Raw genomic sequence first — 105,463 nt, 5'->3', positions numbered from 1 at the left:
CTCCTGCTCGTGTCCAGAACGCGGCTAAACGTCTGAAGACGAGTAGAATCAATGCCATGCACCCTGTCCAGTGATTTAAACCGGACAGCAGTGGCTTTAGGCGCAGGACCTCAGGCCGGAAAGGGCGCGAGGTTGATATCGGGCGCCCGTTCCCATCAACCTGTCCTCCTCTGCGAAGGCAGAGGATCTCGGGCAGGAAGGGGCGGTGGGGGTGTATCGGCGGGCTGGCGAGAGTGGGAGCTGATATCGGCGGCTCGCTCCACCGTCCTGAGGTCCTCTGCCTTCGCAGAGGAGGACAGGAAAGGGATAGGGAACGGGTGCCTGGCATGTGTCCGCTTGCCCTCGCCCTTCGGCCCTTCCACGCTTCAAGGTGAAACTCTCCTTTCCATCAACCTGTCCTCCTCTCTCGAAGGCAGAGGATCTCGGGCAGGAAGGGGCGGGGGGGGGGATGTATGGGGTGGAGGTGTTGCATCGGGCCTTTGCGTGGTAGAGCATGCGTCGGGTCGCTCCAGACACAGGCCGGTTGCCAATGTGTTTGAGCGGCCTTGGAAAAAGCGCCCGCCGGCCAACTCGAATGGTCGCCGAGCGCATGCTCCGGCGTCTTTGGCTGGAGCCCCCGCGCGCCCTGTCGCTTGACCATGGAGTTGCCCGAGGAGACATGAGCCGGATCTTTCGAGTTTCTTTTGTCGCGGTGTGCGTCGCGGCCTGCGTGGCGCTGGTCGTCGTGCTGCAGTCAGGGACCGCGTCGGCCGGTTTGCGCGGGCCTTCGGGTCTGCCGCTGCCACGGTTTGTCAGCGTGAAGGCGATCAAGGCCCACGTCAGGCATGGCCCCGGCACGGACTATGCCGTGAAGTGGACCTTTGTCCGGCGCGACCTGCCGGTGGAGATCTACCAGGAGTATGGCAACTGGCGGCGCATCCGCGACTGGACCGGCGAGGACGGCTGGGTTTTCGCGCCGCTGCTGTCCGGCCGGCGGACGGCGCTGGTGGAGCCGTGGTCGGGCGGGGTCTCGGTGCGGCTGAGGAAGCGCCCCGACGGACCGGTGTCGGCGGTGCTGGAGCCCCGCGTCGTCGTCCGGCTGCGCGGCTGCGACGGCCGCTGGTGCGAGGTGGCGACCTCGAAGGTGTCGGGCTTCGTCAAGCAGGAGCGGCTGTGGGGCGTCTACCCCGGCGAGCGGTTCAAGTGACATGACGGGCGCGGATGAGAGCCCCGGCGGTATCGCGCTCCCTGTCACTGGCGTCCGATATGGCCGTCGTGGATCGGGCTGGAACAGTTGTGCGGTTCGAGGGCTCCCGCGAGGGGGGTAACCCTGTCCTTATTTCCAAGGTGAGTTCGCAGGATTGCGATTGCCCGGCCCATGGGGGCTGCCTAGATTGCCACCTCAGGCTGCTGACTCGGTTTGGCTCGCCCTTGTCGTAAGTCAAGGCGCTGGGCGGGATGGTTCGTCGGCGGCGATTCGAGGGGGCGCCCGGTGCGCGGGGCTGGAGGACGTTCGGGACATGTACGATTACGAGATCTGGCGGTGGCTTTTCGCGGCCTGCCTGACGGGCTTCGTCGGCGGTTACATTGCGACCCTGACCAATCGCAATCCCTGGATATGGGGCGTGGTCTGCTTCTTCACAGCGGGGCTGGGGCTCATCTTGCTGATGATCCTTGGCAAGGCGGCGGCGCCGAAGCCGCTCCCCCGCGCGGCCTGGGAGATCAACCTCGACGCAACGCCGGCACCCATCCCCGTCCGCCCCGAGCGGACCTGGTGGAACCACCTCAAGGAGATCGACGGCGACGTCAGGCAGGCGGCCGACGAGGTGGCAGAGCTGTCGGAAGACTATGAGGACGTGCTGGCCGACCAGTTCCTCACGCCGACGGACAAGAAGGACTATCTCCGCTCGCTGGTCGACGCGCTCAAGGCGCAGCATGCCGCGCTTATCGAGCAACAGGCCGGCGAGAACGAGGCGGAGCTGCCGTCGATGCAGGCCAAGCGCAAGCAGGCGCTGGAAAAGCGGGTCGACCGCTCCAGGGCGATGATGGCGGAGATCACGGCCAACGGCATGGTTTGCCGGCAGACCGGCAAGAAGGTGGCATTCATGCAGCTCTACGCCGGGCGGCAGATCGACGATCACGGCTATGCCTATCTCCGCTACGAGGACGGCACCGCCGAACTGCGGTCCGGCGACTACTTCACGCTGGCGCCGAGCGACGGGCCGTAGCCTCACACCGCTTCCGTCGGGTTTTGACCTTTCGGGTCGGAAGCTGACGGAGGCGGAAGCGCCCGACCGGGCGCCGGCCGGTCAGGCCGAGACCCGCTTGAGCCGGATGAGTCCGGATCAAGCGGAACGCGTATCGGCCCCGACGGGCGGCTTTCCCGTTTCCCATCTTGTGAGTATACGTGCATAACCGACTGTCGCGCCGGGGATCGGTGGCGCATATTATGGGTGTATTCCCAAAACGGAGTCCGGATGGCGAGACCGCAGAAGCCCCGCACCGTCAGCGACGACTTGCCCGCCAGCTATTTCAAGCCACAGGGCATTCCGATGGTCTCGCTCAGCGAGATCGTGCTGACGCTGGACGGACACGAGGCGCTGCGCCTCGTCGATGTCGAGGGGCTGGACCAGCAGGAGGCGGCTCTCAGGATGAACGTGTCGCGGTCGACGCTGTCGCGCATCCTCGGTGAGGCGCGGCGGGTGACGGCCACCGCCATCACGCGTGGGCTGGCGTTGCGCATCGAGGGCGGCGCCGTGACGCGGTCCAAGGATGGCGGCTGCGGGCACAGGCCGAAGGGCAGCTTCGTTGCGGGAGATACGCCTTTGAACCTGAAGGACGAAGACCGATCATGACCCTGCTTGCCGTTCCCTCCGACGCTCCCGGCGGCTTCGACGCCGACATTTCCGGCCACTTCGGCCACTGCGACGCCTTCTCGCTGTTCCGCATCGACAACGGCTCGGTGGTGGAAACCGCCGTGCTGCCGGCCCTGCCGCACGACAACTGCCTGGCGCCGGTGCGCCAGCTCGCCGAGCGCGGCGTGACGGCCATCGTCGCCTATGGCATGGGCGCGCGGCCGCTGTCGGGTTTCCTCGCCTCGGGCATCCAGCCGTTCTACGCCGGCGAGCACCGCAAGGTGGGCGAGGTGGTCGACGCCTTCCTCAGCCAGCAACTCCCCGCCTTCAGCGACGACCACACCTGCGCGCATCATGCGGAGGGCGAAGACTGCCACCACTGAAAGCCGGCCTGAAAATTCTACTGGGGCGGGAAGCTGGCTTAGGGCTCTGCGCTTCCGGTGCTCACGAACCTTAAGTTCGCTCCGCTCCGGTTCTCGAACCCGTCGCCAAGGGCATCCGCCCGAAAAAGTTGCAGACTTTTCGGGCCAAGCGGATGCCCAGGGATGCCTCACCCCAGCGAATTTTGAGGCCGGCTTTGGGAGCGAGCTGGATGGGAGGGTGATATGGGCTTCGGAGCCCCTTTCGGCCTGAGGTCCACCTTGCATTCGCCCGCGAATGCAAGTGGCCTGCGCCAGGATGACGGGAGGGGGATAGGGGCGGGAGCCTCTGCCGGATGGCGGAGATGCGGCGGAAGCAGGGCGCATCCCATTGTTTTATATCAATGAATTGTCATCCTGCGCGTAGGCGCAGGACCTCAGGACGAGAAATCGCGGCGGTTCGTATCGGGCTCCATGAACAGGGAGCGCGATATCGGCGTTGCGCCCCTTCCTGCCTGAGGTCCTGCGCCTACGCGCAGGATGACGATTTATATTTATGTTTCAGTTGGATGGGCCGCTTGCAAGCTCGCCGAGCGAAGCGGGTGCCGCGATGGAGGTGTCCCCTACTGCCGCGCCCGGTACGCCGCCACCAGCTTGTCGAGGAAGGTGAACAGCATCTCGTTCATGGCGGTGTAGTCGTTGGCGCGCAGGGCGGCGGGTTGCTGGACGAAGCGGTTGGTCTTGCGGGCGGCGAGGTCGGCTTCGGAGGCGGCGATGAGGAGGTCGATCACCTCGGGGGTGAATTCCATGTGGCACTGGAAGCCGTAGGCGAGCGGGCCGTAGGCGACGATCTGGCGAGGGCAACCCTCGCTAGTGGCGATCACCACGGCGTCGGGCGTCAGGCCGGGCATGTCGGAGTGCCAGTGGCCGACCTCAAGCGTGGGGCCGAAGTGGGCGAAGAGGTCGTGGGCGCGGCCGGCCGGCGTCAGCGTGATGGGGAACTTGCCGATTTCCGTTTCCGGGCTGCGTTCGCAGGGCGCGCCAAGCGCCTCGCCCATCAGCTGCGAGCCGAGGCAGACGCCGACGACGACCTTGCCGGCGGCGATCGCCCGGGCGATCAGCGCCTGCTCGGCCGGGCTGTCGAAATGGGGGCATTCCTCGACCGTGGTGGCGGGCGACTGCGGGCCGCCCATCACCGCCAGCATGTCGAAGCCGTCGACGGAGGTTGGTAGCGGCTCGCCGAGATAGACGCGGGAGTAGGCCACGCTGTGGCCGCGGCCCGCCGCCCAGGTTTCATAGGCGCCGGGCGCCTCGAAGGCTTCGTGGACGACGATGTGAATGCGCATGGCTGGGGCTCCTGTCGGCTGGGCGGCGACTTTATCGGAGGAAACCGGGCGAACGGAAGCCCCGACGCGGAAGTGTCACACTTGTAACGAGGCGTATCGCCCGACCGTTTGGCGCGACGGCCCGTTACAAAACATCGGTATATTCGCGATTGCCAAAATAATGGTATGGGTAAACATGCCGTTGCCAGGGCAACTCCAGCGAGCGTGGAACGCGTTTTCGCCTCCGGACTTGCGCGGCGCTTGGCATGGGGTTGGAGGCGATGATGAGCGAGATGACGAACGGCCGGCAGTTCAGCTGGCGGGCCATGACTTCGATGATGACGACCGGCGGCTTCCTGATCATGGGCGTCACCGGCTTGATGCTGTTCGCAACGCCCGAGGGGCGGCTCGCCTACTGGGTCGACTGGTCTCTGGGCGGGCTGACCAAGGAAGAGTGGGGGGCGATCCACGTCACCTCCAGCCTGTTGTTCCTGATCGCCGGCTTCATCCACCTGTGGTTCAACTGGCGGCAGTTCGTGGCCTACCTGCGCCACCGCTTCCAGCAGAAGGTGTCGATCCGGCCCGAGGCGCCGGTGGCGACCGCCTTCCTGGCGCTGCTGGTGGCGGGAACGCTGTGGGGCGTGCCGCCCTTCACCTGGGTGCTCGACCTGAGCACTGCCATCAAGGCGTCTTGGTCGGTGGACGCCAGCATGGAGCCGCCGTTCGGCCACGCCGAGGAGGTCACGCTGGACACCATGGCGCTGCGCACGGCGACGCCGGTGGGCGCCATCGTCGGCGCTATCCGCGAGGCCGGCTACACGGTGGAGACGACGGCCGACACGCTGCGGCGCGTGGCCGACCGCAATGGCGTCAGCCCGGCCGAGATCTGGGTTGAGGTGATCAAGCGCGTGCCGTCGGTGGTGCCGGCGCCCATCGACGCCAGCGCCGCCTGGACGCCCGAGCTGGTCGACCAGCGCTTCGAGGGCGCGGGCTTCGGCGCCAAGACGATCGAGCAGGTGGCGACCGAGCTGGCGCTTCCCACCGACGAGGTGATGGCGCGCCTCAAGGCGGCCGGCATCGACGCAGCGCCCGGCGACCGGCTGAAGGCCGCCGCCGAGGACGCCAAGGCGACGCCGACGGAGCTTCTGAAGGTGATCCTGGTGCCGGGCTTCAAGCTGCCGGAGTGAAAAGTGACGGCGCGCCGCTCGGAACCGGGTGGCGCGCCGGCCGTTGTCCGGTCAGCGCCGGACGTCCTGCCCGGCGTGGCTTGCAGAAGGGCGGCGCTGCCGCCAGAGACGACATGCTGTGTTGCTCCCGCCGGAACGGGCCCCTCTGCCGGGCCATGAAGATCGCCATCCTCTGGACCGCCGTGGCGCTGGTCGCCGCGCCGGTCGTCGGCCGGATCATCGACGAACAGGGGAAGTAGGTTTGCGCGGGGGGCGCTCCTGTGCGCATATTGGCTACGGATGATCCTTTGAAGGTCTTCGATGTCCGCTCGACACCCCCATCGCAAGGCAACCGGTCTGTCGCTCGCCGCCGAGCAATGGCGGCGCGATAACGCCGATGCCATCGCCAGCTCAAACCGCTGGGTGGAAGAGAACGGCCTGCCGCTCGGGCGCTTTGGGCAGCACCTTCGCCGAGCGGGAGAGGTGGCGACCGATACTTGCCATTTGCCCCATTCTGCCTGACGTCGCAGAGGACTCTATCAGTCTCCTTGAACAAGGGAGCCTGATATCGGCTTCGATGCCTCTTTCTGCCTGAGGTCCTGGCCTTCGCCAGGATGACAGTTAATTGATATGAAACAGGGAGATAAGCGGCACCCTCACCGCTGCCCGAGCTCCAGCGAAGCTCCCGCCCCTATCCCTCTCCTGTCATCCTGGCGAAGGCCAGGACCTCAGGACGAGAAATCTCGGCGGGTTCTATCAGGCTCTATGAACAGGGACGCGTGATATCGGCGTCGCTCCCCCCTCACCGCCGCATCTCACGCGCCCAGCGGCCGGGCGAGGTGCCCATCAGTTTGCGGAAGGCGCGGGTGAGGTGGCTTTGGTCGGCGAAGCCGGCGGTGGCCGCTGCCTCGGCGATGGCGACGCCGGAGAGGATCAGCCGCCGGGCGAGGCGCAGGCGGGCTTCCAGCCGGTGTTCGGCCGGCGTCAGGCCGTAGGCGCGGCGATAGAGCCGGTGCAGGTGGAAGGGCGACAGGCCGGCAAGGCGGCCAAGCGCCCGGAGGTCGACATCCTCGTCGAGCCGTTCGCCGGCAAGACGCCGGGCGGCGCGCAGCGGCCGGGGCATCGGGCCGGGCTGGGCTGTGCGTGGAGCGAGGCGATCGGTTTCCATGAGGAGGGCGGGGACGAGATCCGTCGCGTTGGGGCGGCCTGATTCCGCCGCATCGAACAGGGCGTCGAAGGCGGTGCGCCAGCTGGAGTCCCGGATGATGGCGGCCCGCCAGGGCGGCAGGTTGCCCGGCGAAAGGGCGACGACGCGATGACTGCCCTCGGCGCTGGCGGCGAAGGCGTGCGCCGTGTCGGGCGGGATGACGAAGCCATCGCCGGGTTCGAGGCGATGTGGACCGTCGGGGAGGACGATGTGGCGCGTGCCGGCATCGACGAGGCCGAGGATCAGCGACAGGTGGGCGTGCATCGGCGTTTCGGCGACGGCGCCGTCCACCCGCACCGTCTCGACCGCGCCGGTGCCGTCGCGCCCGTGATGAACCTCGCCCGCCACGGCTGTCCTCAGTTGATGTCGTCAGTTGATCGCCGGCGCGAACAGCGCCATCAGCGTCATACCAGCCTCGCCGGCCCGGATCGAGTGTAGGGTGGCGGGCGGGATGATCATCAAGGCCCCCTCGGCGTAGTCGACGGCTCGCCCGGCGAGATCGGCGACGCCCCGGCCGGCGACGACGAAATGCTGCTCGACCTCGCTGTCGTGCTTGTGCGGCAGCATGGCGCCACCGGGGGCGATGCGCACCATCAGCGTCGAGAAGGCGCCGCCGGTGGCCGCGCCCCGGACAAGCGGCTTCAGCTCGACGCCGGGAAACGACGGATGCGCCGTCCACCCCTCGCCGGCAGCGCCGGGCGCGGCGCGGTTGCCCTCGGCCATTGTTTCCAGAAGCGTCTTCATGATCCGGCCTTTCGCGTTCGGAGGCGTGGGCGCCTCGCGGTTGATGCGGGGAGGATGGCAGGGGCGGGCGGCGGCGGATTGGACGATGTTGCTGTTTTGGGGGGACGCTTGTCGGTGCATTCCGCGCCCGGGAGTGCTACTGGAGGTTGACAATCCGAACCGCGATCCCGATGGCGGGCATCAAGAGGGCGGCAAATGAAGAGCTTCGGCCTGACGGTGCTGACCTACCTTTTCCTGTCGGTGTTGCTCTGCGGCGGGCCGTTGATGCCGATTGCGCTCCTGACGCTCTATCGCGACCATCTGGGAGCGCCGGGCTGGATTTTGTTGGTCGCCGCCGCTGCCGCTATCGCCGTCGTCGCCAGCCGTGCCGCCGGGCGCCGTCTCGCGACGCAACGCTTTGCGCTGCCGATGTTCGTCGCCTTCTGGATGCTGCTGTCGGCGGGGCTGGTCGGCGGTTATGCGACGGCCTTGCGGGCGGTGGAGGTGGCGCGGTTCAAGCCGGACAGCTACGTTGCCAGCTGGTTCGTCAGCTCCCTTCAAAACGCCCCGGCCGACTTCCAGTTCTTCGTCCACGCCGCCGCCATGAAGGACTGCAAGCCCTATGCGTGGAGCTACCGCGAGATGGCCTTCTACGAACTGTCGCCGACGACCGTGGTCAACCTCGGGGCGTTTCCGCGTGAATGGCTGGAGCCTTGCGGCATCCGCAGGTGGTGGTGAGTGGCTTGGGTGGATGGCGACGCGGCATGGTGTTTCGCGGGGTCGCTACCCAAGGCTTCTTTGCGCAGTGTCTCCTCGATCCGCGACAAGTCGGATGAGCGCATCGAGGCGATTGTCTTCGGGGTTGGGACAGTTCAGGTCTTCAGCGACGCTTTCGGCGCGAGCGATGATTTCCGCGCCGAGCTCGCCGACCCGGCGCCGCACCAGCGGCCAACCCACGCCGGCCTCTCTGGCAAAGGCCTTCCAGCCATCGGCATCCATGTTCTGAAGCGTCGCCCTCTTGCCGAACCGCATGGCCATGTTGGGGGCAAGCTCGGGATAGGCGATCGTCGACAGGAGATCGTAGAGCGGGGCCAGCCTCGGCCCCTCCTCGCCATAGAGGATCGAGACGTTCTTTCCGTGCGCGTCGGCATTGCCGGCGATCAGGTTGAAGATGGCGGCATCCAGCAGCTTGAGCACGTCGACGGCGGGCCTTGACGAGACGCGCCGGACGAGATCGAAACAGTCCTTGAACGTGGGGCCGCCTTCGCTGGCGTATTTGGTTTCCGGCGGCACGCCGAGCGCTTGACAGAAGTCCTCCTGATGAAGGCGGCGTACGATGCCGTTCGTGTCGCGACGGCGGTCATATCGCCCGACCAGGAGGAACGGGCGGCGCTCTGCGGATCTGAGTTCGACCGGCGCGACATCCAGCCCCACGGCGGCCGCCAGTCGCATCACGAAGGCTTCGTTCTCGGCCGTTCCCGGAAAGCGCGCGATCGGCGGCTTCAGAATGTGCGTGGTGGGCTGGCCGGGCAAAGGCAGAGCGACTTGCCCATTGACCAGAACGACGGGCACCTTGGACTGCGCACCGGCCAGAGACAGGCGAAGCCCCTCCTGACCGGCCAGGAGCGGGCGCACCGGCAGGGCGTCCAGAACGCGGAGAATGCCCGCCTCGTCGAGTGGCTCGGGCTGCCGACTGGCCGAAATGTCCGGCTCGGAGGGCGCCTCGCCGGGCGGCAGAAGCTGTAGTGCGCCGGCAACATCGCCGCCCAGGCGATCGAGCAACGCGAAGTCATTGGCGGGCGAAACTCCCAGCGCTTGCGCGGCGGCGGTGCGCTGCCCCTCTTCCGGCAGCAGACCGCCGAAGAAGGGGCGGCATTCCCGCCGACCGAACGGATCTGCGCGCAAGGGCAGCGACGCGGACAGCGGGCGCGGCTCGACGCCTTCCAGCCACGAAGGGGCATAGGCAAAGGCGATGTCGCCATGCCGATCCTGCGTGAGTTGGCCGACGACCTGCCCGTCCCACCAGACAATGAGGCGCTTGTCCGTCATCGTGCACACTCGCCAGGCGGCTGGATGTCCACCGCGCAGCCAAGCGCTTGCAACACCTGAAGCACCTTGCCGATCTGCGCCGTCGGCTTGCCGGCCTCAAGATCGACGATGAACCGCAGCCCGACGCCGGAGGCGCCCGCAAGCTCGTCCTGCCGCAAGTCTTGCGCCTTGCGGGTTGCGCGGACGATGTCGCCGATCTCGGCAGAGCTGAGGACGCGTTTGGACATGTTCTTTCCCGAGCGGGAAAATAGCCCAGAATCCTGGCGCCTGTCCAGTGAATATTCCCGAGCGGGAAATTTGCTTGAATGAGCACTGGGCGATCGTGAAAATTTCCCGATCGGGAAATCAGGCAGGTGCCGGACGTCGGCTCTTTGTGCCTGCGTCACCGCTCCGGGTGGTGTCCGACTCTTCGTTCCCGCTACCCCCGCAGCGCAACGAAGCGCACCCCACGGTCGGCTTGATGGAACCGGCAGGGCCTCTCCGGAATTTGCTTAGGGTGGATCGATATTTCTCGCGGGGGATTTCTCTCCGCGCCCCTCAAGCCTAGGAGCCACACATGACGCTCGGCACAATCCTGATCATCGTCCTCATTCTTGTCCTGCTCGGCGCGCTGCCGACCTGGCCCTATTCCTCGCGCTGGGGCTATGGCCCGTCGGGCGGCCTCGGCCTGATATTGCTGATCCTCGTCATCCTGATGCTGATGGGCAGAATCTAGACTCTGCTGGGCTGGACATCACTGGCATTCGTCTGATCCGAAAAGTCTGCAACTTTTCGGGCGAATGCCTTGGCTTAGTCTTCTGCGCTTCCGGTGCTCACGGGCCTCAAGCCCGCTCCGCTTCGGTTCTCGAAGCCGTCGCCAGCTGCCTCACCCCAGCGAGTCTAGCTTGAACCTGATACGCCGCCGCGATGGAGGACCGTCGCGGCGGCTTCTCGTTTCTGCCCGCCCGCCACCGCGCAAACCACCGCCTGCCTAGAGTGCGGCACGGTTTTCGAGGTGGTTCATGGCATCGACGGTTTCTATCTGCAATCTGGCTCTCGGCCACCTCGGGGCCGACAAGATCGACGCTCTCAGCGAGGCGAGCAGCGAGGCGCGGGCGTGCAATCGGTTTTATGGGCAGACGCTGGATGCGTTGCTCGCCGCCGGTCCGCCCTGGCGCTTTGCCCGTCACGCGGTGGTGCTGGCCGAGGTGACGCGCACGGCGGAACAGCCGGCCAGCCTCGGGCGCTGGGCGCATGCCTACGCGCTGCCGGGCGACCTGATCCGGGTGCGCGAGGTGCGGCCGGCCGATGGCGCGGTGGCCGACGGCCCTTGCCCTTACGAACTCTCCGGCGACCGGCTTCATGCCGACATCTCGCCGGCCGTGCTGCACTACATCCGCCGGATCGACGACCCCAGCAAGTTCACGCCGCTGTTCGTCGAGGCGCTGTCGTGGCACCTCGCGGCGCGGCTGGCCATGCCGCTCACGCGCGACCCCGGCCAGCGGCAGGCGGCCTTCCAGATGGCGCTGCAGACGCAGGCGGCCGCCAGCGCCGCCGACGCCAACGACGAGCCGCAGAGCGGCAGCTTCGTTTCCGACTACGAGCGGGTGCGCCAATGACGCTCCGGGCCTATCAGCCGGCCTTCGTGGGCGGCGAGCTGTCGCCGGCCCTGTGGGCGCGCGTCGACACCAAGACCTACGCGCTCGGCCTGAAGACGGCGCTGAACCTCACCATTCAGGCCCATGGCGGGGCGCAGAACCGCGCCGGGCTGGAGTTCGTGGGCGAGGTGAAGGCGAGCGACCGGCTGACGCGGCTGATCCCCTTCCAGTTCAACGAGAGCCAGTCCTACGTGATCGAGTTCGGCGACGGTTCGCTGCGCTTCTGGCGCAACGGCGGCCTGATCGTCGCCACTGGCGGTGGCGCCTACGAGCTGGCTTCGCCCTATGCCTCGGCCGATCTCGACGACCTCGTGTTCGCCCAGGAAGCGGACGTGATGTACATCGTCCACCCGCGCCACCCGGTGAAGAAGCTCTCCCGCTATGCCGACGACAACTGGACGCTGACCGAGCCGAGTTTCGCGCCGGCCATGACGGCGCCGACGACGATCGCCGCCGCAGCGCAATCGAGCACCTCCGGACAGACGGGCTACAAGGCGCATACCTATCGCTACAAGGTGGCGGCGGTGAGCGAAGCGTCGGGCGAGGAGAGCCTGCCGTCGGACGAGGCCTCCTGCGTCAACGACCTCACGGTCGACGGCGGCATCAACCGCGTGACGTGGAGCGCGGTGACCGGCGCCAGCAAATACGTGGTCTACAAGTTTTCCAACGGCTCGTTCGGCTACATCGGCTCGACCACCGAGTTGCAGCTCGACGACGAGAACATCACCGCCGACACGGCCGACGGGCCGCAGATCGGCCGCAACCCGTTCGATGGCCCCGGCAACTACCCGCGCGCCGTCACCTTCATCCAGCAGCGGTTGGCGCTGGCCTCCACCGACAACGAGCCGCAGGCGGTCTATCTCAGCCAGACCGCCAACTACGAGAATTTCGGCTATGCCTCGCCGGCGAAAGACAGCGACGCCATCACCTTCCGCATGCGGGCGCGGCAGGTGAACATCGTCCGGTCCATGCTGGCGGCGCGCTATGGCCTGTTGCTGCTGACATCGTCGGCCGAATGGGTGGTGACGGGCGGTTCGGCGTCGGACGCCATCACGCCCAGCGCCATCGTCATCGCCAACCAGGGCTATCGCGGCGCGGCGCCGGTGCAGCCGATCAACGTCGGCGAGACGGTGCTGTTCGCCCAGCGCTCGGGCGGGGTGATCCGCGACTTTTCCTACAGCTACGGCGACGACGCCTGGGTGGGCAAAGACCTGACCATCATGAGCCGCCACCTGTTCGAGAACCGCTCGATCAAGGCCTGGGCCTATGCGCAGGCGCCGAGCTCCATCGTCTGGGTGGTGCTGGACGACGGCTCTCTGGTGTCGCTCACCTACATGAAGGAACACGAGGTGTGGGCCTGGACGCGGCACGAGAGCGGCGCGGGCGCGGTGTTCGAGGACGTGACCACCATCGCCGAGAACGGCGAGGACGTGCCCTATTTCGTGGTGAGGCGCACCATCGACGGCGCGACCAGGCGCTACATCGAGCGCCTGCACAGCCGGGCCTTCGACCGGGTGGAGGACGCCTTCTTCGTCGACTGCGGCCTCACCTATTCGGGGGCGCCGGTGACGCGGCTCGTTGGCCTGACGCACCTCGAGGGTTGCGAGGTGGTGGCGCTCGCCGACGGCAACGTGGTGCGCGGCCTGACGGTGGAAAACGGCGCGGTGAGCCTGCCGGTGGCGGCCGCCAAGGTGCATGTCGGCCTGCCGTACGCGGCGGTGCTCAGGACGCTGGATCTCGACCTCGGCATGGTCAATGAGATCGGCTCCGTGCAGGGGCGCTTCAAGTCGGTGTCGCGCGTGGTGCTGCGCGTTGAAAAGACGCGCGGCATCTTCGTCGGCCCGCGCGACGAGGGACGCGAGGGCGAGCGCATCGTCGAGTTCAAGCAGCGCTCCACCGAGGCGTGGAACCAGGCGATCGGCCTTTACACCGGCGACATCGACATGGTGCCGCCGGCCGACTGGAACCGCGCCGGCGGCCTCTACGTCAAGCAGTTCGACCCGCTGCCGATGTCCATCCTCGCCATCATGCCGGAGGTGACGCTTGGGCGTTGACGTGAGAATTGTTCCGGCGCGCGGCAAGCACTGCCGGTCGATCGGCCGGCGGATGCGGGAAAGCGACCGGCTGGAAGTCCAGCGCTCGGGGCGGCTTGGGCCAGTGGAGGCGCTGCGCCAGTCGATGCGCAACTCCGACGCCTTCACGGTGCTGATCGATGGCCGGCCGGAGATCATGTACGGCGTCGGCGATCTCGACGTGCTGGCCGGCGTCGGCGGCGCCTGGCTGCTCGGCACCGACGCCATCACCGAAAACTGGCGCTGGTTCCTGAGGGCGACGGCCGAAGGCCTGCCCGGTCTGTTCACCCGCCACCGGGTGCTGCGCAACGTGGTGGACCGGGACAACACGGCCTCGCTGCGCTGGCTGAAATGGCTGGGCGCCGAGTTCCTGGGGGACATCGACATCCACGGTCACCCCTTCGTTCTGTTCGAAATGAGGAAGCGCGGCGATGTGTGAACTTGGAACCGCATTGATGATCGGCGGCGGGCTCTTGAGCGGCGCCGGCCAGATTTCCAGCGCCAACGCCCAGTCGAAGGCCGCCCGGTATAACGCAGAGGTGCAGCGCAACAACGCCATGCTGGCCGAGCGGCAGGCCAAGAACGTGCTGGATTCCGGTACGCGCGAAGAGCAGAAGCAGAAGGCCATGACGCAGCAGCTGATGGCCAAGCAGCAGGCGGCGATGGCCGCCAACGGCGTCGATACGACCTTCGGAACGCCGCTCGACCTGATGGTGGACACCGCCAAGCAGGGCGCCATCGACGCGCTGACCATCCGCACCAACGCCTACCGGAACTACGACGACGTGCGCAATCAGGCCGTCAGCGCCCGCAATCAGGCGGCGCTCTACGACATGGAAGCGAAGAACAGCCGCACGGCCGGCGTCTTGAGCGCATTTGGCACGACGCTGAGCGGCGTTGGCACCGGCATTGGCAAGATCAAGTAGGCGGTCAGCGTCTTGCGCGATACTTGCGGTATCGAAGAACGATATCTGTCGCAATCTTGTACGAAGCGGTGGAGTTGAGCCTGAACCACTTGCGCCTCTCCTCGCTCATGCCACGTGAAAACGTGTCTTTCGCGGCCTCGTCTTTCCGGTTGTCACTTAAAACTACTGCTGGCAGGGTGATCACCGCGTAACGGGGGGCTTGCCATGAAATCGGTAGCAGAATGGGACGACAGCGAACTCGCCAATCTGGTGGCCAACTACCAGAGGCAAGGGAAAGTCAACGATGCGTACTACCTCGAACTGCTGTCGGAGCAGGCTCGCCGCAAGGGTGCGGGGCTGAATTTCGACAAGACTTTTCGGGCTGTCTTGAAGGCAGCGAGGGATCGGCGTTTTTTGTCCTACAAGCAGTTGGCGGACGAAAGTGGTGTCGAGTGGGTCAAGGTTCGATATGCGATGAACAAGCATCTTGATGATCTCCTCGAGTTTGCTCATGGGAAGGGGTGGCCTCTAGCCAGTGCGATTGTTGTCAATCAGCAGAATCTGGCCGATGGCTCCTTGGAGGCGAGCTCGTTGAAAGGCTTCTGTGATGCTGCCCGACGACTCGGCTATGCCGTGACTGACGAAGCGGTTTTCCTCCGGGAGCAGCAGGAGCGCGTCTTCGACTGGGCCGCTGGTTCCGAGGAAACGTAATGCCCATCCCTGATTACCAAACCCTCATGCTGCCCGTACTCCGCCTCGCTGCCGAGGGCGAAACGCGGGTGGCCGATGTGGCCGAGCGGGTGGCGGAGGCGTTCGGGCTTTCTGCCGAGGAGCGCGAAGAGCTTTTACCCAGTGGGCGGCAGCGGGTGCTGCATAATCGCATCCATTGGGCGAAGTCCTACATGGGCAAGGCTGGGCTGGTCGTCACGCCTGCTCGAGGGCGCTTCGTGGCGACCGAAAAGGGGCGGGCTCTGCTGGCCACCGGGCCGGAAAAGATCGATGTGGCCTTACTGCTCCGGGAGCCCGAGTTCCGTGCGTTTTACACGGGTGAGGGAGCCGCTGGCGAAGAGGTGGTTGAGAACACGGCTGTGAGACAGGCCGCGCCGGTGACGACGACGCCGGAAGAGCAGATCGACGCGGCCCACGCCACGCTGACGGCGGCGCTGCGCGACGAGCTGTTGCAACGCATCCTCGCCAACAGCCCGGCCTTCTTCGAGCAGGTGATCGTCGATCTCCTGTTGGCTATGGGTTATGGCGGTAGCCACAAGGACGCCGCCGCCCAGCTCGGCCGCTCGGGCGATGGCGGCGTCGACGGCGTGGTCAACGAGGACCGGCTGGGGCTCGACCGCATCTACGTGCAGGCCAAGCGCTATGCGCCGGGAAGCCCGGTGGGGCGGCCCGACGTCAACGGCTTCGTCGGCAGCCTCGTCGGCCTCGGCGCCAGCAAGGGCGTGTTCGTCACCACCTCCACCTTCAGCCAACCGGCCCGCGATTTCGTCAAGCACCTGACGCAGCGGGTGATCCTGATCGACGGCCGGGAGTTGGCCGACCTGATGATCGAGCATGGGGTGGGTGTGCGCGAGTATCGCAAGGTGGCGTTCAAGCGGCTCGACGAGGATTTCTTCGGGGAAGAGTGAGGGGCTGTCGCCGTTGGCGCTTAAATCGGAGTTATGCGGTAGATCCGATAAGACGCGAGCCGATCCGGAGCGCTATATCGACGGCTTGCCCCATTCTGCCCGAGGTCCTCGCCTGCGCAAGGATGACAGGAGAATTATATATTGGGAACAGTCGGATAGCTCGCGCCCCTTCCTGTCAGGCTGATACAGTAAATAACTGTTTCGTATATATAGTTCTGTCATCCTTGCGCAGGCGAGGACCTCGGCCCGAAAGAGGCGGGCCGCCGATATCAGGCTCCTCTATTCCCCCAGCCCCCGGCACGTCGCCCGTACCATCCATTCGATCTGCGCCTCCAGCGCCGTCAGCGGCACGGCCACCAGACGCTCTTCCAACCCCAGCGTGACGATGCCGTGGACGGCGGCGAAGAGGGTGCGGGCGGCTAGGGCTTGCTGGGCTTCGTCCATGGTGGGGACGAGGAGGGCGAGGGGTTCGGCGACGTGGCGGAACAGGCGGAGCTGGTCGTCGGCGGCCCAGGTAGGGAGGGCGGTGCCCTCGGCGAGGTGGAGTTCGAACAGGGTGCGCCAGAGCTTCAGGTTGTCGCGCGCGAAATGCAGGTAGGCGTGGGCGATGGCGACGAGGCGGTTGACGGCGTCGTCGCGGCTCTCAAGCGGCAGCGCGTCGGAGGCGGCGGTCAGCGCTTCGCCGAGGCGGCCGAGGGTGCGCGAGGAGACGCGCAGCGCCAACTCGTCGAGGTCGGCGACGATGTTGTAGAGGCCGCCCAAGGCTATGCCGATGTCGGCGGCTAGGTCGCGAGCCTTGAGGCTGGCCATGCCACCCTCGGCAATGCGGCGCTCGGCGGCGTCGATCAGCGCGGCGAGTTGGGCCTGCCGGCGTTCGGAAAGAGGGGCGTTCATCGACCTTCACCTTCATCGGGTGGATCCCATCCTCGAGCCGAGGCTCGCGGACCTATCCACCTCCTTTGCTTGACGCAACTCCGGACGCAAAACCGGTTCCCACTCTTGCTGGAGTTGCTTAGCTTGAACGTTGTTCATTCATGTCTTGAACGGCGTTCAAATCTTGGCTATATACATCTCATGAACGTTGTTCATAGCACGGAGGCGGGGCGGGGTGAAGGGTTTGGCGGTGGAGCTTTTTCATCGCCATTTGCGTTTCACCTGCCGATCCGCTTCCTTGCTCCCATGGCCGTTTCGCCCCCAAGACCCTCTCGGGAGGTTTCATGACCAAGCCGCTCCTCATCCAGCGCCGTTTCGGGCCGCTGTTCGTGGTGCAGTTCTTTTCGGCCTTCAACGACAATTTCCTGAAGAACGCCCTGGTGTTCATGATCCTGTTCCAGATGGGCGTCGACGGTGGCGCTTCGCTGGTGACGATCGCCACCGGCATATTGATGCTGCCGTTCATCTTCCTGTCGGGCCTGGGCGGTCAGCTGGCCGACCGCTACGACAAGGCGCGCGTCGCCGGCTGGCTGAAGCTGACGGAGATCGCCATCGCCGGCCTGGCGGTGACCGGTTTCGCCATCCAGTCGATCGCGGTGCTGATGGTGGCGCTGGTGCTGTTCGGCGTCATCTCCGCCCTGTTCGGGCCGATCAAATACGGCATCCTGCCGGACCTTCTCGCCCCCTCCGAGCTGCCGCGCGGCAACGCGCTTGTCGAAGGGGCGACCTTCATCGCCATCCTCACCGGCACCTATGCCGGCGGCTTCGTCACCGGCGCCTATGGTGGTCCATGGGTGTTCGGCGTCGCCATGATGGTGCTGGCCGTCGGCAGCTGGATCGCCGCGCTCTACGTGCCCAAGGTGGGGGCGGCGGCGCCGGAGACGGTGATCGATGCCAACGTTGCCCGGTCCACCGTGCGTCTGATCGGCGAACTCTGGGGCGACGCGCGGCTGTGGCGCACCGGCGTGATGGTCAGCCTGTTCTGGATGTTCGGCGTGGTGGCGATGGCGCTGATGCCGACCTTCGTGAAGGACATTCTCGGCGGACGCGAGGTGGCGGTGTCGGCCTACCTCACGGTGTTCGCGGTGTCGATCGCTGTCGGTTCGGCGCTCGGCGCATGGCTGTCGGCCGGCCGCATCGTGCTGTTGCCGGTGCCGGTGGCCTCCGTCGCCATCGGCCTTGCGGCGCTGGATCTCGCCTTCACGCTGTCCGGCCTGACGCCGGCCCCGGCTACCGACAGCCTCGCCGAGTTCTTCGGCCGGCCCGGCGCCATCCATGCCGCCATCGATCTCTCGGCGCTGGCCATTGCCGGCGGCGTGTTCATCGTGCCGTCCTTCGCCGCCGCCCAGCACTGGGCGCCGGTCACGCGCCGCGCCCGCGTTGTCGGCGCCATCAATGCGTTGACGGCGCTGTTCATGGTGGCCGGCGCCGGCACCGTGGCCCTGGGGCAGGCGCTCGGCGCCAGCGTGCCCATGGTGCTGGTGGCGCTGGGCCTTTTCGCCTTCGGCGCGGCGGTGTGGATCTTCAAGGTGCTGCCGACCAACCCGCTCAGCGACTTCGTCTCCATCCTGCTGCGCGCCGTGTTCCGCATGGAGGTGACCGGCACCGCCAACCTGCCGCCGGCCGGCGAGGGGGCGATCGTGGCGCTCAACCATACGAGCTTCCTCGACGCGGTGGTGGCTGTGTCCCTGCTCGACCGCGACCCGGTGTTCGCCATCGACCACACCATCGCCGAGGCGTGGTGGGTGAAGCCCTTCCTGCGCTTTACCCGCGCCATGCCGCTGGACCCGACGAAGCCGCTGGCGACGCGGTCGCTGATCGCCGCCGTCAAGGCGGGCGAGACGCTGGTGATCTTCCCGGAGGGGCGGATCACCGTCACCGGCACCTTGATGAAGGTCTATGACGGCGTCGGCCTGATCGCCGACAAGGCCGAGGCGCCCATCGTGCCGGTGCGGCTTTCCGGGCTGGAATCGACCGTGTTCAGCCGCCTCAACTCGCTGCAGGTGAAGCGCCGCTGGTTCCCCAAGGTGACGGTGACCATCACCGAGCCGGTGCGGCTTTCCTTGCCGGAGCACTTGAAGGGCAAGGCGCGCCGGCAGGCGGCGGGCAACGCGCTCTATGGCATCATGTCGGACATGATGTTCCGCACCACCGACACCGACCTCACCATCTTCGAGGCGATGGTGGCGGCGGCGCGCCAGCACGGCGCCGGGCGCATGGCGCTGCGCGACCCGGTGGGCGGCAAGCTCAGCTATCGGCGCATGCTGATGGGCGCGCGCATTCTCGGCCGCAAGCTCATGCCGCTGGCGGCGCCCGGCGAGACGGTGGCGCTGATGGTGCCCAACGCCGTCGGCGTCGTCGCCGCCTTCCTCGGCCTGCAATCGGCGGGTCGCGTGCCGGCGATGATCAACTTCACGGCCGGCGCGGCGAACATTCTCTCGGCCTGTGCGGCGTCGAAGGCCAAGGTGTTCGTGACCTCGCGGCTGTTCGTGGAAAAGGGCCGGCTGGAGCCGCTGATCGCCGCCATCGAGGGCACGGTCAAGGTCGTCTGGCTGGAGGATATCCGCGCCACGGTGACGACGGCCGACAAGCTGGACGCCATGGTCAACTGGGGAAAGCGGCTGAGGAAGGCCGGGCCGGACGATGCGGCGGCCATCCTGTTCACCTCGGGGTCGGAAGGAACGCCGAAGGGCGTGGTGCTCAGCCACCGCAACATTCTCGCCAACGTGGCGCAGGTGGCGGCGCGCATCGATTTCTCGCGCACCGACACGGCCTTCAACGCGCTGCCGATCTTCCATTCCTTCGGGCTTTCGGCCGGGCTGATCCTGCCGCTGGTCTCGGGCGTGCCGGTGTTCCTCTACCCGACGCCGCTGCACTACCGGATCATCCCGGAGCTGGTCTACCAGACCAACGCCACCGTGCTGTTCGGCACCGACACGTTTCTCTCCGGCTATGGCCGCATGGCCCACCCCTACGACTTCCGCTCGCTGCGGCTTTTGGTGGCCGGCGCCGAGGCGGTGAAGGAGACGACGCGCAAGCTCTACGCCGAGAAGTTCGGCCTGCGCATCTTCGAGGGCTATGGCGTGACCGAGACGGCGCCGGTGCTGGCGCTCAACACGCCGATGCACAACCGGGCGGGCACGGTCGGGCGGCTGCTGCCGGGCGTCGAGCATCGGCTTGAGCCGGTGGAGGGCGTCGAGGCGGGCGGGCGCATGCACGTGCGCGGGCCGAACGTCATGCTCGGCTACCTCCGTGCGGAAAACCCCGGCGTGCTGGAAGCGCCCGAGGACGGCTGGCACGACACCGGCGACATCGTGGCGCTCGACGACGACGGCTTCGTCGCCATCAAGGGCCGCGCCAAGCGCTTCGCCAAGATCGGCGGAGAGATGGTGTCGCTGGCGGCCATCGACGCGCTCGCCACCCAGTGCTGGCCGGACGCGATGTCGGCCGCCGCCAGTGTGCCGGATGCCAAGAAGGGCGAGCGGATTGTTCTCGTGACCGACCGGAAGGACGCCACGCGGGACGGTTTCATGGCATTTGCCCGCGAGCGCGGGGCGACGGAGCTGATGATGCCGAGCGAGGTGCTGGTGGTGCCGGCGTTGCCGCTGCTCGGCTCCGGCAAGACGGATTTCGCGGGGCTGGGGAGATTGGTGAGGGAGAAGGTGGCCGGCGGGGTGTGACGTTGCCGGCTGGTTGATGGGTTGGGCTTCGGGGGAGCGTGATAGGGCCCTCGGAGCCCCACTCGTCCTGAGGTCCTGCGCATGAAGCGCAGGATGACAGGAGAGGGACATGAAACAAGGAGATGTGTGGTGTTCCCGCTGCGCTTTCGGTGAGCAAGAGAGGCTCCCGCACGTATCATGCTGTCATCCTGCGCGTGAGGCGCAGGACCTCGAGCAGAAAGGGGCAAGGGAGGCATATCGGGCGCCCTTGCGTCATGGAGCGTGATAGGGGCCGAGGAGCGATCTCGTCCTGAGGTCCTGCGCATGAAGCGCAGGATGACAGTTAATTGATATGAAACAGGTGCTTAGCCTGTTCTCGGCTCTCCCGTGATGCCCATTGCGCCTGCTGCGAGATGACGCTCCCTCACCATCGAGCTGTCCTCTCTGTGCAGGCGCAAGACCTCGGGACGGTGGGGATCGGCCGCCCCTCAAGGCCCGGACGCGCCAAGCACTTGTCGGTTGCATCCGACCATTTTCTTTCGTCATACGGGCTCACGCGGCTCTGCAAATGTGATAGCAGTTCCGATCAAATGAGCGGAGACACTTCCACATGCCAAAACGCCCTCTCCAGAAACTCCAGGCCTCCCTTGTGGCGCGCCGCTACTACCTCGAGAACCAGACCAAGTCGGAAATCGCCGACAAGCTGGGCATTTCCCGGTTCAAGGTGGCGCGACTGATCGAGACGGCGCTCAAGGAGGGCATCGTTCACATCGAGATTCGCGACCAGAGCGATCTCAACACCGAACTGGCCGAGCGGCTGCGCGAGGCCTATGGCCTCAATGTCGCGCTGGTGCTGGACGGCCCCGATCTGCCGTCGAACGCGCTGATCGAGCCGCTCGGGCTGCTGGTCGCCGATTTCCTCGAGGAAACGCTGACCGACGGGCAGCTTCTGGGCCTCTCCTGGGGGCGGACGCTGGCGGCGGCCGCCAAGGCCATCTCCAAGCTGGCCAAGGTGGATGTCGTCCAGGCGGCCGGCAGTCCGGCGCGGCTCGATTTGTCGCAGAATCCCACCGAACTGGTGCATCGCTTCGCCCGCGCCGCCGGCGGCCTCGCCTATCCGCTGTTCGGGCCGATGTGGGTGGAAGACCCCGAGCTGGTGGGCAAGCTGAGGGCCGAACCGTCGATCGCCGACGCCATGTCGCGCTACGACAAGATCGACGCGCTGGTGGTGGGCGTCGGCTCGTGGCGGCCGCAGGAATCCTGTCTTTGCTCGGGCTTTCCGGAGGATTGGCGGCGCGAGGCGCTGAAGCACAACGTGCAGGCCGACATCTGCGCCACGCTGATCGACCCCGACGGGCAGGCGGTGGGCAGCCCGCTCGACAGCGTCGGCCTCTGCCTCAGCACCGAGCAGCTTCGCCGCATTCCCGAGCGGATCGTGGCCGGCGGCGGCCTCGAAAAGGTCGATGCCATCCGGGCGGTGCTGAAGGGCGGCTGGGTCACCACGCTGATCACCGATGCCAGCGTCGCGCGCCGGCTGGTGGGGGAGGTTGTCCGCTACTAACCGCTCAAATGAGCATGCACATACTCACTTGACGATGCTGATTGGGCTGTCGTATGACTCCTTTCGCCAAGGGAGGCATACATGCAGTCAGATCAAGATTGGCTCGAACGGGCCAAGACCGTCGTGCGCGCGGACGCCGCTTCCATCGAAGCCATCCTCGACAGCGTCGACGACAATTTTCTCGCCGTCGCCCGGTATCTCGCCGCCTGCCGCGGCAAGATCCTGGTGACCGGCAGCGGCACGTCCGGCAACGTGGCGGCGCGTGGCGCCCACATCCTGTCGGTCTGCGGCGCCGCCGCCTTCTACCTGTCGCCCGGCGACGGCCTGCATGGTGGCCTCGGCGTGCTGCAGGCCGACGACGTGGTGCTGGCCCTCTCCAAGGGCGGCAGCTCGGCCGAACTCAACGATTTCTGCGCCCGCGCCAAGACGCTGTGCTCCGGCGTCATCGCCATCACCGCCGATCCGGCGTCGAAACTGGCGGCGCTGTCGGACCATGTCATCACGCTGAAGCTGCCGGCCGACGGCGACCTCGGCGGCGTCGTCGCCACCGGCAGTTCGCTGGCCGCCGCGGCGGTGACCGACGTGTTGGCCGAGATGCTGCGCATCGCCCGGGACTATTCCTGGGAGAGCCTGCTGTTCACCCATCCCTCCGGCGCCGTCGGACGCGATGCGGAGAAGAGCCTGAAGCGTCTCGGCAGCAACTGAGGGTGACGCCATGCCCCGCGATCTCGTGGCCGGTATCGACTCTTCCACCCAGTCCAGCACCGTCGTTCTGAGGCGGATCGAGGACGGCGCCGTGGTTGGCGAGGCCCGCAAGCCGCACCCGCCGACGACGCCGCCGGTGAGCGAGCAGCCGCCGGAAGCCTGGTGGCAGGCGCTTTGCGCCGCCTTCGCCGATCTCGCCGACCTCGTGCCGCGCATCGCGGCCGTGTCGGTGGGCGGGCAGGGGCATGGCCTCGTCATGCTGGACGAGAACGGCGTCGCCCTGCGCGACGCCAAGCTCTGGAACGACACCGAGGCGGCGCCCGACGCCGCCCGGCTGCGCGACAGGCTGCCGCCGAAGGCCTGGGCCGAGCGCACCGGCTCGATCCCGGCGCCGGCGCTGACCGTCAGCAAGCTGGCCTGGACCGAGCGCGTCCACCCCGGCCTCGTTGCCCGGGCGCGGCACATCATGCTGCCGTCCGACTATATTCTGTTCCGCCTTTCCGGCCGTGCCGCCACCGAGCGGGGCGTTTCCTCGGGCACCGGCTATTTCGATCCCTTCCGCAACGCCTGGGACTTTGAATTGGCCGAACAGGCCGTGCCGGGCATCGACTGGGAGCGCGTGCTGCCCGACATCGTCGGCTCCAGCGAGATCTCCGGCGAGGTGCGGGCCGCTTCGGGCATCGACGGCCTGCTCGGCGCCGCCGTCGCCGCCGGATCGGGCGACAACCAGACCGCCGCCCTGGGCATGGGCATAAAGGAGGGCGACCTCGTCATCTCCTTTGGCACCAGCGGCACCATCTACGGCCGCACGCCGGTGGCCATCAAGGACGAGAGCGGCGCCATCAACGGCTATGCCGACGCCACCGAGGCGTTCCTGCCGATGGTGACGACGCTCAACTCGGCCAAGGTGACCGATGCCTTCCGCCGCATTCTCGGCGTCGGCGTCGAAGCCTTCGACGACATGGCGCTGGAAACGCCGCCCGGCGCGCGCGGGCTGGTGCTGGTGCCCTATCTCGACGGCGAGCGGACACCGGACCTGCCCAACGCCACCGGTTTCCTGAGCGGATTGCGCAGCGACGTCACCCCCGGGCAGATGGCCCGCGCGGCGGTCGAGGGCGTCATCTCAGGTCTACTGGAAGGAGGGGACCTGCTGGTGTCGCACGGCCTCAGGACCGACGGCCGCCTGATCGTCACCGGCGGCGCCTCGCGATCGCGGGCCTACCGGCAGATCCTCGCCGACCTGACCGGACGGCCGGTCTGGACGTGCGACCTGCCCGAGGCGGCGGCGGCCGGCGCTGCCGTGCAGGCCGCGGCGGCGGTGACCGGTCGCACGGCCTCGGACGTCGCCGAGGCGTGGATGCCGCATTACCAGATCGTCGCCGAGCCGAGGGCCGACGTCGCCGCGGAGGCGGACGGCGTGAGGGAGGCCTATCGCCGGGCACGGCGGTTAGCCGAGACGGCTTGAGCCTTTAGGGAGGAATCATGACCAACGCCACTCAGCTGCCAGCCAAGGCGGCAAACACCATCCGGATTCCCGCCGAGGCCGGCATCGCCTTCGTGCTGCTGGTCGTGCTGGCCGGCGGAGCTCTCGCGTCGCCGAATTTCCTGACGCTGTCCAACATCTTCGTGCTGCTGCTCAACGGCGCGGTGATCGGCTTCCTCTGCCTGGGGCAGAGCTTCGTGCTGTTCACCGGCGGCATCGACCTGTCCTGCGGTTCGGTGGTGGCGATGACCTGCGTGTTGGCCGCCGTGTTCATGGAAACGCTGGGGCTGCCCTGGCCGGTGGCCTCGCTCCTGGTGCTGGCGGTGGGGGCGATGGCCGGCGCGGTCAACGGCCTGATCATCGACAAGACCGGCGTGCCGCCGTTCATTGTCACCTTCGCCATGATGGGCGTCGCAGCCTCGATCCCGCAGATCATCACCGGCGCCGAGTCGATCCGCGTGATGCAGTTCGGCTATCGCATGATCGGTCAGGCGCGGTTCTTCGGCATACCCTTCCCGGTGATCGCGCTCGCCATCGCCATCGCGGTCGCCGCCGTGTTCATCAAGCGGAGCGTGACGGGCACCCATATCCTGGCCGTTGGCGGCAATGCCGAGGCGGCGCGGCTCGCCGGCGTCAACACCTCGCGCATTACCATTCTCGTCTACGCCATTGCCGGCTTCTGCGGCGCTTGCGGCGGCCTGATCTACGGGTCGCGCCTGATGACCGGCTACCCGACGGCCGGGCGCGGTGACGAGCTGTTCTTCTCGATCGCCGGCGCGGTGGTCGGCGGCGTCAGCCTGTTCGGCGGCATCGGCACCATCTATGGCGCCATGATCGGCGCGACGCTGATCGCCACCATTTCCAACCTCATGAACGTGCTGAACGTCAACGCCTACTGGCAGCCCCTGGTGATCGGCGTGATCATCCTGGTGGGCGTGACCTTCGACACCATGCGGACTTCGAGCCGCCTGTCCCTCCCGTGGGTGAGGCTGCTCAAGGAGAAGATTTCCGGCGGGAAGTGAATTCCGCCCGAAAGCGGCGCCGCGGCATCGTCCATGCGGGCCGGACAACCAAAGCATCAAGCTTGGAGGAGTAAGATGAAGGACCTCTGGAGGAATACCGCCCTGACCGCCATCGGCGCATCGCTGCTGTTCGCAGCCTCTGCCCATGCGGCCGACAAGCCGGTGCTGGGCGTCGCCCTGCCCAACCTGACCAACCCCTACTATGTCGCGATGAAGAAGAGCTTCGAGCAGAACGGCGCCGACCAGGGCTTCGAGGTGCGCGTGCTCATCGCCGACAACGACGAAGCCAAGCAGCTGTCGCAGGTGCAGACCTTCGCCCAGCAGGGCGTCAGCGCCGTGGCCCTCAACTGCGTCTCGTCGGGGCCGTGCGTCGCCTCGGTGGCCGAGCTGAACCAGGCCAAGATCCCTGTGTTCACCATCAACCTGCTGCCCGACCCCGAAGGCCTCAAGGCGGAGAATCTCACCGTCGTCCAGGCCGTGCAGACCGACCAGAAGGCCGGCGGCGTCTACATCGGCCAGCAGCTTCTCAAGGACATCGGGCCGACCGGCTCGGCCGTCATCGGCATCGTCGGCGAGCCGACCTCGGTGTCGGCCAACACCCGCGACGACGGCTTCAAGGAGGCGCTGGCGTCCAACCCGAACGTCAAGTTCGTGGCGCTGGTCAACGGCAAGGTCGAGGAGACCACCTCGCTCAAGGTGACCACCGAGATGCTGCAGGGCAACCCCGACATCACCGTGGTCTATTCGGACACCGAGCCGGCCGCCCTCGGCGCCATCGCCGCCATCCAGCAGATCGGCCGCGAGGACGTGAAGCTCTACGCCTTCGTCGACAAGCTGGGCGTCAAGCACATCGAGGACAACTCGATCCTCAAGGCCGGCGCCATCCAGGAGCCCGCCAAGCTCGCCCAGATCCAGGTCGAGAACATCAAGAAGTATCTCGACGGCGAGACCCTGGCGCCGGTGATCGACAGCCCGCCGCTGCTCGTCAACAAGGACAATGCGGCCGAAACTGTCGACAAGGCCTACTGAGCCGCCTGTCCAGAAATCCTGCTGGGGCGGGCATCCGCCCGAAAAGTTGCAGACTTTTCGGGCCAAGCGGATGCCCAGGGATGGCGCACCCCAGCGGATTTCAGGCCAGACTTGTAGCGACAACAAACGACCAACTGAGCCAGCAACAGCGTCGCGCGGACCCGAGGGCCCGCGCGCCCATCATCGCGATAGAGGAGGGCGGGGATGACCACAGCGATCAGCTACCAGGCGAAGGGCATCGTGAAGGCCTTCGCCGGTGTCGTGGTGTTGCACGGCGTCGATTTCGAGGTTCGGCCCGGCACGATCCACGGTCTTCTCGGCCACAACGGCGCCGGCAAGTCGACGCTGTTGAAGATCCTGGCCGGCGCCCAGCCGCATGATCGCGGCACGCTGTCGCTCGGTGGCGAGGCATTGTCCTTCGGCTCTCCCCGCGAGGCGCTCGCCAAGGGGATCGGCTGCGTCTACCAGGAGCTTCGCCTCATCCCCAACCTGACGGTGGCGGAAAACCTGTTTCTCGGCCGCGAGATGATGCGGCGCGGGCTTCGGGACACCCCCGCCATGAACGACTACACGCGCGATCTCCTCGCATCCTACGGGTTGAAGATCGACGTGGCCCGGCCGGTCAAGGAACTCTCCCACCCCGAGAAGCAGCTGATCGAGGTGATCGCCAACCTCGACGGCAAGGCGCGCTTCCTGTTCCTCGACGAGCCGACCACGGCGCTCGACGGCCGCCAGTCGAAGGAGCTGCTCGACAGCGTCCGCCGCATCGCGGTCGAGCGCCACATCGGCATCGTCCTTGTCTCGCACAAGCTCGACGAGGTGCTGCCGGTTTCCGACGAGGTCACCGTGCTCTCCGGCGGTAAGGTGGTCTATCGCGATGAGGGGGGAGCGGCCAACAAGCAGGCGATCGTCGACGCCATCGTCGGCGACGCCCACGTCCGCTCCGGCCCCAAGGTGGAACGCCGCGCTGCCGAGGGTGAGGGCGAGGTGATGGTGTCCGTGCGCGGCCTCGCCGGCAAGCGGCTGAAGGGGGCCGACCTCGAAGCGCGTCGGGGCGAGGTGCTCGGCCTCTACGGTCTCGTCGGCGCCGGCCGCACCCGCTTCCTACGCACGCTCTACGGCATGGAGCCGGTTCTCGCCGGCAGCATCGAGCTGGGCGGCAAGCCCTACAAGCCGACCAATCCCGCAGGCGCCATCGCGCGCGGCATCGCCTTCCTGACCGAGGAACGCAAGATCGACGGTTTCGTGCCGATGATGTCGGCCTGGAAGAACGTCGTGCTGTCGACGCTCGATCGCTACCGCTCGGGCGGCCTCGTCAACGTCGCGGGCTCGCGCGCCTCGGCCGTGGCGACGCTGGACAGGATCGGCACGCTCGGCCGGTTCGACGCGCCGGCGCGGTCGCTGTCGGGCGGCAACCAGCAGAAGGTGCTGCTCGGCCGCATCATCGAGCAGAACGCCGACGTGGTGCTGCTCGATGAGCCGACCAAGGGCGTCGACATCGGCGCCAAGGGCGACATCTACGACATCATTCGCCGGCTCGCCGACGAGGGGCGCTGCATCATCGTGGTCTCCAGCGAGGAGGAAGAGCTGATGGAGGTGTGCGACCGCGTCGCCATCTTCCGTCACGGCCGGTGCGACGGAACGACCCGGCCGATCGGCGAGTGGTCGCTCGGCAAGCTGCGCGAAGCGGCCTGGGCGCCTGCATGACCGGCCTTTCCGCTTCCCTTTACGCCGCCGATCCCTTGCGCCTCGAAGAGGAGATCGGGGCGGTGGCGCCTTACGTCGAGTCCTTCCATCTCGACATCATGGATGGCGTGTTCGCGCCGGAATACGGCCTTAGCGGCCGGCTGGTCGGCGACGTCCGGCGGGTGACGGACAGGCCGCTCGACGTGCACCTGATGGTGGGCGAGCCGCGCGGCGCCATCTTGCGCTATGCCGAGGCGGGCGTCCGGTCGATCGCCGTTCATGTCGAAGGCGAGACCGACTTTTCCGAGGCGGCGGCCATCGTGCGGGCGAACGGCGTTCAGCTTCTGGCCGCCATTCGGCACACGACGCCCGTCGCCCGCCTTCAGGACGTGGCGGAGATCGTCGACGGCATCATGTTCATGACGGCGCCGCTCGGCGGCGGGGCGTTTGACGACAACGCGTTTCTCCGTCTTGCCGGCCGCCCCCGGCATCTGCCGACGACGGTCGACGGCCGCATCGAGGCCAGCCATTTCCGGCGTCTTTCAGACCTCGGCGTCGATCTCGCGGTGCTGGGCGCGGCGCTGTTCGCCGGTGGGCGGGCAGCCGAGACGGCGCGTCTTTACGCCACGGAGCTGGCCGGGCCGGGGCTCGCTTCCGACAGCACCTCCTGAGAACCCCGGCTCCACCACGGAAACCTCACATCCGTAGCGTCGCACCGACAGCGTCGGAAAGACGCGCGAGCGATGCGAGGACCAGATGCCCGTTGTTCCGACCTACGAAGACCGGGGCATCCGCCTCGACCCCGGCCTCAACTTCCGCGACAACACCAAAGCGACGCCGGAGATGTTCGGCTCCGGCATCGGCACGGCGCTCGGCAGCGTCGGCAAGGGGCTGACCGACATCGGGCAGGCGGTGTCGGAGGCTGCCATCGCCAGGGAAAAGGCCAGGGCGGAAGCGGCCAATGGTGCCAAGGCGCCGTCCGATCTTGCCAGCGTGGAAAACGAAGCGGCGGCGAACATGGGTTTGCAGCGCGTTGTGGCCGAGCTCGGTCAACGAGGAAATGGGAACAGCGAGACGCTGGGCGACAATGGTGCGCCGACGGGGCCGGTCGACACATTCCTGAAGTACCAAGCGGACATCGACGGGGTGGTGAAAGCGACGCGCCATGGCCTTTCTTCGCCTTCGCATGAGCTGTTCGACGGAAAGATCGCCCCGATCGTCTTGGATCTGAAGAAGCAAGGGGTGGAGGTCCAAGCCAAAGCGGTCAAAGACGCCATTCTTGGCGGATACATGGCGGGGATCGATAGCTACAAGGGGCTTGCAGTTGATGTGTCGACCGACGAGGCCGTGTACGAGGGCTACCTCGCATTGGGGGTCGAGCAGCTCAAGCAGTTCGGCAGTCTTCAGGGCTGGAGTTCGGACGATTTCGAGAAGGCGAAGAAGGGCTACATCTCCGACACTCGCAAGCGCAAGACACTGAAGATCGCCGAGGCCGACCCGCTCGAGGCGCTGAAATACAGCCTCGACTATGCCGCCGAACTGACGGATGCCGACAAGATGGCGCTTCACGACGCCATGGAGCCGGGCCTGAAGGCGGCGATGAAGCGCGAGAGCGCTCACTACAGCCAGGCGAATCCGGCCCCGGACCAGTTCGCGGCATCGAATCTTTCACCGGCAGCCTATGTTATCCTCGCCGCCATCGGAGGAGCGGGGGCACCCGCATATGACGCCCAGAACGGTGGGGGGCGTTTCGGCGACTTCTCAAAGCATCCGGGCATGGTCGGCTTTGGCGGCACATCGACGAAGGCCGGGCGATACGGACTGGATGGCTCGACATGGGAACGGATCGTCGGCCTAACAGGACTTGGCGATTTCAGCCCGGCCTCGCAAGACCGGGGCGCCTGGGCGCTGGCCCAGACGAACTACCGCACTGAGACCGGCCGCGGCCTTGAGGAAGACATCAAGGCTGGTCGTTGGGCCGCCATTCGCGAAACTCTTGCGCCGACGTGGCCGGGGCTGGCCAAGCTCACCGATGAGGATTTCATGAAGCTGGCCGGCTGGCCGGCGGCTGACGTCTCGCAAGGCGCCTCGGCGAGCGGCATCGGTTCCGATTCGGCGGCCTCTGCCCATGCCACTCCACTTCCTCCCTTGGCGCCTTCTCCAAAGGCTCCGACCGCGAGACTCTCGCCGGAGACGGAGGCGCTCCTCGCCAAACTGTCGCCCGCGCGGGCCGAAGAGTTGCGGGACGCGGGATTGGCCGGCGTGCTGGAAGACGCACGGGAGAGGGTCAGGGGCGACGCCGTGCTGGGGCTGAACAGAGCGGAGGCCTATCGACAGCGGATCGACAGTGGCGACAAGACCCTGACGCTGCGCGAGATCAATGAAGACGTGCTGCTGAAGTCTGACCAGAAGGCCGAACTGGGTGCTGTTTTCGAGGCTAAGATGCCAGAACTTCTAAATATTGATAAGAATATAGAGAAGTTTTATGCTGGAGATCTGAAACTAAATCCCGCCAATGATGAAGATAGAATCGAGAACGATGCGTTGTGGGCCGGAATATCAATTGGAAAAAAAGCGGAAGAACTAACGTTATTGCTGAAAAATCTGGTTAGCAAGACCGGTATGGTGCCCTCTCCGGTTCTTAGAGACATTCAGCGTGGGCTCGATTCTCGTGAACCCAAAATGGTTCAGGACGCGCTTCAACTCTCCCAAGCGCTCATAGCAGCGTCGAAGTCAGCGTTTAGGTATGGAGAGGGCAAGACAATAGAAAACGCTGCGATTGATTTCAGGCACATGGTCAATGACTTGGGGTATCTGCCCGAAGAGGCGACGAGTTACTATCTCCGTACGACAGACCCCGAAAGGCGTGTTTTTATAGATGATAAGGAAGTCAAAGAGGCTCTAGATGCGGTCGATATCGAAACAGTCGTCGATATTTTTGATTTCGACTTTTCTCTGTGGGATCAGTCGGCTGGTTTCACTATTGGACTCCAGAACCAAATGTTGAGTGACTACAGAGATTTGTTTGAGAGGGAGCTCAGGGATACTGGTGACCCGGAAATGGCAAGTAATCGTGCAAAAATAAAGTTCAAGAGGGTCTATGGAGTGACCAATGTGACTGGCAGTAAGACGATTATGCCTTATCCTCCAGAAATGTTTGCTGGCGGTTCGGCTGAGTCGATCGATTTATTGTCAAAATATCTATTTGAAGACATTGCAAAAAATACGGGTGATAAAAATATAGATCCCGATGATGTCGTGCTTATGCCTACAGCTGAGACTGCTCGCCTTGTTCATGAAGGGAAGCCTCCGATCTATAATGTTCTAATATTTAGAAGAGACGCCAACGGATATAAATATCCAGACGGCGCGATCTTCTCGTTTGGGTATTTCTTCGATTCGGAACGGGCGAGAAAAGAAATGGAAACGAAGAGGACTGAAGAATATAGGAAGAACACGGAAGAAGAACTTGCAAAGGCGCAGCAGCAAAAAAAGATACTCGAAATTCGTGCCCAGGAGAGTGGGGCTTATCTTCTCTCAGTTGGAGTGCCTTCGGAAGGTTATCCAAGGCACTACTCCGAAGAGGATGTCCCGGAAGCCTATGTCACAGGTGGCCCTGGCCCTGGTCTTGGCTCACCAAGGTTCAAACGGATTGTCCGTAGCCCGGAGGAGCGGAGCAAAATCGCGGAAGGATTGAATGCTGAGTATGAGAAGCATCATGGTTGGCGGGGTGCCATCGAAAATGTCGACAAGAGGATCGAAGGCGCCAAGGAGAAGCTGTCCAAGCTGCCCGCGCCCCCTCCTGCGAAGCTAGCCCCTCCAAAAGAACAGACATTTATGCAGTCTCGACATAAGCCGGAGGGACAGCGCTGATGCCTTGGGTCAAGCTCGACGAACAGTCCGAAGGGATCGGAACAGTGGTTCCCATCTTGGAGCCGCCGGCTGACCTCGCGGCCCCATTTCCAGGCGTTTTGAACACAATGGGTGCGGCTGTTCGGCAAGGGAACATGGTCGGTTCCTATATGTCGAACCAACTGCGAGGTGTTAATGACGGTTCGATTGATCCTGATCTCAATCCTGTGACCGAGTGGCAGGGCACTTGGTATGAGCCATTTACGGATCGCGCACTTCACGTTCAGAATCGGGCAAGCCTGAAAGCACTGGAAGCTCAGATCGACATGGAGCAGAGAGATGTCAGGACTCTAAGAGATGCCGGACTCATGGGGACTTTCGCAGAGATCGCTGTAGGAGCGGTTGATCTTCCAAGCATCATTCCCGCTGGACGACTGATGCAGGTTGGTCGTTTCGGCTACAGGGTCGGGGCGTCGGCGCTGTCCATGGGGGGGGCGGGCGCTGGGGCCGCTCTTGTCCAGGAAATCGGGCTGCACTCTACACAGGAGACGCGTTCGGTCCCGCAGAGCGCTATCGCTGTTGGTGGTGGCTTGATCCTTGGTGCCATGCTTGGCGCGGGCGGGGCCAAGTTTCTTAGTAATGCCGAATGGACTCGCGCAGCGCAAGGATTGGAGAGAGACGTTTACGCACCAGGGCCAGTTCTGTCCGATGCGGCGGAAGCAGAGATGAAAGGTTTAGTCGACGAATCCAAAAGAGCCGGAGCAGCATCCCCCTCGCCTTACTTGGCTGATGGTGCGGCAAAGGTGGACACAAATGCGCTTTCACTTGACGACCTGACTATCTATGGCCGCGTGCCTGAGGCAGCGGCAAATTCGACGGCCCAACTCTCTCCGACCCTCCGGGGCCTTACATCGCCGTCGGTGGCAGCGCGAAACATTTTGTTCAATCTTGTTGAGAACCCGGTCTATCTCAAGGGTTACTATGAAGGGCACGCTTCGGCTCGCGCGGTGGAAACGGTTCTCAAGGGCCATAAGGGCACCTACGCTGACGCGATGGAGGCAACCCGTGTCGACTGGATTGCTGCAAGGAAGGCCGGAGAGAAGCTGACATGGGACGAGTACCGGATCCGCGTCGGGCGAGCCATTTACAATGGCTATCAGGATGCTGGTGGCAGTGCATCCGTTGCAAAAACCGCCCAAACTTGGCGAAGCAAGGTGATCGAACCACCAATCCAGAAGGCGATTGATGCCCATTTGCTGGCCGAGGATGTGGAGCTGGACAAGGCCGGCAGCTTCTTTAGCCACGCTTACAATGCTCCCGAGATAGAAGCGAGGTCGGGCGAGTTCAAGCAGGTTGTGAGAGAATGGGCCGTCGGCGAGCTTCAGCGCCAGCCCAATGCTCTCTCAGCGCTCTCCACACACGAACTCAACGCCTACATCGAGGGGGTAGTCGACAACATCTACAACAAGATCACGGGACGCACGATTGACACTCAAGGCGAAGGGCCGTTTCGGATCGTCGCCAGCTCGCAGGGGCCGCTGAAGGGGCGCACCTTCGTTCTTGACGACGCAAAGGCCGCACCCTTCCTGGTGGACGACATAGAGCAGATTGGCCGACGCTATACCAATGTTCTGGGCGCTAACATCGAACTGTCGAACGTCTCTCTCCGTCTGGGCGGGGATGGAAATCCGAATCTCGGTTCGCTGACCGGCCTCATTCGAGCCGATTATGAGAAACTGCGGAAAGGTGTTGCGGATGAAGCCAAACTGGCCGCGCTAAATGCCCGCGAGCGTTCGGATATCCGCGACCTGGAAGCCGTGCGAGATATGTTGCGTGGCAAGTATCTTCCTGGCCAAAACGTTTCTGGTTGGGCCAAGGTAGTAAAAGCCGCTATGCTTTTCAATTACATGCGAACCATGGGCGGCGCAATGCTGACGAGCCTGAAGGGCGTGGTTCTGCCGGTCATGATGCATGGGATCGCGCGCTGGATGGGGGACGGCGTTCTTCCCCTCATGACCAACCTCAAAGGATTCCGCCTGGCGGCTCGTGAGGCTCGGCTGGCCGGCGTTGCCGTAAGTCGCGTCAAGCACTCCACACTCGCCGCTTATGCAGAGCTGACCAACCCCAATGCCAGCTACTCACCGCTTCGGCTGTTCGTGGAAAACTCGGCGCGGGCTTTCTCCCGAGCGACCCTGATGCCAATTTGGAGCGACTTTGAGAAGTCGTTTGCCAGCGTTATCACGCAGAACCGCATTCTAGAGAACGCAGCTGATTGGGCCGGGCTTTCCAAGAGGGAGCGTGCCTACATGCATTATCTCGGCATTGACCAGTCCACTGCACAACGCATTGATGGTCAGTTCAAGGCACATGGCGAACTAATCCGTGAGATTCGAGCGGCAAACACGGAGGATTGGGGCGACGATCTTGCTCGTGAAGCCTATCATGCTGCCATTGCAAAGGATGTGGACAGTCTCTTTTCCACCGAAGGAGTCGGTGATTTGCCGCTGTTTGCTCGAACGCCGCTTGGCAAGGCCCTTTTGCAGTTTCGAGCCGGTGCCCTCTCGGCGCATCAGCGTGTTTTTCTTCGGGCTATGCAAGAGGATCAGGCGGCGGTCGTATCCGGAATGATTTGTACGACGGCCATAGGGGCGCTCAGCTCTTACCTTGAGGCGTTGGAAAGTGGACAGGAGGAAGAGTTCTTTGCCCATCCGGAGCGTTTGCTCGTCCAAGGTGTTGAGCGCGGCAATCTGATACCGCTGTTGTTCCAAGTTAATGCTGTTGCCGAAAAGGTTGGAGTGCCTGGAATCTATGCCGGACTGCAGGCGCTGTCTTCCAATGGAAGACAGGGTCGGTCGGCACCTGCGGGAACAGTTCGATCTGTGGCAGATGGTCTCTTTGGTCCGTCGGGTGGGCTGGTGGTTGACCTTGCCGAACTGGCCGGCGCCGCTGCTCGGAGTGATCTCACCCCCGGAGACATTGATGCAATGCGGCGGCTCGCTCCATATGCCTCATTGCCTTGGATTCGCTGGATAATCGACAGGCATGTCGTTCCCGCTGCAAAGGAAGCCGTCAAATAGGAAAACTGCCGAGATGTGTTATCTCACTGGGTGAGCGTGGCCTGCAAACCTGATGACCGTTTGAGCGGGCTGCTCTATGGTTGCTCACACCAATGGAGCAGCCCGATGCGTGTTTGTCTGCTCTGATCGTCTTCCTCTCCCTTCTTCTGCCGTCATCGGCCATGGCTCAACCAGACGGGCGGCTGGGCCTTTCCGAGATCTGGCAGGCGGCGTGGCGGTTGGAGACGGTTGTCGGGTCGTGGCAAGCCAACGGGATGCGGCATGCCGATCTCGATACGCTCGATCCGGCCTTCGATGCCTGGCGGGCGTCGGAGGGCACCGACTATCGGGATTATCCGGCGGAGCTCGGGCGCCTGCGGAACAGGCCGGCCTATGATGCCTGGACATCCCAGCTCGACAGGGAGTTGCGTGACCGGCGGACGCTCGGTTCCGACGGATGAGAAGGTGCCGGCAGCCCCCACGCACTACCCATAGGGAAAACGCCCCGACCGCATAAACACGCGGTGACGAACCGTGTGGCGGTCGCTATGGTTGTGCCATGTTTGTGAATCTCTTCCCGCGTGTTTGGTGGGTGGCTGTCGCCGCCTGTGTCTTGCCATCGGCCGCATCGGCGCAATCGGCGGAGCTTGGAGCCTCTTCGGGGCTCTGGCAGGCGGCATGGCGGCACGAAACGGTGCTGGGGGCGCTTTCGTCCAACCAGATGTTCGGTGCCGACGACGGAACGGTCGACCCTGACCTCGATCCGGTTGGGGATATCTGGGGAACCGACTACTGGGCCTATGCCGATAGCGTGACGAACGTCTTCAACCGCAAGCAGCTTCTTGCCTGGAAGGCGCAGGTCGACATGGAAGTGGCGGATCGGCGGGCGCTCGAGTCCGCCGGGTAGAAGCCGTGCCCGGATGCGGCGCTCGGGCACGATCTTTTTGAGTTGAGGCATTTTCTTCGCGCGAACCGGTATCCACTTCGCTCGAGAATGCTCTGGTTTGGTTTTACGCGATATATGGCCGGGACCATCGAGGGGTTCTGCCGGAATGGACGAGGGAGGAGTTTGCGGTGCGTAAGTTCGTTCAGGGGGTGCTGATGGCGCTCGCCGTGTTGCTTGGCGGTTTTCAGGCCGAGGCCGGCAGCGTTGCCATGACAGCGGATGGGTTGGTCGATCTGAGCAAGTTCGACGAGTTGGAAAAGGCCGTTATCGTCAAGACCGCCGAAAACATGGTCGTCGAAAGCATAGAAGGTCTTCGCGATGAGGTTCTCGCGGGAAAAGATGGCTCGCTCAAATACAAGAAGTTGTTTGCATTTTCCTATGTGCTGCTCGGTGCCGAGGCCCACCGCGCAGGTCTTGCGCCGCTTGCCCAGGCGAATATGTTCAAGGCGCAGATCCTGACGGAGTATATCCGTGGGGAGACCGACCTCAAGAAGACGCAGCACTATGATCAAAAGACCGAGGAGAAAAAGCAGCAGTATTTCGACGAGGTGATCGCTCGGAACGCAAACAAGACGCATTCGAGCCTGACGCAGGACTGGATCGACGCGCATGCCCGGCCCATCGCCGAGGACATTCTGGCTATCGCCAAGGAGAAGGCGCTAGGCAAGTGACAGCGCGCAGGCCTATGGCGTGACATCTGGGGCCGTCGATCGGGTCGATTCAACCTGATCGGCGAAGGCTAGTTCTTTATATCCCTGCGGATAGCCTTGCCGATGAAGAAGGCGAGGCATGCGGCGATCACGCCGGCGGCGATGCTGATGAACTCCATCGCGTCCCACCTGAAGCCGAGGATCTGCATGCTGCGCATGACGACATGCGCGAGGATGGCGAGGCCGATCGCCACGGGGTAGCCGACGGCGTTCCGGACCTTGAACAGGCCGACGATCAGCGATGCGATCGCCGCGACGTCAAGGAGCTTCATCACAAGCATCATGAAAAACAAGGTCATCTTCTGAAGCTCCCGAGGCGTTGTCGCGTCTTTCGGTGGGTTGGCGAGTCGTGGCCGGCAGTTTGTGCTGCCTGAGGTGGCAATCCAAGAGGAATTGAACGGATGTCGGCTGGTTGGCAAACCAACGCGCGATGAAACAAACCCGGCGGCTCTAGGGTCTCACACGTCGATTCCCCGTGTCGCACCGTCACGGACGAAGGCGCAAGCCGTTGCCGTGTCGGTGCTCCTCAGAAGGTTCGCCCATGACCATTGCGAGCGAAGCCAACCGCTCGGGCCCCTATGCCTGCAACGGCGCAACCACCCGCTTTCCCTATGCCTTCAAGATCTATGACGAGGCGCATATCCGCGTCATCCTGACCGACGAGACCGGCGCGGACGCCACGCTGGCGCTTGGCACCGACTATGTCGTGTCCGGTGTCGGCGACGATGGCGGCGGGGCGGTGGAAACGGCGCTCGCCCATCCCGCCGGCCGCCAGGTGACGCTGGTGCTCAACGTGCCGTTCACCCAAGGCACCGACCTCGAAAACCAGGGCGCCTATTTCGCCGAGACCATCGAGCGGGCGCTGGACGAGGGCGTACAGCGCGACCTGCAACTGGCAGAGGAGGTGGCGCGCGCCTTCAAACTGCGCGCTTCCGCCGATCTGGTGGCGGCCGGGGCGGTGTTTGTCTCCGACGGTGTCGGCGGCGCCACCGGCGGGCCGTCGGCCGCCGACATAGAGGCCGCCCGGGATGTGGCGGTCGCCTCCGAGGGCACAGCAGTGCGGGCCGCCGCGACGGCCGGCGAGAAGGCCGAAGCCGCGGTGGCTGCGGCAAACCGGGCGGAGACGGCGGCTGCCTCGGTGGACGGCGTCGTGTCCTACGCCGTCGAGCAGCAGTTGACCGACGGCGAGAAGGCGCGGGCGCTGGAGAACCTGGGGCTCGACAAGGCAATGACGCCCTTCGGCTTCACGGCGGCCGAGGGACAGAGCGCGTTCGACCTCGGCATGTCGCCGACGCCCAACGCCTGCATCGTGTCGCAGAACGGCGCCTGGCTGACAGGCGGCGTCGACTACGTCATCGCCGGGGAGACGCTGATGCTGGCGACGGCGGCGGAAGCCGGCGACCGCATCTCGGGCGTGGCGATTTCCTCGTTTGAGGTGGCGAGCGCAATGCTTCCAGCCGCCAACCTCGCCGACCTAGGGGACAAGGCTGTTGCGCGGGCGAATCTAGGACTTGCGGCAGGCGCTACAGCGGCGAAAGCGACTGTAGCTCAAGCCGTGGCAGGGATTGATGATACTACGTTTATGACGCCGTCGGATGTGGCTTTGGTGACGCCGATCCTCCAGTCGCTGTCGGCAGTAAACACGACTCAAAAAATAGCCTTGGCGGTCATTCCTGCGGATGCATCGATGCCTCAAATTAACGAGGGCACGCAGATCCTAGCTCTCTCTATCACACCAAAGAGAGCTACCAGCAATATCCGCGTCAGATACGCGGTGCCAACAAACCATACCTCAACCAGTGCCCATTGCGCCGCCCTCTTTCTCAATGGTGCAGCATCCGCAGTGGTAGCGACGTCGATCTATATCGACGGCAACTTCGGCGGCATGCTCGTTGGAGAATACGAGTTCCCTGCTGGGTCAGTAAGCGCACAGACACTTATCGTACGAGCTGGGATGCAAGCGACCGGAGGATTTGCCAATGCGGCTGGTACTACATCGGCCGGCGGACCATTTCGTAGCACGATAGTCGCCGAGGAGATCGCGCAATGACACTCCCTGCCAACCTCGCCGCGCTCGCCCGCCGTGTCGTCGGGCTCTCCGCTGACAACCTTGTTGCGCTCGATGAGGCAGGCAAGCTCCCTGCTGTGCCGGGTGATCAGTTGACCGGGCTAGTGTTTACCAAGGACAGTGGTTGGCTTCCGGAGATTTCCATTGTCGCGGCAGGCGCATTTTCAGTCGCGCACGGGTTGGGGGTAGCCCCCAAGCTCGTGCAGGTCTGGCTGCGCTGCAAGACAGCGGAGCTCAATTACGCTGTCGGCGACATGGTTCAGTACAACCCGTCATACTTCTACGACGGAAGTTATCAAGGCCTTGGTCTTGCAGCGAGATCGTCGACTATCGTTGGCGTAATTGGGGCCTCTATTCCGCTGCTCAATCTGGCGGGTGGCTCCAAGTCGTCAATAACTCCTGCAAGTTGGCGTATCGTTCTGAGGGCTTTCGCATGATGGAGTTCTACGCCACCGCTGATGGAGTTTACGCCGGGCAACATGATGTCGCCCCCGGTGGCTGCACGGCGGTCCCCATCCCGCCCGAGCGCGCCGACAAGATTTGGGACGGGACTGCATGGACCGACCGGCCGGCGTCCCTTGAAGACCTTCGCGCCGTCAAGCTCGCCGCGATCTCCTCGGCGGCTGACGCTCTGCTCGCGTCCGGCGCACCAGTCTCCGGCGGCCTGCACATCGCCCTTGACGACGGGAGCCGGTCCGACCTTACCGCCATGGCTGCGACTGCGACGGCCGCCTCGGCCGGCGCTGTCTCCTGGCCGGACAGCTACTCACGCGGCTGGATCACCATCGAGAACATCCGCATCCCGCTCGCCACGCCGGCCGCCGGGTTGACGCTTGCCGCGTCGGTCGGTGAATACTATGCGGCCGTCGTCCAGCACAGGCGCGACCTGAAGGATGCGGCGCTGGCGGCCGTGGATGCCGCCGCGCTCGATGCCATCGATCCTTCGTCCGGTTGGCCGGCGGCATAGGCGGGGGGCAGGGTGAAGCCGCTCTTTTCCGAGGCCGATCCCGCCAACGAGGTGCTGGTTCGCCTGGGCGAGGTCAGCGCCAGCGTCCAGCATCTGTTGCGCGACTTCGGTGACGAGAAGATCGCCGCTCGCGACAATCGCGCCGCCATGCATCGCCGTCTCGACGAACAGGCGCGCGAGCTGTCGGAGCTGAAGGCCGAACTGACGCTGAGCCGGCGGGCGGTCGAGGACATGGCGCGGACGCAAAGCGACACCGTGCTGCCGGCCGTCGGCGAATGGCGCGACATGAAGACCACCGGCCTGCGCATTGTCGGCGTACTGGCCATCGGTGGCGTCAGTGTCGGCGCTACGCTGGCCTGGTTCTCCGATCAGGCCGTGTCGCTCTTGCGCCACTGGCTCAGGATCGGCTGAGCGCCAGCCCGCAAACCCTTGTCGCCTAATCTCTGGCCATTCTCGCTGGAGTTTGCGCCATGAAGCGACCGAGGCTCGTGCCCAATGCCGGGAAGGTGTTCCGGCGATCCTGGACTTCCCGCATTCTGATCGCCGGCGGCCTTCTCACTGCCGCCGAAGCTGTGCTGCCCTATCTGTCCGGAGGCGAGCTGATTCCGCCGGCCGTCTTTCCCTTCGTGGCCTTCGGCGTGGTGTTTGCCGCCTTCGTCGCCCGCCACGTCCTTCAGGAGGCCTTGCACGATGCCGACGATTAAGCTCGCGCCGACCAGGCGTGCCCGCGCGGCCATCGCCGCCGTGCTTCTGTCGGCCGGGGCTGGCGGTACACTGGCGCTGATGCCGGGCGCCGTGCCGGTGCCGGACGACGTGGCGTTGGCGGTCACCGTGCTCGTCAAACCGTGGGAGGGACGCTCGCTCACCGCCTACCTCGACACCATCGCCAAGCCGCCTGTTTGGACCATCTGCGATGGCGATACGACCGACGTGAAACGCGGCATGGTCGAAACGCCGGCCGGCTGTGACAGGCGGTTGTCGATCAAGCTGGTGCGCGACTACCGCTCAAGGCTCGTCGCCTGCGTTCCCAACTGGTCGAGCGCCCCGCTGTCATGGCGGGCGATGATGAACTCGCTCGCCTGGAACATCGGGGCCGGCGCGGCGTGCCGGTCTACGGCGGCGCGGCTCGGGCGGGCCGGCCGTTGGCTGGAGAGCTGCACCGCCGCCACGGCCTTCAACCGGGCCGGTGGGCGCATGGTGGTGGGCCTTGCCAACCGGCGCGGCATGGGCGACGCCTCGCGCGTCGGCGAAGGCGAGCTCTGCGTCTCGGGGGCGCTGTGATGTTCGGCCTTCTCGACAAGCTCGGGGCCACGGTCGCTGCCTTCGCCGGCCTCGTCGTCGGCGCGGCCATCACCTTCGCCGTTCTCAGCCTCTATGACACGTGGGTCGACGACCCGGCCGTCGCCCGGGCGGCGCGCGAGGGCTTCGTGGCGGCGTCGGAGAAACTGGCGCTCGAAGGCCAGATCCAGGAAATGCGGCGCCAGTTCAAGCTGGCGGAAACGGCGGCGGCCGGCGATCGGGCGCGGGCCGAGGCGGCAAGCAGGGATGCGGACGATGCGTGGAAGCGGTACGAGGCGGCGGTTGCCGCCGATGGCGGCGATGATGGCTGCCGCGTCACTGACGATGATCTTGGCTGGCTGCGGAACGCTCGACCAGCGCCTCACGGCGGCATCAAGTGAGATCGGCCGGCAGAGTGCCGGGGTTAGCCTGCCGGCGCTGCCGGCCCGCTGCCGCGAGGATATGCCGCGCGTTGTGCCCAGGGTGGGCGAGAAGTGGCGCGCCGTGCAGGGGCGCTGGCAGATCGTCGCCGATGGCGTCGACCGCCGCACCGCCGATTGCGCTGCCTTCTACGACGATGTGAGGATCGGCTTTTCCACGCCGTCGTCTTCGACAACGTCAAGCCGATGAAGCGCCTTGATTCCTGCCATGGGGGATGGCAGAAACAGGCGCCCTGGAACGGGCGCGTGTGGCATGCGCCGCCGCGCCCGGTTCCTGATGGGCCTGTAGCTCAATGGTTAGAGCCGGCCGCTCATAACGGTCTGGTTGCAGGTTCGAGTCCTGCCGGGCCCACCACCTTTTTCCCCTTCATCGCCGGAGGTCGGCGTCCGCCTGTGGTCGTCTCAGGGCTTCAGTGGAGGTGTTGCCGTCCTCGATTGCAGCGGTGCGTTGAGTGCGGCTAGTCTTGGTTGTCGCGTGATTCCCGGGAGGGGCGCGGCAGGACCATGGGGTGACTTGGCCGGGGACGAGGGGGGACGAGGATGGAGTCTGGAACCGCGACGCTGCTGCTGATCCTGATCTGGGTTGTCCTGCCCATTCCGTTCATCCTTATGCGCGCGCCCGCCGGGGCCAACAGGTTTGGCGAGGTTGGCCGACCGATGGACTTCAGGCAGGCGGTCACCGCCTTTTTCTCCAACTATTTCAACTTCTCCGGGCGCGCCAGCCGGTCGGAGTTCTGGTGGGCGATCCTGTTCGTTTTCATTTGCGGCACCATCGCCTCGTTCATTCCGGTTCTCAATCTGGCGTGGTCGCTCGGCACCTTCTTTCCGTCGATCTCGCTGGCGGCGCGGCGGCTGCACGACATCAATCGCAATGGCTGGTTCCAGCTCTTGTCGTTCCTGTTCCCGATCGGGGTGATCGCGTTGATCGTCTGGTATTGCAAGGCGCCGAGGGATGCGGCGGCCGGCTGATCGCAAGCCTCGCCTTTTTCGGGCGGATGGTTTGCCTTGCGCATCCGCTTATCCGAAAAGTCTGCAACTTTTCGGGCGGATGCTAGATCCCGCCAAACGGATACTCGCCGGCCATGACGATGGCGACGAAAATCAGGATCGCGGCGACGGTTGCGAGGATGGCGAAGGCGGGCCAGCTTATGCCGGTCCGGCGGTCGCGCCGGATGTCCTCCGCCAGAACGCTGAACTTTTCGGGGTCGCCGTGCTTGAGCCGGCGAAACTGAAGGAGCTTGCTCATGCCGCCTCAGAGGGTCCGGTGAAGGCGGGCCTGCCGGAGCCCTCTCTCCCTGTCTTCCGCGTGCCCCGGCGGCGCCGCGGAGGCGGATCGGCCGGGGTGGTTGCCTCACACTCGTCCCGACAGGGTAGGCGTCAAACGCTAACCAAAGATTGATCCAATATCCAAAATGCTCGCCCTGATGGCGAAGGTGCGCCTCGGGGGGCTCACGCCGCCCCGAGTTCCCTGACGAAGGCCTGGACCTGGTTGCCGAGGTCGCGCGACTGGGTGTCGAGGTGACTGGAGAGGGTCATCAGCTGGGTGGCGGCGGTGCCCGTCATCTCGGCCGCCGCGCCGACGCCGGTGATGGTCTGCGTCACGTCGGCGGTGCCGGCGGCGGCGCGCTGGGTGTTCTGGGCGATCTCGCCGGTGGCCGCGCCCTGTTCCTCGACGGCGCCGGCGATCGCCTCGGAGGTGCGCTGGATGCGGTCGATGGTCTCGACGATGTGCGAGATGGATTCCACGGCCAGCGTGGTGGCCGACTGCACCTCGGCGATCTTGCGGCCGATCTCGTCGGTGGCCTTGGCGGTCTGCTCGGCGAGCAGCTTCACCTCGGAGGCGACCACCGCGAAGCCCTTGCCGGCGTCGCCGGCCCGCGCCGCCTCGATGGTGGCGTTGAGCGCCAGGAGGTTGGTCTGGGCGGCGATGGTGTTGATCAGCGTCACCACCTCGCCGATCTCCTGGGCCGAGACGGAGAGCACCTCGACGTTCCTCGCCGAGGCCTGCGCCTCTTCGGCGGCGGCGCGGGCGATCTCGGACGAATGGGAGACCTGCTGGGAGATTTCGTCGATGGAGGCGGAGAGCTCCTCGGCGCCGGCCGCCACTGTCTGCACGTTGGTCGAGGCTTCCTCGGCGGCGCCGGCCACCTGCTGGGCCTGCAGCGCCGTCTCCTCGGCCGTGGCGGAGAGGTTGCGCGCGCTGTCGGCCACATCGCCCGACGACTTGGCGAAATCCTGCGACAGCGCCTGCATGCGTTCGGCGAAGTCGCGGGTCAGCGCGGCGGTCCGTTCCAGGCGTTCGCGTTCCACCGTCTGCCGGCTGGACATGTCGTTGCGCATGGCCTCGGCTTCCAGGAGGTTGCGCCGCACCTGGTCGAGTTCCTCGGCCATGTGGCCGAACTCGTCGCGCCGGGCGGTGGCGGTGGAGGCGGCAAGCTCGCCGCGTGCTATGGCCTGGAGCGAGCGGGAAATACCGACCACACCGGTGGACACGCCGCGGTCGATCTTCAGGCTGAGGGCGGCGATGGCGATCAGCGCCACCAGCAGGATGGCGATCGCCGTGGTCTGGAAGCTGGCGACGAGCCGATCGAAGGTGGCGTCCACGGCATGGGCCTGCGCTTCGGCCAACCCGCGCAGGGCGCCGAAGTTGTCGGCGATCTCGGTGACGACTTCGTCGATCTTGCCGTCGAGGTCGCGGATGTCCTGCGTCATCTCCGAGGACTTCTCAAGCCTCGGCACCATGTCGGTTTCGTAGAGCGCGACGAGGCGGTCGAGCGCCTCCTCGCCGGCCTTGAGGGCCGCCGCCTGATCGGGTTCGACGATCCAGGTTCTCAGGCCGTCGATGGCGCGGCGCTCGTCGGCGAGGGCCGCCGCCCAGTCGCGCCGGCTGGCGTCGAGGTCGCGGTTGATCTCCGTGTCGGCGATGATGCGGTAGAGGCGGGCGCCTAGCGCGCTGGCGTTGGCGGCGTCGTTGGCCTCGGCGGCAATGGTGGCGCCGTCGTCCTGCGTCACGCGGATCCAGTTGAGGCCGTACCAGGTGCCAAGCGAGAGAAAGACGAGGAGCGCCGTGAAGACCACGAGCAACGACCTCAGCTGAAACCTGATCGACAGCATGTTCCACTCCCGCAATCGCCCTAGACGCTCTTCGTCGCTCCGCCACGAGGCGGTTCTTCCGTGCATACTGTCGCCGAGCTACGGATAATTTTCTGTTACGTCCGGCTGAAGCGGGGCATGTCCGATCGCAATACCGGGCGGTTCTGGCCTTTTGGCGCTGCGCTGTCCTGCTGGCCGCATGTCGAAAAAGTTGCAGTCTGGTTATTAGTACTACCAAGAACACCCAATGGCAGAAATAACTATCGTTAATGTGTCATAAATTATTGTCTGTTAACCATAAGGCGTCGGCAGAAGCGAGTGGGCGCGAATTGTCCACCAGGGGTGACAAATCGCTCTGGCGGCGGGGCTTCGTCTCCAACTTTGGAAACGCAATGCAACAACGGGCCTGCGTCGCGCAGGTCACGGAGGGATTTTCATGGCATTTCGGCTTCAGCTTCGTGGCCAGTTGCTGCTCGCCTTCGGCGTCGTCATCGCCGGTGGTCTGGGCAGCGGCCTGTTCGTGCAGATGGCCAACCAGTCGGTCGCGCAGAACGTCGGCTGGACGATCCACACCTACGAGGTTCTTCAGGCGGCCGACCAGACGCTGGCCGCCATGGTCAACCAGGAGACCGGCCTGCGCGGCTACCTGGTGACGGGCAACACGGCCAACCTCGAGCCGCTGAAGGCCGGCGAGGCCGATTTCAAGGCGGCGTTCGACAAGGCGCGGAGCCTGACCAGCGACAACCCGACCCAGCAGGCGCGTCTCGCCGATCTCGCGAAAGAGGTTCAGGCGTGGCAGGACAACGTGTCGCACAAGGCCATCGACCTGATGGCCAAGCCGGAGACGCAGGAGGCGGCGCGCGACATCGAGCGCCAGGGCGTCGGCAAGGCGTATTTCGGCAAGCTGCGCGACATCCTCGCCGCGTTCAAGGACACCGAAGCCTCGCTGCTGTCCTCGCGCGCCGCGGCCATGGAGGCCGCGCAGAGCACCATCACCTTCGCCACCTTCACCTCGATCGCCCTCAGCATCCTGATCGGCCTCGGGTCGGCCTTCCTGATCAACCGCCGGGTCGCCGCGCCGATCCGCGACAGCATCGGCGTCATGGCCGACATGCAGGCGGGCAACTACGATGTGAAGATTGGTCACGCCGAGCGCACCGATGAAATCGGCGCCATGAGCGCGGCGCTCTCCGCCTTCCGCGACGAACTCGCCCGCGCCGCCCGGATGCGCCGCGAGCAGGAGGCCGAGCGGGAAACGGCCGAGGCCTCGACCCGCGCCAGGGCCAGCCTCGCCGAGCGGTTCGTCGGCCGCATGGAAGCGCTCGCCGACACCTTCGGCCGTTCGTCGAACACCATCGCCGACGCGGCGCGCAACCTGTCGGCCACCGCCGAGGAAACCTCGCGCCAGGCGCAGGCCGTGGCCGGCGCCGCCGAGGAAGCCGCCTCCAACGTGCAGACGGTGGCGGCCGGCACCGAGGAGCTGTCGGCCTCGATCCGGGAGATCTCCGGGCAGGTCGGCAACTCCAACCGCATCGCCCAGGAAGCCGCCCAGGCGGCCGACCAGAGCGCCCACAACATCCAGAGCCTTGCCACCGCCGCCAACCAGATCGGCGAGGTGGTGGACCTGATCTCCAACATCGCCGCCCAGACCAACCTTCTCGCGCTCAACGCGACGATCGAGGCGGCGCGGGCCGGCGAGGCGGGCAAGGGCTTCGCGGTGGTGGCCGCCGAGGTGAAGCAGCTCGCCGACCAGACGGCCAAGGCCACCGAGGAGATCAGCCGCAAGGTCGGCGAAATCCAGGTGGCGACCGACACCACCGTCGGTTCGATGTCGCAGATCACCAAGACCATCGTGCAGATCCAGGAAGCCTCGCAGGCCATCGCCTCGGCGGTGGACCAGCAGGGCGTCGCCACCTCGGAGATCGCCCAGAACACCCATCGCGCCGCCGCCGGCACGACCGACGTCACCGCCAACATCTCGGGCGTCAGCGGCGCCGCCGAGGTGACCGGCGCCTCGTCGGTGGACCTGATGCGCCTGTCCGACGACCTCTCGACCCAGGTGACCAGCCTGCAGGAAGAGGTCCGCCAGTTCGTGACGTCGCTGCGCGCCGCCTGACGGTTCCGCAACGACAAGGAAGGATCAGGCCCGGCCCGCGCCGGGCCTTTTCGCATGGGGGCTACAGCGTAGCTGTGAACGGCCGCAGGCTGGTTGCGGTTTCGAGAAGGCCGACGCATCGCCTTCAAGAACCCTTGCTATCGTCGGAATCGCCGAGGCCAGGGCGCGATGTCGTGAGCGGTTTGCGGCGGATGTGAAGGAAAATTCTTCGAAGCGTCATTTGAGTGAAGCAAAACTCCATTACGAGGCATCCATTGCGAAAACAGCGAGGGGTGCCATGTCGGCCGCAGTCGAGATCACGGCGATCGAAAAGCGCTATGGGGACACCGTCTCCCTCCGTTCGGCCTCGCTGTCGGTGCGGCCGGGCGAGTTCATGACGCTGGTGGGGCCGTCGGGCTGCGGCAAGTCGACGCTGCTCCGGATCATCGCCGGCCTGGCGCCGCAGACATCGGGCGAGATCGCCATCGGCGGCGAGCCGGTCGATCACCTGCCGCCCAAGGCGCGCGACGTCGCCATGGTGTTCCAGTCCTACGCCCTCTATCCGCACATGACAGTGGCCGAGAACATCGCGACGCCGCTCAGGATGCGCGAGCTGCCGCGCGGCGCCCGCTTGCCGCTCGTTGGCCGGCTGTGGCCGGGCGTCGGCGAACGGCGCGCCCGCATCCGCGAGGCTGTTGGCCGGGCGGCCGCGATGGTGGAGATCGACGGCCTTCTCGCCCGGCGGCCGGCGACGCTCTCCGGCGGCCAGCGCCAGCGCGTGGCGCTCGCCCGCGCCATCGTCCGCCATCCGCGCGTCTTCCTGATGGACGAGCCGCTCAGCAACCTCGACGCCCGCCTGCGTGTCGCCATGCGCGGCGAGATCACGGCGCTGCACAAGAAGCTCGGCGCCACCTTCATCTATGTCACCCACGATCAGGTCGAGGCGATGACCATGTCGAGCCGGGTGGCGGTGATGATGGACGGCGGCATCGTCCAGTGCGCCAGCCCGGCCGAACTCTACGCCGACCCGCGCGACCTCCGGGTCGCCCGCTTCATCGGCTCGCCCGAGATCAACGTGCTGCCCCTCGACGCCCTCGTCACCGCCAACGCCGGCTTTGCCCCGTTCGCCGCCGAATGGAAGGGCGCCGCCCACGCCGCCTTCCGGCCCGAAGCGCTGAGCCTTGTCGCCGACGCCCCCGGCCTTGCCGTCGCCTGCCGCGTCGAGCGCGTCGAGGGCCTCGGCCACGAGACGCTGGTGTTCCTCAGGACGGAGGCGGGCGGTCATCCGCTGACGGCGCGCCTGCCGGCGGGCGCCTTTGCCCTGTTCTCCGGCGACAGCGCTCTGGCGCATCTCACGCCCGACGATGTGCTGCTGTTCGACGGCGCCGGCCAGCGGCTCGACCGTCGCCACGTCACCCCGACGGGAGGCTACGCCCATGGCTGACATCGTGCTCACCGAAGCGCCGGCCGCCGCCCGGCCGCGCCGGCTCGGCGCCGTGCTGCCGGCCCGCGTCGCCTATGCCATGGCGATCCCGGCGGTGGCGCTGATGGTGCTCACCGTGCTCGCCCCGATCGTCGTCATGCTGGCGATGAGCTTCACCGACTATCGCTTCGGCGAGGACGCGATCCCCTTCGTCGGGCTCGACAACTACCTGCAGCTTCTGAACGACCGCACCTTTCGGCGGGCGCTGTTCAACACCTTCGCCTATGTCGCCATGGTGGTGCCGGGCTCGGTGATCCTGGGCCTGCTGCTCGCCGTGCTGATCGACGGGCTCGACCATGGCGGCCGGCTCTACCGGCTGGTGTTCTTCCTGCCGGTCACGGCCACCGTCGTCGCCCTGGCCATGGTGTGGAAATATCTGCTGCACGGCACCATCGGCCCGTTCAACCTGCTGCTCGTCGCGCTGGGGCTGCCGGGCATCGACGTGTTCGGCGACCGCAGCCTCGCGCTGGCCGGCCTTGCCGTCATCAACATCTGGAGCCTTGCCGGCTTCAACATGGTGCTGTTTTCCGCCGGACTGACGGCGGTGCCGCAGGACCTCTACGACGCCGCCGCCATCGACGGCATGGACGACAAGCTCGACCGCTTCTTCTCGGTGACGCTGCCGCTCCTCGGGCCGACCATGATGTTCGTGCTGGTGACCTCCACCATCACCGCCTTCAAGGTGTTCGACACCGTGGCCGTCATCACGCGCGGCGGGCCGCGCGGCGCCTCCGACGTGCTGCTCTACACCACCTATCTCGAAGGCTTCAGCTACTTCCGCATGGGTTCGGCGGCGGCGATGACCACGGTGTTCCTGGTGATCATGCTGGTGTTCGCCTGGGTGCAGGCCCGCGTTCTCGATCGCAGGGTGCACTACTGATGTCCGTCCGTTCGCCCTACCGCTTCCGCCCCGGCCAGCTGCTCGCCCATCTGGTGCTGCTGTTCCTGGCCTTCCTGTTCCTGTTTCCCTTCTACGTGCTGTTGGTCACCTCGGTGCGCACGCCGCAGGAACTGTTCACGCCGGACTTCCATTGGCTGCCGGTCGAGTTCACCGGCCTCCGCTACTACATCCAGTCGGTCACCCACTCGCCGGTGCTGACCTTCATGAAGAACGGCGTGGTGGTCTGCGCCGGCATCCTGATCGTTCAGCTGCTCACCGCCATTCCCTGCGCCTACGCGCTGGCGAAATACGAGTTTCGCGGCCGCGACCTGCTGTTCGCCACGGTGCTGTTCTGCCTTACCGTGCCGATCCAGGCGCCGGCATTGCCGCTCTATCTCGGGCTCAACGCCATGGGCGCGCTCGACAGCTATTTCGCCATGATGGCGCCGTTCTTCCTGTCGGTGTTCGCGATCTTCCTGTTCCGGCAGACCTTCAAGTCCTATCCGGACGAGATCATCCAGGCCGCCCGGCTCGACGGCATGTCGGAAGGCGCGATCCTCTGGACCATCGTGGTGCCCGCCTCGCTGCCGGCCATCGCCGCCTTCGCGGTGTTCTCGGTCACCGCCCACTGGAACGACCTCTACTGGCCGCTGATCGTCGTCCGCTCCAACGAGCTGATGACGCCGCCGCTCGGCCTTGCCTATTTCACCGACGTCGAGAGCGGGGAGAACTACGGTGCGCTGATGGCGACGGCCGCCATCCTCACCGCGCCGCTGATGCTGGGCTTCCTTCTGGCGCAGCGGCACTTCATCCGCGGCATCACCACCATGGGCCTGAAGTAGTCGGGCCCCAGCGCGTTCCGGGTTCCGGCCGGTGGCCGGGGCCCGGCGGGCAGGATGGGATTGCGCCCCATCCCGCCCCGGCCGCGGCGGTTCCGCGCGCCGTTCCTGTCGTCCACCGAAGCAACGGAGAACACCAATGAACAGGCTCCTCGGCGTCGCAGCCGTAACGGCAAGCCTAGCCTTCGCCGCCGCCTCCGCGCAAGCGGAAGTCACCATCGAGGTGATGCATCCCTGGCCGGGCCACAACCACTTCCACGAGGCCGAAGCCAAGGCCTTCATGGAAAAGCACCCGGACATCAAGGTCGTCTTCCGCGCCTCGCCGGAGAGCTACGACGCCGGCCATCAGGCGATCATCCGCGACTCCATGACCGGCAACCTGCCCGACGTCTACCACTCCGGCTATCACCTGTTGCCGGCGATGGTGCGCGTTCTGGAGCCCAAGGGCCAGATCGTCGACCTCAAGCCGTTCATCGACAAGGAAGGCGGCCAGGGCTGGCTCGACGACAACTTCAACCCGGCGATGATCAACCTGACCACCGTCGACGGCAAGATCTGGGGCATGCCCTTCAACGCCTCGACGCCGATCGTCTTCTACAACAAGGAGCTGATCGAGAAGGCCGGCGGCGACACCGCCCACCTGCCGACCGACTGGGACGGCTGGCTCGCCCTCGGCGCCAAGGTGGCGGCCCTCGGCGGCGGCGTTACCGGCGCGTCCTACACCATCGACGTCTGGCCGGACGACTGGCTGTGGCGCGCCCTGATCTCGCAGCAGGGCCAGCCCTTCATGAACGAAGACGGCAAGACCGTGGCCTGGAACGGCGACAGCGGCCGCGCGGCGCTGGAGCTTGCCCGTCGCTTCGTTGCCGAAGGCGGCATGAAGCAGATGGAGTTCGACCAGGCCCGCCAGCAGTTCGTCGCCGGCCTCACCGGCTTCACCGTGCAGTCGGTCAACTCGGCCCGCTCCTTCGAGGAGATGACGGCCGGCAAGTTCACCGTGGGCACCGCCGTGTTCCCGGTCACGAACAAGGAAGCCGGCAAGGTGCCGACCGGCGGCAATGGCGCGCTGATCCTCGCCAAGGACGCCGAGAAGCAGGCCGCCGCCTGGGAGTACGTCAAGTTCATCTCCTCGCCGGAAGGCCAGAAGATCGCCGTGCTCGGCTCGGGCTACATGCCCACCAACCAGAAGGCCATGGCGCCGGAGCTCTTGGGCGACTTCTACGCCAGCCATCCCAACTGGCGCACATCGCTCGACCAGATCGACCGCGCCGCCCCCTGGGCCGGCTACCCCGGCACCAACGCCGTGGAGATCTGGCGCACCCAGCGCGACCTGATCGCCGAGGTGATGAGCGGCGACCTCTCGGTCGACGACGGCCTTGCCGAAATGGTCAACGCCACCGACGACCTGATCGCCAAGTGACATGAAGCGCCGGAGCGGGGGACATGCCTCCGCTCCGGTCGCCCCCGCGCCCCTTCCTTTCCGGATGATCGACATGACCGACTTCGCCGCCTTCAACGCCTTTACCGCCCCCGGCCGCTTCCTCAAGGGCAACATCCACACCCACACCAACCGCTCCGATGGCCGCCTGCCGCCGGACGAGGTGGTGAGCCGCTATCGCGCCGCCGGCTACGATTTCCTGTCGATCACCGACCATTTCCTGCCGTCCTACGGCTTCCCGATCACCGATGCCGGCCCGGTCGATAGCCTGACGCTGATCCTCGGCGCCGAGCTGCACGCCCCGCGCACCGAGATGAGCGACCTCTGGCATCTGGTGGCCGTCGGCCTGCCGGCCGATTTCGCGCCCACCGCCGAGACCGAGGACGGCCCGGCGCTGGCCCGCCGCGCCCGGGCGGCCGGCGCCTTCGTCGGCATGGCCCATCCGGCCTGGTACCAGCTGTCGCTGGCCGACGCCGAGACCGTGGCCGACGCCTGCCACGCGGTGGAGATCTACAACCACGGCTGCCAGATCGTTCACGACAAGGGCGACGGCGCCTACATGCTCGACGGCCTCGCCGACAAGGGCCGGCGGCTCCTCGCCTATGCGTCCGACGACGCGCATTTCAAGGCGCCGGATTTCGGCGCCGCCTGGGTGATGGTGAAGGCGGCCGACAACAGCGCCGAGGCCATCCTCGCCGCGCTCAAGGCCGGCGCCTTCTATTCGAGCCAGGGTCCCGAGATCCACAACCTCGCCTTCGAGGGCGACCGGCTGATCGTCGAATGCTCGCCGGCCTCCGGCGTTCTCGCCATCGGCCGGGGCTACCAGTACGAGCACAGCTTCGGCACCGGCATGAGCCGCGTGTCGCTGCCGCTCGACGGGCTCGAGGGCAGCCCCTGGCTGCGCGTCATCGTCACCGACGCCGTCGGCCGCCGCGCCTGGAGCAACCCGGTCTGGCGTTGATCTGCTATAGATCGGCGGACTCGCATGCTCTCGGGAGACTGATACACGGTGGTCGATACGCTGTTCGGACGGGGACTTCTGGCCGAGATCCAGGGGGCGATGGACGAGATGCCCGAGGCGCTGTCGCGGGTCGGCGGCTACATTCTCGGGCAGCCCGAAGCCGCCATCCGCGCCTCGACGGCCGAACTGGCGCTGCAATGCGGGGCGGGCGAGGCGACCATCGTCCGCTTCTGCCGGCAGATGGGCTTTGCCGGCTTTCGCGAGCTGAAGATCGCGCTGGCCTCCGACATCGCCTACCGTCGCTCCGACGAGACGCGCGGCTCGTCCGAGCTTGCCGACCGCATGATCGCCGCCCTCAGGTCGACCTCGGACACCATTTCCGAGGCCGACCTCAAGACGGTGGCGGCGCGGCTCATGGCGGCCCGCCATGTCGACGTGTTCGGCTCGGGCGTGTCGGGCATCGTCGCCGAACTGTTCGCCTACCGCTTCTCGCGCCTCGGCCTCGTCGCCCGCGCCTTCCAGGACCCGATCCTCGCCGACGAGGTGGCCGGCGCGCGCGGTGAGGACAGCGTGGTGATCGCCATTTCCGAAACCGGTCTGACCGTGCCGGCCGAGCGCTTCCTGACGCAATCCCGCGCGGCGGGCGCCTTCACGGTGGCGATCTCCGGCCGCCAGTTCGGCGGCCTCGAAGACCTCTGCGACGTCGTCTTCGTGACGACGCCGGTCTCCCCGCTGCCCCAGCGCGGCGAAATGAGCCCGGTGGCCGCCAAGCTGTTCATCTGCGACCTGCTGGCGCAGGAGGTGACGCTGGCGCTGGCGGCGGGCGCTACCACGACGAATTGAGGCTTCGTTCCGGAATGGCTCAGGCGAGCATCGCGAGCCCGTGCTTCTGGACGATATCGAGCAGCTTCAGCGCCGGGCCGCTCGGCCGCTTGGCGCCGGTCTCCCACTTCTGCACGGTGGACTCGCTGGTGTTGAGATAGCGGGCGAACACCGGCTGGCTGACGCGGTTTCTTTCCCGCAGCGCCTTGATCTCCTCGGGCGAGAGGACCACCGGCACCGACAGACACGTCTCGTCGAAGGTCTTCATCGTTTCCTTGTCGACGGTCCCCGCCTCGTACATGCCAAGGACGGCGCTGTGGATGGCCTCGAAGGCGTCGCTCTTGAACTTACGCTTCGCTGTCATGGCAAATCTCCACCAATGCGCCGACCTTCAGCTCGGCTTCCAGATCGCTCGCCGTCTTCCGGCGGTATAGCTCCGCGAGCTTGCGGAACGCTTCCAGCTCATCGTCGTCAATGTTTGCTCGATCCTGCTTGGCGAACAGGTAGGTGAACACCCAGAACTCACCAGCCTTTGCGAGCACAATCGAGCGATGACGGTTCTCGTTGAGCCGCTTCTTGAACACGCCGCCGCCGAGATCGTCGGCTTGACCAAGCGCCACTTGCCGGATTGCCTCGGACGGCTCCTGATCGGAGATCCTCGCCTTGCGGGCAGCCTTGGCAAACCAAGCTGTCTTGAATGTACGCTCTCGCATGTCTATAGGTAGCACTCAGTGCTACTGGCTTCAAGGGGGCGAAAGTCCGCGCTCCCTGAAGAAATGCGCCTCGCAGCTTGATTTGGTCTTGCCGACTTGGGAAAAGAGTCGGGCAAGTTTAAAAACAGCGACATGGCCTGTCGCTAGAGCACGTCCGGCGAACCCTGGTTCGCCAACATGCTCTCTCTCTTTGTTTTCACGCAACTCCGGGCGCAAAACCGGTATCCACTTTTGCTGGAGTTGCTCTAGGGATGATGCACCCAAATGGGCGATATGGAGATTGGCGCGTCGCAGTCCTTCGGCGGTCTTGACTGGCGCGTGCTGGATGTCCGCGATGGCGCGGCGCTCGTCATCACCGAGCGGATCATCGATCAGCGCCCCTATCACGACGCCTACACCGACATCACCTGGGCCGACTGCGCCTTGCGACGCCATCTCAACGGCGCGTTTCTCGACGGTTTCGGTGCGGCCGACAGGGCGCGGATCGTTCCGATCGTCAACAAGAACCTCGACAATCAGTGGTATGGCACGCCGGGCGGAGACGACACCGAGGACCGCGTGTTCCTCCTCAGCATCGAGGAGGCGGTCTGCCGCTATTTCGGCGACAGCAGCGCCAAGCTCTACGACGAGGGGCGCAAGCGGCGCTACTGGTTCGAGCGCAAGGACGAGAACAACGCCAGGCGCTCGGCCAATCTCTGGCGCGGCGACGGCGGCACATGGTGGTGGTGGCTGCGCTCGCCCGGCCGCCTCGGCGTCAAGGCCGTCTACATCCACGGCGACGGCAACATCGGCATCCAGGGCAACAACGTCCTGAAGGGCAACATCGCCGACGGCTGGTGTACAGGCGGCGTCCGCCCCGCCCTCTGGATCAGAGCCTAGCCCAAACTCTACTGGAACGGGCATTTGGCTTAGCTTTCTGCGCTTCCGGTGCTCACGGACCTTAAGTCCGCTCCGCTCCGGTTCTCGAAACCGTCGCCATCTGCCGCGTCCCAGCGAGTTTGGAGCCAGGCTCCAAGAGCCTGACGGCTCACGCCGTCTCGCAGCGCCACTCGATGAGCCGGCCGTCTTCCTCGTCCCAGCGCTCGCCGGTGCGGGTGAAGCCGGCGCGTTCGAGGACGCGCATGGAGGCGGTGTTGGCGGGGCTGGTGTCGGCGGTGACGGCGCAGATGGCGGGGTTGGCATCGGCCCAGCGCAAGATGTCGCGGACGGCCGCGCCGGCATGGCCTTGTCCCTGCCGGCTTGGCGCGATGCCGTAGCCGATGTCGATCACGCCGCCCTCGGGCGGGTGCGTGACCGAGCAGAGGCCGACCAGTTCGCGGTCGCTGACGATCAGCCAGGCGACGGGCGAGAAGGTCTCGCGCACCAGGGCGGCCACCTCGGCCAGCATCCCGAGGATTTCGGGCGTGGCGATCGGCGTGTCGGCCAGTCGAAGGTCTCTGGGCGCGCGCCCCTCGATGAGCGCTGCGAAATCCTGTTCGGTGGCTTCGACGATCATCTTTGCCTCATGGCTGCTGGTCTTGGCGATCCCCGTCCCCGGTCTCATGGTCGGCGACGATGGCCTTGGCGGAGAACACGAACTGGCAGCGCACGCCGTCGGGGTCGGCGGTCCAGTCGGCGCGGCCCATGGAATCGTGGGCGAGGCTGTTGCGGATCAGCTTCGAGCCGAAGCCCTTGTCACCTCCGGCCACCACGGGCGGGCCGCCGGTCTCGCGCCAGTCGAGGTTGACCCGCGCGCCTTCGCCCTCGGGGCAGGGCGTCAGCGTCCAGCCGATGCGGACCTTGCCGTCGGGCGTCGACAACGCGCCGTATTTCATGGCGTTGGTGATCAGCTCGTGCAGGGCCAGCGCCAGGCCGAGGCCGGTGCGCGGCGCCAGCTCCGCGTCGCGGTCGGCCTCGATGACGATGCGGTCGTCGAGCTGGTAGGTGACGGCGAAGGCGTCGCGGACGATGCCGTCGAGGCGGCTGTCGCCGGGGCCGGCCAGGATGCGGATCTGCGCCTTGTTGAGGGCGGCGATGCGGTCGCCGAGGCTCTGGCGGGCGGCCTCGATGGACGGGGCGCGACGCAGCGTGTTCTCGGTGATGATCTGGATGATGGTCAGGATGTTCTTGACCCGGTGGGCGCTCTCGCGCGCCACCATGTCGAGCCGCTCCTCGATCTGCTTTCTCTGCGTCAGGTCCTGCACGGCGCCGAGCACGCGTTCGGGCCGGCCCTGGTCGTCGCGGACGACGGTGCCGCGCGCGCCGATCCAGGTGATCCGGTCGTCGATCAGCAGGCGCAGCTCGCCAGGCATCTCGACGTCGGCGCCAACCGCGCTGTCGGCGGCGAGGCCGATCAGGCGCGTGGCGTCGTCGGGGTGGATGCGGTTCAGCACCTCGACGATGGGCACGTCCTCCATCGTCTCCGGCAGGCGCAACAGGTCGTGGAACAGGCGCGAGCCACGCACCGTGCGGCGCTGGAAGTCCCAGTCGTAGGTGCCGAAGCCGCCGCCTTCCTGGGCGAGGCGCAACAGCTCGGTCTGCCGTTCGAGGTCGCGCTGGGCGCGCCAGCGCTCGGTCACGTCATGGCCCTGGACGAAGATGCCGGTCATCTCGCCCTGGGCGTCGCGGATCGGCTGGTAGACGAAGTCGACGTGGCGAAGCTCGGGATCCGGCATGCCGCCCCAGCGCAGGAACACCGGCATGTCCTGGCCAGAGAAGGGCTCTCCCGTGCGCCAGACCTCGTCGAGGATATCCGTGAAGCCCTGGCCGACCACCTCCGGCAACGCTTCGGCGAGGCTGAGGCCGACGAGGTTGCTGCGCCCGACCAGCCGGCGGTAGGCGTCGTTGGCCAGCTGGAAGACGTGGGTCGGCCCGGTCAGCACGGCGATGAAGCCGGGCGCCTGCTCGAACAGCTCGCGCAACAGGGCGATCTCGCCGGACAGCTTGTCGCTGACCGTCTGCACCGCCTGAGCCCGCGCCAGAACGCCTGACTCGGCCATGTTGGCGCGTGCGTCGCGCTCGCGCAGCAGCTGCAGTTCGGTAACGTCCTGCGTGTGCTGGAGAATGTAGGCGAGTTCGCCGTCCTTGTTCCTGAGCGGCGTGTGGGTGGCGCTCCAGAAGCGGAGGGCCGGCGGTTCGCCGGGGCGGGAGGTGTCGTAGGGCACCAGCGCCACGTGATCGGGCTGGTCGGTCTTCAGCACCCGGTCGAACGAAGCCGTCAGGATGCGGTATCCGTCCGAGGCGGGATCGGCGGGAAAGGCCTCGAACAGGTGTTGGCCGATGATTTCGTCACGACTATCCCGGCCGACTGCCTTGAGGTAGGCGTCGTTGCAACCGGCGATCATCAGCTCCCGAGTAAAAATGACATAGGCGTTCGCCGAGGCATTGAATAGGTCTCGAAGATCCAGGTCGTCGGCCGCCAGTTTGCTGAACATCGTCATCCCGCCGCGTCGGAGCGACCGGAGAATGACAAAAATAATCTTACCTTTCAATGACAAAAGCGGGGCGGCCCATCCTCGGGATTTCCCGGGAGGGGCGATGGCGACCGACGGCTTGTCCGCGCCGGGCGCTGTCTCGCGCCGGTTGCGCGGGCAGGCGATGTCGCCGCCGGCCCGTGCTGCCCGTCGTCTCGCTTCAGAAGCTGATCTTCAGTCCGGCGTCGGCCGACCATGAGCTTGAGTTGTCGGAGTAGCGTCCGACCTTGGCGTTGGTGAACAGGGAGAGGTTGTCGCTGATCATCAGTTCGCCGCCGATGCCGATGCGGGCGCCGAGGACGTTGCGGTCGTCCATGGTGCTGACGGTGAAGTCGGTGCCCGACAGGCTGGCGCTCATGTCGCCGGAGCCGAGGCGGGTGGAATTGACCAGTTCGCCGGTGAAGGAGACCTTGCCGAGCTTGCCGTCCTGAAGGCGGGCGGCCTTGGACAGCTTGATGCCGACGATGCCTTCCAGCGTGTGGGTGGTCTGGTCGTCGTAGGAGATGTTCTGCGACGAGCCGTGCTCGCTGTAGGCGCCGAAGCCGGCGGCGGTGTAGCGCAGGGCGGCCGAAGGCGTCAGCGACCAGTCGCCGGACAGGGCATAATCGCGCGACAGCCGCAGTTCGGGCGAGAAGAACCAGCCGTTGAGGTCGCCCTCGGCGGTTTCGGTGGTGTTGACGGTGCGTTCGGATGTGGCGGAGAGGCCGCCGCCGACCATCTGGGCGTCCAGGGTGAAGGCGCCGAGCGGATGGCGCCAGTAGGCGCCGCCGAAGCCGAAGGTGCCGGTCACCTTGCCCGAGCCGTCGTCGGCCTTGTTGACGAGACGGCTGGCGCCGGCAAGCAGGCCGATGCGCTCCTGGTCGAACTGATGGTCGATGCCGACGGCCAGGCCGTAGTGGGAGGAGGTGGTGTCGGTGGCGTTGTAGAACTGCTGGCCGCCGAAGCCGCGCGCCCACAACAGGTTGGAGCCGCTGACGGCGACGCCGTCGCCCATGATCTTCAGCGGGTCCTGGATCCTGGGGTTGATCTCGTCATATCCGAGCATCGGCGAGGCCGTCTCCGGGGCGGGCGGCGCCGAGCGGTCGATGTCGAGATTGAGAATGCCGTTCATGACGGTGAGCACGGACTGGCCGTAGGAGCGCTGGACGTCCGGCACCGAAGCGACGTTGCCCGCCTCGACGGCGTTCAGCGTGCCGTTATTAGCGTCATTGAGGGATTTGACGATGGTGACATTGCTGTTGGTTGCGGTGACGGTGTTGCTGCTTGAGACGTATTCCGAGACATCCAGCGTGTAGCTTCCGGTTGTTTCAAAATATACACTGTTGTCTGACGTTCCATAGAAATCCACGCCGCCGACAAAAGACGAACCGTCGTATATGTATAGTTTATTATTCCCCATTTCAAATCTTATCGCGGCGTCATCACCAGATATTGTGCCGTAATTCAAGATTGTCGAATATCCGCCCGAGATGGTTACGCCGTACAATGCTCCCGTTATCTCGCCTTGGTTGTAAATTAAAGATTCACTCCCATCTAGGTAAACGCCAATTGCGCTTTTGTAATAAACAAGTCCATCTGAATAATATCCTATGACTCCAGATAGATTATTCGCTATTCTGTATGCGTCGCCGTTGGCGTAAATGCTGTATGTTTTCCCAAAAATTGTTCCGTTGTTAGCGATTGATACATAATTTCCATCCCCAAGTATTGATTTTCCCGTTTTGGAAAATAGAGTTCCATCATTTATTATTCTGATGTACGATTGTACTGAAGGGATGTAGAAAACAGATTTTTGGTAATCCTCTCCGGAACTCGTGTTGTTTTGGGCTATACCTGAGTAGACATATTCGAGGTAGCTGGCCGAAGTGCCCGAGTTGTCGAACCTGAAGACTTCGCTTCCGCTGGTGGCGAGGTTTGTATCGCTGGAGCCTGCTGCCGTGATCACGGTGGTCTCGTCCGAAGGACTGCCCGCGGACGCCGGCGTTATCGTGGCGGGCGAAAACAGCGCGGCGGACAGGACGCAGACGGAAACGCCCGTCAGAAACGTGTTCCGGTCGAAAATAGTGCGCGACGTGAAGTCCATTCTCAGCCCCAGCCTTTTTGAAACATCTGTCGTTCGCGGGCGGCAAACGACACTTGTTCGATCGGTAAGGGGCGATCCAGGAAATGACAATCCGGCGGAATATCTTTTATTATCAAATACTTGTAAGGTATCTTGCAGTCGTGTAAGGTATCTTGCAGGCTGGGCTCGTCCTCGCTTTGCGTGGCCTTGTTTCCATGGGGTTAGCTGGCTGTGGCAAAAGAACCACGTCGCCAGCATTTGTGAGTTTTGACGAGGCGCGGGCCGCTGGAACAAGCCGGCGGCGACCTCTGGGCGACCGTTTGGGGCAGGGGTGATTCGTCGACCGGTGCTGGTTTGGGGGGGCTGCCGCAACGCCGGACGCAAGACCGGTTCCCACTTTTGCTGGCGTTGCTTTGCGGGCTGCCGCAACGCCGGACGCAAAACCGGTTCCCACTTTTGCTGGCGTTGCGGTGACCCGCTCAGCCCGGCGGGCGGTGGGCCGGGAAGGTCAGCGTGGCGACGACGCCTCGTGGGTCGGCATTGGCGATCTCCAGAGACGCGCCATGGGTCCGAGCCACTTCGCCGACGATATGCAGGCCCAGCCCCGTTCCGCTCACGTTGCCGGTGTTCGAGGCGCGATAGTAGCGGTCGGTGACGCTGGCCAGCTCGTCCTCGGGGATGCCGATCCCCTGATCCTTGACGGATATGGCGATACCTGTGCCGAGGCTGGCGGCCGAGATGAGGATCTCGCTGTCATCTGGGGAGAACTTGCTGGCGTTGCCGATCAGATTGTCCAGCGCGACGGCCACCATGCGCCGGTCCAGCTTCAGTTCAGCCTCGGCGAGCCGGTCGGGCAGGTCCAGGCGGATGGCATGGTGCTGGTGCAGGGCGCGGCATCGCTCCACCGTGGCGGCGAGCAACTCGCCCAGGGCGACGGGCTCGAAGCGGACGGCGGCGCCGGTTTCTTCCAGCCGGGCGCGGCTCAGGGACACCTGCAGCACCTCGCGCAGGTCGCGGGTCGCCACCTCGATGCGACCGAGGCGGTCGCGATTGGCGTGATCGTCGGGCGGCAGGGTGCTGAGAAGGGTGCTGGCGCTGTTGCGGATGACCGCCAGCGGCGTCTGGTACTGGTGGCGGATGATGTCGACGAAACGGGCCTGCTCGGCCCGTCCGAGCTTTTCCCTGACCAGGGCCTCCTCGGCGACGGTCTTGGCCTGGCGCAGGGCGGCGGTGCGCTCCTCGGCAAGGACGTTGGCCCGTCGCTCCGCCCGTTGGGCCAGACGCTGACTGCTGGTGATCTTCCGGCGTTGGTAGAGGTGGTTGCCGCGGATCACCATCGAAAGCCCCATGAGAATGGTGAAGGGCCCCATCGTCACCCAGTAGTCGCGCTCGCCAAGTCGTAGGATATCCGGCCCGCCCAAAAGGCTGACCACCGACGACACCGCGAACCCGGTCTGGGTGGTCTGGGCCAGAAGGGCGGTAAGGCTGCCGGGGCGCCGGGTCCGGAGGTAGATGCGAAGATAATAGGCTACCAGGACGAGGACCGACAGGATGGCCGCGAGCATCAGCGGCGTTATGACGGCCGTGTAGGGAACGAGATCGAGGTAGAGATTGGCGAAGCCGAACAGGTTGTAGACCATGGCGCCGACGATGAAATGTCGCATCCATCTGGGCGCGCGGCCGGGAAATATCTGGTCGTGGATGAAGACAAGATTGCCCAGGAAGATCAAAAGGCTGGCTATCGAGAAGAGGATGTCGCCGGTCGCCCCGACGAAGCCGGGAAGAAGGTTGGAGTGGCAGGCCACCAGAAAGGCGTTGCTGAACATCAGTCCGGCGAAGCTGAGAAAGAAGCGGCGTCTGGATTGCAGCCAGAAGAAAAGGCTGATCAGCAGGGCGATGACGGACAGTGCGATCAGGCTGGCCGAAAACGACATCCAGCGCAGGGAATAGTCGAGAAGCCCGGCGGTGGTGGCGATGCTGGCCTTCAGCGTCACGGTGCTGCCGGTCGAGATCCTGAAATAGAGCGTTGCCTCGTTGGTGTCCGGCAGCATCAGCGGGACCGTGTAGAACAGCTTCCAGTTGCCCGGTTGCTGGTCCTCGTAAAAGGTGCCGCGATGAAAGACCGTGAAGTCCTCGCCGCTTCCTGGGCTTGAGGTCTTGGGGACGTAGATGTCCAGGGTGTGCAGGAAGGGCGGCTGCGCGATCAGCGTCAGGTTCGGCTGCCAGGTGGAATCCGTGGTCAGCGTGACTTTCAGCCAGACGGTGTCCGAGGTGTAGCCCGCAGTGGGGATGTCCTTCGCGAGGAGAAAGTCGGATGGCGGGACGGTGCCGTTGACCATGTCGGATATGGTCAGACTTCCTGTTTTGTCCCGCAGCATGGCGAAATGGCCGGCCAGTGAAATCTGTTCCTTGTCTTTGGTTAGTAAAGATAAATTCAATGGCGGTGAGGCCATGGGGCTTGCGAATGACGCGTTCAACGCTAAAAACATGACGAACAGGCCAAGGAGCGGAACGCGACAGGCCTGAAGCCGTCCGAAGGAAAGCCACCGGCGCCGATTGCTTCGCAGTCCGGTTTTCTCGCCGACAGACCCAGAGCAGAAACGAGGTAGGGCCTGATGCGGGTCGCGTTGATCGAGGACAATCTCGCGCTGAGAAGCAGTCTGGCAGATTTTCTGAGCGTGAAGGGGCATCAGGTCCACGAGGTTGGAGAAGCGATCGAGTTCTACCAGCTTCTGCGCAGTCAGAAGTTCGACGTGGCCGTCGTGGATATCAACCTGCCCGACTACGACGGTTTCTCGATTACGCGCTATCTCACGTCGAAACAACATTGCGCCGTCATCATCACCTCGGTGCGCGAAGCGCTGGAGGACCGGGTCAAGGGTTACGAGGCGGGCGCCGACATCTACATGACCAAGCCCGTCGACCCCGAGGAACTGGTGGCGGCGATCGAGATGATCGGCCGCCGGTTCAACGCCGAGCGCAAGGGCGAGGAGACGCCGCCGCCGGAGACGGGCGAGGGCTGGCGCGTCGACAACGACAGGCGCTGCCTGTGCGCGCCCAACGGCGAGCTGGCGCCGCTGACGGGGCGCGAGGTGCGCCTGTTGCGGGCGCTGGCCGAAATGGACCGCGCCATTCTCAACCGGCGCGAGGTCGAGGACATCATCGGCGAGGAGGGGCAGGTCAGCCGCAGCAGCCTCGACACCTTCCTCAGCCGCCTGAGGGCCAAGGTACGCGACAGGACCGGCCTTGAGCTGCCGCTGGCGACCAACCACAACCTCGGCTTCTCGTTCCTGGCGCCGATCGAGGCCATTTAGAGCATCATCCGACCGGAGTGAAACGAGGATCGAAAAGATGATGCTTCGCAAACAAGAGCTTAGAGCGCCGCTCTGATTCAATCAGATCGAATAGCGCTCTAGGCGCGCGCCGGATGACCGGCGCCCGCATGCTTTCCGGTGCTGTCGCAGCTTACGCCGCGTCGAGGCTCTTCACGAAGTCGCCGACTTCCTGCTGAAGCGCGGCGGACTGCTCGTTCAGGCGGTCGGACAGGGTCATCAACTGGGTCGAGGCGGTGCCCGTCATCTCGGCGGCGGTGCTGACGCCGGTGATGTTGGAGGTGACGTCGGTGGTGCCGGCCGCCGCCCGCTGGGTGTTGCGGGCGATCTCGGCCGAGGCGGCGCCCTGTTCCTCGACGGCGCTGGCGATGGCGGCCGACGAGTCCTGGATGTTGCCCACCGTCTTGACGATGCGGGAGATGGCATCGACCGTGCCGCCGGTGGCCGACTGGATCTCGGTGATCTTGCGGCCGATCTCGTCGGTGGCCTTGGCGGTCTGGTCGGCGAGCTGCTTCACCTCCGAGGCGACGACGGCAAATCCCTTGCCGGCCTCGCCGGCCCGCGCCGCCTCGATGGTGGCGTTGAGCGCCAGGAGGTTGGTCTGGGCGGCGATGTTGGAGATCAGCGTCACCACCTCGCCGATCTGCTGGGCGGCCTGCGACAGCGTCTGGACGTTGTGGGAGCTGGTCTCCGCCTCCTTCGCCGCCTCGCGGGCGATGTTGGAGGAGTGGGTGATCTGCTCGGAGATCTCCTGGATCGAGGCCGACAGCTCCTCGGCGCCGGCGGCGACCGTCTGCACGTTGGTGGCCGCTTCCTCGGCGGCGCCGGTGACGGTCTGGGCCTGGCGGGCGGTCTCCTCGGCGGTGGCCGACAGGCTGCGGGCGGCGTCGGCCACTTCCATCGACGAGGAGCCGAAGCCGTTGGCGAGTTCCTGCATGCGGCTGACGAAGCGCTCGGCCCTCTCGGACCGCTTGCGCATGGCGGCGTCCTCGGCGGCCTTGGCCGCCTCCTGCGCCGCGCGGGCCTTCTCGGCATCGATCAGGCTGAGGCGGAAGGACTCGAGGCCGCCGGCCAGCTCGCCCACCTCGTCCTTGCGGCCGATGCCGAGGATGGAGATGTCGAAATGGCCCGACTGCATCGTCTTCATGGCCTCGACCAGCTTGCCGATCGGCCGCGTCACGCCGGAGGTGAGCAGGAGGACGGCAATGCCGATCACCACCACCACCGTGACGCCTATGAAGCCGAGCGTCATCCATACCGCGTTGGAGGCCGCGGCGCTGTTGGCGTCGTTCACCTCCTGCGTTTCGTTGAGCAGGACGGTGTTGATCACGACCGACTTCTTCTGAAGGGCGGCGATCTCGGGATGGCACTTCGTGGTCAGCAGCTCCAGTGCCTTGGCGTTGTCGGTGACATCCGTCGACTGCGACAGCCTGACGACCTCGCCGCAACTGCCGGCCATCAGTTGACGAACATCCGCCTGAATGCCTTCGAGTTCGGTCTTCTTGTCCGGGGCGGCCTCGATGGAGAGGGCCATGTTCTTGTCGATATCGGCCAAGGCGGCTTCGCGGGCGGCCGTCGCGGCCCGGTTGTCTTCCTCGCTCGTCGCGGCGGCGTTCCAGTAAAGGCTGGTGGCAAGGTCCGATACGGCTCGGTTGGAACGGGCGAAGCTGAGACTGGCCGCCGAGCGGCCGGTGAGCAAATGCCCATAACTGTTGTCGATGGCGATCATCTGGTAGACGGCGTAGCCGCCGCCAACCAAGGCGCCTATCCCCAGAAGTACGAGTAACGTAGACACTTTTGCCAAGATTGACAAATTTGCGTAAGACAAAATATCGCCCTCCACAGTTCAGCCCGCACTCTCTGGTAGCAGACCGTCGCAGGTAACAAATTCTGGGAAATTGTGGTTAATAAAGGTCTAAGAATGACGTCTATTTTATTATCATTTCTGCGAATGACAAGAATTTAGACTAGAATGTCATTGTAAATTCTCCGATTGGAGATGATCTCCGCAAAGTATTGCTCGTTCGGGGCGGCTCCGTTTGCGGCAAGGCGGACAAGGCGCTGTTCTTGCTCGGAATTCCGCGCTTTCCCGGCCTTTTCGGGGCACTGCCGCCAGGTGCGGAGGAAATGTCGGAGAGGGGGCGCGAGCGGCGAACGTCATGATGCTCGACGATCGACCGAGGCCTTCGCGTGATGCATGGTCGACAGGCGAGGCACTTGTAGAATCAGAGAAATTGCCTTTCTTTCAGGAGGCAAATCAAAGCCATACGCTGGCTTTGCCAGAATTCGTGCCGCTTTTTGACCAGAGTTCAGATACCGGGGGGCGATCTGAAGCATGAGGCAGACGGCAGATCGTGACCCGGATCGGCTGATGCGCGCGATCCTCAGCCGCGCGCCAGTCGGTATTGCCGTGATCGACCACGACGGAACCTATGTCTCGGTCAATCCGACCTATTCCGAGATCTACGGCTATTCCGTCGACGACATGCTCGGCGAGAACTTCCTGATGGTGTTCCCCGAGGAGGCGCGCGTCTCGGTTCTGGCGCGCCACCAGGACTTTCTGGACAACGGCGGCCATCTCGGCGGCGAGTGGGCGGTTCTTCGGCGCGACGGTGCCCAGCTTACCGTCTGGTCGAACTCGGTGTCCTTCCCCTCCGATCACGGCAAACCCGACCGGCTGGTCTATGTGCTCGACATCACCGAGCAGAAGAAGGCGCAGGAACAGGAGCGCATCGCCGCCACGGTCTACCAGACCACGTCCGAGGCCATCATGGTGATCGACGCGGATTTCCGCGTCATCGCCGTCAACCCTGCCTTCATCCGGTTGACCGGCTGGTCGCAGGACGAGGTCATGGGGCGCAGTGCCCGCATGTTCCGCTCCGACCGGCACGACGAAGCCTTCTACGCCGAGATGAGGCGGGCGGTGCTAGCGGACGGGGTCTGGAACGGCGAGGTTTGGGACCAGCGCAAGTCGGGCGAGCATTATCTCAGGGAAACGACGGTCACGGTTGTCAAGGACGCGTACGGCAAGGTCAAGAACTACGTCGTGGTGTTCTCCGACATCACGACACGCAAATCTGCCGAGGACATCATCCGCTGGCAGGCCAACTACGATTCCGTCACCGGCCTGCCCAACCGGCACATGTTCACCGAACGACTGGCCGAGGGCGCGCGGCAGGCGACCGAGACCGGCCAGACCATGGCCCTGCTGATGATCGATCTCGACCGGTTCAAGGAGATCAACGACACGCTGGGCCACTCGACGGGCGACCGTCTCCTGGCCAAGGTGTCGGCTCGCCTGAAGGAGTGCGAGCGGCCTGGCGACACCATCGCCCGCATCGGTGGCGACGAGTTCGCGCTCATCCTCAACGGTGTTTCCGACATAGAGGAAATCGAGGCGTCGGCTCGAGAGGTTCTGAAGCGCTTCGAGGCGCCGGTGGCCATCGACTACGAGCAGTTGTTCGTGACCGCCAGCGTCGGCATCTCGCTCTATCCCCGCGACGCCCAGTCGCTGGAGGAGCTGTTCCGCAATGCCGACCAGGCGCTCTATGCCGCCAAGGGATATGGGCGCAACTGCCTGCATTTCTTCACGCCGGCGCTGCAGCGCGCAGCCAACGTTCGCATGCGTCTGGCCAACGACCTCCGGCAGGCGCTCGCCGAGCGGCAGTTCATCGTCCACTACCAGCCGGTGGTGGACCTCGAGACCGGGCGGATCGTCAAGGCGGAGGCGCTGGTGCGCTGGCAGCACCCGACGCGCGGCCTCGTCAGCCCGGGCACCTTCATTCCGCTCGCCGAGGAGACCGGGCTGATCGTGCCGTTGGGCGACTGGGTGGCGCGGCAGGCCATCGCCGAGACGGCCCGCTGTCGCGCCGCCTACGATCCCGACTTCCAGATGGCCATCAACCAGTCGCCGACGCAGTTTCGCAACGCCGCCTTCTCGGGCCTCGGCTGGGTGGGGGAACTGGCCCGGCACGGGCTGACGGGCGGGGCCATCTGCCTGGAGATCACCGAGGGCCTGCTGCTCAACGCCGAGCCGCAGGTGATGTCCAACCTGATCGCCTGCCGCGACGCCGGCATCGAGATCGCCATCGACGACTTCGGCACGGGCTACTCGTCGCTGGCCTATCTCCGGCGCTTCGACATCGACACGCTGAAGGTCGACCGCTCCTTCGTGGCCGAGCTCGACGGCGCCGGCCTCGACATCTGCGAGGCGATCATCGTCATGGCCCATCGCCTGGGGCTTCAGGTGGTGGCCGAGGGTGTGGAAACCGAGCGGCAGCGCGATATCCTGAAGTCGATCGGCTGCGATTACGCTCAGGGCTTCCTGTATGCTCCGGCGCTGCCGGCCGCCGCCTTCGAGGCGATGATGGCCGAGCAGGCGGGGCCGGGCGAGCCCGACGCCGACCGCCGCTCAGCCTCGGCCGAGTAATACCGCTTCCGTCGGGTTTTGACCTTTCGGGTCGGAAGTTGACGGAGGCGGAACGCGTATGACGGGATGAGCCGGTTCTCCGGCTCCGTGGATGCCGATGACGGTTACCAGACCAGATCGACGGCCGTATCGACCGCTCGCCGCGTGCCCCTGACGACGACGCCGGAGGCGGTCTCCACCCCCTTGACCAGCGCCTTTCCGCCTTCGACGGCGACGCCGAGAGGCCCGCGTGGCGGCGGCGCCGGAATGGGCTCTCCGCCGGTGGCTTCGAGAAGCGGCAACGGTGGGAGCGGGCCGGAGGGGATGGAGGAGGCGACCGGCGGCGCCGGCTCGGGCGCCGGGGCGGGGGGCGCCACGCCGGCCACCAGCGGATCGCGCGTTTCGCAACTGGGCAGGCAGCTGTCGAAATGGGCGACGCCGGACGGCGTCGTCTCGCGCGCCCGGAATACCGTGCTGACGGCGCTCTTCGGTTTCAGGATGGGCTTGTCGAGCGGCAGCGGCACGACCGGCGGGTCGGCGGAGATCGGCACGTCGAGCGCGGCGGTGGCCAGCGGCGTTCCGCCCAGGCTGGCGACGCCGGACGCCTCGATCGGCTGGGGCTGGGTGGCGACGGGCGGGGTCGACGCGGCGAGCCGGGATGCTGCCTGCTGGCCGCCGACGACCAGAACCGCGCCGGCGCAGGCGGCGCCGACGCCGATGCCGAGCGCCCACTGCCAGAAAATCACCGTGGAGGCGGACCGCCCCAATCGACCGTTGCTGACCATCTCGGTGTCCTCGGAAAACGTCGGAGATCCGAGACGTCGCACGGATTCATGGCTTTTTCTTTGGGCGAGATGGGCGAAACCGGGGCAATGTATGTCGTTGTGTCGCAGCCCCGGTCAGGACGCTTCGTCCTTCAGGCTGTCTCGCCGCACCCAGACCATGCGGTCGAGCAGCCACAGCTTGGAGAGCATGGCGACCGCGAGGCCGGTTCCGGTCAGCGCCAGGTCGAGGAGGACGAGGCCGGCGAGGAGAAGCAGAGCGCCGATGGCGCCGAGCGCCGTCAGCGCGCGGACGACCGGCCGGTGATGGGCAAGGGCGGGGTCCTGGCTCCGCGCTAGCCAGACGCGCTCGCCGATGACGCCGTTCGACATCCAGTTGTCGGTCGAGGCCGGCGGCGGGAAGAGGCGCGGGTTGAGCCATGTCCAGGCGATGACGAGGGCAATGGGCGCCAGCGCCCACCAGTCGATCCACACCCGGCTCCAGGCGGCAAGCGCCAGAAGCGGCAGGACGGAGAGGCGCGACCAGCCGCTCCAGGGGTTGGTGTGTCGCGACCACGCGGCATCGCTCATGCCCATCATGGTCTCGGCGGCGCGGAAGCTCTTGTCCTGACTCATGGTCGCCATTCTAGGGCGGTTCCAGCAAAAGCGGCACCCGATTCCGCGTTAGAGGCTGGAAATAGGGTCTCGGGATGGTCCAGATAGCAAAAAGACCGGGCGAACCCGGTCTTCTCTCTAGTGCCTCGATGATCAGTGCCAGTACATCCGTGGTCAAAGACCAGAAGCACAAGTGGAGTTTCGAAACTCACAGTCAGTCATATGAGCGTTGTCGATCGTCATTCAAGGGGCCAGCGTTCTCGTCCCTGAAGTTGGCCGATCGAGCTTGCGCCGGGCTGGCCGTGGCAACTCCGACAATCAGGCGGCGCGGATGTTCTGCGCGGCGTTGCGGCCGGTCCGGCTATCCTGAACGATATCGAAGCTCACCTTCTGGCCGTCGCTGAGCGAGCTCATGCCGGACTGCTCGACGGCGGAGATGTGGACGAACACGTCCGGCTGGCCGTTGCCGATCTCGATGAAGCCGAAACCCTTGACGGAATTGAAAAACTTGACGGTACCATCGCTCATGGAGTTATTCCTTTCAATAGCATGGTTTTTCAGCGCCCGGCGAGGCCGCCGTGCGTGATTATTCGCGACATTGAAAAGGAAGATCGTAGGACGCTGGTGCGCTTTGACAACGTTCGTCAACAAGATCGACGCTGGATGCATATACCTAATCGGATATCTTCACGAGCGTCGCTTGGACTATTGTCCGGAATCTGAGCTTGGCCCTTCAATTCTCTGGGGTCGTCGAGGGAATTTCAGGGCCGCTCAGAATGCCGTCTCGGTCAGGCCGCGCTCACGCCGTCGTGGTCGGGCTGGCGGAAGCGGCGACCGGGGCCGCGGCCGGACGCGGACGGGCAGGGCGAACCTTGGGCTTGGGCATCGGCAGCAGGCCGTCGCGCTGGGCCTTCTTGCGGGCAAGCTTGCGCGAGCGACGGATGGCGTCGGCCTGTTCGCGCTTGCGCTTTTCCGAGGGCTTTTCATAGGCGCGGTGCGCCTTCATCTCGCGGAAGACGCCTTCCCGCTGCAGCTTTTTCTTGAGGACACGAAGAGCCTGGTCGACATTGTTGTCTCGAACGAGAACCTGCACTGAGTTTCCGATCCTTTGGGAGAGCAAGCCGCCACCCCGGAGGGCGGCGATCGACTGGCTCCGTCCGACTTTCCGCCTTGTGGCGACGGAGGTTCCCGGCGCGGGCGGAGCGGTTCCGGAGAGACGAAGGGGTCCCAATATGCACCCTTCGATCAGCGTCACGCGCTCCTTCTATGATATTTTGCGCCAAAAGGCCACCCTTTGAAAATAAATCCGTTTTCGGCCTTGTGTCGATTTGGTTGCGGGCGCATATTCATAGTCCGAAAATTCGGTTTTTCGGCGCCTGAATCTTGCCATTTTCTCGCGATGGCAAGCTTAAGATTTTCGTGGCGCGCGAGATGTCCAAGTATATCATCTTTCTTCGCGGTATAAAATCATGACGGCGCGTATAGGTCGGTGACCCGTTGGGTCGATCGACTTGCGGTGGCCGCATGCTCCGGGCAACGAAGGTCGGATTGATCCAGTCCGGCCGGTCATCGTTCGTCGCCGCGAAAGCTCAAGGGAAGGCTATCATCATGGCGACAATGGACGCACGACGCCGTTCGGGCCCCTCGGGGGCCTACACCGCCCCCAGCCATCTGTTCCACGTCGGCGATGCCGTGAATGTGCGGCGCAGCTATCTGCATGCCGCCGCCACCGGCGTCTACCACGTGGTCGCGACCTTGCCGCCCTCCGAAGGCCAGTTCCAGTATCGCGTGCGCAGCGAAGCGGAGCGCTACGAGCGCGTCGTGTCGCAGGACCGGCTGGAGGCGGTTGCTGGCGAAAGGCAGGGTGCCCTCGCCAGGAAGCCTCTCAGCTGACAGTTTCCTGCGCCTTCGCTGGTCGACCGACTGTTTCAGTTTGTTCGGCGAAGGCTCTATCTATTTGTCTTCACGCAACCCCGGACGCGAAACCGGTCCCCACTTTTGCTGGTGTTGCTCTGGATAGAAAAGGGGAAGAGATAGAAAAAGGGGCTTGGACAGCAAAAAGGCCGGGACGAACCCGACCTTCTCTCCAACGCCTCCATGATCAGTGCCAGTACATCCGTGGTCAAAGATCAGAAGCGTCACTGGTGTGTGTACACTCACAGCATGACAGATAGGTGACAAATCCGGATGTTCAAGGGGTGGTCGCGTTTTTTCTGAAATCGGCCCGCAAAAAGCCGGAGATTGCGTCGGCGCGTTCGTTGGCTTACCATTCTCGTCGTAGCCCAACGAGGAAGATGTGAAAGCCACGCGACGAACCCTCTGAATGCCCCCGAGCCGCGTTGCGGCATCGGGGTTGGTGCGCGAGGTCGTGAGATTCTCGCGCCGATGTCACTTGCCCTGACACATTCAGAGATCGTCAAATGGACAACTATTTCGAAAGCCCCTTCCGGGGCGTGACCCTCGACAAGCAGGTTACCAATCCCAACATCGTCGTCGGCCGCTACAGCTACTATTCCGGCTATTACCACGGCCACGGCTTCGACGATTGCGCCCGCTACCTGATGCCCGACGAGGGTGTCGACCGGCTGATCATCGGCAGCTTCTGCTCCATCGGTTCGGGCGCCGCCTTCATCATGGCCGGCAACCAGGGCCACCGGCATGACTGGATCAGCGCCTTTCCCTTCTACTGGATGTCCGAGGTGCCGGCCTTCGCCGGGGCCGAGAACGGCTATCTCCCGGCCGGCGACACGGTGATCGGCAACGACGTGTGGATCGGCTCGGAGGCGGTGATCATGCCCGGCATCACGGTGGGCGACGGCGCGGTGATCGGCACGCGCGCCCTCGTCACCCGCGATGTCGAGCCATACACCATCGTCGGCGGCAACCCGGCCAAGCCGATCCGCAAGCGCTTCGACGAGCGGCAGATCGGCCTGTTGCTCGAGATGAAGTGGTGGGAGTGGGAGGACGGCGCCCTTCACGGCGCCATGCCGCTTCTGACCAGTGGCGACGTCGACGGGCTGCACCGCTACTGGCTCGGCCTCGCGTCCTGATGCTGTCGCCTGTCCCGCCTAGAGCAATTCCAGCAAAAGTGGGAACCGGTTTCACTCCGGTCGGATGATGTTCTGGGCGGGGCAGGCTGCCTATCGCGCCGCTGCCGGCGGCACGTCGCCGGGGTGGTCGATGCCGTCGTCGCGGCTCGACTGGCGCAGACGGGCGCGAGCGAAGCGCTCCACCGCCGCCTGCTGGCGGGGAACGGTGGCGAGATCGGTGCTGATGACGCGCTGTCCCGCCGGCCACAGCGAGATGCCGGCCAGCTTGAAGCACTGGCGGCCGAGGGAGAGCCCGCGCACCGTCAGACAGCAGAGCGCGCCGAGGATCAGATAGGCGGCGCAAAGGATGAGGCCGAAGGTCAGCATCCACATGACATTGAGGATGGGGCCGAGGACGCGGGCGGCGGTCGTCGTCGGCGCCGGATCCTGGCCGCCGAGCTCGCGAATGTGCACGGCGTCCCTGCCGAAGGGTGAAATGCCGAGGCCGGCCATTTCGACGGCGGCGCGCGACAGCGGCTCCCCGCCGGGGATTCGGCCGAAAATCGCCGCGCCCACGAGCCAGACGCCCGCCGTCCAGACCCCGCCAAGCGCGAACCACATGAACCTGCCCGCGAATCGCACGCCCTGTTCCTTCCGACATCGTTGTCGATCGTCGCGCGCAGGATACATTTCCGTAGTTGTCTGGCAATAGCGCGGAAACGCCAGGGTAGTGGCTTTAGCTCCGCACGATTAAGATTGGACCGCCTCCAATGCGCAACTGATGGGTGCGCTCAGCCGGCGCGGTGGTAGGCGACGTCGGCCAGTTCGATGCGCTACGGGTCCGATAGGCATCCGGTCGGAGTCAGTTGAGGCTCGAACAGAATGAATCCGGCTCGACAAGGCCATGGAACGCGGGCGCAATCGTCTCCGTGTCTGCCTCAGCCGCCATGGAAGCCTCGGGTGGAGCACGGAGCGATTTCGATTACGGTGTCACGACGTTGATTCCGGTCCTGGCGAATAGATCCGAGAAGTCGTGCGAGACTTTCTTGTCGGTGACGATGGAGTTGATGCTGTCCCAGCCGCATAGAAGCACGGGGGCCGTCAGGTCGAACTTTCTATGATCGATCAGCAGTACGATCCTGTCTGAAATGCTCATCAGGGTGTTCTTCACCTGCTTCTCGACGTCTGCCGACGCATAGACGCCACGTTCATCGACGGCGGCGGCGCCGAGGTAGAAACTTCTCACCTTGAGGCGGCGGACGTTCTCGACCGTGGTGGACCCGACCAGCGCGCGAGAGGGGGCGTGGATGTCGCCGCCGAGAGCGATCGACTTGATGTGCGGGCGATCGAGCAGCAGGTTGATGGCCGGGATGGAGTGAGTGACGACCGTTCCGACGAACTCGGGGGGGAGCGCGCGAACGACCTGACAGGCGGTGGTACCGGCATCGACAGCGATGATGTCGTCGTTGCGAACATCCGCCGCGGCCAGCTTGCCAATGACCATCTTGCCGCTGGTCGCGGTTCTGGCGCGGTTGGCGTAATCGTCGCCGAGATCGCCCCCTCCGGGAACGTCGGCCCAGTTCGGCAGCCGGAGAGCGCCGCGCGACGAGATCACTTCTCCACGCTTGTGGAGCAGATGCGCGTCGCGGCGGATGGTCATTTCCGACACGCCGAGTCTCGATGCCAGCTCCGCGGTCGTCATGAAGCCGACATGCTGCAAACAGTCCAGAATTTCCGCCCGCCTCTGCGGTGCCGAACGGTATCGGAGGCTTTCGTCGGTCATTACGTCTCTGGTTCCCTGACGCGAGCACATTTCGCCCTTTCGGCGAGAATGTAACGAATCCCACAATCTTGCCTATACCCGATCCATTCGCGTTGGGCTAGCGCTCCACACGGCGGCGGCGACATGCCACCGCTTTCAATGGCTTGCGCTCAATCTTGCATTATCTCGTCGATGCGGCGCCGCCAAATTTGTTAGATATCGAACAAATATTTGAACTGTAAACTTACATATTGCGCTAATTACGATCGATATCGTACAAACATCCCCACTGAAGCTCATGGAGGTGTGGATGTCGGGTTCGCCTCGCGTCGTTTGTGTCGGCGTGGTCACGTTGGATGCCTTGGCCCTGGTCCCTCGCTACCCCGGAGAGGACGAGAGAGTTGTTGGCGAGGAGGTCAGCATTTCCGGTGGCGGGCCGGCGGCGAATGCCGCGGTCGTTCTGGCCCGTCAGGGGCAGTCGGTCGCCTTTGTCGGTCGCGTCGGTGCGGACAGGGCCGGTGAGACGGCAAAGGCAATGCTTTCGGCGGAGGGGGTCGACGTCACCGGTGTCCTGACGGACGCCAACCATCCGACGCAGGCCTCGTGCATCGTGGTGTCCCAGCAGCGGCAGACGCGCGCCATCTCCACCTTGTCGGTGCCGCCGTTGCCGCCGCTCGCGACGTTCGGAGCGCGGGCGCTCGAGCTGATCGACAGTGCCGAGTGGCTTCACACCGACCATCTCGGGCTTGGTCCCGTTACGGCCTATCTGAAGTCCTTGCCGGCGAGCGAAAGACCGCGTCTGGCCGTCGATGCGGGCAATCCCATACCGGGGCTCGATCTGTCCGCGGTGGATCTCTACGCCCCGACGACCGAGGCGCTGGTCGCCACCTGGAGCCTTCCCCACGACGAGGCCGGCATTGCCGAAGCGGCCCGCCGCGCGCTGGACGAAGGGGCCAAGGCGGTGGTCGCCACGCGCGGCTCGGCTGGCTCATGGGCCTGGTGGTCCGAACGCTATGACGGTCGTCCGGCCGGGACGGTGCATGTGCCGGCCGTCAAGGGCATCGACATTCGCTCGACGCTCGGCGCGGGCGATGTCTTCCACGGCGGCCTGTTGTCCGCGCTCGTCCGGGGCGGCGATTGGCCGCAAGCCCTGCGCGAAGCCAACGCCACGGCGGCCCTGTCCTGCCGGGCGCTCGATGGTCGCGAAGCCGTTCCGACCCTCGCCGAACTCAACACCTTTCTCGGGTCGTAAGCGGCCCGAGCCGTTTCCCCTCAATACCAGGAGTCACCTGTGAACGATCTCCCTGCACCCTGCTCGCTTTCAGATATCGCCAGGCCGTCCGGTGGGTTTGCCATGCTGGCCGTCGATCAGCGCGAAGCGATGCGCCTGATGTTTGCCGCCGCCGGCCACCCCACGCCGATCGCCGACGAAGTTCTGACCGAGTTCAAGACAACGGCAGCCCGCATTCTCTCTCCCTGGGCATCGGCCGCTCTGGTCGATCGCCAGTTCTGCCTCGACAGGGTGATCGAGACAAAAGCGCTGGACGAAGGCTGCGGCATGATCGTCGCGGCGGACGAGTTTCTTCCCGGCAATGGCATTCCCGTCGACGATGTCCGCATCGACCGGGCCATCGTTCCGGCCGATGTGCGCCGGCGCGGTGCCAAGGCCCTGAAGCTGTTGGTTCTGTGGCGCTCGGACGAAGATCCGCAGGCGCGTCTGTCCATGGTGGCGGAGTTCGTGGCGAGCTGCCGCTCCGCCGGGCTGCTTTCCATCATCGAGCCGGTCGTTCGTCCGCCCCGTCGCGGGGCCGAGTTCGATCGCGAGGCAGCCATCGTCGCTGCGGCGGCCGAACTGGGGCACTGCGGCGCCGACATCTACAAGGTGGAAATGCCCTACGGCGGCAAGGGGGCGGAAGCCAAGCTGTCGGATGCCTGCAAGCGTCTGAACGGACACATGGAAATGCCGTGGGTCATCCTGTCGTCCGGCGTCCCCGCCGACATTTTCGGCCGGTCCGTTCGCATCGCCATGGCCGCCGGCGCCTCGGGCTTCCTCGCCGGACGGGCGGTTTGGGCCTCGGTGGTCGGCGCCGACGACGTGCCGACGATGCTGCGCGACGTTTCGGTGCCCAGGCTTCGCCGCCTTGGCGAGATCGTCGACGAGGCAATGGCGGCCAGATGAGGGACGCCCGACTCTCTTGAGATTGAATTGTCAGTGGAGGAGAAGATGACTGTTGTTTCGGAAGTGTTTTTTCCCGAAATAGGCAAGGTGAGCTGCCGCAAGGAGGAGATCGAGCTTCCGCCCCTCGGCGAAGGCGAGGTTCGGTTGCGGCTGTCCCATCTCGGTATTTGCGGTTCGGAGCTTCACGTTCTTGCCGGTGGGCATCCGTTCGCCAAGCCGCCGATGGTGACCGGGCACGAGATTTCGGCCGTGGTCGACGAAGTCGGTGCAGGGGTCACCTGCGTCCAGGTCGGCGATCATGTCGTTGCCGACCCCATCCAGCCTTGCATGAAATGCCGGGCCTGTCTTTCCGGCCGCTACAACCTCTGCGAACCGCCGATGGTCGCCGGCTTTCGCGCCCCCGGCTACGGGCGTTCGTCGCTGGTGGTCAAGGCGCGCAACCTGCATCGGGCGTCGGCCGATCTGCCGCTCGACAAGCTGGCCTTCGCCGAGCCGGCCGCCTGTGCCCACCATTGCGTCAGCCGCGTTCCGAGCGAAGCGCGCGAAGACGTTCTGGTGATCGGTTGCGGCACGATCGGCCTGTCGGTGGTGCAGGCCCTGCGCCTGATGGGAGCGTCCCGGATCACGGCGATCGAGCCCGACGAGAGCAAGAGGAAGCTCGCCTTGACCTTCGGGGCGGCCCGGGTCTTCGCTCCCGGCGAGTTGCCGGCCGACGAGATGTTCACCGCGGTGATCGATGTCGTCGCCTCGGCGGCAACGCTGATGGATGCCTGCAAGCGGGTGATGGCCGGTGGTCCGGTGGTCTGCATGGGCGTTCCCACCGGGCCGCGCGAGATTCCGCTGCCGATGATGCAGCGGTTCGAGCGCGATCTTCTCAGCTCGGGCATGTATGTGCCGGCGGATTTCGACGCGGCGATCGGTTGGCTGGAAGCCGGCTCGTTCATGACGGACGGCCTCATCACCGATGTGTTCCCGGTCGAAAAAGCGGCAGAGGCCTATGTGCGCGCCAAAGAGCCGTCGTCGATCAAGGTCATGATTTCATTTGATAAATAACTGGAGGTGGCCGTTCGGCCCGGCGGCCTCGCAGGGCGCCCCGGTCTTCGGCTTCGGTCCAGTCGTCATCAACACCCAGTTTGGGGCTACGTATATGACAGCGATCTCCCAAAACGCGCCGCACGTGATCCGGCGGCCGCAGGACGTGGTTGACCTCGTCAACAGCCATCCCGCCAAATACTCGGGCTTGTTCATCACGCTCGTGGCCTTGGGCGGCATCCTCATCGACGCCTATCAGGCGGCAATGATCGGCTTCGGCAACAAGTACATCGCCGCCCAGTTCGGCATCTCGCCCGGTCTGGCGGCCACCGTGAATGCGTCGGTGCTGGTCTCCGCGCTGATCGGCGGTCTTCTGTCGAACCGGATCATCAACAGCCTCGGCCAGCGCAAGGCCTTCGTGGTCGGCATGGGGCTTTGCGTCATCGGCGCCGCCGCCGTCGCCTTTGCCTCGTCGATCTGGCAGGTGCTGATCTGCCGCATCATCATGGGCGTCGGCCTCGGCATCGACTTCCCGCTGGCGACATCGGCTGTTGCCGAACTGCGCGGCGCTTCCTCGAAGAAGTCGGGCACCTCGGTCAACCTTTGGCAGATGGGCTGGTACATCTCGACCACGGTCGTTTATCTGGTGCTGATTCCGCTCGTCGCCTGGTCGGTGTCCGAACCAGAGCTGTGGCGCTGGGGCATCCTGCTCGGCGCCGGCTTCGGCGTGCTGGTGATGGTGCTGCGCTGGGTGTTCATCGGCGAGTCGGCCATGTGGGCGGCCCGTGCCAACCGCTTCGACCTGTCGCGCGAAATTCTGCAGACGCGTTATGGCGTTTCGGCCGACGTGGCGGCCGATGCCTCAGCCGGCGAGGCGGCGATCAAGAAGTCGGACGGCGCCTATGGCGTCCTGTTCAAGGGGCCATATGGCCGTAGGACGGTGCTCGGCTGCGTGGTCGCCACCATGCAGGCCTGGCAGTACAACGCCGTCGGCGTCTATCTGCCGATGACCCTGGCCGGCATCCTCGCCGGTGGCCTCTCCAACGCCCTTTGGGGTTCGGCTGCCGTCAACTTCCTGTGCGGCGTCACCGGTGGCGCCATCGGGTCGGTGGTCGTGCACAAGTTCGGCGCCCGCCGGCAGTCCATGTTCGGCTTCGCCATGGTGTTCATCGCCCTGATCATTCTCGGCACCTGGGGCAAGGCCAATCCCTGGTTCTCGCTCTCCCTGCTCGGATCGATCATCTTCTTCCACTCCTCCGGTCCCGGCGGCCTCGGCATGACCATCGCGACGCTGTCCTACCCGCCCAGCCTGCGGCCGGCGGGCGTCGGCTTCGCCCGGGCGATCATGCGCACCGGAGCCATCGCCGGCCTGATCTTCTGGCCGATCCTGTGGTCGTCCCTGAACACCGACGCCTTCTACTGGCTGGCCGCCGTGCCGCTGGTGGGCTTCCTGACCTGCCTGTTCATTCGCTGGGAGCCGATCGGCGTCAACGTCGATGCCGAGGACGCGGCGGCGCTCGCCCTCATGTCCAAGAAGGAGGCGTCCCTGTGAAGGCGCTCGGCAAGATTGGGTTCATCGGCCTTGGGGCCATGGGAGGGGCGGTTGCCCGGTGTCTGGCCAGCGGTCCATGGCGCCTTGCCGTCTACGATCTGTCGGCGCAGGCGGTGGCCGCCACCGTGGCCGCCGGCGCGGAGGCCGCGTCAACGGCCGGCGAGGCGGTCGGGGGGCAGGACGTAGTGTTCTCCTGCCTGCCGACGCCCGAGCTGGTCGAGGCCTTCTGGCAGGAGCAGGCCGGCCAGCTCTCGCCCGAGACCGTCGCCGTCGACCTTTCGACGATCGATCCGGGAACGTCCCGGCGCATCGCCGATCGCCTGAAAAGGGACTGCGGGGTGGAGTTCGTCGCCTGTACCCTCGGCAAGACGCCGGCCCTCGCCGAGAAAGGCGAGATACCGGTGTTCGTCGGTGGATCGGCGCCGGCCGTCCAGCGGATCGAACCCTTGCTCTCCCACATGTCGAGCACGGTGTTCGACATGGGGTCGATCGAGGGGGCGACCATGTTCAAGCTGATCTCCAACCTGATCGGCATGAGCAATCTGGCCATCCTGGCCGAGGGTTGGCTGCTGGCCAGGGCCACGGGCATCGACGCTTCGACCTTCGCCGCGGCGCTGGCGACCACTGGAGGGTGGTCGACGCAGGCCGAACTCAGGCTCGACAACGTCATGTCTGGAGATTTCGGCGCCCGCTTCTCGGTGGATCTGGCCGCCAAGGACCTGCGTCTTTCGGTCGATACCGCCGCCCGCCGTGGCGTGCCCACGCCGGTTTCCGCAGCGGCCTCGGCGGCATTCGCGCTGGCGAGGGCGGCCGGCCACGGCCGCGAGGATGCTGCGGCGGTCGTCGCGCCGCTGACGCCGAAGCCCTGACCTCATCATGGTCCGTCGCGGTCCGTCATCGTCCGACGGGCCGCGACTGGATCGGCCGAAAGGCCCGGTCGCGCACCGCGCGCTCGGGCGATCCCTGGGAGAAGAGGAGGAGAGGTCGTGGGCAAAGTTACCCCCGAGCCAGAGCCGCATCTCGGAAAGAGAGAGCTCAACCGCGTCGTTGCTGCCAGTTTCGCCGGTGCGCTTCTGGAGTGGTATGATTTTTTCGTCTTCGGAACCGCGTCCGGGCTGGTGCTCGGCAAGCTGTTCTTTCCCGGCGCCGATCCGGGGCTGGCCCTCATCGCCGCCTTCGCCACCTTTGGCGTCGGTTTCTTCGCAAGGCCGCTGGGCGGCCTGGTGTTCGGGCACTACGGGGACCGCGTCGGGCGCAAGGCGACGCTGATCGCCACGTTGCTCATCACGGGCACTTCGACATTCCTTGTCGGACTGCTGCCGACATACGAGCAGATCGGCGTGGCCGCGCCCGTCTTGCTTGTCGTTCTGCGCCTCATCCAGGGCTTCGGGCTTGGCGGCGAGTATGGTGGGGCAGCCCTCATGACCATCGAGTCGGCGCCGAAGCATCGGCGGGGATTCTATGGCTCGCTGCCGCAGACCGCCGCTTCCGTCGGCATCATGCTCGCCACTGGCGTCTTTGCGCTCTGTACCGGACTGCTCGGCGATGAAGCCTTCCTCAGCTGGGGATGGCGCATTCCCTTCCTTCTGGCCTCCGTCATGCTGGTCGTCGGCCTGATGATCCGCCTGCACACCGAGGAAACGCCCGAGTTCAAGGCGGCGCGCCTGCGGCGGGAGCGCGAGGCCAAGGGCAAACGCCAGCCGCTGCCGATCGTCACCTTGCTGCGTCAGCACCCCCGCGAAATCATGCTCGCACTCGGCGCGCGACTGGCCGAGACCGTTTCGTCCAATGCGATCAACGCCTTTGGTATCGCCTACGTGGCGACGCAGGTCGGCCTCGGCCGTGAAATGCCGTTGACCGGCATGTTGATCGCCTCGGCGATCGGCATCGTCGTGTGCCCGTTGATCGGCGCGATTTCGGATCGGGTGGGGCTGCGCCGGATCTACATCGCCGGGGCGACCTTCTGCCTTGTGCTGGCCTTCCCCTTCTTCATGCTGCTGGACAGCGGACGGCAACCGCTGATCTGGATTGCCTTCATCCTCGCCTACAATCTCGGCCCGACAACGATGTTCGCGGTTCAGCCGACGATGTTCGCCCGCATGTTCGGAACCGACGTGCGCTACACCGGCCTGTCCTTCGCCTACCAGTTTTCGGCCATTCTCGGCGGCCTGACGCCGCTCATCGCCGCCGGTCTGCTGCATTGGGGGCATGGGGCGCCGTGGTTGGTGGCCGGATATATCGCGATCATCTCGGGCATTTCGCTCGTTTCGGTCTTCGCCATCCAGGAGCCGTCCGAGCAGCTCTCACTTCAGAGGAAATCATGATGGTGACGTCACCCAACGCCCTGGCGCCCGACGAAGGTCATCTCGCCGTCCGTCGCGCCTTCGATGCGCCCTGGCCCGGCCCGCGCGGCGAGACCGTTCGCCTTGGCAAAGGCGATATCTCCCTGGTCATCCGGCCATCCGATGGTTGCCGGATGACGTCGCTGACCTTCTTCGGCCATGAAGTGCTGCGTCAGTGGACGCCCGAGCGCCGGGCGTTCCAGTATGGCTCCTTCCCGATGATCCCCTGGGTCGGCCGCATGCGCGATGGTCGCCTGTCCCATCTCGGCAAGGTTCATGAGCTGCCGGTGAACAAGCCGCCGCATGCCCTGCATGGCATGGCCTGCTTCGCGCCTTGGGAGGTGGTGGAGGCAACCGCCGACCGGGCGTCCTTCCGCTTTGCTCTCGCCGATCCCTGGCCCTGGCGGGGCGAGGTGCTGCAAACCTTCGCCATTGTCGATGGCGGGCTCGACATTGCTCTCAAGGTCGCCGGCGCCGACACGCCCTTCCCGGCGGCGGCCGGCTGGCATCCTTGGTTCCGCAAGGATGTCGAGGGGGCGAGCGATCGCCTGAAGATCGAGTTCGCCGCCGACTGGCAGGAAGAGCCGGGCGCGGATGACGTTCCCACCGGCCGCCGCGTCGCCGTGAGCCCGGGCCCGTGGGACGATTGCTTCGGCTTCGATGGCACGATGCGCGCGCGTCTGATCTGGCCTGACCTTCTGGCGATGGAGATGACCTCGACCCATGCGTCGATGGTGGTCTTCGACAAGCCGGACGACGCCACCTGCGTCGAACCTCTGAGCGGCCCGCCCAACAGCGTCAACAGCGCACCACATCTGGTGTCGCCGGACCACCCGCTGGAGATCAGGACTCGCTGGCTCCCCTCGAAGCCCGTGTGAGGTCGTCAGCCGGCGTGTCGTCGGGCGAAGGTCGTCTCGGCGGCATGGCGGCGGGCGACGTCGGCCAGTTCGATGCTGACGACGCGGCGGCCGATCGGCCATAGCGAGATGCCGGCCAGCTTGAAGCATTGCAGGCCGAAGGGGATGCCGATGATCGTCACGCAGTAGACGATGCCGAGCATGAGGTAGGACAGGCAGAGCGCCAGACCGAAGGTCAGAAGCCAGAGAAGGTTGAACACGAAGCCGACGGTGCCGGTGACGGCGGTGACCGGCGTCACGCCCTTGCCGTCGAGCTCGCGCACGTGGACCACGTCCTTGCCGAAGGGGAAGGCGCTGAGCTTGGCCATCTCGATGGCCGCCCGCGTCAGCGGCAGCCCGACGATGGACAGCGCGAACACCGCCGCGCCGAGCAGCCAGAGAAGCGCCGTGAAGGCGCCTCCGAACAGGAACCAGATGACATTGCCGGCAAAGCGCATGATGGATCCCTCAGGGAAGGCGGGATGGTCCGCCGGCATGGTAAATGGGGATGGTGGCCGGGGAGGGCAATCGGTGCGCCGCTCGTCTTTCGACGCGGGTCAGATCCGCCGGGCCGCGACCAGCAGCATCAGCGGCTTCTCGGTGTCGGCCTCGGTGAGGTCGGGGGCGGCGCGCACCTCGTCGGCCGTCGGGGCGAACTCCTCGATGCGGCGGAGGGCAAAACCTTCCTCGATCAGGGTGTTGAGCGTGGTGGCCATGGTGCGGTGGTGTTTCAGCACATCTTTCACGAACCACTCGACGCGGCGCTCGCCCTCGGCCTTATAGCCGTTGACCGGCCATGTCGGGCGTCCGTCTTCGTCGGCCATCCAGCGCGGATGGGCCGGCGCCATGTGGATCGGGTGCTCGATGGAGAAGACGAGGTCGCCGCCCGCCGTCAGCGCGGCGGCGATGGTGCGCACCAGACGGCGGAAGTCCCTGACATAGTGGAAGGCCAGCGAGCTGTAGACGAGGTCGAAGGCCGCTTCGGGCAGTTCCAGCGTCTCGAGATCGGCGATGCGGTAGGCGATGGCGGGATCGCGCGTGTCCTCATGGGCGCGGGCGATCATCTTCTCGGAGATGTCGAAGCCATGGACCGACGCCGCGCCTTGCGCGCGCATCCAGCGCGCCGCCCAGCCGAAGCCGCAGCCGAGATCGGCCACCCGCTTGCCGGCAAGGGACGGCAGCATGGCCCTGACAAGCGGCCACTCGGTGGCGCCGTCGAGGCCGATCACCTGCCGGGGATATTGCGTGTAGCCGGAGAAGAACGCGGGGTCGTCGTAGATGTTCTGCGCCATGGTCCTGTCCCTGGAGAGGGGCAGGCCGGCCCTCCGGCTGCCTCATCCTGCCCGAGCTTCTCTGCTTTCGCAGAGAATGGCGGACCCATAAATGAGACAGTCGGATAGGGCGCTGAGGTGTCCGTGCTCAGTCGGAAACCCTGACCCAGCTGTTTCGGCTCACCAGACGGCAGGTGTTGCTTCCGCCCAGCACGGCGGCGGCTTCCTTGGGCAGAACGATGCTGACCGTCGAGAGGTGCTCGATTTCCGTCTCGCTCTTCAGCGTCAGCCGCCAGGTCATCTTGCTGCCTGCGCCCTGTCCCGCCGGGATCTGGCCGAAGAGTTCGGGAAAGACCTCGGTCGTCCAGGCGTTCTCTCCGGCATTGCGCCAGGTGATCCGGCTCAGGCCTTCCGCCGAAAGCCGGCGCGACATTTCAAGCTGGTCGGGATGGAACGGCCTTTGGAAGGTCAGTTTTCGCGGCGTCAGCCACTCCGCCGGCAAATCGGCGGGCGATTTCGGAAAGGCCTGCTGCATCAGCGCCGGGCAGCCTTCGAGCCGCGTCTTGCCAAGACGGGCCTGCCACAGGCCGGATCGGGGCGCGATGCCGGGGAACAGGTCGATCGGCGGCTTTCCGGGCGGAAGCTCGTCCGGCTGTCGCCTGGTCTCCGGCAGATCGACCGGCAATCCGGGCGGCAGGCAATGATCGGGGCCGGAGTAGAGGTAGCCGTCGCTCTGGGCGCCGAAGCCGGCCAGAACCCCCGGCAATTCGGTTCGCCCGATCCATGTGCCCCGATGGGTCCGGGCATCGACGACGAGAATCGCGTCCGGGTTCGGGGACGCACCGTAGATGCGTTCCATGTCCGGCTTCACGTCCCGGCCGGGGGAAATGAACTCGGCCTGTCCGCTTGCGTCGATGGAGATGACGGGGCTGTTGCAGGCCAGCGCGGCGGACGAGGAAGAAGCGGTCGCCAGAAGGGCAAGGCAGGTCGCTGCGAGGTGTCGGCGCATGGGTCAGTTCCCTCGGATGATGGCAAGGGCGCGGTCGAACTCGGCCGGCGTTACGGTTCTGGAGCCGGTTGACGCGGCAGCGCCGACCTTCAGGCTTTTGCGAATGAGGTCGAACTCGTCCGTCGAGATGTAGGGCGAGAATTCGCACAGCATCTGCCCCTGTCCGGCCTCGAGGCAGTTGTCGCCGCCGGGCTGGTTGAGGCCGATGAGCTTGAAGTTGCCGGCGGGGTCGCGATCCCAGAACCAGGTGGCGATCCGGCCGTCGGGAAGCGGACGGCCGACCTCGACCGACCAGAGGGCCGGCAGCCGGCCCGAAAGCCGGGGGTTGGGGTGGGCGAAGTCGCAGTCCTCGTCGCCGCAGCGGCGCAGCACCTGCCCCGTGGTCAGCGTGAACTGCAGGGTTTGCAGAACGCGGGCAAGCCTCTCGTCTCCCCGATCGGGGTCCGCGCACAGTTGGCCGACACGCGTCGGAACGCAGCCGCGTTCGCCGAGAGGCCAGTCTTTCGGGTTGAGAAAGATCGAATGGGCCGAACTTGCCTGCTCGGCGAACGCGGCGCGCGGAAAGGGCTTGGCGGGCTCGACTTCCGCCACCCAGGTCTCGGGCAGGTGGAAGAACAGGTTGGTGGCCGCATCGCGCATGTCGCAGTTGGCAACCGTGCGGTCGCCCGGCAGGCATCGGTGCGGGTAGTCCGAAAAGGCCTTGGCGCCGGCTTCCTTGCCGTTGTCGCAGGCGTCGGGGCCATGGCCGTCGCCATCGGCGCAGTCGCCGCTCCGGGACGACTGGCGCCGCGGCGGGTCCCATTTCAACGTCGCCTTGACGAGCTGGTAGGCGGCCAGCACCTGCGGCTCGGCGCTCTGGAACATGCAGAACTGGCCGAGCGCGCCCACCTCCTCACAGGGGCCGTTCATGGCGACCCACTGGCGCGGACCGAGGACCAGCGTGTCGTCGCCGCCGGTTCGGAAGAGGTTGACGCGCGGCGGAAACGCCTCGCCGGCGGACTGAGACCCCGCCGTGTAACCCTCCGTCGTCGGATGGTCGGTCCACCAGCCGGCCGGCAGCAGGAAGGAGAGGCCGGTAGCGCTGTCGGACACCGGGCAGGGCGCCGGGCCCTCGCACGAATAGGCGACGTCCTCGCCTAGATCGGGCGCAGCCCCGGAATGGGCGTCGGCCTTCTTTTGCGGCGTCCCGACCTCCAGGGAAAGGCGCGCCTTCTCCTTGCGCTCGCCGGAGGCATCTTCGCCCTTGTAGACAAGATCATAGGTGCCCGGCTCCGATGGCGCGTTCAGCGCCTGGCCGGCCACGAGTTCGCCCAGCGTCCGCCCCCAGTCGATCTGGGTTTCGCCCTGCCAGATCTCGATGCCGTCATTGCGCAGCTGGCGGCCGGTGGTCTCGACGGGAATGGGCGCGCCCGGCGCCACCTGAGGCGGCGCCTTGAGGGTGACGGCAGGGTCGGCCTCGACGACGATGTCCATTTCGTCGAGCGTATCGCCGCCCCAGGTTTCCAGCCGCAGGAGATAGGTGCCAGGCGCCGCAAGCTCGATGGCGGCATCCTTGGCGCCTTCGGTCCCCTCCACGGTGCTGTAGGTGATGGCGGCGTCCGGGGTGGCGTTTCCGGCCGGGTAAAGCCTCAGCGCCAGTGCCGCGCCGCCGGTCTCGCTGCCCTCGGCCAAGACGCCGAGTTCGATCCGCGCAACGCCCGGGGCATAGGGACCCCGGTTGACCATGCCCGCCTTGCCGGGCTCGAAGGCGGCTTGCTCAAGCGGGCGGACGAAGAGGATGGCGTCCGGCTTGAACCCGGAAACCCAGCCGTCCTCGGGCGGCATCTCGGCCCAGTCCATTTCCGTTGCGTAGCTGAAAAGGCGGCAGCGCGGCTCCTCGATGAAGTAACTGCCGGGCGGCTCGAACATCCAGGCTCCAGTCGTCGCATCGGCGTCCGCCAGGGCGCGGCACTGCTCGGCCGTGCCATCGCGAGGGAAAGGCGGCTGCGCTGGCGTTGCGGCCTCGGCTCCGATCGACTGCCCGGTTGGCTGGAGCTGAATGGCGCGCATCAGCGGGCGGCCGGGGAAATGCGTTGTCTCGCGCGGCGGCGCCATGGCGATGGCCTCGCTCAGCGCGTCGGACAGCTCGCCGGCATTGGCCGCCTCGATGTAGCGGCCGCCGGTGTTTTCGGCGAGGCAGGCGACCTCCGCGCCTTCTTCCTTCGACAGCCCGAAGCCGACGACATGGGCCGTGAAGTTGACGCCGGACGCCTCCAGTTCCGAGGCCAGTGCGCAGGGGTCCGCCTCGCATGTCTCAAGCCCGTCGGTGACCAGCACGACGGTGGCGCTTTCCTCGCCATAGCGCAGCGCCTCGGCAGCCTGCCGAACGGCGGCGGAAAGAGGGGTTTTGCCGAGAAAGCGCATGGCGTTGACCGCGTCGACGATGGTGGCGCCGGTGTCCCTGCCCGGCGGCACCAGCAGCTCGATGTCGCCGCAGTTGCCTTTGGAGCGGTGGCCGTAGGCGATCAGCCCGAGTTCCTGACCGGCCGGCAGGCGCGTCACCACGTCGGCGACCGCCTCGCGGGCGATTTCCAGTTTCGGCCGACCGTCGATCTGCCCCCACATGGAGCCGGAGCCATCCATGACGATGATCGTGCGGGGGGCTTCCTGGGCCTGACCCGCCGGCATATGAACCAGCAGCAGCCCGGCCAGAAGGCCGCCGAGTGTCCGCAAAGCGCGCTTCATGACCGCCTCCCTTCAAGCCGGTTCCGCGACGGGCTGGGCAGGGGCGCGCCGGCCCGATGCCCAGGCCGCCGCCTTGCCGCCGATGTCCCTGAACTTTCCCGACAGCTCCCGCAGGCGGGCGCGCCAGTCGGGGTCGGGCACCTGCGCTTCGGTGGTCTTGAAGAAGACCTGCAGCATGCAGGTGATGGCGAGGGGTTCGAGCACGGCCGCCTTGACCGCCCAAGCGAAAAGAAGTGCGAACACGAAACCGCCCGCGCTGAGCGCGCCGGGCAGGAGGTAGACAAGCGCGGCGGCGGGCGCGAGCGCCAGCAGGAAGACGACGAAGGACAGCCCGTAGATCATCACCGCCAGCCAGGCCGCATTGCGGAACATGGTCTTGTAGTTCTGGCCATAGAGCACCAGGGCCTCTTCCGCCGAGGCCCAGGGGTTGGCCGCGCGGGTGCGCAAGGCGTGGGCAAGGATCACCTCGTCGGTGAAGCCCACGGCGACCTTCAGGAAGCCACGGAAGGCGCGGGCCGCCGCATCGAGGCCCGGAATGGGCAGGATCGACGCGATCCCCTCGACCAGCCCGGCGATGGCGGCGATGACGCCCTTGACGAGCTGGTCGATGCCGAACAGCACGCTGGCCTCGGTGAAGCGCTCGCGCACCATGCGGCTGCCATAGGCCACCTGTCCTTCGCCGTCCGGCAGCGCCCGGCCGTCCATCAGCTCCACGAGCACGGCGATGTGCCCGGCCTTGACGAGGTAGAGCAGGTATTCCCTGAGAAGATAGAGGGCGACCGCCACGATGCCGAAGCCGGCCAGTCCGCCAAAAAGCGTGCTGGAGGCCAGGAAGTCCGCGTCTCCGAACTGGCCGACGCCATAGCCGACGGCCGCGCCCGTTCCGGTCGCGATCACATAGGCGCAAGCCATGGCGAAGTAGACGGCCATGCGGAAAAGAAGAAAGGGCGCCGTGCGCGCCATGAGCGCCAGAGCACCCGATAAACTGAAGTCCCACATATGGCTTGATCCTCAAAAGGGCATGAAGAAGCATGTCCGGGCAAGGAAATGCCTGCCCGGAGAGAAGGTAGATTTCGAGGATGCCTGGGTCTTGGGTCTGGCGGCACCGAGTTGCGGGTGCGGCGGCACAGGTTGGGGTGCTATACCGCTTCCGTCGGGTTTTGACCTTTCGGGTCGGAAGCTGACGGAGGCGGAAGCGCCCGACCGGGCGCCGGCCGGTCAGGCCGAAACCCGCTTGAGCCGGATGAGTCCGGATCAAGCGGAACGCGTATTATGTGGAGCCGGCCCGCACGTCCCTGGGCGTCACGCCATAGGTTTGCTTGAAGCGGCTGTTGAACCAGGACAGGTCGCCGAAGCCGGCGTCCATGGCGATTTGCGCGATGTTGAGGTGCTGCGACGCCGGATCGGTCAGCATGCGATGGGCCTGCGCCAGACGGCGGTTGGCCACATAGTCCCGGAAGGAGGTTCCCTCCCGTTCGAAGAGGGCGCGAACATAGCGGGGGGAGAGGCCCAGCCGGCTGGCGACGCTTTCGGCGGTCAGTCCGGGCGTGACGAGGCTCCGCTCGATCTCCTTCTTGACCTCCCGCAGTCGCGCCGCCCGCACGCCGCGCCCGGCGGCGATCTCGGTCGCCTCGCGCGTGGCGCCGAGGGCCATCAAGGCGAGATCCTGCACATGCGCCACGGCTTGCAGCGCCTCTTCCGGGGCAAGCGCCGGCAGTTCGGCGTGAAGGCTGCGGGCATAGCTCAGCAGCAGCCGCCACTGCGGCGTCAGCGCGGCGGCGCGGCGCAGCATGGCATCAAGCCCTGACGCGGCGGCATTGAGATGGGCGCGCGGGATGGAGACGTAGATGCCCTCCATATGCTCGCCGCCAAACCGCACGGTTCCCGGCACGTCCCCCGGATCGGCATAGATCGACCCCGGCGCCAGCATCTCCTCCCTGCCGCCGACCTGCGCGATCGTGCCGCCGCCGGAAAGCGGGATGTGAAACATGACGTCGTCGCTGCAATCGGCCGCGTGGCTCTGTGTCCGGATGGCCGTCGAAGCCGAGTGCCGCCCGTGGCCGATGATCGCGCCCGGCATGACCGCGATCGAAGTCTCGGACCTGAAGGCCTCGCGGTCATCGGGAATGAAGTCGACCTTGGTGATGCTGGCGACAACGCTGCGAAACGCATCGACCCGCTGCGCCCGGTCGAAATCCTGCGATCGAATGGACAGAACCGTCATGACGAGCCCCCCGCAACCCTCATCTTCGCCAGCACGCGCGATCCCCACCAGCGGCAGCATACACCATTTTACGTATGTTTCGGCAGCAAGTGCGCGTAGCGGGAGGAGTGATGGGGTGGAGGGGGAAGGGGGAGACGGTGCCTTGGCCCATCCTTGATCGTCGTCCCCCTTCATCCTATAATGACTACTGTAGTCATAAGAGGCTTGAGAACGGGGAGCTTGAGATGCGCGAGATCCAGTTGCGAGACGCCAAGGCCAGCCTGTCGTCCGTCGTCGATCAGGCGGTGGCGGGCGAGCCGTCGGTCATCACCCGGCACGGCCGGAAAGAGGCGGTCGTCCTGTCATTCGAGGATTATCAGCGGCTTGCGACCGTGCCGTCCTTCGGCCGCCTGCTGGCTGCCTCCGGCCTTGAGCCGGGCGATCTCGACCGCGACGAAACGCCGCTCAGGGACTTCGGCGGCTGATGTATCTCGTCGACACCAATGTCCTGTCGGACTTGGCGGCGCCCGTCCCCCGGCCCGACCTTGTCGACTGGCTCGACCGCCATTCCGCCGATCTCTACCTCTCGGCCATCACGGCGGCCGAGGTGGTGGCGGGCATCGCCAAGCTGCGGCGGCAGGGCTCGACCGCCAAGGCCGACCGTCTCACAGACTGGTGGGGCGCGGTGGAACACCTCTACGGCGCCCGCATCCTCCCCTTCGGCCTCTCCGAGGCCCGAAAGGCCGGCGCGTTCACCGATCTCGCCCGCGCCGCCGGCCAAGCTCCAGGCTTCGCCGACACGGCCATCGCCGCCACGGCAGCGGCGAACGGACTCACCGTGCTCACGCGGAACACCAAGCACTTCGCGGTGTTTCCGGTGAGGGTGGTGGATCCGTTTGAGGAGTTACCGGGGTAGGGGAGGGCGTCAGGCGCGCGTTGGCTGATGGAGGCTGCGGCCATTGCCTCTGCAAGCTCCGGGAAGACCTCCGCGAAGGGCTTGGCCTCAGCCAGTTGTTCGTTCGTCGCCTCGGGGCAGTCGGAGACTGCGTCCCAGTCCGCCTTGCTGTAGCCGCGTCCGAGCTGGAAAACCGCCTTCTTGCTCTTGTCGATTATGGCAGCGATCTCCGTTCTTCCCCTTTTCGTCGAGGGGTAACTATTCGATCTCGAGGCTAAAGTAATCCCGTCTGCTCGCGATTTCTCTAAATGCCAACATGTTCATCAAGGATTCTTCGCTTCCGAACAATGTGTAGGCGTTAATGTTTGCTTCATCTAGCTTTTTGAGTACGCTATTCTTTTCTTTTCCATCGATGATGTATTTCACCATGGGGTGGTCCGCGGGGTTTTCCTTTACTGCATCCTCGTGATTTCTGAAGGAAATTGTCTTCTCACTATTTCGTCCTTTCTCGGACATGCATACTGTATACTCACTTTGCTGTAAATAATGTCGGCGATGTGTTTCAACATAAGGCCCTAATGTATTGATTTGTGCCTCTCCAACCCAACCGCCACGAGACTTAATCAGGGTTTCGTTATAGGCGTAAATCGCCACGTCGCAGTCGTCTCGCGCGCTCTGGAAGGCAAAGAACGCTGCAACTAGATATGATCTCGACCAGTCGAGTAAAGGGGTTGGAAAGCCGTGATGCCGTAGATAGTATAGTAATTCTAGCGTTGAAAGAGACCAGCCTGTGTTTCGGCTATCTGGTGCTAGAATTGTCCGTTCGTATTTTCTTCCAGTAAGCGAGTTTAGAGCCGGAATTATGGACCTAACCTGCTGGAAATATACGCCGACATCTATTTCGATGTTTTCTGGTTGCTTTTGGGGGAATAGGTATCTCTCAAGTGAGGTTTTTAGTCCCCATTGCGAGTCGCTTTGGCCTCTAAAGAGCCATTCCTGTACGTATTGGTCAGGTTCTTCTTTGACTGTCTTCGTGACGATTTTCTTAAGTAAATCAACTTCACTCTCGAACTCGCCCCACGAGATTGCTTTTTCCTTACCCTTGATTTCGAGGCCCATCTCTCAACTCGAATGACGGTTTATGGATAATCCTACAACACCCATCGTACCGCTGGATTCTACACGATGTATAAGGGAAATCTCGTTTTCCACTGGAAGTGATTGCTACTTGCCGTGGTTGAATCTCGTTGCGATCACCGTCTGGACGAGACCGTCGAACTCGATTGGACCGATCTTGTTACAAAGAAGATCGGACATGTGTGACTGTGTCGCGCCTAGCTGCTTGGCAATTTCGACATGCGTCCAGCCCTTTGCCTTTGAACTGCTCTCTCCGTTGGTGTGCTCTCACACCTTCACCGTCGAGAAGAAGATGAAGCGGGGTTCGGTTGTCAGGGACTTGTAGGCGTCCGGCGACAGGTCGCGGGCGCGTGGGTCGGGTTGCGGTTCGCGAACCGTTTCGACGCGGAAGCCGGCCGTCTTCAGGGCGTCGAACATGGCGTGCAGCGGGCGGTGCCAGAAGCGCATGGTCATGGTCTTGCCGCCGCGCTGCCACGTGTCGCTGAAGCTGTAGGTCTCGAAGTAGTTCTCGTGGCCTGCCAACTGATGGTCCATGAACGGATGGTGGGTGGAGAAGACGAAGCGGCCGTTCGGGGACAGCAGGCGGTGGAACTCCGACAGGGGGCACGACCAGTCGGGCAGGTAGTGCATGACCAGCGAGGCGACGACCAGATCGAAGGATCCATCGGCGAAGGGCAGCGGTTCGTTCAGGTCGCCCACCAGCAGGTGCGCGCGGCCGTCGAGGCGGCGTTCGGCGATCTCCAGCAGGCCGGCGCTGGCGTCGATGCCGGTCAGGTGCGCGCCGCGCTCGACCAATATCGCGGCGTGGGCTCCGCCGCCGCATCCCGCGTCGAGCACCCTGAGCCCGTGGACGTCTCCGGCCAGCGACAGGATGGCCGGCCGCTCGTAATGGGCGTTCCAGGCGTTGGTCTCGTTGTCGGCATCATAGGCCGCCGCGAAGGCGTCATAGTCGTTGTCGGACATCGTCTGGCTCCGGCGTAGGCCGCTCGGTGCGCGCGATTGGGCGACGGTCAGCCGGAGCGATCCGGCTCATCGTCGTCCGCGCGCGTCAGCTGGTCAATGTCCAAGGGCGACATGCGCTTGAGTCTGTTTTCAAGCCGCGTCTCGTACCTTTACATCCACGGTATGGCCCACGGCGGCCACCATGTTGACGAGGCTGTCGAGCCCGAACAGGCTGATCTTGCCGCGCAGGAGGTCGGAAACGCGAGGCTGGGTGACGCCCAGATGCTTGGCCGCCTCGGCCTGCGTCCAGCCCTTCGCCTTGATGATCTTCTTCAAGGCAACCATCAGCTCGGAACGCATCTGCATGTTGAGAGCTTCGGCAGGCGTATCGCTGATGGCGTCCCAAACGGAGGCGTAGCGCTGGCTGATCACTTCATCATCATTCATGATTTCAAGCTCCTAACCAGCGCGTTGTACCGCTTCTTGGCCAGATCAACGTCGGAACCCGACGTCTTCTGCGTCTTCTTTTGGAAGCAATGCAGAACGTAGACGGCATCTGCAAACTTCGCGACATACATGACTCTATAGATCCCGCTCGGGTCTCTGACGCGGATCTCGTTCACGCCGCTGCCAACCTCCGGGAATGGCTTCCAATCGTCCGGCTCTTCTTCAGTTTGAACGAGGTATAGCTGATGGCCGGCTTCTTCACGTGCCGCGTTTGGGAATGCTCGTAGGTCGTCATGCGCTGACCCAATGAACGCCAAAGGCTTCATGTCCGCTCTCATACATAATTTTGTATATCAGAATGCGGGCTCTGTCACAATGCCCCTGGGCGCCGCCTACCTCGCGAGGTTCGCCGCTCCCGCGCTCGCCCGCTCCACCTTCACCGCCTCTTCCTTCTTTCGCTTCACCTTCAGCGGCGTGGTCGACTCGCGGACGATCAGCTGGGTGGGCAGCACGATCTGTTCCGAGGGGGCGTCGAGGCCGGCGATGAGGGCGAGGAGGAGGTTGACGGAGGCGCGGGCCATCTGTTGCAGCGGCTGGCGCACGGTGGTGAGCTGCGGGTGGAGCTGCGAGGCGATGGGGATGTCGTCGAAGCCGACGACGGAGATGTCGCCGGGCACGGAGAGGCCGGCCTCGCGGATGGCGGCGATGGCGCCGTAGGCGGAGGTGTCGTTGGCGGCGAAGATGGCGGTGGGCCGGTCGTCGAGGGCCAGGAGCTTCTGGGCCGCCTCGAAGCCGCTCTTGCGCAGGAAGTCGCCGTCCACCTCGAGGGCCGGGTCGTGGGGCAGGCGGGCCTGGGCCAGCACGTCGCGATAGGCGCGGCGGCGATCGCGCGCCGAGGTCAGGCGGTCGTTGCCGGAGATGAAGGCGATGCGGCGGTGGCCGAGCTCGATGAGGTGGCGCAGCGCCGCGCAGCCGCCCTGGTAGTTGTCGGCGGTGACCGAGGGGAAGGCCGATTCGATGCCCTGCTCGATGGTGACCACGGGAATGTGGGCGGTGGCCATCGATTCGAGATAGTCCGACTCGTAGGGCAGGATGACGATGACGCCGTCGGCGATCTGCCGGAGCATCTCGATGATCGAGTGCGGCGGCCGGCGGTCGCAGACCGGCAGCGAATAGACCAGCATCTCGTAGTCGGCGGCGCGCGCCACGGCCCCCATGCCGAGCAGGAGATCGGAGGTGAAGGGCGTGTGCAGCTCGGCCACCACGCCAATGATGCGCGTGCGGGCGCCGGTCAGCTTCTGGGCGGCGCGGTTGGCGACGTAGCCCATCTCATCGGCGATGCGCAGGATGTCTTCGCGCTTTTCGGGCGAGACGCCGGGGCGGTTGTTGATCGCCCGCGAAGCCGTCATCAGGGAGACCCCGGCGACCTTGGCGACCTCGGCTAACGTTGGATAGTGTCGCTTCATCATTTGGTCGAATGGTTTCCGGGCCTCGAAACTCTTTGTCCGAAGCCCTGCGGGCTGTCAACTGCGCCGATGGCCCTCCGGCCTTGAAAAGGCGCGGAAATCCGCCGACCGTGGGTGGTGGGCAACGAGATACACCCCTCCAGCAAGAGCCTTCGAGGGCGCGGCGTCAACGCGCAACTGGTAGAGTTGACGCGACAGAACGTTAGCGCTAACGTTCGGCTGTCACCCGTTGCCAGAGCATCGGCCGAAAAGTGGATTTCGGTTTTCGGGGGACCTGATGCGGGTATCTGGCTCAACGTGATCCTGGGAGGAGAAGGTGTCTTCTAAACTCGTTTCCAAACTATCGGCGCTCGCTTGCGGCGCCGCCATGATGGCCGTCGTTCCGTTCGCGGCGCATTCGGCCGACAAGGTCATCTCGGTGTGGGATCTTCAGACCACCGAAGGCGCGGTCAAGGTCATCCGTGACGCCGCCGACCGCTTCGAGAAGGCCAATCCGGGCTACAAGGTCGAGGATACCCATATCCTCAACGATGCCTACAAGACCAAGATCAAGATCGCCTTCGGCGCCAATGAGCCGCCGTGCGTGTTCAGCTCCTGGGGCGGCGGTCCGTTCCGTGAGTATGTCGCCGCCGACCAGGTGGTCGACCTGACGCCGTATCTCGACAAGGATCCGGCCTTCAAGGACCGCTTCGCGCCGGCCAGCTTCGGCGCCGTCACCGTCGACGGCAAGATCTATGGCCTGCCGGCCGAGAACACCGCCATCGCCGTCGTCTTCTACAACAAGGAGATGTTCGAGAAGCTCAACCTGACGCCGCCGAAGACCTGGGACGAACTGCTCCAGGTGATCGACGTCCTCAAGAAGAACGACATCGCCCCCTTCGCGCTCGCCAACAAGAACAAGTGGACGGGCTCGATGTACTACGGCTACCTCGTCGACCGCATCGGCGGCCCCGAGGCCTTCGCCAACGCCGCGCAGCGCAAGGATGGCGGCTCGTTCGCCGATCCGGTGTTCGTGGAAGCCGGCAAGCGCCTGCAGGAGCTGGTCAATCTCGGCGCCTTCCAGAAGGGCTACAACGGCCTCGACTATGACGTCGGCGGTTCGCGTCGCCTGCTCTACACCGGCAAGGCCGCCATGGAGCTGATGGGCACCTGGGAAGCCTCGACCATCGGCAACGAGAACCCCGAGTTCGCCAAGAAGCTCGGCTTCTTCCCGTTCCCGTCGGTTCCCGGTGGCAAGGGCGATCCGTCCGACCTCCTGGGCACGCTCGGTGACAACTTCATCTCCGTCACCAAGGCCTGCCCCGAGAAGGACAAGGCCGTGGAGCTGATCAAGTTCCTGACCGACGACACCGCCGCTGCCGGCCGCGTGGCCGACTCGCGCATGCCGCCGATCAAGAACCTCAAGATCGACAACCCCTTCCTGCAGGAAGTCTCCAAGCTGGTCACCAATGCCAAGAGCGTGCAGCTCTGGTGGGACCAGGAGCTGCCGCCGAAGCTCGGCGAGCTGCACAAGGACACCTCGCAGGCGCTGTTCGGCCTGTCCAAGACGCCCGAGCAGGTGGCCGAGGAATTCGAGGCCGCTGCCAAGGCGGAACTGAAGTAAACTCCTCCTGAGAACAGCCCCGTCGACGGTTCGCCGCCGGCGGGGCGCAAACGTGAGGGCCCAACTCGAAACTCTACTGGAGCGGACATCTAGCTTCGATTTCTGTGCTTCCGGTGCTCACGGACCTTAAGTCCGCTCCGCTCCGGTTCTCGAAATCATCGCCATCTGCCTCGCCCCAGCGAATTTCGAGCCGGCCCCTAAGAGCCCGACCCGACAGCCGATGGGAACCGGGCCCCAAGGACCGTGGACGGAGGATCTCCACCGTGACCGACATTTCGACGCGCCCCGCCGATGGCGGTGCGGGAGGGACGGCTTTGTCTCTCAAGACCTTCGCGCCGGCCATCTTTCTGGCACCGGCCGTCCTGCTGCTCGCCGTCTACCTTCTCTATCCGCTCGTCGACAGCTTCCGCCTGTCGCTGTTCGACTGGAACGGCCTCGGCTCCGATGCCCGCTTCGTCGGGCTCGACAACTGGAAGAAGCTTGCGACCGACGCGCTGTTCTGGGAAGCGGCCTGGAACAACATCCTGCTCGCCTTCTTCTCGGTTCTGGTGCAGATGCCGATCGCCCTCGTGCTGGCGGTGGTTCTCGACAACGCGGGCAAGGGCTCGCGCATCCTCAAGATCCTCTACTTCCTGCCGCTCCTGATGTCGTCGGTCGCCCTCGGCGTCCTGTTCAAATACTTCTACGACGTCACCTTCGGCCCCCTCAACGCGCTGCTCGACTTCGTCGGCCTCGGCTATCTCGCCCAGGACTGGCTCGGCGACACGCGCTTCGCGCTCGGCGCGGTGATCGCCGTCGTCTGCTGGCAGTACATCCCCTTCTACATGGTGCTGTTCATGGCCGGCCTCGCGTCCTTCCCGGCCGACATCTCGGAGGCCGCCAAGCTCGACGGCGCCTCTGAGGCCACCATCTTCTGGAAGATGAAGCTGCCGCACCTCAAGGGTACGCTTCGCACCGCCATCGTCCTCTCCGTCATCGGCGCCTTGCGCTACTTCGACCTCATCTACGTGATGACCGGCGGCGGACCGGAGGGCGCTTCCGAGCTGATGGCCACCTACATGTATCGCAACGTCTTTTCCTCGTTCCAGCTGGGCTATGGCAGCACGGTGGCCTCGGGCATGTTCATCGTCGTCATCCTGATCGCCTCGGTGCTGATGCGCCTGTCCAAGCGCTACGAGACGGAGGTCTGACCATGGCCAGCTCCCCCGCCGCCCGCGTCACCGGCCGCATCGCCGTTCCCGTCCTCGGACTGTTCTGGCTCGCCGTCACCACCGTGCCCTTCCTGTTCATGGTGATGACCAGCTTCAAGTCGCAGCAGGAGTCCTTCTCCAGCTCCGTCTGGGCGCTGCCCAAGGCGCTCGACCTCGTCAACTACGAAAGCGTGCTCGAAGGCCCCTTCCTCACCTACTTCAAGAACTCGGTGATGGTGGTGGTGATCTCGGTCATCCTGATCATGCTGATCTCGGCCATGGCCGCCTTCGCCTTCGCCCGCATGCGCTTCCGCCTCAACGACGCGCTGTTCGGCCTGATCGTCGCCGGCATGATCGTGCCCATCCACATCACGCTGGTGCCGATCTACCTGTTGACGCGCCAGCTCGGCCTCTACGACAGCCAGTTCGCGCTGATCGGCCCCTATGTGGCGACCTCGCTGCCGATCTCGGTGTTCATCCTCACCGAGTTCATGCGGCAGATCCCCAAGGAGCTTGAGGAGGCGGCGCGGCTCGACGGGTGCGGTCCCTTCGCCATCTTCTTCAAGGTGTTCCTGCCGCTGTCGGGGCCGGGGCTCTCCACCATCGCCATCTACAACGGCATCATGCTGTGGAACGAGTTCATCTTCGCCTACGTGCTGACCTCCTCGACCAGCACCCGCACGCTGCCGCTCGCCATCTGGGACTACCAGGGGCAGTACACCTCCAACATCCCGGCAATCCTCGCCGTCGTCACCCTCACGTCGCTACCCCTCGTCGTCGCCTATGCCTTCGGGCAGGAGAAGATCGTCAAGGGCATGATGGCCGGCTCGCTCAAGGGCTGAGGCTTCGGAGACGCATACCATGACCAAGATCACCCTCTCCGGCGTCAACAAGTCCTTCGGCGCCAACTTCCCCGTCATCCGCAATGTCGACCTCACGATCGAGGAAGGCGAGTTCTGCGTGTTCCTCGGCCCGTCGGGCTGCGGCAAGTCGACGCTCCTGCGCATGGTCGCCGGCCTTGAAAGCGGCTACTCGGGCCAGATCAGCATCGGCGACCGCGTGGTCGACAAGGTGGAGCCGGCCGACCGCCAGGTCGCCATGGTGTTCCAGAACTACGCGCTCTATCCGCACATGACCGTCTACGACAACATGGCCTTCGGCCTGCGTCAGGCGAAGACGCCCAAGGACGAGATCGACCGCCGCGTTCAGGAGGCCGCCCGCATCCTGCAGATCGAGGCTCTGCTCGAGCGCATGCCCAAGGCGCTCTCCGGCGGCCAGCGCCAGCGCGTCGCCATCGGCCGCGCCATCGTGCGCCAGCCCAAGGTGTTCCTGTTCGACGAGCCGCTGTCCAACCTCGACGCCGCCCTGCGCGTCCACATGCGTTCGGAGATCGCCACGCTGCACAGGAACTTCCCGGCGGCGTCGATGATCTACGTGACGCACGACCAGACGGAAGCCATGGCGCTCGCCGACAAGATCGTGCTGCTGCACGCCGGCAAGGACATGCTCAAGCACGGCTCGATCGCTCAGGTCGGCAAGCCGCTCGACCTCTACCACCGGCCGCGCAACCTGTTCGTCGCCGGCTTCCTGGGGTCGCCGACCATGAACTTCCTGGAGGCGACCTTCGTCGCCCAGGAGCCTGCCGGCGCCCGCGTCGTTCTGAAGAGCGGCGAGGAGCTCGTGGTGCCGGTCGACGGTTCGGCGCTCGCCGCCGGTGCGCCTGTCACCCTCGGCGTCCGGCCGGAGCATCTGGCGCCGGTCGTCGGCCCCGCCCCGCAGACGCTGACGCGCAAGGTGGCGGCGGTGGAGCATTTCGGCGAGTACAGCTTCGTCTACCTGGAGGGCGGCACGCCTGCGCCGTTGATCGCCAAGGTGCCGGGCGATGGCGGGGTGAAGGCCAGCGACAGCGCCACCTATTCGGCCCCCGCCGACTGCTGCCATCTGTTCGATGCCGACGGCATCGCGCTCACCCACCTGACCAATACCTGATCCCGTAGAGCATTCCCCCGCAATTTCGGACGCAAAACCGGTTCCCACTTTTGCTGAAATTGCTTTTCCGGATTTCCAGCAGGACGGCCTTTGGGCCGCGAAGTGTTCATCATGACCCTCGTTTACAAAGACCCCAGCAAGCCGATCGCCGATCGTGTCGCCGACCTCCTTGGCCGCATGACCATCGACGAGAAGATCGCCCAGATGCACGCCATGTGGCTGGTGCTGGACGAGCACGGCAAGCATCGCCCCCGCACCGAGGACGCCTTCATCGGCCAGTCCGACGAGACGACGCTGACCGACATGCTGAAGAAGGGCCTGGGGCAGATCACCCGTCCGCTCGGTACCCGTTCGGTCGACCCGGCCGAGGGCGTCCGCGCCCTCAACAGCCTGCAGAAGTTCCTGGTCGAGGAAACCCGCCTCGGCATTCCCGCCATCAGCCACGAGGAATGCCTCTCCGGCATGATGGCGCGCGGCGCCACGCTGTTCCCGTCGTCGCTCGCTTATGGCGCCACCTTCAATCCCGAGCTGATCGAAGAGGTCGGCAAGATCATCGGTGGGGAAGTGCGTGCTCTCGGCGGCCACCAGGGCCTCGCGCCGGTGCTCGACGTCGCCCGCGACGCCCGCTGGGGCCGCACCGAGGAGACCTTCGGCGAGGATCCCTATCTCGTCGGCGTCATGGCCACCCGCTACGTGCGCGGCATGCAGGGCCCCAAGCGCGACTTCCTCGCCACGCTGAAGCACTACGTCGGCCACTCCTTCTCCGAGGGCGGCCGCAACCACGCGCCGATCCATCTCGGCTGGCGCGAGCTGAACGACATCTTCCTGCTGCCGTTCGAAATGGCCGTCAAGCAGGCCAACGCCGGCTCGGTGATGCCGGCCTACCATGACATCGACAACGAGCCGAGCCATGCCTCCAAGCACCTTCTGACCAAGGTGCTGCGCGAGGATTGGGGCTTCGACGGCCTCGTCGTCGCCGACTACATCGGCGTCAGCCTGCTCTACCAGCACCACGGCATTGCCTCCAACCAGGCCGAGGCGGCGGCTCTCAGCTTCAACGCCGGCCTCGACCAGGAGCTGCCGGGCGAGGACTGCGCCACGCATCTCAGCGAGGCCCTTGAGCGCGGCCTGATCACCGTCGAGAAGATCGACGAGATCGTTTCCCGCGTGCTGACCGAGAAGTTCCGCTTGGGCATCTTCGAGAAGCCCTATGCCGACGATACGGCCATCCGGCTCCAGAGCCCCGAGGCGATCTCCGTCGCCCGCAAGGTGGCCGAGCAGTCGGTGACCATCCTGTCCAACAACGGCATCCTGCCGCTCGCCCCCGAGAAGAAGGTGGCGATGATCGGTCCGGCGGCCGACGATCCGCTGGCCCTTCTCGGCGACTATTCCTTCCCGGTCCACCTGATCCTGTCGGACGCCAACGAGAGCGCCGCCACGGTGGTGACGCCGCGCGCCGCCTTCCAGGCCGCCGCCGGCAACGCCAACGTGATCTACGCTCGCGGCTGCAACATCCTCGACGAGCGCAAGTCCGGCGCGCCGGTGTTCCCCGGCGATGTCGACGACTCGTCGGTGGTCACGCAGGTCTCGTCGGTGTCGACGCGCACCGACATGATCGCGGACGCCGTCGAGGCGGCCAAGGCGGCCGACGTCGCCATCGTCTGCGTCGGCGACCTCTCGGGCATCTTCCAGACCGGCACGGTGGGCGAGGGCTCGGATGCCGACACGCTGGAACTGCCGGGCGTGCAGCAGAAGCTGCTCGAAGCCGTCGTCGCCACCGGCACGCCTGTCGTGGTCGTGGTGTCGGCCGGTCGCCAGTACAATCTCGGCGGTCTCGAAGACAAGGTGGCCGCCCAGGTGTGGACCTTCTTCGCCGGCCAGGAAGGCGGCAACGCACTCCATGACGTGCTCACCGGCAAGGTGGAGCCGTCGGGTCGCCTGACGCTGTCGGTGCCGAAGAGCGTCGGCGCCGCGCCCTACTTCTACAACCACAAGCTCAAGAGCTCGGGCACGCCGATCGCCCGCCACTTCGGTAGCCAGTATCCCTTCGGCCACGGTCTTTCCTACACCAGCTTCGAGTTCGAGGACCTGAAGCTGAAGTCGGATACGGTTGACGTTGAGACGGGCGAGATCGTCGTCAGCTTCAAGGTGAAGAACACCGGCAGCCGCAAGGGCGTCGCCGTGCCGCAGCTCTACATCCGCGACTGCCTCGCCTCGGTGGTGCGGCCGGTCAAGGAGCTGAAGGCCTTCGGCCGCGTCGAGCTTGAGGCGGGTGAGACCAAGACGGTGACCTTCACCGTGCCGGTCGACATGCTCTGCTTCACCGGCCCCGAGGGCTACCGCGTCGTTGAGCCGGGCGAGCACGAGCTGCAGCTCGGCGCCTCCAGCGCCGACATCCGCCAGCGCGCCAAGGTCGTGGTGACCGGGGCGACGCGCAAGCTGCCGAAGAACTGGAAGATGGAGAGCTCCGTCTCCGTCGCCTGATTAGTCTGACAAAAAAGCCACTCGCCGGGGGGAACCATCTCCCCGGCTTGAGTTCCGCCTTGAAAATGAATCGTTTCGAGAGGATAGTTGGCGAGACATTATCAGGGTTTCAGAGGCTGGATGCGCTCCGCCTCTTGTCTTTTCCGGCGATGATAACTCCCGCGTTGCCGGAGAACGCGCGGTCGCTTCCCAACCGCGCATCACGCCCCCCGGCGTCGGATGCGAGGCGGATCTCCCCCCGGAGTCCGCCTCGCTGGCGTCTTGGGGGAAGTCAGTTGCCCTCGAGGGTGGACGGCTGGCGGGGTTGTTCGGCCTTTGCCTCGGCGACGAACGCCCTGAGCAGCGCCACCCGGTGCGGGCGAAAGCTGCGGCCGGTGGGGCGAAGCTCGCCGATGCGGTCCACCCGGAAGCGGCGGAAGGCGTTGCGGCTGCAACATTTCGCTATCAGTATCAGCGCCTTGTCCAGATAGGTGATCGACAGCGGCCAGATCTCGCGCTCGCTCGTCCGCCCTTTTTCGTCGGTATAGCGAATGGTCACGGCCTCTTCCTGCCAGCAGGCCGAACGAAGGGCGGCCATGTCGATGGAAGGCGCGGCGGGGGCGGTGGGCCGGTAGATGCCATTGACGGCGTGGGCGGCCTGCAGTTGCAGCCGCTCGGGCAGCATCGCCGTGATCTTGGAGAACACCGCCTCGGCGGCCCGCGCCAGCTCGGGGTCGCCGACGTGCTTGACCTCTTCGAGCCCGAGCACCAGCGCCTCGATCTCGATCCGGCTGAACATCTGGGGCGGCAGGGCCATGTCTTCCACCAGATGGTAACCGAAGCCGGTGGCGCCATCGATGGTGGCGCCGGCCGCCCTCAGGCTGTCGATGTCGCGATAGATGGTCCTGACCGATACCTCCGTCTCTTCCGCGAGGCGAGTGGCGGTCACCGGACTGGGCAGGGTGCGCAGTGCCTGCAACAGGCGCAGGAGTCGGTCGCTTCGTGCCATCTTGGAATTCCTACAGGCCACTTACTGCCGGCTTTTGTCAGTAAGGCTAGAGGATATTGCGCCTCGGTTCCACAGGCATTCCGCCTGTCTTTTCAAGACGAGGACAACCGATGTTTCGCGCCAACAGCCTTATACTCTATGTCGACGATGTCGATCGCAGCACCGCCTTCTACCGCGACATACTGAAGGCCGATCCGGTCGCGACGTACCAGGACTTTTCGGTGTTCGCCCTTTCCGACAACTTCGTCGTCGGCCTGCAGTCCAGGCACGCGATCGACCCCAAGCCGCAGCCATCCGTCGGCGGCTTCGAGCTGTCGTTCAGCAACGCCACCAAGGAAGACGTCGACCGGCTCCATGCCGACTGGACGGCCAAGGGTGTCGAGATGGTGCTGAAACCGACGACGCTCGATTTCGGCTACACCTTCGTGGCCGCCGATCCCGATGGGCACCGCCTGCGCGTCTGCGCCACCGACACTACGAACGTCAGTTGATCCTCGGGGGGAGGCAAGAGCCTACCGCTTTATGCCTCCCCGGAGGAGTCAAATGCGAGGCGGCACTCCCCGGAGCAGCGTCCTCACTGTCGTCAGAATCGATATCTTTTGGCTGCGCTGGACAGTTCACGTAGCTCCGCGTCGGCGTTTGCGCCTGCCGCCCGCAAGGCCCGCTTCATGTGGGCGTATTCCATGCGCAGGTTGGTCGCAAAGATGCCCGGATCATCCGACCCGATGAGCACCGAGGGCGGGCAAGGGGTCTTGTCATGCGCTAACCAGCGGATGGCGTGATGATCTTCATAGCACTGATGAATGCTGATCCGGACATTGCTGCTGGGCAGCGTTTCAATACCAATATTCCGCTTTTGAAGCAGTTCCAGGACATATGATTGGACAGCCTCAAGTATGTTGGGCGTCAATACGTCCGATTTCTGCTCTATCAGTATTGGTTGGTCCGCACGTCTTAAAGTGTCGCCGTCGACGCCGACACCATGGCGCCGAAGAAACTGGGCATGCGCATCCGGATTCCTCTTTTCACTGGCGCGGAACAACTTGATTTCTTCGTTTCTGTCGGGGTCAACGTCATACTTCCCGTATGTTCGTGTGATCGGGTCGAGATGCCGGAGCTGCCATGCGCGGTGCAGGATTTCGGGCGTGATGGCCGGATCTTTCCAGATTTGCATCGCCAACCGTCGGATCTCGGCCTCCAGAAGGGGGATACGATCGGTGAGAATGGACCTCTGCACCAACACACCCCAAACGAAGACAAGATCATCAAGACGATCTTCGAGTGGCTGGACGACAGCACCGCCTTGCGCGGCCCACCAACGTTCCGGCAAAAGCCCTGCGGCCGTTCCGTGGCCTATGCGGCAGCCAGCGGATAAGCCCAGGAAATGAACGGCTTCCGAGATGGCCCGTAGACCTGATGCAAGGTGAATGAAATCTTCCCCGGCGTGATACGTGAAGCATTGCACGCCTGCACGCCGCATTCTCCGGAATATTTGCGCGAAGACTTCGGGGCCGGCGTGTCGCTCGTTGCTGGCGGCATCGACGCCTCGTATCAGTTCGGAAAGTCCGACCGTGCGTCTCATCAGCGCTACCAGAGCGCGGGCCGCCTTGTCGACCTCTCGTCTTACTGTTGCATCCCTGCAAACCAGCGGCGGCTTGTTGCCACTGTAGAACCACTCTCGCTCTTTCAGGTTGGTTTGCTTGATGAAATGGGCAACAAGGCCCAGCCGCAGTCGGCGTTTGCTGGCAGGGATCTCGTCCGAGCCCTGCTCCAGCAGCCGAACTTGCCTGATCGTATCGGCCAAGGAGCACTTGGTACTCTCGGGATTCGTCTGCAGCTTGTGCAAATGCGGGCGTCGAGAGCTTTCGGCGTCTTCGTCCAAGAATACAAGATAGCCGCGAAGCACCTGCAGAAGACGATTGGCGGTTCCTGCGGGCGTATTCTTTGGCGCAAACCGTCCTTCTAGAAAGTCGACAGGAGCCTGAACGCCGCGTTCGATCTGACGGAAGCGATCTGCGTAGTCCTTCTCGGTCTCTTCGCGCAACTCGTTCAGCGTTATATATTGGAACTGATCGAAGCCGACCTGGTTGGTTTGCTGAACGAGTAGACGATAGAACTGCGCTCTTATCAGCGCATACCAGAAGAAAGCCAACCCATTGATCTCTTGGCCATCCTCCCGACTGACTAGATCTATGATGTCTATGAGCTGGAGTGATTCAGATGTCGTTCTCGTCATCCCGCTCCGCCTGTAGCGTTGAGTGATGACGCGGCTGTAGCGCATATCGGTCGACAAGCTGGTCGTGTCTTTCTCCGCCTTCTCCTCTCTCTCTTGCCATATCCGTTCAAGCAGAAAACTCTTGAGAGTGATGGCCTGGTCGACCCTGATACGGAGGAGCCTGGAAGTAAGGTGTTGATCTTCCTGCCGCAGCAGCCTGTCTACCCCGTTGCCTATGGCTGTATGCAGTCCCCCTTCTTTTCTGCTCGACTTTCTCACGAGTTCCCCGACAACCTTGTCAGGGCGCTGAAGGGCGTCGATCCATATTTTGTCGGCCTCCGTTGTGCCGTTGAGATGCATGTGGGTTTCATCAAGCCCCTCTGACTTGCAGAGTTGGTCCAGGAAGGGGTCGTCATCAACCGGGAGGGTACTGTCGCACAGCCAGCTCTGAACCTTCTCCTGGAGTTTCTTGATTGACGATCGAGACTGGCGATCTTTGTCAGATTCGGTCCGGCGCGCCGCCATCCATGCGGCGGTAACCAGCATCGGCGGCACAACGAGGATCAGATCCTGCCATTCGGCCAGCAATGCCGAGCGGACCCGAAGAGAACCGTCGCGACCTTCGCAGAGGAACGTCTCGCCAATCCTGGTCAGGAGCGGCAGCAAACAGCGGCTCGGATCGTCAAGAAGCCATTTCCGGTCCCTGGGCGGGTCATCGTGCAGCCGTCGAACAGTCCAGGTGATACGGGTTTCCAGGGCCTCGTCGGTCAGTGTCGGGTTGAGGTTGCGGTAACGGAGAAATCTCCCACTGGCGTGGACCGACCTGATGGCGTCGCGTCTTTCGTAGTTCCGCCAAAGAGTTTTCAGGTGTTGATCGGCTGGTTGTTTCGACGACCTCTCGGACTCCAAGCAACGGACGAGATCGAGGTTCGAGAGCACGGCCTTGGCCATGCTCACGAGTTCGCGGCTGTCGAACAGCGCTTCCGCACAGTCGCCTATCATTTTGTACCACTGGCTTGCGGATAGTAGCGAGGCACGACATTCAGGACATCGAAGAAGCCGTCCACGGTAACCGTGTTCTGCTTGCTTTTCGTGGTGATACGCCCCACGGCGATCCGGATCTCCGGTGGCTCAAGCCATTCCTTTTTGAACTGCTCCTTGGGAGAGGCTGCGTCCGACTGCACTTCGGGCCTCGCCTTCTGCCATTCCGTCAGGGCTTTTTCGACCTCTTCTCGCAGGCTGTCAGTGGCCGTTGCGCTATTCTGGATGGTCTCGTTCGGATTGAGGAAGGCCCAGACAAGCGGACAGGAAATAACGATGGCGGCCAAGGGGTGGATATCTTTGCCTACGCGTTGGAGTGCCTGGACAAGCGGGCGATCGGATCCCTTGGGTGAATCGAGGCGACCGAAGCTGTTCGAGGTCACGACGAGAAGAGCATGCAGGATATTCGTGATCTGGCGGTGAAGGATATGCCCGGTCTTCCACTCCAGGGTCACTTCCTCATCCAGGGCATACAGTTGATCATGAATCCGCTCGGCAATCCGCGTCAGCATGCTGGGGGAAACCGCTGCATTTGGGGCGTTCTTCTTCGCAAACGAGTGCCAAGCCTGAAGCCGCTCCTGAAAGACAGAGAAGGCCTTATTCGTAGAGTCGTCATTGCCCCCTGTCTTGTCATCGCTGTCGCCACTCTCCTCTTGGTCTGTATAGGTTTCGGCGCTCTTGTCGGGCTGGGCCAGCTTTGCGTTGGGAATGAAGATTGGGATGATGGACGACAGCGCCATCCTGTCGAGGTCGCCAATCTCCTGCTGCGCTAGAATTTGTCCAACGGCGGCAAAAAGCGAGAGC

General features: G+C 65.0%; 101 protein-coding genes and 1 tRNA gene (1 of these 102 running past the window's edge). 66 read left to right on the top strand and 36 right to left on the bottom strand.

The features are described 5' to 3' along the window. Positions 1-589 precede the first annotated feature (589 nt). The 4 genes from M4J40_RS06895 to M4J40_RS06880 all read left to right on the top strand — a co-directional run bounded on the left by M4J40_RS06895 (position 590) and on the right by M4J40_RS06880 (position 3,217). Positions 590-1,186, top strand: a complete 597-nt coding sequence (locus M4J40_RS06895; RefSeq protein ID WP_251753140.1) for an SH3 domain-containing protein — start codon at positions 590-592, stop codon at positions 1,184-1,186. 313 nt (positions 1,187-1,499) lie between these two features. Continuing rightward, positions 1,500-2,207: a hypothetical protein gene (locus M4J40_RS06890; RefSeq protein ID WP_251753138.1), complete on the top strand. Its 708-nt coding sequence runs from the start codon at positions 1,500-1,502 to the stop codon at positions 2,205-2,207. 249 nt (positions 2,208-2,456) lie between these two features. Continuing rightward, entirely contained in the window at positions 2,457-2,834 is a 378-nt protein-coding gene (locus M4J40_RS06885; RefSeq protein WP_251753136.1) for a DUF134 domain-containing protein, read from the top strand. After that, on the top strand, positions 2,831-3,217 hold the full coding sequence (locus tag M4J40_RS06880) for a NifB/NifX family molybdenum-iron cluster-binding protein (RefSeq protein WP_251753135.1): 387 nt from the start codon (positions 2,831-2,833) through the stop codon (positions 3,215-3,217). Before M4J40_RS06885 ends, M4J40_RS06880 begins: the two co-directional genes overlap by 4 nt. A 599-nt stretch (positions 3,218-3,816) precedes the next feature. Here M4J40_RS06880 and M4J40_RS06875 read toward each other — a convergent pair. Continuing rightward, positions 3,817-4,539 carry a type 1 glutamine amidotransferase gene (locus tag M4J40_RS06875; protein WP_251753134.1) on the bottom strand — a complete coding sequence of 241 codons (723 nt, stop codon included), beginning with the start codon at positions 4,537-4,539 and terminating at the stop codon, positions 3,817-3,819. 263 nt (positions 4,540-4,802) lie between these two features. Here M4J40_RS06875 and M4J40_RS06870 point away from each other — a divergent pair, with 263 nt between their 5' ends. The 3 genes from M4J40_RS06870 to M4J40_RS06865 all read left to right on the top strand — a co-directional run bounded on the left by M4J40_RS06870 (position 4,803) and on the right by M4J40_RS06865 (position 6,206). Then, positions 4,803-5,705 (top strand): DUF4405 domain-containing protein, encoded by a 903-nt coding sequence (locus M4J40_RS06870; protein ID WP_251753132.1) that lies wholly within the window; start codon positions 4,803-4,805, stop codon positions 5,703-5,705. A 113-nt stretch (positions 5,706-5,818) separates the two neighbouring features. After that, positions 5,819-5,944, top strand: coding sequence for a hypothetical protein (locus tag M4J40_RS22385; protein ID WP_257235122.1), 126 nt, complete (start codon positions 5,819-5,821; stop codon positions 5,942-5,944). 61 nt (positions 5,945-6,005) lie between these two features. Beyond that, the gene (locus tag M4J40_RS06865) at positions 6,006-6,206 is read left to right on the top strand and encodes a type II toxin-antitoxin system CcdA family antitoxin (RefSeq protein ID WP_251753131.1); all 201 of its coding nucleotides are present in this window, start codon (positions 6,006-6,008) and stop codon (positions 6,204-6,206) included. A 280-nt stretch (positions 6,207-6,486) separates the two neighbouring features. Here M4J40_RS06865 and M4J40_RS06860 read toward each other — a convergent pair whose 3' ends face one another. Then, positions 6,487-7,239 (bottom strand): helix-turn-helix domain-containing protein, encoded by a 753-nt coding sequence (locus M4J40_RS06860; RefSeq protein WP_251753130.1) that lies wholly within the window; start codon positions 7,237-7,239, stop codon positions 6,487-6,489. A 21-nt stretch (positions 7,240-7,260) separates the two neighbouring features. Next, on the bottom strand, positions 7,261-7,635 hold the full coding sequence (locus tag M4J40_RS06855) for a cupin domain-containing protein (protein WP_251753129.1): 375 nt from the start codon (positions 7,633-7,635) through the stop codon (positions 7,261-7,263). A gap of 195 nt (positions 7,636-7,830) precedes the next feature. Between M4J40_RS06855 and M4J40_RS06850 the strand changes: the two genes are divergently transcribed. After that, positions 7,831-8,352, top strand: a complete 522-nt coding sequence (locus M4J40_RS06850; RefSeq protein ID WP_251753128.1) for a hypothetical protein — start codon at positions 7,831-7,833, stop codon at positions 8,350-8,352. 45 nt (positions 8,353-8,397) lie between these two features. On the opposite strand, the gene M4J40_RS06845 is transcribed toward M4J40_RS06850, so the two are convergent. Both M4J40_RS06845 and M4J40_RS06840 read right to left on the bottom strand, forming a co-directional pair. Next, the gene (locus M4J40_RS06845) at positions 8,398-9,663 is read right to left on the bottom strand and encodes a type II toxin-antitoxin system HipA family toxin (protein WP_251753127.1); all 1,266 of its coding nucleotides are present in this window, start codon (positions 9,661-9,663) and stop codon (positions 8,398-8,400) included. Beyond that, a complete protein-coding gene (locus M4J40_RS06840; protein ID WP_251753126.1) occupies positions 9,660-9,890 on the bottom strand; it encodes a helix-turn-helix transcriptional regulator in 231 nt (76 codons plus the stop codon). The genes M4J40_RS06845 and M4J40_RS06840 overlap by 4 nt, the downstream gene beginning before the upstream one ends. Before the next feature lie 329 nt (positions 9,891-10,219). Here M4J40_RS06840 and M4J40_RS06835 point away from each other — a divergent pair, with 329 nt between their 5' ends. From M4J40_RS06835 to M4J40_RS06805, 7 genes are all read left to right on the top strand, one after another. After that, complete coding sequence (locus tag M4J40_RS06835) at positions 10,220-10,378, top strand: DUF3309 family protein (protein ID WP_251753125.1); 159 nt, start codon at positions 10,220-10,222, stop codon at positions 10,376-10,378. 286 nt (positions 10,379-10,664) lie between these two features. After that, positions 10,665-11,261 carry a hypothetical protein gene (locus M4J40_RS06830; protein WP_251753123.1) on the top strand — a complete coding sequence of 199 codons (597 nt, stop codon included), beginning with the start codon at positions 10,665-10,667 and terminating at the stop codon, positions 11,259-11,261. After that, positions 11,258-13,354 (top strand): hypothetical protein, encoded by a 2,097-nt coding sequence (locus M4J40_RS06825; protein ID WP_251753121.1) that lies wholly within the window; start codon positions 11,258-11,260, stop codon positions 13,352-13,354. Before M4J40_RS06830 ends, M4J40_RS06825 begins: the two co-directional genes overlap by 4 nt. Position 13,355: 1 nt before the next feature. Next, the gene (locus tag M4J40_RS06820) at positions 13,356-13,811 is read left to right on the top strand and encodes a hypothetical protein (RefSeq protein ID WP_251753119.1); all 456 of its coding nucleotides are present in this window, start codon (positions 13,356-13,358) and stop codon (positions 13,809-13,811) included. After that, on the top strand, positions 13,804-14,298 hold the full coding sequence (locus tag M4J40_RS06815) for a hypothetical protein (protein WP_251753117.1): 495 nt from the start codon (positions 13,804-13,806) through the stop codon (positions 14,296-14,298). Before M4J40_RS06820 ends, M4J40_RS06815 begins: the two co-directional genes overlap by 8 nt. 204 nt (positions 14,299-14,502) lie before the next feature. Continuing rightward, positions 14,503-14,988 carry a hypothetical protein gene (locus M4J40_RS06810; protein WP_251753115.1) on the top strand — a complete coding sequence of 162 codons (486 nt, stop codon included), beginning with the start codon at positions 14,503-14,505 and terminating at the stop codon, positions 14,986-14,988. Next, positions 14,988-15,914: a restriction endonuclease gene (locus M4J40_RS06805; RefSeq protein ID WP_251753114.1), complete on the top strand. Its 927-nt coding sequence runs from the start codon at positions 14,988-14,990 to the stop codon at positions 15,912-15,914. Before M4J40_RS06810 ends, M4J40_RS06805 begins: the two co-directional genes overlap by 1 nt. A 279-nt stretch (positions 15,915-16,193) precedes the next feature. On the opposite strand, the gene M4J40_RS06800 is transcribed toward M4J40_RS06805, so the two are convergent. Further along, the gene (locus tag M4J40_RS06800) at positions 16,194-16,808 is read right to left on the bottom strand and encodes a TetR/AcrR family transcriptional regulator (RefSeq protein ID WP_251753113.1); all 615 of its coding nucleotides are present in this window, start codon (positions 16,806-16,808) and stop codon (positions 16,194-16,196) included. 323 nt (positions 16,809-17,131) lie between these two features. On the opposite strand from M4J40_RS06800, the gene M4J40_RS06795 reads away from it, so the two are divergent. The 13 genes from M4J40_RS06795 to M4J40_RS06735 all read left to right on the top strand — a co-directional run bounded on the left by M4J40_RS06795 (position 17,132) and on the right by M4J40_RS06735 (position 36,517). Next, the gene (locus tag M4J40_RS06795) at positions 17,132-20,527 is read left to right on the top strand and encodes an acyl-[ACP]--phospholipid O-acyltransferase (RefSeq protein ID WP_251753112.1); all 3,396 of its coding nucleotides are present in this window, start codon (positions 17,132-17,134) and stop codon (positions 20,525-20,527) included. Positions 20,528-21,116: 589 nt separating this feature from the next. Continuing rightward, positions 21,117-22,067: a sugar-binding transcriptional regulator gene (locus tag M4J40_RS06790; protein WP_251753111.1), complete on the top strand. Its 951-nt coding sequence runs from the start codon at positions 21,117-21,119 to the stop codon at positions 22,065-22,067. Positions 22,068-22,148: 81 nt separating this feature from the next. Beyond that, positions 22,149-22,772: an SIS domain-containing protein gene (locus M4J40_RS06785; protein ID WP_251753110.1), complete on the top strand. Its 624-nt coding sequence runs from the start codon at positions 22,149-22,151 to the stop codon at positions 22,770-22,772. Positions 22,773-22,782: 10 nt separating this feature from the next. Next, on the top strand, positions 22,783-24,237 hold the full coding sequence (gene xylB, locus M4J40_RS06780) for a xylulokinase (RefSeq protein WP_251753109.1): 1,455 nt from the start codon (positions 22,783-22,785) through the stop codon (positions 24,235-24,237). 17 nt (positions 24,238-24,254) lie between these two features. Beyond that, entirely contained in the window at positions 24,255-25,277 is a 1,023-nt protein-coding gene (locus M4J40_RS06775) for an ABC transporter permease (protein ID WP_251753108.1), read from the top strand. 75 nt (positions 25,278-25,352) lie between these two features. Further along, positions 25,353-26,306 carry a substrate-binding domain-containing protein gene (locus M4J40_RS06770; protein WP_251753106.1) on the top strand — a complete coding sequence of 318 codons (954 nt, stop codon included), beginning with the start codon at positions 25,353-25,355 and terminating at the stop codon, positions 26,304-26,306. A gap of 204 nt (positions 26,307-26,510) precedes the next feature. Beyond that, positions 26,511-28,013, top strand: a complete 1,503-nt coding sequence (locus M4J40_RS06765) for a sugar ABC transporter ATP-binding protein (RefSeq protein WP_251753105.1) — start codon at positions 26,511-26,513, stop codon at positions 28,011-28,013. After that, positions 28,010-28,663, top strand: a complete 654-nt coding sequence (locus M4J40_RS06760; RefSeq protein WP_251753103.1) for a hypothetical protein — start codon at positions 28,010-28,012, stop codon at positions 28,661-28,663. Before M4J40_RS06765 ends, M4J40_RS06760 begins: the two co-directional genes overlap by 4 nt. Before the next feature lie 85 nt (positions 28,664-28,748). Continuing rightward, positions 28,749-31,865 (top strand): hypothetical protein, encoded by a 3,117-nt coding sequence (locus M4J40_RS06755; RefSeq protein ID WP_251753101.1) that lies wholly within the window; start codon positions 28,749-28,751, stop codon positions 31,863-31,865. 134 nt (positions 31,866-31,999) lie between these two features. Further along, positions 32,000-34,921, top strand: a complete 2,922-nt coding sequence (locus tag M4J40_RS06750; protein ID WP_251753099.1) for a hypothetical protein — start codon at positions 32,000-32,002, stop codon at positions 34,919-34,921. A 113-nt stretch (positions 34,922-35,034) separates the two neighbouring features. Next, complete coding sequence (locus M4J40_RS06745) at positions 35,035-35,361, top strand: hypothetical protein (RefSeq protein WP_251753098.1); 327 nt, start codon at positions 35,035-35,037, stop codon at positions 35,359-35,361. Positions 35,362-35,459: 98 nt separating this feature from the next. Continuing rightward, entirely contained in the window at positions 35,460-35,807 is a 348-nt protein-coding gene (locus tag M4J40_RS06740; protein WP_251753096.1) for a hypothetical protein, read from the top strand. Between the two features lie 194 nt (positions 35,808-36,001). Beyond that, on the top strand, positions 36,002-36,517 hold the full coding sequence (locus M4J40_RS06735) for a hypothetical protein (RefSeq protein WP_251753095.1): 516 nt from the start codon (positions 36,002-36,004) through the stop codon (positions 36,515-36,517). Between the two features lie 68 nt (positions 36,518-36,585). Here the strand turns inward: M4J40_RS06735 and M4J40_RS06730 are convergent, their stop codons facing one another. Next, complete coding sequence (locus M4J40_RS06730) at positions 36,586-36,855, bottom strand: hypothetical protein (protein ID WP_251753093.1); 270 nt, start codon at positions 36,853-36,855, stop codon at positions 36,586-36,588. Positions 36,856-37,097: 242 nt separating this feature from the next. Between M4J40_RS06730 and M4J40_RS06725 the strand changes: the two genes are divergently transcribed. The 10 genes from M4J40_RS06725 (at position 37,098) to M4J40_RS06680 (ending at position 42,278) form a co-directional block, all read left to right on the top strand. Next, complete coding sequence (locus M4J40_RS06725; RefSeq protein WP_251753090.1) at positions 37,098-38,606, top strand: hypothetical protein; 1,509 nt, start codon at positions 37,098-37,100, stop codon at positions 38,604-38,606. Continuing rightward, positions 38,603-39,061: a hypothetical protein gene (locus tag M4J40_RS06720; RefSeq protein ID WP_251753089.1), complete on the top strand. Its 459-nt coding sequence runs from the start codon at positions 38,603-38,605 to the stop codon at positions 39,059-39,061. The genes M4J40_RS06725 and M4J40_RS06720 overlap by 4 nt, the downstream gene beginning before the upstream one ends. Further along, on the top strand, positions 39,058-39,591 hold the full coding sequence (locus M4J40_RS06715; protein ID WP_251753088.1) for a hypothetical protein: 534 nt from the start codon (positions 39,058-39,060) through the stop codon (positions 39,589-39,591). Before M4J40_RS06720 ends, M4J40_RS06715 begins: the two co-directional genes overlap by 4 nt. 12 nt (positions 39,592-39,603) lie before the next feature. Then, positions 39,604-40,002, top strand: a complete 399-nt coding sequence (locus M4J40_RS06710; RefSeq protein WP_251753087.1) for a DUF1515 family protein — start codon at positions 39,604-39,606, stop codon at positions 40,000-40,002. Between the two features lie 59 nt (positions 40,003-40,061). Continuing rightward, positions 40,062-40,295, top strand: coding sequence for a hypothetical protein (locus M4J40_RS06705; RefSeq protein WP_251753086.1), 234 nt, complete (start codon positions 40,062-40,064; stop codon positions 40,293-40,295). Next, positions 40,282-40,872, top strand: a complete 591-nt coding sequence (locus M4J40_RS06700) for a lysozyme (RefSeq protein ID WP_251753085.1) — start codon at positions 40,282-40,284, stop codon at positions 40,870-40,872. Before M4J40_RS06705 ends, M4J40_RS06700 begins: the two co-directional genes overlap by 14 nt. Next, complete coding sequence (locus M4J40_RS06695; RefSeq protein ID WP_251753084.1) at positions 40,872-41,270, top strand: hypothetical protein; 399 nt, start codon at positions 40,872-40,874, stop codon at positions 41,268-41,270. The genes M4J40_RS06700 and M4J40_RS06695 overlap by 1 nt, the downstream gene beginning before the upstream one ends. Next, entirely contained in the window at positions 41,221-41,499 is a 279-nt protein-coding gene (locus tag M4J40_RS06690) for a hypothetical protein (protein WP_405030720.1), read from the top strand. The genes M4J40_RS06695 and M4J40_RS06690 overlap by 50 nt, the downstream gene beginning before the upstream one ends. An 89-nt stretch (positions 41,500-41,588) precedes the next feature. Further along, positions 41,589-41,664 (top strand) — tRNA-Ile (locus M4J40_RS06685). 185 nt (positions 41,665-41,849) lie between these two features. Further along, the gene (locus tag M4J40_RS06680; RefSeq protein ID WP_251753082.1) at positions 41,850-42,278 is read left to right on the top strand and encodes a DUF805 domain-containing protein; all 429 of its coding nucleotides are present in this window, start codon (positions 41,850-41,852) and stop codon (positions 42,276-42,278) included. 82 nt (positions 42,279-42,360) lie between these two features. Here M4J40_RS06680 and M4J40_RS06675 read toward each other — a convergent pair whose 3' ends face one another. Next, entirely contained in the window at positions 42,361-42,555 is a 195-nt protein-coding gene (locus M4J40_RS06675) for a hypothetical protein (RefSeq protein WP_251753080.1), read from the bottom strand. Between the two features lie 203 nt (positions 42,556-42,758). After that, positions 42,759-44,423, bottom strand: a complete 1,665-nt coding sequence (locus M4J40_RS06670; protein ID WP_251753078.1) for a methyl-accepting chemotaxis protein — start codon at positions 44,421-44,423, stop codon at positions 42,759-42,761. 415 nt (positions 44,424-44,838) lie between these two features. Here M4J40_RS06670 and M4J40_RS06665 point away from each other — a divergent pair, with 415 nt between their 5' ends. The 7 genes from M4J40_RS06665 (at position 44,839) to M4J40_RS06635 (ending at position 52,941) form a co-directional block, all read left to right on the top strand. Continuing rightward, a complete protein-coding gene (locus tag M4J40_RS06665) occupies positions 44,839-46,518 on the top strand; it encodes a methyl-accepting chemotaxis protein (RefSeq protein WP_251753077.1) in 1,680 nt (559 codons plus the stop codon). Between the two features lie 277 nt (positions 46,519-46,795). Continuing rightward, complete coding sequence (locus M4J40_RS06660; protein ID WP_251753075.1) at positions 46,796-47,941, top strand: ABC transporter ATP-binding protein; 1,146 nt, start codon at positions 46,796-46,798, stop codon at positions 47,939-47,941. Further along, positions 47,934-48,860, top strand: coding sequence for a carbohydrate ABC transporter permease (locus tag M4J40_RS06655; RefSeq protein WP_251753074.1), 927 nt, complete (start codon positions 47,934-47,936; stop codon positions 48,858-48,860). The genes M4J40_RS06660 and M4J40_RS06655 overlap by 8 nt, the downstream gene beginning before the upstream one ends. Then, positions 48,860-49,702 carry a carbohydrate ABC transporter permease gene (locus tag M4J40_RS06650; protein WP_251753072.1) on the top strand — a complete coding sequence of 281 codons (843 nt, stop codon included), beginning with the start codon at positions 48,860-48,862 and terminating at the stop codon, positions 49,700-49,702. The genes M4J40_RS06655 and M4J40_RS06650 overlap by 1 nt, the downstream gene beginning before the upstream one ends. A gap of 136 nt (positions 49,703-49,838) precedes the next feature. Beyond that, positions 49,839-51,119, top strand: a complete 1,281-nt coding sequence (locus M4J40_RS06645) for an ABC transporter substrate-binding protein (protein WP_251753070.1) — start codon at positions 49,839-49,841, stop codon at positions 51,117-51,119. 73 nt (positions 51,120-51,192) lie between these two features. Further along, positions 51,193-52,098: a PHP domain-containing protein gene (locus M4J40_RS06640; RefSeq protein ID WP_251753069.1), complete on the top strand. Its 906-nt coding sequence runs from the start codon at positions 51,193-51,195 to the stop codon at positions 52,096-52,098. A gap of 48 nt (positions 52,099-52,146) precedes the next feature. Next, positions 52,147-52,941, top strand: coding sequence for an SIS domain-containing protein (locus M4J40_RS06635; protein WP_251753068.1), 795 nt, complete (start codon positions 52,147-52,149; stop codon positions 52,939-52,941). Between the two features lie 19 nt (positions 52,942-52,960). Here the strand turns inward: M4J40_RS06635 and M4J40_RS06630 are convergent, their stop codons facing one another. Together M4J40_RS06630 and M4J40_RS06625 are read right to left on the bottom strand one after the other, a co-directional pair. Then, entirely contained in the window at positions 52,961-53,284 is a 324-nt protein-coding gene (locus M4J40_RS06630; protein WP_251753067.1) for a DNA-binding transcriptional regulator, read from the bottom strand. Next, complete coding sequence (locus M4J40_RS06625; protein ID WP_251753066.1) at positions 53,268-53,633, bottom strand: type II toxin-antitoxin system RelE/ParE family toxin; 366 nt, start codon at positions 53,631-53,633, stop codon at positions 53,268-53,270. The genes M4J40_RS06630 and M4J40_RS06625 overlap by 17 nt, the downstream gene beginning before the upstream one ends. Positions 53,634-53,897: 264 nt before the next feature. Between M4J40_RS06625 and M4J40_RS06620 the strand changes: the two genes are divergently transcribed. Then, positions 53,898-54,512 (top strand): DUF6273 domain-containing protein, encoded by a 615-nt coding sequence (locus M4J40_RS06620; RefSeq protein ID WP_251753065.1) that lies wholly within the window; start codon positions 53,898-53,900, stop codon positions 54,510-54,512. 148 nt (positions 54,513-54,660) lie between these two features. Here the strand turns inward: M4J40_RS06620 and M4J40_RS06615 are convergent, their stop codons facing one another. The 4 genes from M4J40_RS06615 to M4J40_RS06600 form a co-directional block, all read right to left on the bottom strand. Then, complete coding sequence (locus tag M4J40_RS06615) at positions 54,661-55,128, bottom strand: GNAT family N-acetyltransferase (RefSeq protein ID WP_251753064.1); 468 nt, start codon at positions 55,126-55,128, stop codon at positions 54,661-54,663. A 7-nt stretch (positions 55,129-55,135) separates the two neighbouring features. Beyond that, positions 55,136-57,046: a PAS domain-containing protein gene (locus M4J40_RS06610; protein WP_251753063.1), complete on the bottom strand. Its 1,911-nt coding sequence runs from the start codon at positions 57,044-57,046 to the stop codon at positions 55,136-55,138. Positions 57,047-57,245: 199 nt separating this feature from the next. Then, entirely contained in the window at positions 57,246-58,433 is a 1,188-nt protein-coding gene (locus tag M4J40_RS06605) for an autotransporter domain-containing protein (protein WP_251753061.1), read from the bottom strand. A gap of 1,193 nt (positions 58,434-59,626) precedes the next feature. Next, positions 59,627-61,525: an ATP-binding protein gene (locus M4J40_RS06600; RefSeq protein ID WP_251753059.1), complete on the bottom strand. Its 1,899-nt coding sequence runs from the start codon at positions 61,523-61,525 to the stop codon at positions 59,627-59,629. Between the two features lie 237 nt (positions 61,526-61,762). Between M4J40_RS06600 and M4J40_RS06595 the strand changes: the two genes are divergently transcribed. Continuing rightward, complete coding sequence (locus M4J40_RS06595) at positions 61,763-62,461, top strand: response regulator transcription factor (RefSeq protein ID WP_251753058.1); 699 nt, start codon at positions 61,763-61,765, stop codon at positions 62,459-62,461. Between the two features lie 151 nt (positions 62,462-62,612). On the opposite strand, the gene M4J40_RS06590 is transcribed toward M4J40_RS06595, so the two are convergent. Then, on the bottom strand, positions 62,613-64,238 hold the full coding sequence (locus M4J40_RS06590; protein WP_251753057.1) for a methyl-accepting chemotaxis protein: 1,626 nt from the start codon (positions 64,236-64,238) through the stop codon (positions 62,613-62,615). Positions 64,239-64,638: 400 nt separating this feature from the next. Between M4J40_RS06590 and M4J40_RS06585 the strand changes: the two genes are divergently transcribed. Both M4J40_RS06585 and M4J40_RS06580 read left to right on the top strand, forming a co-directional pair. Further along, positions 64,639-64,818: a hypothetical protein gene (locus M4J40_RS06585; protein ID WP_251753056.1), complete on the top strand. Its 180-nt coding sequence runs from the start codon at positions 64,639-64,641 to the stop codon at positions 64,816-64,818. Positions 64,819-64,850: 32 nt separating this feature from the next. Next, positions 64,851-66,908: a bifunctional diguanylate cyclase/phosphodiesterase gene (locus M4J40_RS06580; protein WP_251753055.1), complete on the top strand. Its 2,058-nt coding sequence runs from the start codon at positions 64,851-64,853 to the stop codon at positions 66,906-66,908. 104 nt (positions 66,909-67,012) lie between these two features. Here M4J40_RS06580 and M4J40_RS06575 read toward each other — a convergent pair whose 3' ends face one another. The 4 genes from M4J40_RS06575 to rpsU all read right to left on the bottom strand — a co-directional run bounded on the left by M4J40_RS06575 (position 67,013) and on the right by rpsU (position 69,356). Then, complete coding sequence (locus M4J40_RS06575) at positions 67,013-67,672, bottom strand: hypothetical protein (protein WP_251753054.1); 660 nt, start codon at positions 67,670-67,672, stop codon at positions 67,013-67,015. A gap of 114 nt (positions 67,673-67,786) precedes the next feature. After that, complete coding sequence (locus M4J40_RS06570; RefSeq protein ID WP_251753053.1) at positions 67,787-68,284, bottom strand: DUF6653 family protein; 498 nt, start codon at positions 68,282-68,284, stop codon at positions 67,787-67,789. A 297-nt stretch (positions 68,285-68,581) separates the two neighbouring features. Then, positions 68,582-68,791, bottom strand: a complete 210-nt coding sequence (locus M4J40_RS06565) for a cold-shock protein (RefSeq protein ID WP_251753052.1) — start codon at positions 68,789-68,791, stop codon at positions 68,582-68,584. A 271-nt stretch (positions 68,792-69,062) separates the two neighbouring features. Beyond that, a complete protein-coding gene (gene rpsU, locus M4J40_RS06560) occupies positions 69,063-69,356 on the bottom strand; it encodes a 30S ribosomal protein S21 (RefSeq protein WP_251753050.1) in 294 nt (97 codons plus the stop codon). A gap of 515 nt (positions 69,357-69,871) precedes the next feature. Here rpsU and M4J40_RS06555 point away from each other — a divergent pair. Both M4J40_RS06555 and catB read left to right on the top strand, forming a co-directional pair. Beyond that, positions 69,872-70,156, top strand: coding sequence for a hypothetical protein (locus M4J40_RS06555; protein ID WP_251753048.1), 285 nt, complete (start codon positions 69,872-69,874; stop codon positions 70,154-70,156). 527 nt (positions 70,157-70,683) lie between these two features. After that, on the top strand, positions 70,684-71,313 hold the full coding sequence (gene catB / locus M4J40_RS06550) for a type B chloramphenicol O-acetyltransferase (protein ID WP_251753046.1): 630 nt from the start codon (positions 70,684-70,686) through the stop codon (positions 71,311-71,313). Between the two features lie 90 nt (positions 71,314-71,403). Here the strand turns inward: catB and M4J40_RS06545 are convergent, their stop codons facing one another. Both M4J40_RS06545 and M4J40_RS06540 read right to left on the bottom strand, forming a co-directional pair. Continuing rightward, positions 71,404-71,934 carry a YccF domain-containing protein gene (locus tag M4J40_RS06545; RefSeq protein WP_251753045.1) on the bottom strand — a complete coding sequence of 177 codons (531 nt, stop codon included), beginning with the start codon at positions 71,932-71,934 and terminating at the stop codon, positions 71,404-71,406. Between the two features lie 340 nt (positions 71,935-72,274). Beyond that, positions 72,275-73,075, bottom strand: a complete 801-nt coding sequence (locus tag M4J40_RS06540; protein WP_257235120.1) for a DeoR/GlpR family DNA-binding transcription regulator — start codon at positions 73,073-73,075, stop codon at positions 72,275-72,277. A gap of 289 nt (positions 73,076-73,364) precedes the next feature. On the opposite strand from M4J40_RS06540, the gene M4J40_RS06535 reads away from it, so the two are divergent. The 7 genes from M4J40_RS06535 (at position 73,365) to M4J40_RS06505 (ending at position 81,037) form a co-directional block, all read left to right on the top strand. Then, entirely contained in the window at positions 73,365-74,306 is a 942-nt protein-coding gene (locus tag M4J40_RS06535) for a carbohydrate kinase family protein (RefSeq protein WP_251753041.1), read from the top strand. A gap of 39 nt (positions 74,307-74,345) precedes the next feature. Continuing rightward, positions 74,346-75,233, top strand: a complete 888-nt coding sequence (locus M4J40_RS06530) for an aldolase (RefSeq protein WP_311134077.1) — start codon at positions 74,346-74,348, stop codon at positions 75,231-75,233. Between the two features lie 45 nt (positions 75,234-75,278). Further along, positions 75,279-76,286: a zinc-binding dehydrogenase gene (locus M4J40_RS06525; protein ID WP_251753038.1), complete on the top strand. Its 1,008-nt coding sequence runs from the start codon at positions 75,279-75,281 to the stop codon at positions 76,284-76,286. 94 nt (positions 76,287-76,380) lie between these two features. Next, a complete protein-coding gene (locus tag M4J40_RS06520; protein WP_251753037.1) occupies positions 76,381-77,817 on the top strand; it encodes an MFS transporter in 1,437 nt (478 codons plus the stop codon). Next, a complete protein-coding gene (locus M4J40_RS06515) occupies positions 77,814-78,686 on the top strand; it encodes an NAD(P)-binding domain-containing protein (protein ID WP_251753035.1) in 873 nt (290 codons plus the stop codon). The genes M4J40_RS06520 and M4J40_RS06515 overlap by 4 nt, the downstream gene beginning before the upstream one ends. A gap of 117 nt (positions 78,687-78,803) precedes the next feature. Continuing rightward, positions 78,804-80,141, top strand: coding sequence for an MFS transporter (locus M4J40_RS06510; protein WP_251753034.1), 1,338 nt, complete (start codon positions 78,804-78,806; stop codon positions 80,139-80,141). Next, entirely contained in the window at positions 80,138-81,037 is a 900-nt protein-coding gene (locus tag M4J40_RS06505) for an aldose 1-epimerase (protein ID WP_251753032.1), read from the top strand. The genes M4J40_RS06510 and M4J40_RS06505 overlap by 4 nt, the downstream gene beginning before the upstream one ends. A gap of 5 nt (positions 81,038-81,042) precedes the next feature. Here M4J40_RS06505 and M4J40_RS06500 read toward each other — a convergent pair whose 3' ends face one another. The 6 genes from M4J40_RS06500 to M4J40_RS06475 all read right to left on the bottom strand — a co-directional run bounded on the left by M4J40_RS06500 (position 81,043) and on the right by M4J40_RS06475 (position 88,283). Next, the gene (locus tag M4J40_RS06500; RefSeq protein WP_251753031.1) at positions 81,043-81,513 is read right to left on the bottom strand and encodes a YccF family protein; all 471 of its coding nucleotides are present in this window, start codon (positions 81,511-81,513) and stop codon (positions 81,043-81,045) included. Between the two features lie 99 nt (positions 81,514-81,612). Then, the gene (locus tag M4J40_RS06495; RefSeq protein ID WP_251753029.1) at positions 81,613-82,347 is read right to left on the bottom strand and encodes a bifunctional 2-polyprenyl-6-hydroxyphenol methylase/3-demethylubiquinol 3-O-methyltransferase UbiG; all 735 of its coding nucleotides are present in this window, start codon (positions 82,345-82,347) and stop codon (positions 81,613-81,615) included. Between the two features lie 127 nt (positions 82,348-82,474). Further along, on the bottom strand, positions 82,475-83,335 hold the full coding sequence (locus M4J40_RS06490) for a hypothetical protein (RefSeq protein WP_251753027.1): 861 nt from the start codon (positions 83,333-83,335) through the stop codon (positions 82,475-82,477). A gap of 3 nt (positions 83,336-83,338) precedes the next feature. Further along, positions 83,339-86,059, bottom strand: coding sequence for a VWA domain-containing protein (locus tag M4J40_RS22495; protein ID WP_311134076.1), 2,721 nt, complete (start codon positions 86,057-86,059; stop codon positions 83,339-83,341). Positions 86,060-86,071: 12 nt separating this feature from the next. Then, positions 86,072-87,058: a hypothetical protein gene (locus M4J40_RS06480; protein ID WP_251753025.1), complete on the bottom strand. Its 987-nt coding sequence runs from the start codon at positions 87,056-87,058 to the stop codon at positions 86,072-86,074. 271 nt (positions 87,059-87,329) lie between these two features. Beyond that, on the bottom strand, positions 87,330-88,283 hold the full coding sequence (locus M4J40_RS06475; protein WP_251753024.1) for an AraC family transcriptional regulator: 954 nt from the start codon (positions 88,281-88,283) through the stop codon (positions 87,330-87,332). 224 nt (positions 88,284-88,507) lie between these two features. On the opposite strand from M4J40_RS06475, the gene M4J40_RS06470 reads away from it, so the two are divergent. After that, complete coding sequence (locus M4J40_RS06470; RefSeq protein WP_251753022.1) at positions 88,508-88,747, top strand: type II toxin-antitoxin system Phd/YefM family antitoxin; 240 nt, start codon at positions 88,508-88,510, stop codon at positions 88,745-88,747. After that, positions 88,747-89,178: a PIN domain-containing protein gene (locus tag M4J40_RS06465; RefSeq protein WP_251753020.1), complete on the top strand. Its 432-nt coding sequence runs from the start codon at positions 88,747-88,749 to the stop codon at positions 89,176-89,178. Before M4J40_RS06470 ends, M4J40_RS06465 begins: the two co-directional genes overlap by 1 nt. 237 nt (positions 89,179-89,415) lie before the next feature. Here the strand turns inward: M4J40_RS06465 and M4J40_RS06460 are convergent, their stop codons facing one another. From M4J40_RS06460 to M4J40_RS06440, 5 genes are all read right to left on the bottom strand, one after another. Beyond that, the gene (locus tag M4J40_RS06460) at positions 89,416-90,276 is read right to left on the bottom strand and encodes an FRG domain-containing protein (protein WP_251753019.1); all 861 of its coding nucleotides are present in this window, start codon (positions 90,274-90,276) and stop codon (positions 89,416-89,418) included. Between the two features lie 285 nt (positions 90,277-90,561). After that, a complete protein-coding gene (locus M4J40_RS06455; protein WP_251753016.1) occupies positions 90,562-91,257 on the bottom strand; it encodes a class I SAM-dependent methyltransferase in 696 nt (231 codons plus the stop codon). Positions 91,258-91,386: 129 nt separating this feature from the next. Continuing rightward, the gene (locus M4J40_RS06450) at positions 91,387-91,683 is read right to left on the bottom strand and encodes a helix-turn-helix domain-containing protein (protein ID WP_251753014.1); all 297 of its coding nucleotides are present in this window, start codon (positions 91,681-91,683) and stop codon (positions 91,387-91,389) included. Continuing rightward, positions 91,680-92,009 (bottom strand): type II toxin-antitoxin system RelE/ParE family toxin, encoded by a 330-nt coding sequence (locus tag M4J40_RS06445; RefSeq protein WP_251753012.1) that lies wholly within the window; start codon positions 92,007-92,009, stop codon positions 91,680-91,682. The genes M4J40_RS06450 and M4J40_RS06445 overlap by 4 nt, the downstream gene beginning before the upstream one ends. A 66-nt stretch (positions 92,010-92,075) precedes the next feature. Continuing rightward, positions 92,076-93,149 carry a LacI family DNA-binding transcriptional regulator gene (locus M4J40_RS06440; RefSeq protein WP_257235139.1) on the bottom strand — a complete coding sequence of 358 codons (1,074 nt, stop codon included), beginning with the start codon at positions 93,147-93,149 and terminating at the stop codon, positions 92,076-92,078. A gap of 316 nt (positions 93,150-93,465) precedes the next feature. Between M4J40_RS06440 and M4J40_RS06435 the strand changes: the two genes are divergently transcribed. The 5 genes from M4J40_RS06435 (at position 93,466) to M4J40_RS06415 (ending at position 100,415) form a co-directional block, all read left to right on the top strand. Continuing rightward, on the top strand, positions 93,466-94,752 hold the full coding sequence (locus M4J40_RS06435; RefSeq protein WP_251753008.1) for an extracellular solute-binding protein: 1,287 nt from the start codon (positions 93,466-93,468) through the stop codon (positions 94,750-94,752). A 263-nt stretch (positions 94,753-95,015) separates the two neighbouring features. Continuing rightward, positions 95,016-95,942, top strand: coding sequence for an ABC transporter permease subunit (locus M4J40_RS06430; protein ID WP_251753006.1), 927 nt, complete (start codon positions 95,016-95,018; stop codon positions 95,940-95,942). A 2-nt stretch (positions 95,943-95,944) separates the two neighbouring features. Further along, positions 95,945-96,784 carry a carbohydrate ABC transporter permease gene (locus M4J40_RS06425; protein ID WP_251753004.1) on the top strand — a complete coding sequence of 280 codons (840 nt, stop codon included), beginning with the start codon at positions 95,945-95,947 and terminating at the stop codon, positions 96,782-96,784. Positions 96,785-96,803: 19 nt separating this feature from the next. Next, positions 96,804-97,931: an ABC transporter ATP-binding protein gene (locus M4J40_RS06420; RefSeq protein ID WP_251753002.1), complete on the top strand. Its 1,128-nt coding sequence runs from the start codon at positions 96,804-96,806 to the stop codon at positions 97,929-97,931. Between the two features lie 111 nt (positions 97,932-98,042). Further along, complete coding sequence (locus tag M4J40_RS06415; RefSeq protein WP_251753000.1) at positions 98,043-100,415, top strand: glycoside hydrolase family 3 N-terminal domain-containing protein; 2,373 nt, start codon at positions 98,043-98,045, stop codon at positions 100,413-100,415. Positions 100,416-100,686: 271 nt separating this feature from the next. Here the strand turns inward: M4J40_RS06415 and M4J40_RS06410 are convergent, their stop codons facing one another. Continuing rightward, positions 100,687-101,403 carry a YafY family protein gene (locus M4J40_RS06410; protein WP_251752998.1) on the bottom strand — a complete coding sequence of 239 codons (717 nt, stop codon included), beginning with the start codon at positions 101,401-101,403 and terminating at the stop codon, positions 100,687-100,689. 110 nt (positions 101,404-101,513) lie between these two features. Here M4J40_RS06410 and M4J40_RS06405 point away from each other — a divergent pair, with 110 nt between their 5' ends. Beyond that, a complete protein-coding gene (locus tag M4J40_RS06405; protein WP_251752996.1) occupies positions 101,514-101,894 on the top strand; it encodes a VOC family protein in 381 nt (126 codons plus the stop codon). A gap of 92 nt (positions 101,895-101,986) precedes the next feature. On the opposite strand, the gene M4J40_RS06400 is transcribed toward M4J40_RS06405, so the two are convergent. Both M4J40_RS06400 and M4J40_RS06395 read right to left on the bottom strand, forming a co-directional pair. After that, the gene (locus M4J40_RS06400; protein WP_251752994.1) at positions 101,987-104,569 is read right to left on the bottom strand and encodes a hypothetical protein; all 2,583 of its coding nucleotides are present in this window, start codon (positions 104,567-104,569) and stop codon (positions 101,987-101,989) included. Between the two features lie 47 nt (positions 104,570-104,616). Beyond that, positions 104,617-105,463, bottom strand: the end of a protein-coding gene (locus M4J40_RS06395; protein ID WP_251752992.1) for a hypothetical protein. Its footprint extends 1,958 nt past the window's final position; only the last 847 of its 2,805 coding nucleotides appear in the window; its start codon lies beyond the right edge, outside the window; the stop codon is at positions 104,617-104,619.

The sequence above is a fragment of the Pleomorphomonas sp. JP5 genome (genome assembly GCF_023721815.1).
Taxonomy (GTDB): Bacteria; Pseudomonadota; Alphaproteobacteria; order Rhizobiales; family Pleomorphomonadaceae; genus Pleomorphomonas.
Note: the sequence above shows the minus strand (reverse complement) of the source record. Positions and strands in the feature narration are given on the sequence as shown.

What these genes read in the sequence shown, in the direction of transcription:
- M4J40_RS06895 (WP_251753140.1), top strand. Translation starts at nt 590, where the DNA reads ATGCTCCGGCGTCTTTGGCTGGAGCCCCCGCGCGCCCTGTCGCTTGAC.
- M4J40_RS06890 (WP_251753138.1), top strand. Translation starts at nt 1,500, where the DNA reads ATGTACGATTACGAGATCTGGCGGTGGCTTTTCGCGGCCTGCCTGACG.
- M4J40_RS06885 (WP_251753136.1), top strand. Translation starts at nt 2,457, where the DNA reads ATGGCGAGACCGCAGAAGCCCCGCACCGTCAGCGACGACTTGCCCGCC.
- M4J40_RS06880 (WP_251753135.1), top strand. Translation starts at nt 2,831, where the DNA reads ATGACCCTGCTTGCCGTTCCCTCCGACGCTCCCGGCGGCTTCGACGCC.
- M4J40_RS06875 (WP_251753134.1), bottom strand. Translation starts at nt 4,539, where the DNA reads ATGCGCATTCACATCGTCGTCCACGAAGCCTTCGAGGCGCCCGGCGCC.
- M4J40_RS06870 (WP_251753132.1), top strand. Translation starts at nt 4,803, where the DNA reads ATGAGCGAGATGACGAACGGCCGGCAGTTCAGCTGGCGGGCCATGACT.
- M4J40_RS22385 (WP_257235122.1), top strand. Translation starts at nt 5,819, where the DNA reads ATGCTGTGTTGCTCCCGCCGGAACGGGCCCCTCTGCCGGGCCATGAAG.
- M4J40_RS06865 (WP_251753131.1), top strand. Translation starts at nt 6,006, where the DNA reads ATGTCCGCTCGACACCCCCATCGCAAGGCAACCGGTCTGTCGCTCGCC.
- M4J40_RS06855 (WP_251753129.1), bottom strand. Translation starts at nt 7,635, where the DNA reads ATGAAGACGCTTCTGGAAACAATGGCCGAGGGCAACCGCGCCGCGCCC.
- M4J40_RS06850 (WP_251753128.1), top strand. Translation starts at nt 7,831, where the DNA reads ATGAAGAGCTTCGGCCTGACGGTGCTGACCTACCTTTTCCTGTCGGTG.
- M4J40_RS06845 (WP_251753127.1), bottom strand. Translation starts at nt 9,663, where the DNA reads ATGACGGACAAGCGCCTCATTGTCTGGTGGGACGGGCAGGTCGTCGGC.
- M4J40_RS06840 (WP_251753126.1), bottom strand. Translation starts at nt 9,890, where the DNA reads ATGTCCAAACGCGTCCTCAGCTCTGCCGAGATCGGCGACATCGTCCGC.
- M4J40_RS06835 (WP_251753125.1), top strand. Translation starts at nt 10,220, where the DNA reads ATGACGCTCGGCACAATCCTGATCATCGTCCTCATTCTTGTCCTGCTC.
- M4J40_RS06830 (WP_251753123.1), top strand. Translation starts at nt 10,665, where the DNA reads ATGGCATCGACGGTTTCTATCTGCAATCTGGCTCTCGGCCACCTCGGG.
- M4J40_RS06825 (WP_251753121.1), top strand. Translation starts at nt 11,258, where the DNA reads ATGACGCTCCGGGCCTATCAGCCGGCCTTCGTGGGCGGCGAGCTGTCG.
- M4J40_RS06815 (WP_251753117.1), top strand. Translation starts at nt 13,804, where the DNA reads ATGTGTGAACTTGGAACCGCATTGATGATCGGCGGCGGGCTCTTGAGC.
- M4J40_RS06810 (WP_251753115.1), top strand. Translation starts at nt 14,503, where the DNA reads ATGAAATCGGTAGCAGAATGGGACGACAGCGAACTCGCCAATCTGGTG.
- M4J40_RS06805 (WP_251753114.1), top strand. Translation starts at nt 14,988, where the DNA reads ATGCCCATCCCTGATTACCAAACCCTCATGCTGCCCGTACTCCGCCTC.
- M4J40_RS06800 (WP_251753113.1), bottom strand. Translation starts at nt 16,808, where the DNA reads ATGAACGCCCCTCTTTCCGAACGCCGGCAGGCCCAACTCGCCGCGCTG.
- M4J40_RS06795 (WP_251753112.1), top strand. Translation starts at nt 17,132, where the DNA reads ATGACCAAGCCGCTCCTCATCCAGCGCCGTTTCGGGCCGCTGTTCGTG.
- M4J40_RS06790 (WP_251753111.1), top strand. Translation starts at nt 21,117, where the DNA reads ATGCCAAAACGCCCTCTCCAGAAACTCCAGGCCTCCCTTGTGGCGCGC.
- M4J40_RS06785 (WP_251753110.1), top strand. Translation starts at nt 22,149, where the DNA reads ATGCAGTCAGATCAAGATTGGCTCGAACGGGCCAAGACCGTCGTGCGC.
- xylB (WP_251753109.1), top strand. Translation starts at nt 22,783, where the DNA reads ATGCCCCGCGATCTCGTGGCCGGTATCGACTCTTCCACCCAGTCCAGC.
- M4J40_RS06775 (WP_251753108.1), top strand. Translation starts at nt 24,255, where the DNA reads ATGACCAACGCCACTCAGCTGCCAGCCAAGGCGGCAAACACCATCCGG.
- M4J40_RS06770 (WP_251753106.1), top strand. Translation starts at nt 25,353, where the DNA reads ATGAAGGACCTCTGGAGGAATACCGCCCTGACCGCCATCGGCGCATCG.
- M4J40_RS06765 (WP_251753105.1), top strand. Translation starts at nt 26,511, where the DNA reads ATGACCACAGCGATCAGCTACCAGGCGAAGGGCATCGTGAAGGCCTTC.
- M4J40_RS06760 (WP_251753103.1), top strand. Translation starts at nt 28,010, where the DNA reads ATGACCGGCCTTTCCGCTTCCCTTTACGCCGCCGATCCCTTGCGCCTC.
- M4J40_RS06755 (WP_251753101.1), top strand. Translation starts at nt 28,749, where the DNA reads ATGCCCGTTGTTCCGACCTACGAAGACCGGGGCATCCGCCTCGACCCC.
- M4J40_RS06750 (WP_251753099.1), top strand. Translation starts at nt 32,000, where the DNA reads ATGGTCGGTTCCTATATGTCGAACCAACTGCGAGGTGTTAATGACGGT.
- M4J40_RS06740 (WP_251753096.1), top strand. Translation starts at nt 35,460, where the DNA reads ATGTTTGTGAATCTCTTCCCGCGTGTTTGGTGGGTGGCTGTCGCCGCC.
- M4J40_RS06735 (WP_251753095.1), top strand. Translation starts at nt 36,002, where the DNA reads ATGGCGCTCGCCGTGTTGCTTGGCGGTTTTCAGGCCGAGGCCGGCAGC.
- M4J40_RS06730 (WP_251753093.1), bottom strand. Translation starts at nt 36,855, where the DNA reads ATGACCTTGTTTTTCATGATGCTTGTGATGAAGCTCCTTGACGTCGCG.
- M4J40_RS06725 (WP_251753090.1), top strand. Translation starts at nt 37,098, where the DNA reads ATGACCATTGCGAGCGAAGCCAACCGCTCGGGCCCCTATGCCTGCAAC.
- M4J40_RS06720 (WP_251753089.1), top strand. Translation starts at nt 38,603, where the DNA reads ATGACACTCCCTGCCAACCTCGCCGCGCTCGCCCGCCGTGTCGTCGGG.
- M4J40_RS06715 (WP_251753088.1), top strand. Translation starts at nt 39,058, where the DNA reads ATGATGGAGTTCTACGCCACCGCTGATGGAGTTTACGCCGGGCAACAT.
- M4J40_RS06705 (WP_251753086.1), top strand. Translation starts at nt 40,062, where the DNA reads ATGAAGCGACCGAGGCTCGTGCCCAATGCCGGGAAGGTGTTCCGGCGA.
- M4J40_RS06700 (WP_251753085.1), top strand. Translation starts at nt 40,282, where the DNA reads ATGCCGACGATTAAGCTCGCGCCGACCAGGCGTGCCCGCGCGGCCATC.
- M4J40_RS06695 (WP_251753084.1), top strand. Translation starts at nt 40,872, where the DNA reads ATGTTCGGCCTTCTCGACAAGCTCGGGGCCACGGTCGCTGCCTTCGCC.
- M4J40_RS06680 (WP_251753082.1), top strand. Translation starts at nt 41,850, where the DNA reads ATGGAGTCTGGAACCGCGACGCTGCTGCTGATCCTGATCTGGGTTGTC.
- M4J40_RS06675 (WP_251753080.1), bottom strand. Translation starts at nt 42,555, where the DNA reads ATGAGCAAGCTCCTTCAGTTTCGCCGGCTCAAGCACGGCGACCCCGAA.
- M4J40_RS06670 (WP_251753078.1), bottom strand. Translation starts at nt 44,423, where the DNA reads ATGCTGTCGATCAGGTTTCAGCTGAGGTCGTTGCTCGTGGTCTTCACG.
- M4J40_RS06665 (WP_251753077.1), top strand. Translation starts at nt 44,839, where the DNA reads ATGGCATTTCGGCTTCAGCTTCGTGGCCAGTTGCTGCTCGCCTTCGGC.
- M4J40_RS06660 (WP_251753075.1), top strand. Translation starts at nt 46,796, where the DNA reads ATGTCGGCCGCAGTCGAGATCACGGCGATCGAAAAGCGCTATGGGGAC.
- M4J40_RS06655 (WP_251753074.1), top strand. Translation starts at nt 47,934, where the DNA reads ATGGCTGACATCGTGCTCACCGAAGCGCCGGCCGCCGCCCGGCCGCGC.
- M4J40_RS06650 (WP_251753072.1), top strand. Translation starts at nt 48,860, where the DNA reads ATGTCCGTCCGTTCGCCCTACCGCTTCCGCCCCGGCCAGCTGCTCGCC.
- M4J40_RS06645 (WP_251753070.1), top strand. Translation starts at nt 49,839, where the DNA reads ATGAACAGGCTCCTCGGCGTCGCAGCCGTAACGGCAAGCCTAGCCTTC.
- M4J40_RS06640 (WP_251753069.1), top strand. Translation starts at nt 51,193, where the DNA reads ATGACCGACTTCGCCGCCTTCAACGCCTTTACCGCCCCCGGCCGCTTC.
- M4J40_RS06630 (WP_251753067.1), bottom strand. Translation starts at nt 53,284, where the DNA reads ATGACAGCGAAGCGTAAGTTCAAGAGCGACGCCTTCGAGGCCATCCAC.
- M4J40_RS06625 (WP_251753066.1), bottom strand. Translation starts at nt 53,633, where the DNA reads ATGCGAGAGCGTACATTCAAGACAGCTTGGTTTGCCAAGGCTGCCCGC.
- M4J40_RS06620 (WP_251753065.1), top strand. Translation starts at nt 53,898, where the DNA reads ATGGGCGATATGGAGATTGGCGCGTCGCAGTCCTTCGGCGGTCTTGAC.
- M4J40_RS06615 (WP_251753064.1), bottom strand. Translation starts at nt 55,128, where the DNA reads ATGATCGTCGAAGCCACCGAACAGGATTTCGCAGCGCTCATCGAGGGG.
- M4J40_RS06610 (WP_251753063.1), bottom strand. Translation starts at nt 57,046, where the DNA reads ATGTTCAGCAAACTGGCGGCCGACGACCTGGATCTTCGAGACCTATTC.
- M4J40_RS06600 (WP_251753059.1), bottom strand. Translation starts at nt 61,525, where the DNA reads ATGCTGCGGGACAAAACAGGAAGTCTGACCATATCCGACATGGTCAAC.
- M4J40_RS06595 (WP_251753058.1), top strand. Translation starts at nt 61,763, where the DNA reads ATGCGGGTCGCGTTGATCGAGGACAATCTCGCGCTGAGAAGCAGTCTG.
- M4J40_RS06585 (WP_251753056.1), top strand. Translation starts at nt 64,639, where the DNA reads ATGATGCTCGACGATCGACCGAGGCCTTCGCGTGATGCATGGTCGACA.
- M4J40_RS06580 (WP_251753055.1), top strand. Translation starts at nt 64,851, where the DNA reads ATGCGCGCGATCCTCAGCCGCGCGCCAGTCGGTATTGCCGTGATCGAC.
- M4J40_RS06575 (WP_251753054.1), bottom strand. Translation starts at nt 67,672, where the DNA reads ATGGTCAGCAACGGTCGATTGGGGCGGTCCGCCTCCACGGTGATTTTC.
- M4J40_RS06570 (WP_251753053.1), bottom strand. Translation starts at nt 68,284, where the DNA reads ATGAGTCAGGACAAGAGCTTCCGCGCCGCCGAGACCATGATGGGCATG.
- M4J40_RS06565 (WP_251753052.1), bottom strand. Translation starts at nt 68,791, where the DNA reads ATGAGCGATGGTACCGTCAAGTTTTTCAATTCCGTCAAGGGTTTCGGC.
- M4J40_RS06555 (WP_251753048.1), top strand. Translation starts at nt 69,872, where the DNA reads ATGGCGACAATGGACGCACGACGCCGTTCGGGCCCCTCGGGGGCCTAC.
- catB (WP_251753046.1), top strand. Translation starts at nt 70,684, where the DNA reads ATGGACAACTATTTCGAAAGCCCCTTCCGGGGCGTGACCCTCGACAAG.
- M4J40_RS06540 (WP_257235120.1), bottom strand. Translation starts at nt 73,075, where the DNA reads ATGACCGACGAAAGCCTCCGATACCGTTCGGCACCGCAGAGGCGGGCG.
- M4J40_RS06535 (WP_251753041.1), top strand. Translation starts at nt 73,365, where the DNA reads ATGTCGGGTTCGCCTCGCGTCGTTTGTGTCGGCGTGGTCACGTTGGAT.
- M4J40_RS06525 (WP_251753038.1), top strand. Translation starts at nt 75,279, where the DNA reads ATGACTGTTGTTTCGGAAGTGTTTTTTCCCGAAATAGGCAAGGTGAGC.
- M4J40_RS06520 (WP_251753037.1), top strand. Translation starts at nt 76,381, where the DNA reads ATGACAGCGATCTCCCAAAACGCGCCGCACGTGATCCGGCGGCCGCAG.
- M4J40_RS06505 (WP_251753032.1), top strand. Translation starts at nt 80,138, where the DNA reads ATGATGGTGACGTCACCCAACGCCCTGGCGCCCGACGAAGGTCATCTC.
- M4J40_RS06500 (WP_251753031.1), bottom strand. Translation starts at nt 81,513, where the DNA reads ATGCGCTTTGCCGGCAATGTCATCTGGTTCCTGTTCGGAGGCGCCTTC.
- M4J40_RS06495 (WP_251753029.1), bottom strand. Translation starts at nt 82,347, where the DNA reads ATGGCGCAGAACATCTACGACGACCCCGCGTTCTTCTCCGGCTACACG.
- M4J40_RS06490 (WP_251753027.1), bottom strand. Translation starts at nt 83,335, where the DNA reads ATGCGCCGACACCTCGCAGCGACCTGCCTTGCCCTTCTGGCGACCGCT.
- M4J40_RS22495 (WP_311134076.1), bottom strand. Translation starts at nt 86,059, where the DNA reads ATGAAGCGCGCTTTGCGGACACTCGGCGGCCTTCTGGCCGGGCTGCTG.
- M4J40_RS06480 (WP_251753025.1), bottom strand. Translation starts at nt 87,058, where the DNA reads ATGTGGGACTTCAGTTTATCGGGTGCTCTGGCGCTCATGGCGCGCACG.
- M4J40_RS06475 (WP_251753024.1), bottom strand. Translation starts at nt 88,283, where the DNA reads ATGACGGTTCTGTCCATTCGATCGCAGGATTTCGACCGGGCGCAGCGG.
- M4J40_RS06470 (WP_251753022.1), top strand. Translation starts at nt 88,508, where the DNA reads ATGCGCGAGATCCAGTTGCGAGACGCCAAGGCCAGCCTGTCGTCCGTC.
- M4J40_RS06465 (WP_251753020.1), top strand. Translation starts at nt 88,747, where the DNA reads ATGTATCTCGTCGACACCAATGTCCTGTCGGACTTGGCGGCGCCCGTC.
- M4J40_RS06460 (WP_251753019.1), bottom strand. Translation starts at nt 90,276, where the DNA reads ATGGGCCTCGAAATCAAGGGTAAGGAAAAAGCAATCTCGTGGGGCGAG.
- M4J40_RS06455 (WP_251753016.1), bottom strand. Translation starts at nt 91,257, where the DNA reads ATGTCCGACAACGACTATGACGCCTTCGCGGCGGCCTATGATGCCGAC.
- M4J40_RS06450 (WP_251753014.1), bottom strand. Translation starts at nt 91,683, where the DNA reads ATGAATGATGATGAAGTGATCAGCCAGCGCTACGCCTCCGTTTGGGAC.
- M4J40_RS06445 (WP_251753012.1), bottom strand. Translation starts at nt 92,009, where the DNA reads ATGAAGCCTTTGGCGTTCATTGGGTCAGCGCATGACGACCTACGAGCA.
- M4J40_RS06440 (WP_257235139.1), bottom strand. Translation starts at nt 93,149, where the DNA reads ATGAAGCGACACTATCCAACGTTAGCCGAGGTCGCCAAGGTCGCCGGG.
- M4J40_RS06425 (WP_251753004.1), top strand. Translation starts at nt 95,945, where the DNA reads ATGGCCAGCTCCCCCGCCGCCCGCGTCACCGGCCGCATCGCCGTTCCC.
- M4J40_RS06420 (WP_251753002.1), top strand. Translation starts at nt 96,804, where the DNA reads ATGACCAAGATCACCCTCTCCGGCGTCAACAAGTCCTTCGGCGCCAAC.
- M4J40_RS06415 (WP_251753000.1), top strand. Translation starts at nt 98,043, where the DNA reads ATGACCCTCGTTTACAAAGACCCCAGCAAGCCGATCGCCGATCGTGTC.
- M4J40_RS06410 (WP_251752998.1), bottom strand. Translation starts at nt 101,403, where the DNA reads ATGGCACGAAGCGACCGACTCCTGCGCCTGTTGCAGGCACTGCGCACC.
- M4J40_RS06405 (WP_251752996.1), top strand. Translation starts at nt 101,514, where the DNA reads ATGTTTCGCGCCAACAGCCTTATACTCTATGTCGACGATGTCGATCGC.
- M4J40_RS06400 (WP_251752994.1), bottom strand. Translation starts at nt 104,569, where the DNA reads ATGGCCAAGGCCGTGCTCTCGAACCTCGATCTCGTCCGTTGCTTGGAG.